This is a genomic window from Kitasatospora sp. NPDC001132 (assembly GCF_053598415.1).
Window position 1 is genome coordinate 1 of the sequence record NZ_JBSFKF010000019.1, and the last position, 115,343, is coordinate 115,343.

Consider the following 115,343-nt stretch of genomic DNA (forward strand, 5'->3'; position numbering starts at 1 on the left):
ACCTGTGAAGCCGGGGCGGGCAGTCGATCGACTGCCCGCCCCGGCTTCGTGTCCGGACCCTCGTCCCGGGACCGGACGCCGGAGTCAGGACTCCGGAGTGGACCGCTCGCGCCGGGCGCGCACCCGCCGCGCCGGCGCGGAGAGCGTCTCGACCATCCGCTCGACCGCGGTGCCGACCGCCGTCCGGACCGCCCGCCCCGCGTCGGAGATCCGCCACCACAGCTGCGCCGAGGACGGCGGCAGCAGCAGCGCCCGGGTCCGCCCGGCCCGCCCGGCCGTCGCCAGCATCCCCCGCCGGACGGTGCGGACGTCGGCGGCCAACGGCTCCGTGGCGGCCTGCCCGGGCGGGGCGTAGAGCACCCGCTCGGTGGCCAGTGCCAGTCGGCCGGTGGCCGCCGCCGAGTCCGCGTCCAGCTTCGCCTTCTCGGTGATCCGGTGCGCCGCCGAGCGCGGGGTGCGTGACTCGTCCGGGGGAATTCCGAGGTCCCAGGCGGAGTCGATCAGCTCGTCCCAGGCGGCCAGCACCTGGGCGTCGGTCAGCTCCGCCGGTCCGCCGCCGGGCCCGCGCCGCCCGCCGCCGCCCAGCCGGCGGCGGCGCAGGGCGGTGCGCCAGAGCATCGGGACGAGCAGCAGGGCGATCAGCGCGAGCACCGCGGCCAGGGTGCCGAGCACCTGGCCGGAGAGCAACCAGGACTCCTCGGCGGCCGTGGAGAGGGCCTTGTCCTTGGTACCGCACTCGCCCAGCTGGCGCTGCTTGGGGGTGCAGTCCGAGCTGGAGGTCGGCGCCGGGGCGGCCGACGCGGTCTGCGGGGCGGCGGTCGCCTGCTGGGTCGGAGCGGTGGTCGGGGCGCTGGACGTGTCGGTGTAGCGGGCCGGGACGCCGCGGCTCGGGGTCGGCTCGAAGCGCAGCCAGCCGTAGCCCGCGAAGTACAGCTCCGGCCAGGCGTGGTACATCCGGCCGGTCACCGAGTATTTGTCGCCGCCCTTGCTGTCGCCGGGGGTGAAGCCCACGGCCACCCGGGCCGGGATCTTGAGGACCCGGGCCATCGCCGCCATGGTGGAGGCGAAGTGCACGCAGAAGCCCCGGCGGTCCTGCAGGAAGACGGCGATCGCGTTGTTGCCGGTGCCGCCGTTGACCGAGGTGTCGTACTCGAAGTCCGGCCCGGTGAACCAGTTGACCAGTGCCGTCGCCCGGTCGTAGTCGTTCCGCGCGCCGGCGGTGACGGACTTGGCCTTCTCGGCGACCACCGGCGGCAGGTCGGCCGGGACGGCGGTGTAGTGCTCCCTGATGTCGGACGGCGCGGAGGCCGCGAGGCGCAGCTCGGTGGCGGTGGGCCGCAGGTCCAGGGCGCTGACGTGGTACTCCAGGCCGCGGATCGCCTTGTCGTTGGTCGGCAGGACGGTGCGGGTCAGCGGGTCGAGTTTCCAGTCGCCGCGGTTGGGGACCTGGACGGTGGCGGCCGGGTAGGGCATCGGCAGCCAGCTGCCCGTCAGCCGTTCCTTGACCTTGAAGTCGCCCTCGATCCGCGGGACCTGGGCGTTGCGCAGGCCCTCGGGGGTGGGCAGGGTCGCCGGGAGGTCGGTGACCGCGGTGCTGCCGAGCTTCCAGTTGGTGCCGTCGAACTGGTCGAGCGAGCCGGTCCGCAGGTAGATCTGGTCGGCCAGCGGGCTTTCCATGGTGTAGGTGAGCAGCTCCTCGTCGGTCGGCTTGGTGATCGCGGCCTCCAGGCTGACCAGCGGGTCGAGGCTGGTCGACAGGCTCCCGCCGGCGTGCTTGCCGCCCGATCCGCCGGAGCCGGAGTCCAGCAGTCCGGAGCTCCAGTTCGGCAGGACGACGGGCAGCAGCAGCGCCACCGCCAGGGCCAGCACGCCGACCTGGCGGCCGCCCGGGTTGACCCTGCCGGACTCCGTGGCGCCGCGCGCGCCGCCGTAGAACACCCGGCCCCAGCGGGAGACCCGGTCCTGGCCCTCGGCGAACAGCAGCAGCAGGTAGCCGGCCGCGGCGGCGGCGAACCAGACCCAGCTGCCGTGCTCCCCGGCCAGGCCGTTGCCGACCGAGTACAGTGCCAGCAGCGGCAGCCCGGCCAGCGCCGAGCGCCGGTAGGTCACCGCGACGGTGTCCACCGCGACGGCGATCAGACCGACCGCCGAGACCAGGATCAGCCGTAGTCCGGCGCTGGGCGGAGCCGGGATGGCGTACTGCTGGATGTCGTCCAGGCCGGCGCTGAAGACCTGGCCCAGCACCCGCAGGGTGGCCGGTCCCGGCAGCACCCCGCCGGCGCCGGCGAAGCCGAGCAGCATCAGCAGGAGCAGCACCAGCAGCTGCCCGAGCGGCACCGTCCAGCGGTACAGCGGGGCGCGGCGCAGGCCCGCGCCGACCGCGGCGATCACGGCGACCACCAGGAAGGCGTGGGTGAGCCAGCTGCGGGTGGTGAGCAGCGGCATCATGCACAGCGAGGCGAGGGCGGTGGCCAGCGCCGAGTACGCGGTCAGTTTGGCCCGGGTGGTCACGCGCCGGCCTCTTCTCGGTAGGGGGCGGTCGTCCTGCTGCCGTCGGCGGCCCGCCACAGGTCCGGTACGGAGTCCCCGGCGCGCACCGGGAGGACCGTCCAGCCGGACTCCCGCAGCTGCCGGACCCTGGCCTCGAAGTCGTCGCCGCCGGTGTGCGGGGCGAGCATCCGCAGGCCGGCCCAGGTGCCGGTGTCCAGCAGGAAGGCGATCGCCCCGCCGGCCCGGCTGCGCAGCCGGCCCAGCCGGGTGGCCTGGGCCTCGTCCAGCTCGCCGAGGACGGCGACCAGCAGGCCCTCGCCGCCGGCCCGCAGCGGGTCCTCGGCGCGGGAGAGGGTGCCGCCGTCGGACAGGTCGGCGACCGCGAGGGCGTCCAGGACCAGCCCGGAGGTGTCGGCGGTGCTGTGGCTTCCGCCCGCGCCCGGCCCGGGCACGGACTGCCCGGTGTCGGTGAGCAGCCGGGTCTGGTAGCCGCGCTCCAGCAGGTGCACGGCGACGGAGGCGGCGCAGCCGATCGCCCACTCGAAGGAGGAGGCGGGGCCGCTGCCCCGGTGGGCGATCTCCCGGGTGTCCAGCACCACGGTGGCCCGGGCCTGCTGGGGCTGCTCCTCGCGGCGCACCATCAGCTCGCCGTACCGGGCGGTGGAGCGCCAGTGCACCCGGCGCAGGTCGTCGCCGGGCCGGTACTCGCGCAGGATCACGTCGTCGTCTCCGGCCAGCGCCAGGGTGCGGCTGTGGCTCTCGCCCTGGCCGATCCACTCGCCGCTGAGCCGTACCGACGGCAGGGCCTGGACCTGGGGGACGACGGTGAGGACGTCGGAGGCGGTGAAGGCGCGGGTCACCTCGCACATCCCGAACGGGTCGGACAGCCGCAGCTGCAGCGGCCCGAGCGGGTAGCGGCCGCGCAGGTCGGAGCGGACCCGGTAGGAGACCTCGCGGTGGCCGCGCGGCTCGACCCGGTCCAGCACGAAGCGCGGGCGCGGCCCGAGCACGTAAGGGACCTTGTCCTCCAGCAGCAGCACGCCGGTGGGCACCCGGGAGACGTTGTCGACCCGCAGGTGGACCCGGGCCTCCTGGCCGGCGACCGCCCGGCGCGGGCTGAGCCGGCGTCCGCTGGCCACCCGGTAGCGGGTGTTGGCGACCACCACCACGGCGGCCAGCGGCAGCGCGGCGAGCAGCACGCCGACGCGCAGCAGGGCGTCCTGGTCGAGCAGGTACGCGCAGACCACCGCGGTGACCCCGGCGGCGAGGAAGGACCGCCCCCGGGTGGTGAGACCGCGGAGCCCGGCCCGCAGTCCCGACGCCGAGTCGGACTGGGCCACCTCAGCCCCTCCGGACGGCCGGGCCGCCCTGCGGGCGCGGCAGCGGCAGCCGGGAGACCAGGTCGGCCACGATCTGCTCGGAGGTGCGGCGGCTGAGCTGGGTCTCGGCGGTCGGCATCAGACGGTGCGCCAGGACCGGGACGGCGAGGCGCTGGATGTCGTCCGGGGTGACGTAGTCGCGCCCGTCCAGCGCGGCGGCGGCGCGTGCGGCCCGGACCAGGTGCAGGGTGGCGCGGGGCGAGGCGCCCAGGCGCAGCTCGGGGCTGGTGCGGGTGGCGCCGACCAGGTCGACGGCGTAGCGGCGGACCGGGTCGGCGATGTGCACACCGCGGACCAGGTCGATCAGCTTGAGGATGTCGGAGGCGTGCGCGACCGGCTGGAGGTCCTCCAGCGGGCTGGCGCCGGCGTGCACGTCCAGCATCGCGAGCTCGGCCTCGGGGCTGGGGTAGCCGATCGAGATCCGGGCCATGAAGCGGTCGCGCTGGGCCTCCGGCAGCGGGTAGGTGCCCTCCATCTCGACCGGGTTCTGGGTGGCCACGACCATGAACGGCGAGGGCAGTTCGTAGCTGGTGCCGTCGATGGTGACCTGGCGCTCCTCCATGGACTCCAGCAGCGCGGACTGGGTCTTGGGCGAGGCGCGGTTGATCTCGTCGCCGACCACGACCTGGGCGAAGATCGCGCCCGGGCGGAACTCGAAGTCGTGCCGCTGCTGGTCGTAGATGTTGGTGCCGGTGACGTCCGACGGCAGCAGGTCGGGCGTGAACTGGATGCGGCGCACGGTGCAGTCGAGCGAGCGGGCGAGCGCCTTGGCCAGCATGGTCTTGCCGACGCCGGGCACGTCCTCCAGCAGCAGGTGGCCCTCGGCGAGCAGGACGGTCAGGGCGATCCGGACGGCCTCCGGCTTGCCCTCGATCACGCTCTCGACGTTGGCGCGGACGCGGTCGACGACCGCGGCGAGCTCGGGGAGCCCGACCTGCCGGTACCCGTTCGCCCTCTGCTTCTCGTCCCCCGCAGGACTGCCGAGACCGGCCTGGTCGTTGTAGCTCGTCACCCGTTTACGCTCCCTGGCACCCTGTGCCCGCCCCGTCCCGAGGCCGGACCCCACCCCATGCTTGACGCGGCCGTCCCGGGGGCGGTTCCGCACGAGGGATCCGGTGCCGGGAAGGCGGCCTGCGGCCTGGCCGCCCCAGGTGGTTCGGGGTCCGACCGGCAGGCGCATTCTCCCTCGCGGGACGGCCGGAAGTCACCATTCGGAGACGCCCGAATGCCCGAGAGCCCGGACGTCGTCGGCCGGGCCGGGGCGGGCGGAGCGGGTCAGTCGATCTCGCGCAGCAGGCCGGTGTGGACGTCGAAGACGAAGCCGCGGACGTCGTCGGTGTGGAGCAGGAAGGGAGAGGTGCGGACGCGCTGCATGGACTGGCGGACGTCGCCGTCCAGGTCGACGAAGGCCTCCACCGCCCACTGCGGGCGCTGGCCGACCTCCAGTTCCAGCTCGCGGCGGAAGTCCTCGGTGAGTCCGAGCAGGCCGCAGCCGGTGTGGTGGATCAGCGCGATCGAGCGGGTGCCGAGGGCGCGCTGGCTGATGGTCAGGGACCGGATGGTGTCGTCGGTGACGACGCCGCCGGCGTTGCGGATGACGTGCGCGTCGCCCAGTTCGAGGCCGAGCGCCGCGAACAGGTCGAGGCGGGCGTCCATGCAGGCGACCACGGCGATCTTCTGCACCGGACGGGCGTCCATGCCGCCGTCCTGGAAGGTCACCGCGTAGCTGCGGTTGGCCGTGACGAAGCGGTCGATGACGGTGGGTCCGGCAGGGGCGGCAGCGGCGTTCGGCGAGGGCCGGTCAGGTGTCACTGTCATGGTGGCGACGTTAGTGCGGATCGGGCCCGCGCGGTGGGGAGAGTGGCGACAGAACCCGGCGCTGTGATCGAGCGCATAGCCACAACCGGAGGGTTTGTCCCGGCTGGTCCCACAGTGCCCGCACGCGGTGGCGGACAGGGGGCGCGCGCCCGCCGCCGAAGGCCCCCAGTCCGCACCGCCGCCGGGCCGCCCCGACGGCTGCGACCTGCGGTGATCCGTACCGCCGCCCGGGTGGTGCGCCGGAGCGGGCCATTGACTGGCAGGACCCGCGCGATAGAGTTTGCGGCGCAGTGGAGCACACCCGCCGGGGCCCGTCAACGGGGTCCTCCCGGCCGGTGCGGCCCGTTCGACGCGGCCCGTGGCCTCCTCCCGCTCCGTGCCCACCTGGCGCACCTTCCCCGGCGCCGGGCGGTCACGATCTTCCCCTCGAGCGGGCGGGGACCACGGGCCGCTTCGTCGTGCCGGGGCGCGGTGGGCGAGAATGGTCGCAGCTCCCGGACGTCGGGCTGCTCCGCACCGAGGAAGGGCGCCACCGCGCATGACCACCAACGAACCGGGCCCCAAGCACGTTCCGGTGATGCTCCAGCGGTGCATGGACGCGCTGGCCCCGGCGATCTCCCGCCCCGGTGCCGTCGTGGTGGACGCCACCCTCGGCCTCGGCGGGCACAGCGAGGCGCTGCTCACCCAGTTCCCCGACGTGCGGCTGGTCGCGGTGGACCGCGACCCGGTGGCGCTGAAGCTGTCCGGCGAGCGGTTGGCCCCGTTCGGCGACCGGGCCACCCTGGTGCACGCCGTCTACGACGAGATCCCCGAGGTGCTGGAGCGCCTGGGCATCGACCGGGTGGACGGCGTCCTGTTCGACCTCGGCGTCTCCTCGATGCAGCTGGACGAGGCGGAGCGCGGTTTCGCGTACGCGCAGGACGCGCCGCTGGACATGCGGATGGACCAGACCCGGGGGATCAGCGCCGCTGAGGTGCTGAACACCTACAGCCACGGCGACCTGGCCCGGATCCTCAAGGTGTACGGCGAGGAGCGGTTCGCCGGGAAGATCGCCTCGGTGATCCTGCGGGAGCGGGAGAAGGAACCGTTCACCAACAGCGCGCGTCTGGTCGAGTTGGTGCGCAACGCCATCCCGGCGGCGACCCGCAGGACCGGCGGGAACCCGGCCAAGCGGACGTTCCAGGCGCTGCGGATCGAGGTCAACGGCGAGCTGGAGGTCCTGGACCGGGCCATCCCCGGCGCGCTGGACGCCCTCGCGGTCGGCGGCCGGATCGTCGTGATGTCCTACCAGTCGCTGGAGGACCGGCTGGTCAAGCAGTACTTCGCCGCCGGTGCGACCAGCACCGCCCCGCCGGGGCTGCCGTTCATCCCGGAGGAGCACCAGCCCTGGCTCAAGTTGATCACTCGCGGTGCCGAGCTGGCCACCGAGGAGGAGATCGAGGAGAACCGGCGCGCCGCGCCCGTACGGCTGCGGGTGGCGGAGAGGATCAGGGACCGAAGCAAGCGGGGCTGACGAACCGGCCCCGGCGGGGTCCGAAGGGCGGAGGAAAGCAGTGGGGCCGGTGGCCGGTGAGGTCCGGGCGGGGCGGGGTGGACTCCCCGGGCAGGGCAGGGCGCGGATCACGGTCCGGCCGGGCAGGCGTCCGGTACGGCGGCGTACGCCGTTCGCGGTGCTCATCGTGGTGCTGCTGGCGGCCGGGCTGCTCGGCCTGCTCGCGTTGAACACCGCGCTCAACGAGGGCTCCTTCGAGCTGTCCCGGCTGCAGAAGCAGACCACCGCGGCGACCGACGAGCAGCAGAGCCTCCAGCACGAGATCGACAAGAACTCGGCCCCGGACGCGCTGGCCAGGCGCGCCGCCGAGCTGGGCCTGGTACCGGCCGGCGGGATGGCCTTCCTGGACGTCCCGAACGGCGGCAAGGTGGTCGGCGCCCCCGGCGCTGCGCAGGACAGCCCGCCGGTCAAGCGCTCCACGGCCGAGCCGTGGCCGACCAGGGCCCAGTCCGGCGCGGCCCAGCCCGCCGCCGGGCCCTCGCCGGCCGCCCCGCCGCCGGCCGCCCCGCCGCCCGCGCCGACCCCGGCGGCCTCCGCCGGTGACTCGGTGATCCAGCTCAACCCGGTCCAGCCCACCGCGGCCGCGAAGCCGAGCGGGGGTGCCGGCCGATGACTCCTCCACGTCAGCCTTCCGGTTCCGGATCCGGCAGCGGCAACGGCCGCCGTCCGGTCCCCCGGGGCAGCGCGCAGTCCGCCTCCGGCCGCAGTCAGCCCGCCAAGGGCCAGCCCGCCCGGGGCCAGTCGGCCAAGGCCCAGCCCGCCCGCAGCCAGTCGGCCAAGGCCCAGCCCGCCAAGTCGGCGTCCGTCGGCCGTACCCCGCGGGCACCCCAGCAGCGCCGCCCCGAGGGCCGCCCGCCGGCCCGCAGCCAGGCCGCGGTGCGCCCGAAGGGCCGTCCGCCGCTGCGCCCCAAGGCGCTCAAGCTGGCCGAGCCGAAGCGCCGGCTACGGGCGATCACCGTGGTGCTGTCGCTGGTGTTCTCCGTCTTCGCGGGCCGCCTGGTGCAGCTCCAGCTGGTGGACGCCGACGCGCTGGCCGCCGACGCCAACACCAACCGCTACCTGAACATCCCGATCACCGCCGAGCGCGGCTCGATAACGTCCTCCGACGGGGTCGCCCTGGCGGCCACCGTGGACGCGTACGACATCACCGCCGACCCGGCGATGTTCACCCCGGAGGCGACCGGCATCCCGGACGCGCCGGAGCAGGCGGCCGCGCTGCTGTCGCCGATCCTCGGCGTGCCCAAGGAGAAGATCGCCGCCGATCTGCACACCCCCAAGAGCCGCTACAAGCGCCTCGCGGCCCAGCAGACCCCGGCCGCCAAGAAGCAGATCAGCGACCTCAAGTCGGGCCTGGAGAAGCAGGCAGGATCGCGGGCCTGCCAGGCCCAGAAGAAGCTGCTCGGCAAGCCCGCCGACCAGGGCGGGCGCACCCGGGTGGACAACGAGTGCGCCAACCCGCTGGCCGGGGTGTTCAACCGGGAGACCCAGAAGCGGATCTACCCGGCGGACGGCCTGGCCGCCAACCTGGTCGGCTTCGTCAACGCCGAGGGCGAGGGCGCCGGCGGCCTGGAACTCCAGTACCAGAAGCTGCTGGCCGGCAAGGACGGTCACAGCAGCTACGCCCAGTCGGGCGGGCGGCTGGTGCCGACCGCCGGGGGCTCGATGGAGCCGGCCGTGTCGGGCAGCGACGTGAAGCTGACCGTCAACCGGGACATCCAGTGGGCCGCCCAGCGGGCGATCACCGACCAGGTGGCCAACTCCGGCGCGGAGAAGGGCTACGTGGTCGTCCAGGACGTGAAGACCGGCCAGGTCCTCGCGATGGCCACCGCGCCCGGCTTCAACCCCAACGACCTGAGCCTGTCCAAGCAGGCCCAGCTGGGCAACCCCGCCCTGGGCGACGCGTACGAGCCGGGCAGCACCGCCAAGCTGATGAGCATGGCCGCCGTGCTGGACTCCGGCAAGGCCACCTGGGACACCAAGGTCACCGTGCCCAACCGGCTGGTCCGCGCCGGGCAGCAGTTCAAGGACGACGTCGACCACGACACCTGGTACCTGACCCTGGCCGGGGTGCTGGCCAAGTCCTCCAACATCGGCACCATCGAGGCGGTCGAGACCCTCGGCGACGGCGACCAGCTGAAGGCCAACCAGGCCCTCGACGGTTACATGCGCAAGTTCGGCGTGGCCGCGCCGACCGGCCTGGGCTTCCCCGGGGAGACCCCCGGGATGCTCAAGAAGCCGGAGGACCTGGTCGCCTCGGAGAAGTACAACATCTCCTTCGGCCAGGGCCCGATGCAGATGAACGCGCTGCAGGCCACCTCGGTCTACTCGACCATCGCCAACGGCGGGGTGCGGGTCGCGCCCAGCATCGTCCAGGGCGTCACCGACCCGGACGGCACGTACAAGCCGAGCGCGCCGGGGGAGCAGACCAGGGTGGTCAGCCCGGAGACGGCCAAGACCCTCACCTCGATGCTGGAGTCGGTCGTCGACGACGAGCAGGGCACCGGCGGCAAGGCCGCCATCCCCGGCTACCGGGTCGCGGGCAAGACCGGAACCGCCAACCGGGGCGCCGCCAACGGCGTCGGCTACGACGGCTACACCGCCTCCTTCATCGGCTTCGCCCCCGCCGACGCCCCCCGGTACACCGTCTCCTGCACCCTCCAGGGCCCGGTCAACGGCCACTTCGGCGGGCAGCTCTGCGGCCCGGTGTTCAAGCAGGTGATGGAGTTCACCCTGAAGACCATGCAGGTCCCGCCGAGCGGCAGCCAGGCGCCCAACCTCACCGTCGACTGGAAGCCGTGAGCGAGCGATGAGCAACGAACGGACGGGGCCGGAGCACGGCGCGGCGCAGGGCCGGTTTGGCCCTGGACACCCTTCGGCGGATAGCCTTCCCGCCGTGCCGAAACCCGATCAAACCACCGTGAGTCCGCCCCGCCCGACCGGGACCACCGCCCTTCCGCTCGCCGAGCTGGCCGCCGAACTGGGCCTCGCGCCCGTCGAGGGCGGCGCCGTCAGCGGCGTCACCCACGACTCCCGCGCGGTCCGGCCGGGCGACGTGTACGTGGCCTTCCCGGGCGCCAACCACCACGGCGCGGCCTTCGCCGCCAAGGCCGCCCAGGCCGGCGCGGTGGCGGTGCTCACCGACCCGGCCGGCGCCGAGATCGCGGCCGCCACCGGCCTGCCGCTGCTGGTCGTCGACCGGCCGCGGGCCGTCATGGGCGAGCTGGCCGCGATCGTCTACGGCCGCCCCTCCGGGCGGCTGCTGATGATCGGGCTGACCGGTACCAACGGCAAGACCACCACCTCCTACCTGGTCGAGGGCGGTCTGCGCGGCGCCGGGCGCAGCCCGGGCGTGATCGGCACCGTCGAGATGCGGGTCGGCGAGGAGCGGATCAAGAGCGAGCGCACCACCCCCGAGGCCACCGACCTGCACGCGATCCTCGGCGTGATGGCCGAGCGCGGCGCCGACGCGGTGACCATGGAGGTCTCCAGCCACGCCCTGGTCTTCGGCCGCACCGACGGGGTGGCGTACGACGTCGCGCTGTTCAACAACCTGACCCCCGAGCACCTCGACTTCCACCCGGACATGGAGGACTACTTCCAGGCGAAGGCCCGGCTCTTCCAGCCCGGCAAGTCCCGCCACGGCGTGGTCAACCTGGACGACGAGTACGGCCGCCGGCTCGCCGCCGAGGCCAAGATCCCGGTGACCACCTTCTCGGCCACCGGCGCCGCCGAGGCCGACTGGCGGGCCGTGGACGTCCGGCTGGGGCCGGTCGGCTCCACCTTCCGGGTGCTGGGCCCGGACGGCGCCGAGGCCGAGGCCTCCGTTCCGCTGCCCGGCCCGTTCAACGTCGCCAACGCGCTCGCCGCGATCACCACGCTGGTCGCCGCCGGGCTGCCGCTGGACCGGGCCGTGGCCGGCGTCGCCGCCGTGCCCGGCGTCCCGGGCCGGCTGGAGCGGGTGGACGCCGGACAGCCCTTCGTCGCCGTCGTCGACTACGCGCACAAGCCGGACGCCCTCAAGGCCGTCCTCGCCTCGCTGCGCGAGGTCACCGAGGGCCGGCTGCACGTCGTGGTCGGCTGCGGCGGCGACCGTGACCCGCACAAGCGCGGCCCGATGGGCGCCATCGCCGCCCGTCTCGCCGACACCGCCCTGCTGACCAGCGACAACCCGCGCAGCGAGGACCCGCTGGCGATCCTCGCCAGCATGCTGACCGGCGCCGCCACGGTGCCCGAGGCCGAGCGCGGCGCCGTCCTGGTCGTCCCCGACCGGGCCGAGGCGATCGGGCTCGCCGTCGCCCGCGCCCAGGCGGGGGACACCGTGCTGGTGGCCGGCAAGGGCCACGAGCTCGGCCAGTACGTACGAGACGAGATCCGCCCCTTCGACGACCGGGAGGTGCTGCGCGAATCCATCGCGCGGACCACGGCCGCACGGGGCGACCGAGGAGTAGAGCAGCAGTGATCGCACTGACCCTCGCCGAGGTGGCCGCCGCTGTCGGAGGCACGCTGGACGGCGCCGACCCGGACGCCCTGGTCACCGGCCCGGTCGAGGTCGACTCGCGGAAGGTGGGCCCGGGCGGCCTGTTCGTGGCCTTCGTCGGCGAGAACGTGGACGGCCACGACTACGCGGCCAAGGCGGTCGAGGACGGCGCCGTCGCGGTGCTGGCCTCCCGCCCGGTCGGCGTGCCCGCCGTCCTGGTGGACAGTGTGGTGGAGGCGCTCGGCAGGCTGGCCCGCACGGTGGTCGCCCGCGCCGAGGGCACCGCCGTGGTCGCGCTGACCGGCTCGGCCGGCAAGACCAGCACCAAGGACCTGATCGCCCAGCTGCTCCAGCGCCGCGGCCAGACCGTCTTCCCGCCCGGCTCGCTCAACAACGAGATCGGCCACCCGATGACCGCGCTGCGGGTCGAGGCCGGCACCCGGCACCTGGTCATGGAGATGGGCGCCCGGCACAAGGGCGACATCGAGTACCTCACCTCGATCACCCCGCCCCGGATCGGCCTGGTCCTCAACGTCGGCACCGCCCACGTCGGCGAGTTCGGCTCCCAGGAGGCGATCGCCGAGGCCAAGGGCGAACTGGTCGAGTCGCTGCCCGCCGACGGCACCGCGATCCTCAACGCGGACGACCGGCTGGTGCGCGCGATGGCCTCCCGTACCAGGGCGAAGGTGGTCCTGTTCGGGGAATCCCCGGACGCCCATGTACGGGCCACCGACGTTCGCCTGGACGCCACCGGGCGGCCATCGTTCACGCTCACCACCCCGGCCGGTTCCGCGCCCGTGCAGCTGCGCCTGTACGGTGAGCACCACGTCTCGAACGCCCTCGCCGCCGCCGCGGTGGCGGTGGAGCTCGGGATGTCCGTCGACGACACCGCGGCAGCCCTGGGCGAAGCGGGTGCGCTGTCCCGCTGGCGCATGGAGGTCGTCGACCGGGCCGATGGTGTCACCATCGTGAACGACGCCTACAACGCGAACCCCGACTCGATGCGGGCCGCGCTGCGGGCGCTCGTCTCGATGGGGGGCCGGGGCCCGGAGCGCCGCCGCACCTGGGCGGTGCTCGGCGAGATGCGGGAGCTCGGCGAGGAGAGCCTGGCCGAGCACGACGCCATCGGGCGGCTCGCCGTCCGGCTGGACGTCACCAAGCTGGTGGCGGTCGGCGGACGCGAGGCGGCCTGCATGGAACTCGGCGCGAGGAACGAAGGTTCGTGGGGTGAGGAGTCGGTGCTGGTGTCCGACGCGGACGCGGCGGTCGAGCTGCTGCGCAGTCAGCTTCGGCCGGGGGATGTGGTCCTGGTGAAGGCTTCCCGTTCGGTGGGGCTGGAGAAGGTGGCCGAGGCCCTCCTGGCGGACGGTGTGGCCGAATAATGAAGCAGATCCTTTTCTCCGGGATGATCGGTCTCATCCTGTCGCTGCTCGGCACCCCCGCCCTGATCAAGCTGCTCGCGAAGCACGGCTACGGCCAGTACATCCGTGACGACGGCCCGAAGGCGCACCACAGCAAGAAGGGCACGCCCACCATGGGCGGCATCGCCTTCATCCTGGCGACCCTGATCGCGTACTTCGCCACGAAGGCGATAACGGGCGAGAGCCCGACCGCCTCCGGGCTGCTGGTGCTCTTCCTGACCGCGGGCCTCGGCCTGGTCGGCTTCCTGGACGACTACATCAAGGTGGTCAAGCGCCGCTCGCTGGGCCTGCGGGCCAAGGCGAAGCTGGCCGGCCAGTCGATCGTCGGCCTCGGGTTCGCCGTCCTGGCGATGCAGTTCCCGGACGACCGCGGGCTCAACCCGGCGTCCCAGAGCCTGTCCTTCGTCCGGGACTTCAAGTGGGCGATCGGCCCCGTCCTGTTCGTCATCTTCGCGTACTTCATGATCGCCGCGATGTCGAACGGCGTGAACCTGACGGACGGTCTGGACGGCCTCGCCACCGGTGCCTCGGTGATGGTCTTCGGCGCCTACACCTTCATCGGCATCTGGGAGCACACCCAGAGCTGCGCCTACGCCATCACCGCGACCGCCAACTGCTACGACATCCGCGACCCGCTGGACCTCGCCGTCGTGGCCTCCGCCCTGATGGGCTCCTGCTTCGGCTTCCTGTGGTGGAACACCTCGCCCGCCAAGATCTTCATGGGGGACACCGGCTCGCTCGCCCTCGGCGGCGCCCTGGCCGGTCTGGCGATCTGCTCCCGCACCGAGCTGCTGCTCGCCCTGCTCGGCGGCCTCTACGTGATCATCACCCTCTCGGTGATCATCCAGGTCGGCTCCTTCCGGATGACCGGCAAGCGCGTCTTCAAGATGGCGCCACTGCAGCACCACTTCGAACTCAAGGGCTGGACCGAGGTCCTGATCGTCGTCCGGTTCTGGATCATCCAGGGCCTGTGCGTCGCGGTCGGCCTCGGCCTGTTCTACGCGGGATGGGTGACCGGATGACCAACCCCGACTTCCAGGGCCTGCAGGTCGTCGTGGCCGGGCTCGGCGTCTCGGGCATCAGCGCCGCGCGCGTCCTGCACGGCCTCGGCTCCCGGGTCACCGTGGTGGACGGCGGCAGCGGGCCCGGCCTGGCCGCCCGGGCCGCCGAGCTGGAGGCGCTGGGTGTCACCGTGCGGCTCGGCGACGGCGCGAGCCTGCCCGAGGGCACCGAGCTGATCGTCACCTCGCCCGGCTGGGCGCCGGACAGCCCGCTGTTCGCCGCCGCCGAGGCGGCCGGGGTGCCGGTCTGGGGCGACGTCGAGCTGGCCTGGCGGCTGCGCAAGCCGCTGCCCGGCACCGGCGAGCCCGCCCCCTGGCTGGCCGTCACCGGCACCAACGGCAAGACCACCACCGTCCAGATGCTCGCCTCGATCCTCACCGCCGCCGGCAAGCGCACCGCCGCGGTCGGCAACGTCGGGGTCTCGGTGCTGGACGCGGTGCTCGCCGAGGAGCCCTACGACGTGCTCGCGGTCGAGCTCTCCAGCTACCAGCTGCACTGGGCGCCCTCGCTGCGCCCGTACTCGGCGGCGGTGCTCAACCTGGCGCCCGACCACCTCGACTGGCACGGCTCGATGGAGGCGTACGCCGCCGACAAGGGCCGGATCTACGAGGGCAACGTGGTCGCCTGCGTGTACAACCTGGCCGACCCGGCCACCGAGGCGCTGGTCCGCGAGGCCGACGTCGAGGAGGGCTGCCGGGCGATCGGCTTCGGCCTCGGCGCGCCCGGCCCGTCGAACTTCGGCGTGGTGGACGGGTTGCTGGTGGACCGCGCCTTCGTCGAGGACCGGGCCAAGAACGCGGCCGAGCTGGGAGCCGTCGCCGACGTGCACCCGCCGGCGCCCCACAACATCGCCAACGCGCTCGCCGCGGCGGCGCTGGCCCGGGCGTACGGCGTCGAGCCGAAGGCCGTCCGGGAGGGCCTGCGCGCCTTCCGCCCGGACGCCCACCGGATCGCCGAGGTCGGTACGGTCCGCGAGGTCACGTACATCGACGACTCCAAGGCCACCAACACCCACGCGGCGGCCGCCTCGCTGGCCGCCTACCGGCCGATCGTCTGGATCGCCGGGGGCCTGGCCAAGGGCGCGACCTTCGACGACCTGGTGCAGGGCGCGGCCGAGCGGCTGCGCGCGGTGGTGCTGATCGGCCAGGACCGGGCGGTGATCCGCGAGGCACTGGAACGACACGCTCCGGATGTGCCGGTGATCGAGGCGGCCGAGGGCCAGACTGGCGCGGTGGCGATGGCCGAGGTCGTTCGAACGGCCGCGTCGCTCGCCCGATCGGGTGACACGGTGCTGCTGGCACCGGCCTGCGCCTCGATGGACATGTTCACCAACTACGGCGAGCGCGGCGACCTCTTCGCGGCGGCCGTCCGGGAGCTGGCGGGCGAGTAGGCGGGCCGGCGCGGAGCGTCGGACGGAAGAGAGTGAGCGGGGAGCGGTGGCGGGGCAGGGCAGAGCGGATTCCGGCGTCGTGAAGCGGGACGCCGCCGAGCCGATGAGAGTGATCTCCGCCACCACGACCAAGTACAAGTCGGCCGGTCCACTGGCCCGCGTCCAGGCCCTCCGGGCCCGGGTGCGGTACTGGCTGGACCGGCCGCTCACCCCGTACCTGCTGATCGTCGGCAGCACCCTGCTGCTGGTCGTGCTCGGTCTGATGATGGTCTTCTCGGCCTCGCAGATCCTCGCCCTGAACCAGCACCACACGGCGCAGTACTACTTCCTCAAGCAGCTGATCGCGGCCATCCTCGGCCTGGTCCTGCTGATCGGCTTCGCCTCCGTCCCGTTGGCGGTGCTGCGGGTGATCGTCTACCCGGTGATGATCGGGGTGATCGGCGCCCTCACCCTCGTCGCCATCCCCGGCATCGGGGTGCGGATCAACGGCAACCAGAACTGGCTGGACTTCGGCTTCTTCCAGTTCCAGCCCTCGGAGTTCGCCAAGCTCGCGCTGGTGCTCTGGGGCGCCGACCTGCTCGCCCGCAAGCAGAAGGCCGGGACCCTCACCTCCTGGAAGCACCTGCTGGTGCCGCTGGTGCCGGGAGCCCTGCTGCTGCTCGCGCTGATCATGTTCGGCGGCGACATGGGCACCTCGATGATCCTGGTGGCCATGGTGTTCGCACTGCTCTGGATGGTCGGCGCGCCGCTGCGGCTGTTCGTGGCCACCCTCGGGGTGGCGGTGGTGGTCTGCACCGCCCTGGTGGTCACCGTGCCGCACCGGGCGGAGCGGCTGAGCTGCATCGGCGTCACCAAGATCGACCCGGAGGGCGCGTGCTTCCAGGCCCTGCACGGCGCCTTCGCGTTCGCCAACGGCGGCGGCTTCGGCACCGGCCTCGGCGCCGGCGTGGAGAAATGGGGCCAGCTGCCCGAGGCGCACACCGACTTCATCTTCGCCGCGACCGGCGAGGAACTCGGTCTGGTGGGGACGCTGTCGGTCCTCGGCCTCTTCGCGGCACTAGGCTACGCGGGTATCCGTGTGGCCATCGGCACGAAGGACCCCTTCGTCAGGTACGCCGCGGGAGCCGCCACCACCTGGATCATGGCGCAGGCCATGATCAACCTGGGGTCGGCACTGGGACTGCTGCCCATCGCGGGCGTCCCGCTCCCGCTGTTCTCCTACGGCGGTTCCGCCATGCTGTCGGCCATGTCCGCGATCGGAGTGCTGCTGTGCCTGGCGCGCAGTTCCTCCGGCGCGAAGGCGGCCCTGGCCGCCCGGACCAAGAACTCCCGGATCAGGAGACAACTGGCCCGGGTGCTGCCACGACGACGAACCACAGCGCGCCCGGCCCCGGGGCCGGCACGCAGGGAGCGGTGAATTTCGGTGCATGTCGTACTCGCCGGCGGGGGGACCGCCGGTCACATCGAGCCGGCCATGGCCCTCGCGGATGCCCTCCGCAGGCACGACCCGTCCGTCGGGATCACCGCCCTGGGCACCGAGCGCGGACTGGAGACCCGGCTGGTACCCGAGCGCGGCTACCAGCTGGAGCTCATCCCGGCCGTCCCGCTGCCCCGCAAGCCCACCCCGGAGCTGATCACCGTCCCCGGCCGGCTGCGCGGCACCGTCCGGGCCGCCCAGGAGATCATCGAGCGGGTCAACGCGGACGCCGTGGTCGGCTTCGGCGGCTACGTCGCGATGCCCGCCTACCTGGCCGCCAAGCGGGCCGGCGTGCCGATCGTGGTGCACGAGGCGAACGCCCGCCCGGGCCTGGCCAACAAGATCGGCGCCCGCTACAGCGACTTCGTGGCGGTCTCCACGCCGGACAGCAAGCTGCGCGACTCCCGGTACATCGGCATCCCGCTGCGCCGGACCATCGCCACCCTGGACCGCGGCGCCGCCCGCCCCGAGGCCCGCCAGTACTTCGGCCTCGACCAGCGGCTGCCCACGCTGCTGGTCTCCGGCGGCTCCCAGGGCGCGCGCCGGCTCAACGAGACGATCACCGCGATCGCCCCGCGGCTCCAGCAGTACGGCGTGCAGATCCTGCACGCGGTCGGCCCGAAGAACGAGCTGCCGCAGGTGGCGGACGTCCCCGGGATGCCGCCGTACCGTCCGGTTCCGTACCTGGACCGGATGGACCTCGCCTACGCGGCCGCCGACATGATGCTCTGCCGGGCCGGCGCCATGACGGTGGCCGAGCTGGCGGCCGTCGGCCTGCCCGCCGCCTTCGTCCCGCTGCCGATCGGCAACGGCGAGCAGCGGCTGAACGCCCAGCCGATGGTCAAGGCCGGCGGCGGTCTGCTGGTGGACGACGCCGAGCTGACCCCGGACTGGGTGCTGCAGAACGTGCTGCCGGTGCTCACCGACCCGCAGCGGCTGTGGGACATGAGCCGGGCGGCCGCCGAGTTCGGTCGCCGGGACGCCGACGACCTGTTGGTCGGCATGGTCTACGAGGCGATCCAGGCCCACCGCGGCGGCCGCCGCCGTGGCTGACGGCCGGCTCGCCGACCCGTTGGAGGAGGAGCTGGAGGAGGAGGAGTCCGCTCCCCGCCTCCGGCTCTCCCGGCGGGGCATCGTGGTGCTGGGCGCGCTCGGCGCCGCGGTGTCCGGCGTGCTGGCCTGGCTGGTGTTCTTCTCCTCGGTCCTGGACGTGCGCGACGTCGCCGTCCAGGGGACCAGCGACGGCAAGCTGACGGCGGACCAGGTCCGCGCGACGATCGGCGGGCTCGGCGACGGCCCGCTGGCGCGCGTGGACCTGGACGACGTCCGCCACCGGGTGGAGGCGGTCCCCCGGGTGGCCGGCGCCGAGGTGTGGCGGGGCTGGCCGCACACCCTGCGGGTGAAGGTCGTCGAACGCAAGGCGGTGGCCGCGGTCAAGGGGGATGACGGCCAGTTCACCCAGGTGGATGCCGGGGGCGTGAGCTTCGCCACCGAACCGGCCCCGCCGGAGGGCCTTCCCGTGGTCGAGCTGCGGCTCAGTCAGCAGGCGAACGACGCGGACGGGGTGATCTCCCGTTCGCAGTTGGTGCAGGGCGCGGTGGCGGTGGCCGCCGGGCTGCCGCCGGAGGTCGCCAAGCGGGCGGGATCGGTGCTGGTGCACTCGTACGACGACATCGAGTTGCAGCTCAGCGGGGGTGCGACGGTGCGCTGGGGGAGTCCGGAGCAGATCGACCGCAAGGCCCGGGTCCTGGTCGCCCTGATGAAACAGAAGGGCACGAACTTCGACGTGACGGCGCCGGAGGCGCCGGCGGTGTCGGGATGATCCGGTAGGTTCTCTGCCTGAGGGTGGGGTTGACGCCTCGAAGTGTCGGCCCGACTCTTGGTGGTCACCCCCGGTTTCCTAAGCCGGCCGATGATCACATAGGCTCAAAAGAAAAAGGGAAGCTCGGCGTGTTCGTTGAAACACGTGCCTGGAGCCACCTAGTGTCCTGTGTCACCAGACTGTGTTTCCTGGTGATGTGACGGAGGCACAGAACTAACCCTAAAGGTCAAGTTTAGGGTTGGGGTCGGCGGTCGGCATTTCGGACATTCAGTCAGAAACCAGGCTCCCTACCCATCGACATCCGTCGGTACGGCCCCGCCCCGGGTCGGGCCGACCCGGAAATTCGAGGCGAGAGGCCTTCGACGTGGCAGCACCGCAGAACTACCTCGCAGTCATCAAGGTCGTCGGAATCGGCGGCGGTGGTGTCAACGCCATCAACCGGATGATCGAGGTCGGTCTCAAGGGCGTCGAGTTCATCGCGATCAACACCGATGCGCAGGCCCTCCTGATGAGCGACGCCGACGTCAAGCTCGATGTGGGCCGTGAACTCACCCGGGGCCTCGGCGCCGGCGCCAACCCCGAGGTCGGCCGCAAGGCCGCCGAGGACCACCGCGAGGAGATCGAGGAGGTCCTCAAGGGGGCCGACATGGTCTTCGTGACCGCCGGTGAGGGCGGTGGCACGGGTACGGGCGGCGCTCCCGTCGTCGCCAACATCGCTCGCTCGCTGGGCGCCCTGACCATCGGCGTGGTCACCCGCCCGTTCACCTTCGAGGGCCGCCGCCGGGCCAACCAGGCCGAGGACGGCATCGCCGCCCTGCGCGAAGAGGTCGACACCCTCATCGTGATCCCCAACGACCGGTTGCTGTCCATTTCGGACCGCCAGGTCAGCGTGCTCGACGCTTTCCGCTCGGCCGACCAGGTCCTGCTCTCCGGTGTCCAGGGCATCACCGACCTGATCACCACCCCGGGTCTGATCAACCTCGACTTCGCCGACGTCAAGTCCGTCATGTCGGACGCCGGTTCGGCGCTCATGGGCATCGGCTCGGCCCGCGGTGAGGACCGCGCCAAGGCTGCCGCCGTGATGGCGATCTCCTCGCCGCTGCTGGAGGCCTCGATCGACGGCGCCCGCGGCGTGCTGCTGTCCATCTCGGGCGGCTCCGACCTCGGTCTGTTCGAGATCAACGAGTCGGCCCAGCTGGTCAGCGAGGCGGCCCACCCCGAGGCGAACATCATCTTCGGTGCGGTCATCGACGACGCGCTCGGCGACGAGGTCCGGGTCACCGTCATCGCGGCCGGCTTCGACGGCGGGCAGCCGCCGGCGATCGTCCGCGACCCGGTGGTCAAGTCCACCGCCCCGGAGCGCCCGGCCACCCCGCCGGCCGCCCCGGAGCGCCCGGCCGGCCGCCCGTACGGGAGCATCGGCTCGGTGACGTCCCGTTCGGAGGGCGAGTCCTCGACCTCCGGGTCGAGCCGGACCGCCGAGACCCAGGCCACCGCGACCGCCGCCGCCCCGGTGCCGCCGCAGGTGCAGCCGGCCCGGCAGCCGTTCGTGGAGAGCCCGGCCGAGGAGCTCGACGTCCCGGACTTCCTTAAGTGATCGATCACGCGATCCGCGCGGGTGCTCACTTCGCCTTCACCTCCCGGTGGGGCGGGGTGAGCACTTCGCCGTACGGGGAGCTCAACCTCGGGGGCGCCGTGGGGGACGACCCGCGGGCCGTGCGGGAGAACCGGGCGCTGGCCGCCCGGCGGCTGGGGCTCGACCCGGCCGACGTGGTGTGGATGAACCAGGTGCACGGCGCCGAGGTCGCCGTGGTGACCGAGCGCCAGCAGCTCGGGCAGGCCCCGACGGTGGACGCGGTGGTCTCCGACCGGCCGCTCGCGCTGGCGGTGCTGACCGCCGACTGCACCCCGGTGCTGCTGGCCGATCCGGTGGCGGGCGTGGTGGGCGCGGCCCACGCGGGCCGGCCCGGGCTTGCGGCCGGGGTGGTGCCCGCGGCCGTCCGGGCGATGGTCGAACTGGGCGCGGAGCCCTCGCGGATCACCGCCGCCACCGGACCCGCGGTCTGCGGCCGCTGCTACGAGGTGCCGGCCGGGCTGCGCGACGAGGTCGCCGCGGTGGTGCCGGAGGCCTTCGCCGAGACCTCCTGGGGGACTCCGGCCCTGGACGTTCCGGAGGGAGTCGCGGCCCAGCTGGCCGCGGCGGGGGTCAACGAGCTGGTGCGGTCACCGGTCTGCACCCTCGAATCCGCCGATCACTACTCCTATCGCCGTGAGCAGCGCACCGGCCGGCTCGCGAGCTACGTCTGGTTGGGCTCTGATCACTGATGACGAACGACATCTACGGACCGTTCCCGGGAAGCACCGAGTTCGTGGCGGCGCTGACGGAGGGCCAGCGGGCCCGGTACGAGGAACTCGGCACCAACCTCGAGGTGGTCGAGCGCCGGATCGCGGACGCGTGCGCGGCCGCCGGGCGCGCCCGGGACGAGGTCACCCTGGTCGTCGTCACCAAGACCTACCCCGCCGAGGACACCGCGCTGCTGGCCGGACTCGGTGTGACGGACGTCGCCGAGAACCGCGACCAGGACGCCGCTCCCAAGGCGGAGCAGTGCAGAAACCTTCCTCTTGACTGGCACTTCGTCGGCCAGCTGCAGACCAACAAGGTCCGCTCGGTCGTCCGGTACGCGAACCACGTGCACTCGGTGGACCGGCTCCGGCTGGTCGAGTCGCTCTCCGCGGCGGTGCTCAAGTCGGAGCGCCCGGAGCTGGGTTGCCTGGTGCAGGTGGCGCTGGACAAGGCGCACGGGGAGGGCGGGCACCGGGCCGGGGTCGCGCCGGAGGACGTCGCGCGACTGGCCGATGCCATCGCCGACACGCCCGGGCTGCGACTGGACGGTGTGATGACCGTCGCTCCGCTGGCCGGCCCGCTGGCCGGAGATCCGGCCCGCGCCTTCGAGCGACTGGCGGAAATCGCAACCGCCGTACGGGCGGACCATCCGGCTGCCACCATGGTCTCCGCAGGGATGAGCGGCGACCTTGAGCAGGCGATCGCGGCCGGGGCGACACATGTGCGCGTCGGAACGGCGGTACTCGGAGTGAGGTCACCCCTCAGGTAACGTCACCGGGTAAGTAGATCAGACAGCAGGACAAAATAGGACAGAATCTAGCAGCTCTTCGGAGTGCTAGCGAACCGTGGATCGCAGCTCCGCGGCCCCCGCTCCACGCATCTGACCGGCCGTCGGGCTGACACGCCGTCGTGGAGGGACCGCGGAATCCGCAGGCGGGGCCGTCACGAGCCCGGGCTGCCGGGACGGAGCACCGGTCCGCACGGAGCGAGCGAAGCGGGCGACCGTCAGAAGGTGCGCGCGTCGCGAAGCTGCCGCCGAGCGTCAGCGAGGCGGCTATGAGCGGAGGAGACAGGAGCATGGCCGGCGCAATGCGCAAGATGGCGGTCTACCTCGGCCTCGTGGAGGACGAGACGTACGACGGCCAGGGGTACGACCCCGACGACGACTACGACGCGGATCCCGAACCGATCCGGACGGGCCAGCGGACCGAGGACATCCCCCGGCCGGCTCCGGCCCCCGCGGCCGCCGCGCCCGCTCCGGTCTCCTCGATCACCCCGCAGCCGGTGCCCGCGGCGGTGCCGATCCGGCAGGAGACCCCGAGGATGGCCCCCGTGTCGTCCATCACACCCGAACGCCGCCACAACCTGGAGAAGAGCGCACCGGTGATCATGCCCAAGGTCGTGAACGAACGAGAGCCCTACCGCATCACCACGCTGCACCCCCGAACCTACAACGAGGCCCGTACCATCGGGGAACAGTTCCGCGGCGGGACCCCCGTGATCATGAATCTGACCGAGATGGACGACACCGACGCGAAGCGACTCGTAGACTTCGCCGCTGGACTCGTCTTCGGTCTGCACGGCAGTATCGAGCGCGTGACACAGAAGGTGTTCCTGCTGTCGCCTGCTAACGTCGATGTCACGGCGGAGGACAAGGCTCGGATCGCCGAGGGTGGGTTCTTCAACCAGAGCTGACCCGGCCACGACTTTACGTGTGGATCTGATCAACAGTGGGTTAGCGACAGGTGACGAGCGGCAGGCCCGAGGGATCGGGACCGGGGAGAGGGAAACGCGATGGACATCGTGTGGGCGGTGCTCTACTACGCCCTGACCGTCTTCCTGGTGTTCCTGCTCGTGCGACTGGTCATGGACTGGGTCTTCCAGTTCGCGCGTTCGTGGCGGCCCGGCAAGGCCATGGTCCTGGTCCTGGAGGCCACGTACACTGTCACGGATCCGCCGCTCAAGCTTCTTCGGCGGCTCATTCCGCCGTTGCGTTTCGGGGGCGTGGCGCTCGACCTGTCCTTCTTCGTACTGATGATCATTGTGTATGTCCTGATCTCGCTTGTGCACCCCTAGTCGTAGGTGAGCGATGCGACAGGATGCCGGTGTGCCGACGATCACGTTGAGGTGAAGAGATGCCATTGACCCCCGAGGACGTTCGGAACAAGCAGTTCACGACCGTCCGCCTGCGTGAAGGCTATGACGAGGACGAGGTCGATGCCTTCCTCGACGAGGTCGAGGCGGAGCTGACCCGCCTCCTCCGGGAGAACGAGGACCTGCGCGCCAAGCTGGCCGCCGCGACTCGTGCCGCCGCGCAGAACCAGGCCAACCTGCGCAAGGAGCCGCAGCAGGACGCCCCCCGACAGGGCGGCGCTCCGGTGCCCGCCGCCATATCCGGCCCGCCGGTCCCCGGCCAGCAGGGTCCGGGCGGCCCCCAGCAGATGGGCCCCGGTGGTCCGCAGCAGATGGGTCCGGGTGGTCCCCAGCAGATGGGCCCCGGCGGCCCCCAGCAGCAGATGGGCAACCAGCCCCTCGGCCTGCCCGCCGGTTCCGCCCCGCAGCTTCCCGCTGCCGGCGGCCCGCAGCAGCAGATGAACCAGACCATGGGCGGCCAGCAGCAGCTGGTCCAGCCGATGGGCGGTCAGATGCTCCAGCCCATGGGCGGCCCCGGTGGCCCGCAGCAGATGGGCAACCCGATGGGCCAGGGCATGGGCCAGCAGCAGATGCAGCCGATGGGTGGCCCCATGGGCGGCCCGCAGCAGATGGGCGGCCCGATGGGCGCCCCGATGCAGCAGCAGGGTCCCGGTGGCGACAGCGCCGCCCGCGTGCTGGCGCTCGCTCAGCAGACCGCCGACCAGGCGATCTCGGAGGCCCGTTCCGAGGCCAACAAGATCGTCGGCGAGGCGCGCAGCCGGGCCGAGGGCCTGGAGCGCGACGCCCGTGCCAAGGCCGACGCGCTGGAGCGGGACGCGCAGGAGAAGCACCGCGTCGCGATGGGTTCGCTGGAGTCGGCGCGGGCCACGCTGGAGCGCAAGGTCGAGGACCTGCGGGCGTTCGAGCGTGAGTACCGCACGCGTCTGAAGTCGTACCTGGAGACCCAGCTGCGCCAGCTGGAGTCGCAGGCCGACGACTCGCTCGCTCCGCCGCGGATCCCCGCCACCGCGTCGCTGCCGCCGGCGGCCTCGTCGATGGCTCCGGCCGGTGCCGGTGCGATGAGCAGTGGCGCGCCGAGCTTCGGTGGCAACCAGCCGTCCTTCGGGGGCAACTCGCCGTCCTTCGGTGGGAACAGCTCCTTCGGTGGCGGCTCCTCCGCGCCGAGCTTCGGCGGTCAGTCGACCGGTGGCAACAGCGGTGCTCCGCAGATGCAGCCGGCCGGGATGACCCAGCCGATGGCGGCCGTCCGCCCGCAGCCGCCGCAGCCGATGCAGCAGGCTCCGGCGCCGATGCGGGGCTTCCTTATCGACGAGGACGGCGACAACTGAGGTTGTAGCAGGGCCTTCTGAGGGCGCCCCCTTTCCGACCCGCGGGTCGGAAAGGGGGCGCCCTTTGGCGTGCGTGGGGGCGTGCGCGAGGAGGTGGGGGCGCGCTCGTTGGTACGGGGCGCGGGCGTGGGGAACTCGGAGGGGGCGTGCGGGAGTTGGGGGGAGCGTGTGGCGTGGGTGGGTACGGCGAAGCCGCCGTCACCCCCGGGGGTGACGGCGGCTCCGTGGTGGGGCGTCAGGCCTTGCGGAGCTGGAAGGCCAGGCCGAGGGACTCGTCGGTGAAGGTCTCGGACTCCCAGTCGGCCGCACCGGCGGCGAAGTCCGTGGCCAGGACCTCCTCGGCGACGAGGGGGCCGTGCTCGGCGACGGCCTCGGCGGTCTCCTCCGAGGTGGCGCGCCAGCGCAGGACGATCCGGTCGGCGACGTCCAGGCCGGAGTTCTTGCGGGCCTCCTGGATCTGGCGGATGGCGTCGCGGGCGATGCCGAGGCGCTTGAGCTCCGGGGTGATGGCCAGGTCGAGCGCGACCGTGGCGCCGGACTCGTTGGCGACGGCCCAGCCCTCGCGCGGGGTCTCGGTGATGATCACCTCGTCCGGGGAGAGGGTGACCGTCTCGCCGTCCAGCTCGACCGAGGTCTCGCCGTTGGCGCGCAGTTCGGCGGCCAGGCGGGCGGCGTCGGTGGCGGCGACCGCCTTGGCGACGTCCTGGACGCCCTTGCCGAAGCGCTTGCCCAGCGCGCGGAAGTTGGCCTTGGCACTGGTGTCGACCAGGGAACCGCCGACCTCGGCCAGCGACTCCAGGGTGGAGACGTTGAGCTCCTCGGCGATCTGCGCGCGCAGGTCGGCGGGCAGCTCCTCCCAGCCCTGGGCGGCGACCAGCGCGCGGGAGAGCGGCTGACGGGTCTTCACGCCGGACTCGGCGCGGGTGGCCCGGCCCAGCTCGACCAGGCGGCGGACCAGCGCCATGTGCCGGGAGAGCTCGGTGTCGATCAGCGACTCGTCGGCGGTCGGCCAGCTCGCCAGGTGCACCGAGGCCGGGGCGTCCGGGGCGACCGGGGCGACCAGGTCCTGCCAGACCCGCTCGGTGATGAACGGGGTGAGCGGGGCCATCAGGCGGGTGACCGTTTCCAGGGCCTCGTGCAGGGTGGCGAGCGCGGCGGCGTCGCCCTGCCAGAAGCGGCGGCGGCCGCGGCGGACGTACCAGTTGGACAGGTCGTCGACGAAGCCGGAGAGCAGCTTGCCGGCACGCTGGGTGTCGTACGCCTCGAAGGCCGCGTCGACCTCGCGGACCAGGGTGTTCAGCTCGGAGAGCACCCAGCGGTCCAGCTGCGGACGGTCGGCCGGGGCCGGGTCGTTCGCCGAGGGCGCCCAGTTCGCGGTGCGGGCGTACAGGGCCTGGAAGGCGACGGTGTTCCAGTAGGTGAGGAGGGTCTTGCGGACCACCTCCTGGATGGTGCCGTGGCCGACCCGGCGGGCCGACCAGGGCGAGCCGCCGGCCGCCATGAACCAGCGGACGGCGTCGGCGCCGTGCTGGTCCATCAGCGGGATCGGCTGGAGGATGTTGCCCAGGTGCTTGGACATCTTGCGGCCGTCCTCGGCCAGGATGTGGCCCAGGCAGACGACGTTCTCGTAGCTGCTCTTGTCGAACACCAGGGTGCCGACGGCCATCAGGGTGTAGAACCAGCCGCGGGTCTGGTCGATCGCCTCGGAGATGAACTGCGCCGGGTAGCGCTTCTCGAACAGATCCTTGTTCTGGTACGGGTAGCCGTACTGGGCGAAGGGCATCGAGCCCGAGTCGTACCAGGCGTCGATGACCTCGGGCACGCGGGTGGCGGTGCCGCCGCAGTCGCGGCAGGCGAAGGTCACCGCGTCGATGTACGGGCGGTGCGGGTCGAGGCCGCTCTGGTCGGTGCCGGTGAGCTCGGACAGCTCGGCCAGCGAGCCGACGCAGGTGAGGTGGCCCTCCTCGCAGCGCCAGATCGGCAGCGGGGTGCCCCAGTAGCGGTTGCGGCTGAGCGCCCAGTCGATGTTGTTGTTCAGCCAGTCGCCGAAGCGGCCGTGCTTGACCGTCTCCGGGAACCAGTTGGTGGCCTCGTTCTCGCGGATCATCGCGTCCTTGACGGCGGTGGTCCGGATGTACCAGGACGGCTGCGCGTAGTAGAGCAGCGCGGTGTGGCAGCGCCAGCAGTGCGGGTAGCTGTGCTCGTACGGCAGGTGGCGGAAGAGCAGGCCGCGCTCCTTGAGGTCCGCGACCAAGGCCTCGTCGGCCTTCTTGAAGAACTGGCCGCCGACCAGCGGGACCTCGGGGGCGAAGGTGCCGTCGCCGAGCACCGGGTTGACCACCGGCAGGCCGTAGCGGCGGCAGGTCGCGAGGTCGTCCGCGCCGAAGGCGGGGGACTGGTGGACGATGCCGGTGCCGTCCTCGGTGGTGACGTAGTCGGCGGTGAGGACGTAGTGGGCGTTCTCGATCTCGACCAGGTCGAAGGGGCGGCTGTAGTTCCAGCGCTCCATCTCCGCGCCGGTGAAGGACTCGCCGGTGGTCTCCCAGCCCTCGCCGAGCGCCTTGGCGACCAGCGGCTCGGCGACGACGAGCTTCTCGGTGCCGTCGGTGGCCACCACGTAGGTGACCTCCGGGTGGACGGCGGCGGCGGTGTTGGAGACCAGGGTCCACGGGGTGGTGGTCCAGACCAGCAGGGCGGCCTGGCCGGCCAGCGGGCCGCTGGTCAGCGGGAAGCGGACGAAGACCGAGGGGTCGACCACGGTCTCGTAGCCCTGGGCCAGCTCGTGGTCCGAGAGGCCGGTGCCGCAGCGCGGGCACCAGGGGGCGACCCGGTGGTCCTGGACCAGCAGGCCCTTCTCGAAGATCTGCTTGAGCGACCACCAAACGGACTGGACGTACGACGGGTCCATCGTCCGGTAGGCCTCGTCGAGGTCGACCCAGTACCCCATGCGGGTGGTCAGCTCGGTGAAGGCGTCGGTGTGGCGGGTCACCGACTCGCGGCACCTGGCGTTGAACTCGGCGATGCCGTACGCCTCGATGTCCTGCTTGCCGGAGAAGCCCAGCTCCTTCTCGACGGCGAGCTCGACCGGCAGGCCGTGGCAGTCCCAGCCGGCCTTGCGGGCGACGTGGTAGCCCTTCATGGTCCGGTAGCGCGGGAAGACGTCCTTGAAGACGCGGGCCTCGATGTGGTGGGCGCCGGGCATGCCGTTGGCGGTGGGCGGGCCCTCGTAGAACACCCACTCGGGGCGGCCCTCGGACTGCTCCAGGCTGCGCTGGAAGATCTTGTTGTCCTGCCAGAAGGACAGGATCTGGTGCTCCAGGGCAGGCAGATCCACCTGCGCGGGAACGGGGTTGTAGGAGCTCATCGCGGGCGTCTACCTCCGGCGGATGCTGGGACTGGATCCTCCGGAGGGACGAGACGGACCTGCCGCCCCGCGGTACCACCCTCCTTGGCCGCGGTACTGCGTTCGCGGCCCTCTTGTTTGGGCTTGCTGCCGGGTCTAGTGGGCCACCGCGGTGATCGCGGCGGCCGTTCTTCCGGCGGCTCCGGGGTGATCTTCCCGCCGTGCACACCCCCGGGCTCACACCGTCCCCGGGTCGCTGGTGGCTGCGTACGTCGGTACTCGTCCCATCTGCGCCTTGCACGGCCAGTGTATCGGCCGGGTGAGTCGGTTTGTCCAAACCGTTTCCGGCGGGCGGGTGGGAGCGCTCCCCGGGGCGCTCGGGGAGCACTTCCGGGGCACTCCCGGAGCACTGCGAGGGCGTGCGGCGACGGAGGTTAGCCGGAGTCGATCTGGGCACAAATCTCTGAGCACACGGGGCGTGACGATTGGGGCGGCTGCCTGGGTGGGAACGTTATGAGGCGCCGGTATGTCATGTTGTGACCGGTTTTGATCGGGATTATCGTTCCGGCACTGGGAGCCGCCGGGAACCGGCGGCTCGATTCGTTCGTAGATGGGGTCGAAAGCCATGGCTGAGAAGGGAACCGGCGCGGGTACCGCCACCAAGCGGGCACGCAAGGCCGTGGCGGTCGACCCAGGGGAGGGGACCGTGACCACTACCGCACCGAAGAGCAGCACCGACACCGTCACCGCGTCGCGCGGCGCCGAGTCGGTGGACCCGGCCACGCTGCCGGTCCGGCCCGGCGAGGACCCGTGGACCACCGAGGAGGTCCACGAGCTGCACGACGAGCTGATCAGCGAGCTGGACCGGCTCCGGAACGAGATCGACGCCGCCGAGACGGCCATCTCCGGCCTGATGCGCGACTCCAACGACGGGGCCGGCGACGACCAGGTGGACGCCGGTACGAAGAACATCTCGCGGGAGAGCGAGCTGGCGCTCGCCAACAACGCGCGGGACAGCCTGGCCCAGACCGAGCGCGCGCTGGAGCGGCTGGAGGGCGTCGGCTTCGGCACCTGCGAGTCCTGCGGCCAGGCCATCGGCAAGGCCCGGATGCAGGCCTTCCCCAGGGCGACGCTCTGCGTGCAGTGCAAGGCCAAGCAGGAACGCCGCTGAACCGGGCGACCGGAGCGACGCGGGGGGTCGGGCTTGCCGTACGCTCGACCCCGTAACGTCGCCTGAATAACGTCGCCTGACGCGTTCGTGAACGCGGGCAGGCCGGCACGGGCCCACCACCCTCCCCCTCCAGCGGACCGGGGGAGCTCCACCGGCAGCGGAGCGGATCATCAGTACGCAAGGTTCCCCCCAGACCCGGGACGACGCCGTCCCGTCCCCCGCCGATGCCGTGGAGGTGCCCGTGACCGAGCCGACCGGGGCGTCCGCGGACGCGGCCACGGCCGAGAAGCCCAAGGGGCCGCGCCGGGTCGGCGTGCTGCTGGTCGTCGCCGTACTCGCCTTCCTGATCGACCTCGGCAGCAAGCTGCTGGTCGTCGCCCGGCTGGAGAACCACGCGGCGATCAAGGTGATCGGGGACGTCGTCACCTTCCAGGTGATCCGCAACTCGGGTGCGGCCTTCGGGATGGGGCAGGCGCTGACCGTCGTCTTCACGATGATCGCCTCCGCCGTCATCGTGGTGATCTGGCGGATCGCCCGCCGGCTGTACAGCCTGCCCTGGGCGATCGCGCTCGGGCTGCTGCTCGGCGGGGCGCTCGGCAACCTCACCGACCGGCTGTTCCGCGCGCCCGGCGTGTTCCGCGGGCACGTGGTGGACTTCATCTCCGTCCAGCACTTCGCGGTCTTCAACCTCGCGGACTCGGCGATCGTCTGCGGCGGGATCCTGGTGGTCCTGCTCTCCTTCCGGGGCAGCAACCCGGACGGGACCGTCCACCAGCCGGCCGAGAAGGCCGAGAAGACGGAGCGGGCCGAGAAGTAGGCCGAGAAGTGGGCCGGGCCACCGGCGGGCGGGGGCGGGTCGCGTTTCCGGCATACTCGTACGGGTGAGTACCGCAGCGCAGAACCGAAGCCTCCCCGTACCCGACGGCCTGGAGGGCGAGCGCCTCGACGCCGCCCTGGCCCGGATGTTCGGCTTCTCCCGGACCAAGGCCGCCGAGCTGGCCGCCGACGGCAAGGTCACGCTCGACGGCGCCGTGGCCGGCAAGTCGGACCGGGTCACCGCCGGTTCCTGGCTGGAGGTCGAGATCCCCGCCCCGGCCGCCCCCGTGCAGGTCGTCGCCGAGCACGTCGAGGGCATGCGGATCGTCCACGACGACGAGGACATCGTGCTGGTGGACAAGCCGGTCGGCGTCGCCGCGCACCCCAGCCCGGGCTGGAGCGGTCCCACCGTGATCGGCGGACTGGCCGCGGCCGGGTACCGGATCTCCACCTCGGGTGCCGCCGAGCGCCAGGGCATCGTGCACCGGCTGGACGTCGGCACCTCGGGGCTGATGGTGGTCGCCAAGTCCGAGCGCGCCTACACCGACCTCAAGCGGCAGTTCCACGACCGGATCACCGAGAAGCGCTACCACACGCTGGTGCAGGGCCACCCGGACCCGATGAGCGGGACGGTGGACGCGCCGATCGGGCGGCACCCCAGCTCGGACTGGAAGTGGGCCGTCACCCGGGACGGCAAGCCGTCCGTCACCCACTACGACCTGATCGAGGCGTACCGGGCCGCGTCGCTGCTGGCGATCAAGCTGGAGACCGGACGCACCCACCAGATCCGCGTCCACATGTCCGCGCTGCGCCACCCCTGCGTGGGCGACCTGACGTACGGCGCCGACCCGACGCTGGCCAAGCGGCTCGGGCTGACCCGGCAGTGGCTGCACGCGGTGTCGCTCGGCTTCGAGCACCCGTCGGACGGGCAGTGGGTCGAGTTCTCCAGCGAGTACCCGGAGGACCTGCGGAAGGCGCTGGACATCATCGCGGCGGAGAGCTGAGGTGACGGCCGCCGCGATCCGGGTCGCCGTGGGGGAAGCGGACCTGGAGCTGGTGCGCGCCGTCCGGCACGAGGTCTTCGTCGTCGAGCAGAACGTGCCGGAGGAGCTGGAGTACGACGAGTACGACGCGACCTCGGTGCACCTGCTGGCCGTCGGGGCCGACGGGGCCGCGCTGGGGACGGCGCGGCTGATCCACGGTGAGCCGGCGCGGAAGCTGACGGGCGGTGTCGACGGGCGGGTGCTGCTGGGGCGTCTCGCGGTCGTCGCGGCGGCCCGGGGGACGGGGCTGGGCGCGGAGCTCGTCCGGGCGGTCGAGGCGGCGGGGGTCGAGCACGGGGGTGCGGAGGTCGAACTGCACGCCCAGGTGCAGGCGCTCGGGTTCTACGAGCGGCTGGGGTACGTGGCGGAGGGGCCGGTGTACGACGACGCGGGGATCGCGCATCGGACGATGACGCGGGTGCTCTGAGGCGACCGAGGCGGGTGGGGCTGGACCTCCGGGGCGGGTTTCCGGTGGTCGCCTTCCGCTTCGCTCAGCTCCCCGCGCCCCTTCAGGGGCGCGGGGAGCTTTGTTTTTTGCGTCAGGTGTCGGTGGTGGTGCGCAGGCGGGGGAGGGCATGGGGGTGTTCGTCGCGCAGGTGGGCGATGAGCTGTTCGCGGATGTCGAAGCGGAGCTGGGCGGCGTCGTCGGGGGTGCGGGCGGTCATGGTGGCGCGGACGACGATGGTGCTGGGCGTGGTGTCGGTGACCTGGAGGGCCCACTCGGCGCCGTCCCAGAGCGGGTGCCGGTCGAGGCGGGCGCGCAGGGTGGTGCGCAGCTCGTCCACCGGGGTGGTGTGGTCGAGGTGGAGCAGGACGGCGGCCAGTAGGCCGGGGTCGCGGCGGGTCCAGTTCTCGAAGGGCTTGTTGACGAAGTACGAGACCGGGACGACCAGCCGGCGGTAGTCCCAGAGCCGGACCACCAGGTAGGTGAGGGTGATCTCCTCGACGGCGCCCTGCTGGCCGTCCACCACCACGGTGTCGCCGATCCGGACGGTGTCGCTGAAGGCGATCTGGAGGCCGGCGAAGAAGTTGCCCAGGGTGCTCTGGGCGGCGATGCCGGCCACGATGCCGATGAGGCCGGCCGAGGCGAGCAGGCTGGCGCCGACGGTGCGCATGGCGGAGAAGGTCAGCAGCATCACGGCCACCGTGACCACGACGATCAGCGCGCTGACCACGCTGCGCAGCATGCTGATCTGGGTGTGCACCCGCTGGATCCGGGCCGGGTCGTCGACGCGGGTCTCGTAGCGGCTGAGCAGGGCCTCCAGGGCGGCGGCCACCACGCGGACGGTGAGCCAGCCCAGCGAGGCGATCAGGAGCAGCAGGAGCAGGTGGTGCGCGCCGTCGTCGCCCGCCGTGCGGAGGATCCGCTGGAGCGGTTTGTTGGCGAGCAACAGGGCTGATGCCACGGTGAGTTGGAGCGGGATCCGGCATCTGCGGAGCAGCGGCCAGACCGGGGCCGAGGGGTGGCTGGCGGCGGTCCGCTGGAGGGCCTGGTCGACGATCCAGCCGACCGCCAGGGTGGCGGCGACGGTGGCGAGGAGCGAGATCAGCAGCCAGGGCATGGGCCGTACGATACTCGGGCACAGTGGGGTGAACCGGACGAAATGGTGTGGCGGCCTTATCGGACGCCTACCCGGATGGCCGATACGATCAGCGCCCATGGAGTTCGGTGGGGCATGGCGTCGTTGGCGCGCCCGGGGAACAGCGGTCGGACGCAGGCTGCTGGCCGGGGCGGTGGCCCTGGTGGCGGTGGCCGCGGCGGGTACCACGACGGTGGCGTCCGGCGGTGAGCAGGCGGTCCATCGGGAGGACCGTTTCCTCGGCATGCCGGAGACCCCCGGCAGCGCCGAGCAGGTCCAGCTGGACACCTCGTTCTTCACCACCGAGGGCGGCGGCCCGCGTCCGGCGGTGCTGCTGGCGCACGGCTTCGGCGGTTCCAAGGAGGGCCAGCGCGAGCGCGCCGAGCAACTGGCCCGGCAGGGGTACGCGGTGCTGACCTGGTCGGCGCGCGGCTTCGGGCACTCGGGCGGCCGGATCGGGCTGAACGCGCCGGACCGCGAGGTCGAGGACGTCAGGCACCTGGTGGACTGGCTGGCCCAGCGGCCCGAGGTGCGGCTGGATGCGCCCGGCGACCCGAAGGTCGGCATCACCGGCGCCTCGTACGGCGGGGCGGTGTCGTTGCTGGCCTCCGCGTACGACCACCGGATCGACGCGGTGGCCACCCAGATCACCTGGTGGAACCTGGCCGACGCGCTGTTCCCGCAGGGTGTGCAGGGCTCGGGCGCGGCGGACGGCGTGTTCAAGAAGCTGTGGGCCGGGATCTTCTTCACCACCGGCGCGGCCGGGGACCTCGGGCCCTCCGGCGAGGCGCCGCGGGAGAGCGGCGGCGCGGAGCCGAAGACGGACGGGCCGGTCGGCTGCGGGCGGTTCCTGGAGTCGCTCTGCCGGATGTACGACCGGGTCGCCACCGCCGGGCACGCCGACCCGGAGGCCGTCGCGCTGCTGGAGCGTTCCAGCCCGTCCTCGGTGGCGGCGCAGCTCAAGGCGCCCACGCTGGTGGTGCAGGGGCAGCAGGACTCGCTGTTCCCGCTGGACCAGGGGGACCGCATCGCCCGGGCGGTGGCCGCCAACGGCGCACCGGTGGCGGTGGACTGGTTCGCCGGCGGCCACGACGGGGGGACGGACACCAGTGCAAGGGTCGACGACCGGGTGACGGCCTGGTTCGACCACCATCTGAAGGGGCGGGGGAACGACACCGGCGCCGCTTTCCGGGTCACCCGCACCGGCGGGCTCGACTCGACCGGTTTCCAGGCCGTGCTGCGCGGGGCCACCGCCGACCGGTACCCGGGGCTCGGTGGCACCGGCTCGCGGACCGTCGAGCTGACGGGCGGCGAGCGGAGCCTCGCCAACCCGCCCGGCGGCGCGCCGCCCGGGATCTCGACACTGCCGGGCGTCGGCGCACTCAGCCAGGCGGCCTCGCTGGGCGCCGGGCTCTCACTGGACTTCCCCGGGCAGAACGCCGCCTTCGACTCGGCGCCGCTGGACTCGCCGCTGCACCTGACCGGGCAGCCGACCGTCCCGGTGCGGGTGACGGCGGACCGGCCGGACGCCGTGTTGTTCGCGAAGCTGTACGACGTCGGGCCGGACGGCAAGGCGGTGCTGCCGCAGCAGCTCGCCGCCCCGCTGCGGGTCACCGGCGCCGACGCCGGACGGACCGTCACGGTGGCGCTGCCGACCGTGGACCACACCTTCCCGGCCGGGCACCGGGTGCGGCTGGTGCTGGCGAGCACCGACCTCGCGTACGCCTCGCCGGTCGAGCCGGCCACCTACCGGGTGGCGCCGGCCGGGGCGCTCACCGTGCCGACCGTCGAGGAGCTCGTCACCGAGGCGGCGCCGCTGCCCTCGCGCACCTGGGTGCTGCCGGTGATCGCCGTGCTGGTGGCCGCGGCCCTGGTGCTGGCGCCGCGGCTGCGGCGCCGGCGGACCGCCACCGGCCCCGCCCTCGACCCGGAGCTGGCCGCGGTGCCACTGTGGATCGACGGGCTGAGCAAGCGCTACAAGGGCGCCCAGGACCGTTACGCCGTACGGGAGTTGAGCTTCCGGGTGGGGCAGGGGCAGGTGCTCGGGCTGCTCGGGCCGAACGGCGCGGGCAAGACCACCACGCTGCGGATGCTGATGGGGCTGATCCGGCCGGACGCCGGGGAGATCCGGATCTTCGGGCACCTGGTGCGGCCCGGCGCGCCGGTGCTGTCGCGGGTCGGGGCGTTCGTGGAGGGCGCGGGCTTCCTGCCGCACCTCACCGGGCGGGCCAACCTGCGGCTCTACTGGCAGGCGACCGGACGGCCGGAGGCCGACGCGCGCTTCGACGAGGCGCTGGCCATCGCCGGGCTCGGCGAGGCGCTGGACCGCGCGGTGCGCACGTACTCGCAGGGCATGCGGCAGCGGCTGGCGATCGCCCAGGCGATGCTCGGGATGCCGGACCTGCTGATCCTGGACGAGCCGACCAACGGGCTGGACCCGCCGCAGATCCGCGAGATGCGCGAGGTGATGATCCGGTACGCGGCCGGCGGGCGGACCGTGATCGTCTCCAGCCACCTGCTGTCCGAGGTCGAGCAGAGCTGTACGGACCTGGTGGTGATGGACCGCGGGCAGCTGGTCACGGCCGGCCCGGTCGCGGACATCGTGGGCGCCGGCGAGCTGCTGATGATCGGCATCGCCGGGCCGTACGACCCGGTGCCGGTGGTCGAGAAGGTGGGCGCGCTGGCCGGGGTCGGCTCGGTGGAGGCCGTCGAGGGTGGGCTGCTGGTGCGCCTGGACGGACTGGCGGCCAGCGCGCTGCTGGCCGAACTGGTGCGGCTGGAGGTGCCGGTGGAGAGCGCCGGGCCGCAGCGGCGGCTGGAGGACGCGTTCCTGTCGTTGATCGGAGGTGGAGCGTGAGCGTCGTTCCTGAGGACCGCGCCGAGTCGAAGGACCGTGCCGGATCGAAGGACCGTGCCGGGTCGGCGGACCACGCCGAGGGGTACCGGGCGAGCCGGACGCTGCCGCTGCGGGTGGAGGCGATGCGGCAACTGCGCCGGCGCCGCACCATGGTGATCGGCGGGGTGCTGGCCGCCATGCCGTTCGTCATCCTGGCCGCGTTCCAGATCGGCGGTACCCCCGGCCGTCCGGGCCGCACCACCTTCATCGAGCTGGCCACCGCCTCGGGGGCCAACTTCGCGGTCACCATGCTGTTCGTCGGCACCGGCTTCATGCTGGTGATCCCGGTCGCGCTGTTCTGCGGGGACACCGTCGCCTCCGAGGCCAGCTGGTCCTCGCTGCGCTACCTGCTGGCCGCGCCGGTGCCCCGGGCCCGGCTGCTGGCCCGCAAGTTCGCGGTCGGGCTGGGGTTCTCGGCGGTGGCGGTGGCGATGCTGCCCGCGATCGGACTGGTCGTCGGCACGGCGGCGTACGGCTGGGGAGACCTCAAGCTGCCCGCCGGGGTCAGCCTGCCGGCCGGACAGGTGCTGCCCCGGATCGCCATCGCGGTGGCCTTCGTGTTCCTCGGCGAGATCGTGATCGCCGCGCTCGCGTTCTGGCTCTCCACCGCGACGGACGCGCCGCTGGGCGCGGTCGGCGGCGCCGTGTTCGCCTCGATCATCACCGGGGTGCTGGACGCCGTCACCGCGCTGGGCGACCTGCGGGAGTGGCTGCCGGCGCACTGGCAGTACTCGTGGGCGGACGCCCTGCAGCCGCAGCTGGAGTGGGGTGGCATGGTGCAGGGCGTCTCGCTGTCGCTCTCGTACGCGGTGGTGCTGCTGGCGCTGGCGTTCCGCGGCTTCGGGCGCAAGGACGTGGTGTCCTGAACGACCGCCGGGCCCCGGCCGGACGTGCGTTCGCGGGCGGCCGGACGTGCGTTCGCGGGGCCCGGCGGGGGATGCGCGATCATGGGTGGGTAGCTGACCTCCCTGGTGAAGGACCCCGACCGTGGCCCAGATCATCCTCTTCCACTCCGCCTACGGACTGCGCCCGGCCGTGCACGCCGCCGCCGAGCGGCTGCGCGCCGCCGGGCACACCGTGCACACGCCGGACCTGTTCGACGGGCGGACCTTCGATTCCGTCGAGGAGGCGCAGGAGTTCCAGGAGGAGCTCGGCGGCCGCGACGAGCTGTTGCGGCGGGCGGTGACGGCGGCCGCGCCGGTGTCCGAGGGCGGGCTGGTGTACGCCGGCTTCTCGCTCGGCGGCGCGGTGGCGCAGAACCTGGCGCTGGCCGACGAGAAGGCGCGCGGACTGCTGCTCCTGCACGGCACCTCGGACCTGCGGGAGGACGCGGCCACCGAGATCCCGGTGCAGCTGCACATCGCGGAGCCGGACCCGTTCGAGCCGGAGGACTGGCTGAACGCCTGGTACCTGCGGATGCGGCGGGCCGGGGCCGAGGTGGAGGTGCACCGCTACCGGGGCGCCGGACACCTGTTCACCGACCCGGAGCTGCCGGACTGGGACGAGGAAGCGGCCGAGCGCGCCTGGGCGGCGTCGCTCGACTTCCTGGCGGAGCTGGACGACTGACGCCTCGGCCGGGAGCCGGCGCCGTGACCGAGAACCGGCGCCGGGCCGGAACCCGGCGCCGTGACCGGGAGCCGACGTCGAGACGGAACCCGGCGCCGTGACCGGGGCCCGGCGCCGGGCCGGAAGGACTGGCGTGCGGAACACCTACGTGTTGCCCCCGATGGGTGACGGCGGGCTGCCGCTGCAGGCCGCCGTGGTGGTGGCCCACCGGGAGACCGGAGAGCGCCAGCGGGTGCCCTCGATGGCGCTCGGGCCGGACGCGGCGATCTCCGAGGGCCGGCTGGAGGAGATCCTGCACGACTACCCCGAGCTGCGCTACCGGCGGATCGGCGAGGACATGCGCGAGGTGCTGCTCGCCGCGCTGGAGGCGGACCAGGTCATCGGCACCTACCGCGGCCGGACGGAGTTCGGCCCGCGTGCGCTCGGGCGTCGCAGCGTCATCTACGGCACCGCCGACGTGACGATGAACGACTGGCTCAACAAGCGCCTGAACCGTACCGAGTTCGTGCCCTTCGCGCCGATCACCGCCGAGGACCTGGCGGCCGCCTGCTACGTGGGCTGGGACCCCGAGCAGCCCTCGGCGCTGTTCATGACGATCACCTACGACTGCCACGAGACCTTCGCCAAGGCCTGCCCGGCGGTGGTGCACGTCGACAACACCGCCCGGCCGCAGACCGTCCGGGCCCAGGACGACCCGTTCCTGCACGGTCTGCTGATGGCCTGGTACGAGCGCAGCGGGCAGGCCGCGCTGGTGAACACCTCGTTCAACAAGCACGAGGAGCCGATCGTCGGCTCGCACCGCGACGCGCTCGACCCGGTGCTCGACGAGGTGGTCGACCTGCTGCTGGTGGACGACGTGTACCTGGTCTGGAAGGACTCCGCCGAGGGCTTCATGGCGCGGCAGTCGGTCTGACCGGGCCCGACCCGGGGGGTGGGCCGGGCGGGCGAGGGGCCAGGGCTGCGAAGCGAGGTCTAGTCCAATTGACCGTCCGGCCCGTCGGCCGGGAGAGTGTGAACCATCGTCAGACCGTATGGCGCGAGCACCGAGTGAGGAGACCGATGCAGCCGCAAGCCGGGACGCGGTACGAGGTCGAGGCCGTCGTCTTCGACATGGACGGGGTCCTGATCGACTCCAGGCCGGTGATCGAGGAGGCGTGGCGGTCGGTGGCTCGGCGCCACGGCCGGGTGCTGACGGACCCGGAGCTGGAGGAGTACGTCCACGGGCGGACCGGCGACCAGACGGTCCGGCTGATCTTCCCCGACCACTCGGACGCCGCCCGGAAGGCGATCTGGGCCGAGGTGGACACCGTCGAGGAGGAGGCCCCGTACCCGGTGATCCCCGGGGCCGACGGGCTGGCCGCCCGGCTCCGGCGGGCGGGCGTGCCGGTGGGCCTGGCCACCAGCAGCTGGCCGCGGAAGATCGAGAACGCGCTCGGCGGGCTCGGCCTGCTCGACGTCTTCCGGGTGCGCGTCACCCGGGACGACGTCGAGCGGGGCAAGCCGCACCCGGACCCGTACCTGGCGGCCTGCCGGGGGCTCGGGATCCGGCCGCAGCGCACGCTGGTCTTCGAGGACTCGGTCAGCGGGGTCCGCTCGGCGGTCGACGCGGGGGCGGTGTGCGTCGGCATCGGCGGGCCGGCCCTGGTGGCGGCGGGCGCGGTGGTCGCGGTGCCGGACTTCACCGCGCTGGTGGTGGACCACGCCGGTGACGCGGGGCCGCTCGTGCTGACCGACCCGGACGGGCTGGTGGCGGTGGTGCTGACGGCCGGGCCGCACGGTGGCTGAGCCGGGGCGGGCGGGCGGGTCAGAGCCGGCGGTGCAGGCGGCCGTGGACGAAGAGGGCGAGGAGGATGACGGCGCCCAGTGCGCAGGCCGCGATGCCGAGGGCGAGCAGCATGATCGTGCCGTCGTCGACGGCGTGGACGTACTCGTGGTCGACCATGCCGGAGGCCTCCACCGTGACCTTCTCGTAGTCCGGGTGGGCGGATATGTAGCCGACCATGGCGATGACGCCACCGACGCAGAGCGCCGCGCCCAGCAGCAGCAGGCCGCCGAACCGGCGGGTCCAGCCGTCCGGGTCGACCATACGGGCGTGCGGGCAGCGGTCGATCACCGCGTTGCCAAGGGTGGAGGCGCCGGCCGCCAGGCCGTCCACCCGGAGCCGTCCGCCGTCGGCCAGGCCGAGGACGCAGCGGTAGTCGTTGCCGAACCGGTGGGCGAGGGCGCCGGCCGTGCCGCCGCCCGGGCGGGTGGTGATCGTGGTGATCTGCTCCCAGGTCCAACTCCCCGTTGCTCCATGGGCGTTGCCGTGGGTCAGGCCGTTCTCGCGGAGCTCGAAGTACTCGCCCCTGCCACCCCGCAGCGCCCGTACAGCCTGGGCCGCGCCGAGCCAGAGCCCGCTGACGCCGAGACCGATGAGCACGCCCAGCGCCCGGCCGCCGGAGTCGCCGCTCCGGAGCAGGAGCCACAGGCCGAGCCAGGAGAGCGGAACCCCGACGGCCAGGGCCCAGGCGGCATTGGTCCACCGGGTGCGGTTGGCGACCGGGTGGCGGCTGAGGAGGCTGCCGAGGGCGTCGGGGGCGTCGGGTGTGGGGGTGGTGTCGGTCACGGCGGCCAGTCAAGCAGGAGTGGCGGGTCCACATCAAGGGTGTTGGTGCGTAGGAGAATTGACGGATGATCCGAAGGCGGGCCGCCCGTCCGGACCGCCGTCCGACCGCCCGCCCCGCCGCCCGCGCCCCGGGGGCTGCGGCACGATGGACCCCATGCACACCGACCACTACGCGCCGACGACCACCCTGCCCGGGCTCCTGCAGCGCGGCCGCGGCCAGGGCGCGCTGATCGCCGCCGAGGACGGCCCGTCGGTCGCCGAGCTGGTGTACGGCTGCATCCGCTGGGACTGGCGATGGGACCCGACGGCCGACGACCGGGACCGCTACCTCGCCCGCCTGATCCGGGACCTGGGGCTGCCGCTCGCACCGGTGGTGGAGCTCCTGTCCGGCGACGAGGGCACCCGGCACCGGGCCACCCGGGTCCTGGAACTGCTCGCGCTCGGCGGCTCGGCGCAGGCCCGGGCGGCACTGCCGGACCCCGCCCCGGCGCCGGACGGCCCGACCCCGCACCACCCCCCGAAGGACGCCTGCCCGGACCGCGGCGACGCGTACCCGCCGGCGGGCCCCGGCGACGAGCGCGACATACCGGCCCTGGTCGCCGAGCTGGAGCGGTGCTGGGTGGCGCGGACCTGGTGCGGCCCCGCCGCCCTCGCCCGCGACCTCGCCCGCTTCGGCCCGCGGGCCGCCGACGCCGTCTCCCTGCTGCGCCGCTTCTGGCTCTCGACCCCGCACTCGTCCGAGCGCCCCGCCTACCTGGAGGCGCTGGCGGCGATGGGGGCCGCGGGCATGCCCGAGGTGTACGTCGAGTCGCTGGACGACTGCGAAACGCGGGCCCGGCTCCTCGGCGTCCGCCACGCCCCCGACCGGCCCGCCGTGCGGGCCCGCCTCGGCGGCCTGCGGGACGATCCGCTGGAGGCGCCGGAGGTCCGCGAGGCCGCCGCGGCGCGACTCTCGGGGCTGGGTCGTCAGCTGTTCGAGGGGGCTAAAGTAGACGCGTGAACGCGTGAGTGGTGGTCCGGGCCCCGAGAGGCGCTCCGGGCCACATCCATTTCCAGGGCATCCCCTGTGACCTGCACGTTCGCCGGCCCACCAGACCAGCACCAGAGCCTCCGGAGGCCCCGCCTTGAGCGACCAGCCGTTCGCGCATCTGCACGTCCACACCGAGTACTCGATGCTGGACGGTGCCGCCCGGCTGAAGCAGATGTTCAAGGAGGTCGAGCGCCTCGGCCAGACCCACGTGGCCATGACCGACCACGGCAACATGTACGGCGCCGCCGAGTTCCACAAGCAGGCCACCGCCGCCGGCATCACGCCCGTCATCGGCATCGAGGCGTACGTCGCCCCGGAGTCCCGCTCCAACACCAAGCGCATCCTGTGGGGCCAGCCGCACCAGAAGCGGGACGACGTCTCCGCGTCCGGCGCGTACACCCACAAGACCATCTGGGCCCGCAACAAGGAGGGCCTGCACAACCTCTTCAAGCTGACCTCGCGCTCCTACGCCGAGGGCTGGCTGGTGAAGTGGCCCCGGATGGACAAGGAGCTGATCTCCGAGCTCTCCGGCGGCCTGATGGCCACCACCGGCTGCCCCTCCGGCGAGGTGCAGACCCGGCTGCGCCTCGGCCAGTTCGACGAGGCCCTCAAGTCGGCCGCCGACTACCAGGACATCTTCGGCAAGGAGAACTACTTCCTGGAGCTGATGGACCACGGTCTCGACATCGAGAGGCGGGTCCGCGACGGGCTGCTGGAGATCAGCAGGAAGCTGGGCATTCCCCCGGTCGTCACCAACGACTCGCACTACACCACCGAGGCCGACGCCGGCGCGCACGACCTGCTGCTCTGCGTCCAGACCGGCAAGAACCTCTCGGACCCGGACCGCTTCCGCTTCGACGGCACCGGCTACTACATCAAGTCAGCGGCCGAGATGTACGCCCTGGACTCCTCCGACGCCTGGCAGGAGGGCTGCCGCAACAGCCAGCTCCTCGTCGCCTCCCGGGTCGACACCGAGGGCATGTTCAAGTTCAAGAACCTGATGCCCCGCTTCCCCATCCCGGAGGGCTTCGAGTCCGAGGCGGACTTCTTCAAGTCCAAGGTCTGGGAGGGCATGGACTGGCGCTTCCCGAACGGGTACGACGAGGAGCACAAGAAGCTCGCCGAGTACGAGATGGACACCATCATCCAGATGGGGTTCCCGGCGTACTTCCTCGTGGTCGCCGACTTCATCATGTGGGCCAAGAGCCAGGGCATCGCGGTGGGCCCCGGCCGCGGTTCGGCGGCCGGCTCGCTGGTCGCGTACGCGATGGGCATCACCGACCTCGACCCGATCCCGCACGGCCTGATCTTCGAGCGCTTCCTCAACCCCGAGCGCATCTCCATGCCCGACGTCGACATCGACTTCGACGAGCGCCGGCGCGGTGACGTGATCCGCTACGTGACCGAGAAGTGGGGATCCGACAAGGTCGCCATGATCGTCACGTACGGCACCATCAAGGCGAAGGCCGCCATCAAGGACTCCTCGCGCGTCCTCGGCTACCCGTACGCGATGGGCGACCGGATCACCAAGGCGATGCCGCCGGACGTCATGGGCAAGGGCATCCCGCTCTCCGGCATCACCGACCCCTCGCACCCGCGCTACAGCGAGGCCGGGGAGATCCGCGGGCTGTACGAGACCGACCCGGACGTCCGGAAGGTCATCGACACCGCGCGCGGCATCGAGGGCCTGATCCGCCAGCCCGGCGTTCACGCCGCGGGCGTCATCATGTCCGCCGAGCCGCTGACCGACCACATCCCGGTCTGGACCCGGCACACCGACGGCGTCACCATCACGCAGTTCGACTACCCCACTTGTGAGAGCCTCGGCCTCCTCAAGATGGACTTCCTCGGCCTGCGCAACCTGACGATCATGGACGACGCCGTCAAGGCGATCGAGAAGAACAAGGGCATCAAGATCAACCTGCTTGATCTGCCCCTGGACGACAAGCCGACCTACGAACTCCTCGCCCGCGGCGACACGCTCGGCGTCTTCCAGCTCGACGGCGGGCCGATGCGCTCGCTGCTGCGCCTGATGAAGCCCGACAACTTCGAGGACATCTCCGCCGTCCTGGCGCTGTACCGCCCGGGCCCGATGGGCGTCAACTCCCATACGAACTACGCGCTGCGCAAGAACGGGCAGCAGGAGATCACTCCGATCCACCCGGAGCTGGAGAAGCCCCTGGAAGAGGTGCTCCGGCCGACGTACGGCCTGATCGTCTACCAGGAGCAGGTGCAGAAGGCCGCGCAGATCCTGGCCGGTTACTCCCTCGGCCAGGCCGACCTGCTGCGCCGGGCGATGGGCAAGAAGAAGAAGGAGATCCTGGAGGCGGAGTTCGTCCCCTTCCAGAAGGGCTGCCGCGAGCGCGGCTACTCCGACGAGGCCATCCAGGCCGTGTGGGACGTCCTCGTCCCCTTCTCCGGCTACGCGTTCAACAAAGCGCACACCGCCGGCTACGGGCTGGTCTCCTACTGGACCGCCTACCTCAAGGCCAACTACCCGGCCGAGTACATGTCCGGCCTGCTCACCTCCGTCAAGGACGACAAGGACAAGTCCGCGGTCTACCTCAACGAGTGCCGCAAGATGGGCATCCAGGTGCTGCCGCCGGACGTCAACGAGTCGGACTCGGACTTCACCCCGCACGGTGACACCCTGGTCCGCTTCGGCCTGACCGCCATCCGCAACGTCGGTGGGCCGGTGGTCGACTCGATGATCCGGACCCGGAAGGCGAAGGGGAAGTTCGCGTCCTTCCCCGACTTCCTGGACAAGGTGGAGTCGGTGGTCTGCAACAAGCGGACCGTCGAATCGCTGATCAAGGCCGGTGCGTTCGACTCGCTCGGGCACACCCGCAAGGGCCTGAGCGCGCAGTTCGAGCCGATGATCGACAACGTCGTCGGCGTGAAGCGCAAGGAGGCCGAGGGGCAGTTCGACCTCTTCGGCGGCGACGCCACCACGGACGAGCCGAGCTTCGGGCTGGACGTCGTCTTCTCCGAGGAGGAGTGGGAGAAGTCCTTCCTGCTCACCCAGGAGCGGGAGATGCTCGGCCTGTACGTCTCCTCGCACCCGCTGCACGGCATCGAGCACGTGCTCGCCGACAAGGCGGACTGCGCGGTGGCCGACCTCGCGGAGCGGCCGGACGGGACGATCGTCACCATCGGCGGCATCATCTCGGGCCTCCAGCGGAAGATGACCAAGCAGGGCAACGCGTGGGCGATCGCCACGGTGGAGGACCTCGCGGGGTCCATCGACTGCATGTTCTTCCCGGCGAGCTACCAGCTGGTGTCCTCGCAACTGGTCGAGGACGCCGTGGTGTTCGTGCGCGGCAAGCTGGACAAGCGGGAGGACGTGCCGAGGCTGATGGGGATGGAGCTGTCCGTCCCCGACCTGTCGAACGCCCACGCCGAGGCGCCGATCACCATCAACATCCCGAACGGGAAGATCACCCCGCCGCTGGTGGCCCGGCTCGGCGAGGTGCTCGGGAGCCACCGCGGCACCACCGAGGTGCGGGTGCGGCTGGAGGGCCGCAACAAGACCACGGTGCTGCGGTTGGACCGGCACCGGGTGAAGTCGGACCCGGCGCTGTTCGGGGATCTGAAGCAGCTGCTCGGGCCGAGCTGTCTGGCGGGGTGAGACCGGGCGGCGGCCGGGAGCGGCTGCCGGTGCTCGAGTGCGGGTAGCGGCCTTCCGCTTCGCGCAGTTCCCCGCGCCCCTTCGGGCGCGGGGGACTCCTGTTGTGGGGAGGGGGAAGGGGAGGGTGCGGGGGCGAGGGGCGCGGGGAGCTGCTGTCGGGGGAGCGGCGGTGGGCGGCGTCGGGAGGGTGTGGGGGTGTCAGGTGCCGCTGCCGAGGCCGGGTGGGACGGCCGTGTGCAGGGCCGAGACGAAGGCGGAGATGGCCGGGTGGGAGCCGGCGCCGGCGCGGAAGGCGGCGCGGGTGCGGCGGTACATCGGCAGGCGGGTGAGGACGACGCCGGGCGGGAGTCCGGCCGTGCCCAGGTGGGGCACCAGGGCGACGCCCTGGCCGGCCGCCACCAGGGCCAGCACGGTGGTGAAGTCGTCGATCTGGTGCCGGATCCGGGGTGCGAAGCCCGCCGCCTCGCAGGCGCGGACGGCCATGGTGTGGCAGAGCGTGTCGGGCGGGGACATGATCCACGGCGCGGCGCGCTGTTCGGCGACGGTGCCCGGGACGCGGGCGGCCAGGTACATGGGTTCGGTGAAGACCGGGCGGGTCACCGCGAGGCCCGGCTCCGGGTCGGTCGGGACGAGGTCGTACTCGTGCACCAGCGCCACGTCCAGCTCGCCCGCCCGCAGCGCCGCGCCGACGGCCGCCGGGTCCACCTCGGTGACCATCGGCTCCAGCCCCGGGTGCCAGCTCGCCAGTTCGGCGAGCACCCCCGGGATGATCGCCCGGGCCGCCGAGGGGTAGGTGCCGATCCGCAGTGGGCCGGCCAGCCCCCGCTTGGCGTGGGCGAGTTCGGCGCCGGCCTGCTCCAGCAGGGCGAGCACGGCCTCGGCGTGCCGGACCAGGTTGCGCCCGGCCGGGGTGAGGGTGACCCGCCGCCCGGTGCGCTCCAGCAGCGGGACGCCCGCCTCCTTCTCCAGGACGGACAGCTGCTGGGACACGGCCGAGGGGCTGAAGGAGAGCGCCTCGGCGACGGCCGCGATGGTGCCGAGGTGGGCGAGTTCGCGCAGCAGGCGCAGGCGTCGGACGTCCAGCATCGGTCCAGCCTAGTCGGGCACCGGCCCGAGTACAGGCCCGAGCATCGGCTCAGCTTACGAGTAGCGTCGGAAATGTGAACTGGACCTGGGCGATCGGCGAGCCGCAGGATCGTGGGCATGGAACTCAAGGGCATCCACGTCCCCCTGATCACCCCCTTCGCCGCCGACGGCTCCGTCGCCCTCGACGCGCTGGAGAAGCTCTCGTACGAGCTCCTGGACGCCGGCGCGGCCGGGCTGGTCGCCCTCGGCACCACCGGTGAGCCGGCCGCGCTGACCGCCGGGGAGCGGGACGCGGTGGTGGACGTCGCCGCGGCCGCCTGCGCCGCACGCGGGGCGCAGCTGACCGTCGGCGCCTCCGGCGGCGACACCCGGGCCGTCGGCGAGGCGCTGGCCGCGCTCGGCGCGCGGGTGCCGCAGGCCGCGGCGCTGGTCACCACGCCGTCCTTCGTCCGGGCCGGCGAGGCCGGGACGGTCGCGCACTTCCGGGCGCTGGCCGCGAGCAGCCCGCTGCCGCTGGTCGTCTACCACATCCCGTACCGCACCGGGCAGCAGCTCTCCACCGCCGCGCTGCGCGAACTCGCCGCGATCGAGGGCGTGGTGGGCGTCAAGTACGCGACCGGCGGGCTGGACCAGACGGCCGCCGAGCTGCTCGCCGACGCCCCCGCGGGATTCGCGTTCCTCACCGGCGAGGACGCGTACCTCTCGCCGATGCTGGCGCTCGGCGCGGCCGGCGGCATCCTCGCCTCCGCCCACCTGGCGACCGGCCGGTTCGTCGAGCTGGTCGAGGCCTGGCAGGCCGGGGACGTGGCGCGGGCTCGGGCGCTCGGGCACCGGCTGACCGGCCTGGCGCTGTCGGCGTTCACCGCGCCGAACCCGACGGTGACCAAGGGTGTGCTGCACGCCCAGGGCCGCATCCCCACCCCCGACGTGCGGCTGCCGCTGCTGCCGGCCGGGGAGGCGGAGGTCCGCGCCGCGCTGGCCCTCGCCAGTGGTCTGGACCACTAGGGCCCGTCCGGGCGGCCTCTCACACCGTGGAACGCCAGGCCGCCGCACCCGCGTGACAAGGCATGATGGACGGAGTGCGGCCGTGAACAGCACCATTCAGAGGAGTAGTCGGAGATGAAGATCGGCATTGTCGGTGCCACCGGCCAGGTCGGCGGCGTGGTCCGCGAGATCCTGGCGGAGCGCAACTTTCCGGTGGAGCAGCTGCGGCTGTTCGCCTCGGCCCGATCGGCCGGGCGCACGCTGCCCTGGCAGGGCACCGAGGTCACCGTCGAGGACGCGGCCACGGCCGACTACACCGGCCTCGACATCGTGATCTTCTCGGCCGGCGGCTCGACCTCCAAGGCCCTGGCCCCCAAGGTCGCCGCGGCCGGTGCCGTCGTGATCGACAACTCCTCCGCCTGGCGCCGCGACCCCGAGGTCCCGCTGGTCGTCTCCGAGGTCAACCCGGAGGCCGTCGCGGACCGCCCCAAGGGCATCATCGCCAACCCGAACTGCACCACCATGGCCGCCATGCCCGTGCTGCGCCCGCTGCACGAGGAAGCCGGCCTGGCCGCGCTCGTCGTCTCCACCTACCAGGCCGTCTCCGGCAGCGGTGTGGCCGGCGTCGCCGAGCTGCAGGACCAGGCCGCCAAGGTCGTGGAGGGAGCCGCCGGGCTCGCCCACGACGGCGGTGCCGTCGAGTTCCCCGAGCCCAGGGTCTACGCGCGGCCGATCGCCTTCAACGTGGTGCCGCTGGCCGGCTCCCTCGTGGACGACGGCTCCAACGAGACCGACGAGGAGCAGAAGCTCCGCCACGAGAGCCGCAAGATCCTCGGCATCCCCGAGCTGAAGGTCTCCGGCACCTGCGTGCGCGTCCCGGTCTTCTCCGGCCACTCGCTGCAGATCAACGCCCGTTTCGAGCGCCCGATCAGCCCCGAGCGCGCCGTCGAGCTGCTCGACGGCGCCCCTGGCGTCGAGCTGTCCGACATCCCCACCCCGCTCCAGGCCGCCGGCCGGGACCCGAGCTACGTCGGCCGCGTCCGGGCGGACGAGACGGTGGACCACGGTCTGTCGCTGTTCGTCTCGAACGACAACCTGCGCAAGGGCGCCGCGCTGAACGCCGTCCAGCTGGCCGAGCTGGTCGCCGCCGAGCTCAGGGGCTGAGCGTCCCCGGCCGAGCCGCACCGGCCGGACCACCGGTGTCCGCCGTCCGGAACACCGCCGCGTGACCCAGGGCGGGCCCCGTCGTTGTACGGGGCCCGCCCTCGCTTCTGTTCGCTCCAGGCCGGGGCGGCTGTTGCGGTACCGGGACAAGCGGCGAGGTTCGGCGGGCGAACCGCGGGTAAAAGGGGACCCAACGATCGGGCGGCGACGGGGGCCCCTCACCTCGGCACGTCCGGACGACGGGCCGACCGGCCCGTTCCCGAATCGATCCACCCGACTGATTCCGAGGGCGAGCGAAAAGAGGTGCGCGATGGACCGTTGTGTCGTCCTGGTGGACGCCGGATACCTGCTGGGCGCCGCCGCCAGCCTGCTCGCCGGGGATCCGTCCCGTTCCAGGGTCACCGTGAACCACACGGCCCTGATCACCGCACTGCGCGAGCGGGCCGAGGCCGAGACCGGGCTGCCGCTGCTGCGGATCTACTGGTTCGACGCCGCGCCCGACCGGCGCCCGATGCCCGAGCACCGGCGGCTGCGGGTGCTGCCCCGGGTCACCGTGCGGCTGGGCGCGCTCACCCGGGCCGAGGGGCGTTGGGTGCAGAAGGGCGTGGACGCCGCGATGCACGCCGAACTCTCCGAGCTCGCCCGCAACCGGGCCTGCGCCGATGTCGTGCTGATCACCGGCGACGGGGACCTGCTGCCCGGCATGATGACCGCCAAGGAACACGGAGTGGCCGTCCACCTGTGGGCCCTGCAGGCCGCCGACGGCGACTTCAACCAGTCCGAGGACCTGGTCGGCGAGGCGGACGAGCGGCGGGTGCTGGACCGCGAGTGGATCGAGGGGTCCTTCTCGCTGCGCGAGCACTCCAGCCCGTTCCCGGCCCCGGGTGCCCGGCAGGAGATCGCCAAGATCCTCGCCGCCCCGCCGGCCGCCCCGCCCGCCACGCTGCCCACCGTGGTGCCGCCGGTGGTCCGCCCGGCCGCCGCCGAGGCAGCCGCCGCGGCCCCGGAGAGCGCCACCCCCGCCGCCGACGGACGGCCGCAGCCGGCCGCGGCCGCGCTCAAGGTCGTGCCGACACCGAAGGACCTGGCCGGGCGCGCCCCCTCCGTCACCCCGGTCACCCCGGTGGCGAGCGGCACCAACGGCCACGCCGCCAACGGCCACGCTGCCAACGGGCACGCCGCCGCCGCGCAGGGCGGGCCGGTGCTGCGCTGGTCCTCCGACCGGGGCTGGGTGGACCGGCCCGCCCCGGAGCCCGCCGTCACCGCCGGCGACAGCCTGCCCACCCTCGCCCAGCTCACCACCGCCGAACAGCGCTGGGCCGACCGCGAGGAGGACATCACCTCCATCGGCGGCGACGCCCACGAGGTCGGCCAGGTCTTCGCCCGCCGCTGGAGCGAACGCCTCGGCGACAACGAGAGACTCACCGTGCTCTGGCCCGACTACCCGCGCATCCCGCACCGGGTGGACGGCGAGCTGCTGCGCTACGCCGCCCGCTTCGGACTGCTGGCGCACAAGGACGACCAGATCGACGAACACGACCGCTACGCCATCCGGGCCGGGTTCTGGAAGGAACTGGCGGCGCGGGTGCCGGGCGGGTCGATGGTCGTCGAGGACTGAGCCGACCCGACCGGCCCGAGGGCCCCCTTGTCCGGTTCGCCCGTATGAGCGCGTAGAGTCTTCGGTCGTGAACGAGACGGCCGGGCGAGCACCCGAGGAACCCCAGCCGTGCGTGGCCGTACGCGACCTGGTCAGGACCTACCGCAGCGGACGCGGCGCGGCCGCCACCGAGATCCGGGCCAACGACGGCATCAGCCTCACCGTCCGCCAGGGCGAGATCTTCGGGCTGCTCGGGCCGAACGGAGCCGGGAAGTCGACGCTGGTGCGCCAGCTCACCGGGCTGCTGCGCCCCGACTCGGGATCCGTCGAACTCCTCGGCCACGACATCGTGCGGCACCCCGACCGGGCTGCCCGGCTGCTCGGCTACCTCGGGCAGGAATCCACCGCGCTGGACGAGTTGACGGTGGTGCTCGCCGCCGAGACCACCGGGCGGCTGCGCGGACTCACCCGGGCGCAGGCCCGCGGCGCGGCCGCGGACGTGCTGGCCGAGCTCGGGCTGGAGCCGATCGCCACCCGGCCGCTCGCCAAGCTGTCCGGCGGACAGCGGCGGCTCGCCTGCTTCGCCGCCACCCTGGTGGGGGAGCGGCCGCTGCTCGTCCTGGACGAGCCCACCACCGGCATGGACCCCGTCGCCCGGCGGGCCGTGTGGAGCGCCGTGGACCGGCGGCGCGCCGAGCACGGGACGACGGTGCTGCTGGTCACCCACAACGTGATCGAGGCGGAGACGGTGCTCGACCGGGTCGCCGTGGTGGACGACGGCCGGGTGATCGCCTGCGACACGCCCGGCGGGCTCAAGGCACTGGTGGACGGCGACGTCCGGCTGGACCTGGTCTGGCGGGACGAGGCGCCGGTCGGCGTGCCCGCCGTCGCCGCGCTGCGCGAACGGGCCGAGTGCACCGGGCGCCGCTGGACCGTCCGCACCACCCCCGAGCAGGCCCGCGAACTGGTCGCCGCCGTCACCACCGGCCCGGCCTTCGCCGCGCTCGACGACTTCACCCTCGCCACCCCGAGTCTTGAGGACGCCTACCTCAAGCTGGGCGGCCGCCACGGAGGACTGGCCAAGTGACACTGCTCTCGGTGCCGCCGGAGACCCGCCGGTCCACGGCCGCCCCCGCTCCGCTCGCCCCCGCGGCCGGGCTGCTGCCGGCGCTCGCGGCCGTGTACCGGGCGCAGCTCGCCCGGGCGCGGGTGGCGCGCATCCCGCTGCTGTTCGTGGCCACCTTCCAGTCCGTCGGCATCCTGGTGATGATGCGGGGCGTGGTGGACGCCGGGCAGTCCTCGGAGGCGCGGTCGGTGGTCGCCGGCGCGAGCGTGCTGGTGGTGGCCTTCGTCGCGCTGAACCTGCTCGCCCAGTACTTCGGGAAGCTGCGGGCCACCGGCGGGCTCGACCACTACGCGACGCTGCCGGTGCCGGCCGCCTCGGTGGTGCTGGGGACGGCCGCCGCGTACGCCTCCTTCACCCTGCCGGGGACGCTCGCCACGGCGGCGTTCGGGGCGGTGACGTTCGGGCTGCCGCTCGGGCAGCTGTGGGTGCTGCTGGCGGTCGTGCCGCTGGCCGGGGCCGCGCTGTCGGGGCTGGGGGCGGCCTGCGGGCTGCTGGCGCCGCGGCAGGAGATCGCGACGATGCTCGGGCAGCTCGGGATGTCGGCCGCCCTGCTGCTGGGGGTGCTGCCGGCGGACCACCTGCCGCAGCCGGTGCAGTGGCTGCGGGACCTGCTGCCGTCCACGTACGGGGTGGACGCCTTCGCGCGGACCTTCGCGCCGGATCCCGACTGGGCGCTGGTGCTCGGGGACCTCGCGGTCTGCGCGGGGGTGGGCGTGGTGTCGCTGGCCGTCGCCACCTGGGCGTACCGGCGGGCGGTCTCGCGGTAGGGCGTCCCGTGGCGGGACCGTCCCGGTTCCGTGGGTACGGTGGTGGGTCGTTCGAGTGGCCGTCGTGAAACGATGGGGCCTGTGACCGTACCGAACACACCTCCGGATCCTGCCCCCGCCGATGCGCAGGCGGAGCCGGGCGAAGCGCCCGACCCGTTCGCGCCGCCGGCGCACGGTGCCACCGCCCTCGGGGAGGGGACGGCTCCGCTGGGGAAGCGGCTGCTGCCGGAGGTGCGGGTCGGTGCCGGTGTCGTGGTCGCCTGTCTGGTGGCCGCACTGGTGGTGGCCGGGCTGTGGGCCTGGCTGGCGCCGAAGGTGCCGCTGCTGGTGGACGGGGACCGCATCCTCTACGCCGACCCCGAGGGCGAGCAGCGGGCCGGGGCCGACGCGGTGTTCGTGCTCATCGCCCTGGGGGCCGGGATCCTGACCGCGCTCGGGGCCTTCCTGGTGACCCGCCGGCGCGGCGGCGGCATCGCGGTCGCGGTGGGGCTGACCGTCGGCGGGCTGCTCGGATCGATCGGGGCCTGGCGGATCGGGCGGTGGCTCGGGCCGAGCGGCGACCTGATCGGCCAGGCCCGGCGGGTCGGCGACGGCGGCCACTTCGACGCGAGCATCGACCTGGGGGCGCTGGGGGCGCTGCTGGTCTGGCCGATGACGGCGATGGTGGTGCTGCTCCTGCTCTCGGCCGCGTTCGGCAAGCGCGAGGAGGACCCGCCGCCGTACTGGGCGCCGGTCGCGCAGGCTCCGCTGGGGGTGCCGCCGACGGGCACGCCGCAGGGCACGCCGGCGGGCACGCCGACGGGGCAGTGGGCAGGGCCGGGGACGGGGAGCGGCCCGGAGCGCTGACCGCTGCCCGCCGGGCGCGGGTGGGCTCAGGGGCCCGGTGCGGTGGGTTCAGCGGGCTCAGCGGGCGATGGCGGCGGTGTGGGCCCCGGTGAGCGCGACCAGGTCGGCGGGGGCGAGTTCCACTTCGAGGCCGCGGCGGCCCGCCGAGACGTAGACGGTGGGGTGGCCGAGCGCGCTGGCGTCGACGACGGTGCGCAGCGGGCGGCGCTGGCCCAGCGGGGAGATGCCGCCGCGGACGTAGCCGCTGCTGCGCTCGGCGGCGGCCGGGTCGGCCATGGCGGCGCGCTTGCCGCCGACGGCCGCCGCCAGGGCCTTGAGGTCGAGCTGGCCGGCGACCGGGACCACGCCGACGGTGAGGGTGCCGTCCACGTCGGCGACGAGGGTCTTGAAGACCCGCTCGGGCGTGACACCGAGGGCCTCGGCGGCCTCGCCGCCGTAGGAGGCGGCGGCCGGGTCGTGGTCGTAGGCGTGCACGGTGAACGGGACGGCGGCGGCTTCCAGGGCGACGGTGGCGGGGGTGCCCTGCCCGCCCTTCCTGCTCTTCTTGGCCATGCGGGGTCCTCGGGCTCCTCGGTCAGTTGGGGCTGAAGCGCTGGCGGGTGAGGTCGGCGGCGGGAAGCGAGGGCAGCCAGCTGAGGACGGCGGTCTCGCGGCGCAGCAGGTCGAGTTCGGCGCGCAGCCGCTGGGCGGTGTCCGGGCAGGCGAGCAGCCGCTGCTTGACCGGGGTCTCGAACACCGAGGCGGCGGCGACCAGGTAGGAGAGCACCTGGGGGTCGTCCGGGAGTTCCTGGCGGCCGACGGTGCTGGCCTCGCGGGCGCCGGCCAGGCGCTTCTGGTAGACCCGGAACGCCCGCTCGACCTCGGAGGCCAGGGCGCCGGAGCCCTCGCCGGGGAGCTCCTCGATCGGCTCGATCTCGCCGGTCAGGTACGGGCCGGAGACGTCCGCCGAGCGCAGCCGGAACCGGGTGGTGCCGGTGACCAGCAGCTCGTAGCGGCCGTCCGGCTGGTGCTCGACGGAGGCGACGTCGGCGACGCAGCCGATGTGGAACAGCGCCTCCAGCGGGTCCCCGGTGGTGGTGCCGAGGCCGTCCAGCGGGCCGGCCGGGCCCTCCTCGGGTCTGACCGGCGCGACTTCCCGGCCGTCCCTGATCGCGAGCACGCCGAACCGCCGAGGGGTGTCCTCGGAGCGTTCGAGCAGGTCGGCGACGAGACGGCGGTAGCGCTCCTCGAAGACGTTCAGGGGCAGCACCAGGCCCGGGTAGAGCACGGTGTTCAGCGGGAAGAGCGGCAGCCGTTCTGTCACGGCGGACAGCGTAGTTCCCCGGACGGGGGCCTTGTCGCACGGATGACGAGGCCACCCGGTCGGCGGCCCCCGCCGCCGCCCGGCTCAGCCACGCTGGAGCATCCGCGTGGCGCCGGCGACGACCGTGGAGGCGAGCAGCCAGCCGATGACGACCAGCCCGGCGGCGATCCACTGGGAGAGGCCGCCCGGGTTCCAGCCGCCCTGGTTGAGGTCCACGATCGGCAGCAGCTGGTTCAGGGTGTACAGCACCGGGTTCCAGTGCGGGCGCTCGTCGGCCTTGAGCGGCTCCAGCGGGTGGGAGGCGAACCAGAGACTGCCGAGGATCCAGGCGAGCAGCAGCCACAGGCCCGCCCGGCCGGGCCGGTAGCCGTAGCCGACGGTGGCGTCCTGGACCGCGCCCCAGACGCGGGCGGGCAGCGGCAGCGTGCGGCGGCGCAGGCGCTGCTTGGCGTAGAGCACCTCGCGGGCGTCGTCGTCGGCGCCGTCGCGGCGCAGGGCGGCGGCCAGCTGCTCGTAGGACTCGGGCTGGAAGTCCACCGAGGAGCCCTCCAGCCAGGCGATCCGCTGCTGGACGGTGAACGTGCTGATCGGGCGCAGGTTCTCGTAGACGAAACCGGTGAGGCCCAGGTGCTTGCCGAGCGGCCAGGCGTGCGGCCTGTCGACCAGGTTGCCGACCCGGGCGCGGGAGAGCGAGACGGTGCCGGTGGGGCGGAAGTCGCAGGAGAACCGCAGCTCGGGGGTCTGGATGCGGCGCAGCGAGAGCTCGTCGTCGTCCTCCAGGTGGAACTCGCCGGAGATCAGGCAGGCGCCCTCGAAGCGGGAGTCGGACAGCCGGACCCGGCCGAAGGCCCGGAACGGGGTGACGGGGCCGTCGGCCGGCGGGACCTCGCCGTAGCCGGAGCCGTAGTAGCCGCGGGAGCCGGTCCAGCCGAGGTCGGCGGAGCCGGTCAGGTAGAGGGTGTGGCCGATGGTGACCCGGACGGCGTTGAGGCAGGTGCGGCTGTGCCGGCGGTCGGCGTGCAGCTGGGCGCCGCGCAGCGACAGCCGGCCGCCTATTCGGGCCGTGCGTATGCTCAACTCGCCCCGGGCCTCCAGGCGTTCGGCTTCGAAGTCCTGGTTGACGGTGATCCCGTCGGCGGAGACGGCCCGGCCGTAGCGGTCGCCGCCGACCCGGGTCTGGTTGAGCAGCAGGTCGGTGCCGATCTTGGAGTCGGTGAGCCGGATGCCGTCGGGGAGGCGGCAGCGGGCCAGGTGGAGGTCGCCGGTGGTGGAGAGCCGGGAGGCCTCCAGCCGGGGGATCAGGCAGTTCACGAAGCGCAGCGTCGGCGCCGAGGCCTCGGAGAGCAGGATCTTGTGCTCGAAGCGGCACTCGTGGAGCTCGATGTAGCGGTCGATGGCGGCGCCGGCCAGGTTGAGCGCGCCGGTGACCAGCACACCGCTGAACCGCAGCGAGGCGACCCGCCCGGGGGCTGGCCGCGGGCCGGCCAGCAGCAGGTGGGCGAGCACCTCGGCGCGGACGGTGCGCTCGGGGCCCCAGTCGGCGTCGCCGAAGGGGTCGTCGGCGTCCGCGTCGCCCGTTCGCAGGTCCAGGATCACACCTTGGCGGTAAGCCTCCCAGAGTCGCTGCTCGACCCCCGTCCAGCCCTCCGGAGCACGCTCCGCCATGGTTTCCCCCGTCCCCCCGGTCGTCTCGCCTTTCGTATCACGGACTGAAATGCGGGACCAGCGGTTCCGGCCACTCCTTACACTGGGTGGCGTGATCTCTCGAATCGACCTCCGCGGCTCGCTGGACGACCCGCGTGACCTGCTGCCCCGTGCCGAGTTCGACGTCGCGGCCGCCCTGGAGAAGGTGCGGCCGATCGCCGAGGACGTACGCCATCGCGGGGTCGCGGCGCTGATCGAGATCACCGAGCGCTTCGACGGCGTCCGGCTGGAGTCGACCCGTGTCCCGGCCGAGCAGCTCACCGCCGCGCTGGAGACGCTGGACCCGAAGGTGCGGGCCGCGCTGGAGGAGTCGATCCGCCGGGCCCGCGCCGTGCACGCGGACCAGCGCCGCACCGGGCACACCACCCAGGTGGTGCCGGGCGGCACCGTCACCCAGCGCTGGGTGCCGGTCGAGCGGGTCGGCCTGTACGTGCCGGGCGGGCTGGCGGTCTACCCGTCCTCCGTGGTGATGAACGTGGTGCCGGCCCAGGAGGCGGGCGTCAGGGGCATCGCGGTCACCTCCCCGCCGCAGAAGGAGTTCGGCGGACGCGTCCACCCGACCATCCTGGCGGCCTGCGCGCTGCTCGGCGTGGACGAGGTCTACGCCGTCGGCGGCGCCCAGGCGGTCGCGATGTTCGCCCTCGGCACCGAGGAGTGCGCGCCGGTCACCATGGTGACCGGCCCGGGCAACATCTACGTGGCCGCCGCCAAGCGCTACTTCGCCGGCCGGATCGGCATCGACTCCGAGGCCGGGCCGACCGAGATCGCCGTCCTCGCCGACGACAGCGCGCTGGCGTCCGACGTCGCCGCCGACCTGATCAGCCAGGCCGAGCACGGCCCGACCTCCGGCTCGGTGCTGGTCACCGACTCCCCGGCGCTCGCCGACGCCGTCGAGGCCGAGCTGGCCGCGCAGGTCGCGCGGACCAAGCACTCCGAGCGGGTGGCCGAGGCGCTGGGCGGCAAGCAGTCCGGCATCATCCTGGTCGACGACCTGGAGCAGGGCCTCGCCGTGGTCAACGCGTACGCGGCCGAGCACCTGGAGATCCAGACCCGTGACGCGCACGCGGTGGCGGCCCGGGTGGTCAACGCCGGCGCGATCTTCATCGGCCGCTGGACCCCGGTCTCGCTGGGCGACTACGCGGCCGGCTCCAACCACGTGCTGCCGACCGGCGGCTGCGCCTGCCACTCCTCCGGGCTGTCGGTGCAGACCTTCCTGCGCGGCGTCCAGGTCGTCGAGTACGACCGGGACGCGCTGGCGGACGTCGCCGCGCACGTGGTCAACCTGGCGAACGCCGAGGACCTGCCGGGGCACGGGGACGCGATCAAGGCACGTTTTGTCGGAGACGAACAGAACTGGCACAGCGACTGGACGGTGTCGGGAGCGTGACCGCCATGACCCGCATCGACGACCTCCCCGTCCGCGACGAGCTGCGCGGGCAGTCCCCGTACGGCGCGCCGCAGCTGGACGTGCCCGTCCAGCTGAACACCAACGAGAACCCGTACCCGCTGCCCGAGGAACTGGTGGCCCGGATCGCCGAGCGCGTCGCCGAGGCCGCCCGCGGGCTGAACCGCTACCCCGACCGGGACGCGGTCGAGCTGCGCGAGGGTCTCGCCGCGTACCTCGCCGAGACCACCGGCTTCCCGGTCGGCCGGGCGCAGGTGTGGGCCGCCAACGGCTCCAACGAGGTGCTCCAGCAGCTGCTGCAGACCTTCGGCGGCCCCGGCCGCAGCGCGCTCGGTTTCGAGCCCTCGTACTCCATGCACGCGCTGATCTCCCGGGGCACCGGCACCGCCTGGATCTCCGGGCCGCGCAACGACGACTTCACCATCGACGTGGACGCCGCCGTCGCCGCCATCGCGGAGCACCGGCCCGACGTGGTGTTCATCTGCTCGCCCAACAACCCGACCGGCACCGCCGTGGACGCCGACACCGTGCTGCGGCTGTACGAGGCCGCGCAGGCCGCCCGGCCCAGCCTGGTCGTGGTGGACGAGGCGTACGTCGAGTTCTCGCACCGCGCCTCGCTGCTGCCGCTGATCGAGGGCCGGCCCAACCTGGTGGTCAGCCGCACCATGTCCAAGGCCTTCGGCGCGGCCGGGCTGCGCCTGGGCTACCTGGCCGCCGACCCGGCCGTGGTGGACGCGGTGCAGCTGGTGCGCCTGCCGTACCACCTGTCGGCCGTCACCCAGGCCACCGCGCTGGCCTGCCTGGAGCACACCGACACCCTGCTCGGGTACGTCGGGCGGCTCAAGGAGGAACGCGACCGGCTGGTCGACGCGCTGCGCGGGATGGGCCTGGAGGTCACCGACTCGGACGCCAACTTCGTCCAGTTCGGCCGCTTCGCCGACACCCACGCGGTGTGGCAGGCGATCCTGGACCGGGGCGTCCTGGTCCGCGACAACGGCGTCCCCGGGTGGCTGCGCGTCACCGCCGGCACGCCAGCCGAGAACGACGCCTTCCTGGACGCCGTCCGTTTCGTGATCAAGGAGCTGTAACCCCCATGTCCCGCATCGGACGCGTCGAGCGCACCACCAAGGAGACCTCGGTCCTGGTCGAGATGGACCTCGACGGCACCGGGAGGACCGACATCTCCACGGGCGTCGGCTTCTACGACCACATGCTCGACCAGCTCGGCCGGCACGGCCTGTTCGACCTCACCGTCAAGACCGACGGCGACCTGCACATCGACACCCACCACACCATCGAGGACACCGCCCTCGCGCTCGGGGCCGCCTTCAAGCAGGCGCTCGGCGACAAGGTGGGCATCTACCGCTTCGGCAACTGCACGGTGCCGCTGGACGAGTCGCTCGCGCAGGTCACCGTGGACCTCTCCGGCCGGCCGTACCTGGTGCACACCGAGCCCGAGGGCATCGCGCCGATGATCGGCTCGTACGACACCACCATGACCCGGCACATCCTGGAGTCCTTCGTGGCCCAGGCGCAGATCGCGCTGCACGTCCACGTGCCGTACGGGCGCAACGCGCACCACATCGTGGAGTGCCAGTTCAAGGCGCTGGCCCGGGCGCTGCGCTACGCCGCCGAGCGCGACCCGCGCGCGGCCGGAATCCTCCCGTCGACCAAGGGTGCGCTGTGAGCAACACCGCGATGATCCTCATCTTCGTCGGCCTCTTCCTGGCCGGCGGAGTCATCTCCTTCTGGAAGCAGAAGCAGTCGAAGGGCGTCATCCTGGTGCTCGCCTTCGGCTCCGTGATGTGCCTGGCCTCCGGCCTCATGCGCCTGTAGACCCGCCGCCCGCCGCAGAGAGACTGGACACCTGAACATGGGCAAGAACGTCGTCGTCCTCGACTACGGCTCCGGCAACCTCCGCTCCGCGCAGCGCGCCCTGGAGCGGACCGGAGCGGACGTCACCGTCAGCTCCGACTACGACACCGCGATGGCCGCGGACGGCCTGCTCGTCCCCGGCGTGGGGGCCTTCGAGGCCTGCATGCGCGGACTCAGGTCCGTCCGCGGGGACTGGATCATCGGCCGCCGGCTCGCCGGGGGCCGACCGGTCATGGGCATCTGCGTCGGCATGCAGATCCTCTTCGAGAAGGGGGTCGAGCACGGCGTGGAGACGGCCGGCTGCGACGAGTGGCCTGGCACCGTGGAGCCGCTGGAGGCCCCCGTCGTCCCGCACATGGGCTGGAACACCGTGGACGCCCCCGAGGGCAGCCGGATGTTCGCCGGCCTCGACCCCGAGACCCGCTTCTACTTCGTGCACTCCTACGGGGTGCGGCACTGGGAACTGGAGACCCACAGCGCGCGGATCAACGCGCCGCTGGTCACCTGGGCCACCCACGGGCAGCCGTTCGTCGCGGCCGTCGAGAACGGCCCGCTCTGGGCCACCCAGTTCCACCCCGAGAAGTCCGGCGACGCCGGCGCCGCCCTGCTGACCAACTGGGTCAACACCCTCTGACTTTCTGAGAGTTGGATCTCTGATGAGCCTCGAACTGCTGCCCGCCGTCGACGTCCGCGACGGTCAGGCCGTCCGTCTGGTCAAGGGCGCCTCCGGCACCGAGACCTCCTTCGGCGAGCCGCTCGCCGCCGCCCTCGCCTGGCAGAACGCCGGCGCCGAGTGGCTGCACCTGGTCGACCTGGACGCCGCCTTCGGCACCGGCTCGAACTACGAGCTGCTGCGCGAGGTCACCGCACAGCTGGACGTCAAGGTCGAGCTGTCCGGCGGCATCCGCGACGACGAGTCGCTCGCCCGCGCGCTCGCCACCGGCTGCACCCGGGTCAACCTCGGCACCGCCGCCCTGGAGGCCCCGGAGTGGGTCGCCAAGGCCATCTCCGAACACGGCGACAAGATCGCCGTCGGCCTGGACGTGGTCGGCACCACCCTGCGCGGCCGCGGCTGGACCCGCGACGGCGGCCAGCTGTTCGAGGTGCTGGAGCGCCTCGACCGGGAGGGCTGCGCCCGCTACGTCGTCACCGACGTCAACCGCGACGGCACCCTGACCGGCCCCAACCTCCAGCTGCTGCGCGACGTCTGCGCCGCGACCGACAAGCCCGTCGTCGCCTCCGGCGGCGTCTCCTCGCTCGACGACCTGCGGGCGATCGCCTCGCTCGTCGCCGAGGGTGTCGAGGGCGCCATCGTGGGCAAGGCACTCTACGAGCAGAAGTTCACCCTCGAAGAGGCCCTGGAGGCGGTTTCCGGATGACGGACGGTCGGATCGTACGCGGCAGGGTCGGTGGATTCTCCCCCTGGGAGGACGAGTTCGGCTACGCCCGGGCGGTCGCCGCGGGTGACCACGTGCACGTGGCCGGCTCCACCGCCTGGGTGGACGGCCGGATCGAGCACGAGGGGGACCCGTACCGGCAGACCCTCGCCGCGTTCGGCGTCGGGCTCCACGCCCTGGCCGCGTACGGTCTGACCGCGCAGGACGTGGTGCGCACCCGGATGTACATCACCCACGTCCGCGACGCCGAGGAGGTGGGCCGGGCCCACCGCGAACTCTTCGACGCCGCCCGCCCGGCGGCCACCATGGTGGTCGTCGAGGGACTGATCGACTCCCGGATGCTGGTCGAGGTCGAACTCGACGCGTACCGATCCGGGCTGGCAAGGATCCTGGAAAACCAGGAGCCCCCGAAGCCCCTGGAATCCCCGGAACCCCTGGAAGGCAAACAGCCGTGACCCTCGCAGTACGTGTCATCCCCTGCCTGGACGTCGACGCCGGGCGGGTGGTCAAGGGCGTCAACTTCCAGAACCTGCGCGACGCGGGCGACCCGGTCGAGATGGCCAAGCTCTACGACGCCGAGGGCGCCGACGAGCTGACCTTCCTCGACATCACCGCCTCCTCCGGCGACCGGGAGACCACCTACGACGTGGTCCGCCGCACCGCCGAGCAGGTCTTCATCCCGCTGACGGTCGGCGGCGGCATCCGCGCCGTCGAGGACGTCGACAAGCTGCTGCGGGCCGGCGCCGACAAGGTCGGCGTCAACACCGCGGCCATCGCCCGGCCGGAGCTGGTCCGCGAGATCGCCCAGCGGTTCGGGCGGCAGGTCCTGGTGCTCTCGGTGGACGCCCGGCGCTGCCCCGAGGGCACCGAGACGCCGTCCGGCTTCGAGGTCACCACCCACGGCGGGCGGCAGGGCACCGGCCTGGACGCCGTCGAATGGGCGGGCCACGCCGCCGAGTTGGGCGCCGGCGAGATCCTGCTCAACTCGATGGACGCGGACGGCACCAAGGACGGCTACGACCTGGAGATGATCCGGGCCGTGCGCAAGGCCGTCTCGGTGCCGGTGATCGCCTCCGGCGGGGCGGGCAAGCTCGCGGACTTCGCGCCGGCCGTCGACGCGGGTGCGGACGCGGTGCTGGCCGCCAGCGTGTTCCACTTCGGGGACCTGCGGATCGGCGAGGTCAAGGGCGCGCTGCGGGAGGCCGGGCACCCGGTGCGGTGACGCTGCGTGCGTGACGAGGGCCCGCGGTTCCGGGAACCGCGGGCCCTCGCCGTGTGCTCGGGACTCCCGGGTGTTCAGGACTCCTGCGGCTCGCCGTGGATCAGCGCGAACGGGGCGCCGTTCGGGTCGGCCAGCCAGGCGATCCGGCCGACGTTCTCCACGTCCGAGGCCGGCATCAGCACCGAGCCGCCGGCCGCCGTCGCGGCGGCCACCCGCGCGTCCACGTCCTCGGTGGCGAAGTACGGCGTCCAGGCGGAGGGCTGCTCCGGGGACATGGTCGGGGCGATGCCGCCGAAGCTGGTGGCCTCCTGGTCGCCCTCGGCGGCGGAGAGCACCCGGTAGGTCATGCCCGGCGACGGCTCGAACTTCTGCATCCGCCAGCCGAAGAGCTTCTCGTAGAAGGCGAGGGCGACGTCCGGGGCGGAGGTGTGCAGCTCGGACCAGACCAGGGCGCCCTCCTCGGAGACGGCGCCCAGCCCGGTGGTGCCGCCGGACTGCCAGAGGGCGAACTCGGCGCCCTGGGGATCGGTGAGAGCGGCGAACCGGCCCTCCTCCATCACGTCCATCGGCGGCACCCGGACGGTCGCGCCGGCCTGCTCGGCGGCCTTCACGGTGGCGTCCGCGTCCCTGGTGCGGAAGTACGTCGTCCAGGCGGACCGCGCGCCCGGGTCGAGGTTGCCGACGGCTCCGACGGTCCTGCCGCCCAAGTGGAGGAACCCGTAGCCGCCGGCCTCGGGGACCTCCTGGAAGGTCCAGCCGAACACCTTGCCGTAGAACGCGGCGGTGGCGGGGATGTCCGGGCTGCCCAGGTCGATCCAGCAGGGCGAGCCGATGGGGAAGTCGGTGGTGAGCATGGCGGAGTGCTCCTTCGACGCGGAGGGACCGGGACGGTTCCATCGGGCGCGCCCACGCGCCACCCCGGCCACCTGCGAGTCTGCACCCGGGCCCGGACATCCGCAGCCGGAGGCCGTCCGCGGCGGACGGCCCGGGCCGCTACCGCGGCGGCAGCGGCAGCACGTGGCGCAGGGCCTCGACGGCGTCCGGGGCGCCGTCGACGGTGAGGGCGGTCCGGGCGCCGCGGCCGTAGGTGAAGAGGACGAGCTCGGCGGGTTCGCCGGTGAGGCGGACGGTGGGGGAGCCCGCGGGACCGACGGTGAGGGAACGGCCGTCGGGGTGGGCGAGGGCCAGGCGGACCGGGGACCGGCGGCCCGCCTCCATGCGGGCGATGAGGGGCAGACGGCGCCAGAGGGCCTCGGCGCGGCCCGGCGGGACGGGCTGCGGGGTCCAGTCCTCGGCCGCGCGCAGGACGTCCTCGGCGTGGACGTAGTACTCGATGGTGTTCGCCGCCTCGTCGGCGCCGGGCAGCGCGAACGGGGAGTAGACCGGCGGGCCGGCCCGGAACAGCCGCACCAGCTCCTCGTACGGCCGCTCGGCGTACTCGTCCTGCACCCGCCGCGTCCACCCGGCGAGGGCACCGACCCGGATGCCGGCCGCCGCGTCGGGGCGGCGCTCGCGGATCACCAGGTGGGCGGCCAGGTCCCGGGTGGTCCAGCCGGCGCAGAGGGTTGGGGCGTCCGGGCCGGCGGCGGTGAGCAGCCGGGCGAGGCGGTGGCGTTCGGCGAGGGCGTGGTTCGACATGGCGTCAGCCTAGGCGCTCGGCCGCCAGAGCCCGGCGCGGAAACTGAGGTCACCGCCACCTCGGTATCGGTCCGCGTCCGATGACCCTACGGACAGGCTCCGCAGTCATGACTCCAGTCCACCTGGCCGGCCCCGCCTGGCGATGCGCGAGGTCGAACCCAGGGACACCGACGCCCTCCTGGCCATCTACGGCGACCCTGAGGCCACCCGGCACCTCAGCTTCGAACCCCCACCCGCGAGCAGGTCGAAGCGATCACGGCCCGCTCCATCGACTCCGCGCATGCCACCCCGCGTACCGAGTACTGCATGGCCGTCACCCGCCTCGGTGAACACCAACTGATCGGCTACGCCCGGCTGGCCACCGAGCCCCAGCAGGCCGCCACCATCGGATTCGCCCTCCACCCGGCCGAGTGGCGCAAGGGGCTCGGCACCGAGACCGTCCACCTGCTGTGCGCGCTCGGCTTCACCGTCCTCGGCATGCACCGCATCTGGGCCGCCCGCTCACCACGCAACGAGGCCTCGGCCCGCACCCTGCTTCGTGCCGGCTTGACCGAGGACGGCCGGATCCGTGACCTGGTCCGAGCGTTTCCCTCGGTGGCAGGGTTAACTGCTGGTTGGATTTATCAATTCGGGTCTTCCCTGTGGTGGCACCCCTTGATGGATCGAGGGGTGCCACTATCAACGGCGGCCTCCTCGTTGGAGGAGGCCGCCGTTGCCCGTTCTCGGTAGTCGGTCCTCTTTTTGGTGTCGCTCGCCTCGCTGTCAGGGCGAGGTGAGCGACGGAGGGTGCCCTTCTGGAGTTGTTCTTTGTGTTTCCCGGTCCTTCCTCGGGTAGGGGAAGCAGCTGACTCTCGGTGGCGGGCCTGCGCCCGGAGGCAGCCCCCGGACGGGTGAGTTCGGCGAACCGCCTGCCGGGGACGGGGCGGGTGGGCCATCCTCTTGGCCATGACCTCCGAGCAGCCGCCGCCCGCAGTCGGCTCCCGTCCGTCCCGGGGCCTGGTCCTCACCGTCGCCGCCGTGCTGGTGGTCCTGCTCGCGGTGGTGGCCACCGCGGTGCTGTGGCCGGACGACGGGAAGCCGGCCGCCGCGCCGCCCCCGCCCACCCCCACGGCCACGGAGACCCCGACGCCGACGCCCACCCCGACGCCCACACCGGCGAAGCCGCAGCCGCCGTACGCCTTCTTCCCGGTCGGCGCCTGCTTCGACCACCCGCAGCTGAGCCCGGTGATCACCAAGCCCGAGGAGCGGCCCTGCGCCGGCGAGCACGACGGCGAGGTGATCGCCGACCTCAGGCTCGCCGACGGCCTGACCGGTGAGATCCAGGTCGCCCTCGCCATGCGGGAGGGGTGCAAGGACGTCGAAGCCGCCGCCAGGGCCCACCAGACCGACGGAAGGACCTACTACGGCCGCCAGTTCGGCCCGGCGATGGCCAACTACCAGCAGGGCTGGCGCGACTACACCTGCACCCTGGCCGTCAGCAACAAGCAGGGCGGCCCCAAGCTCACCGGGCAACTGCATTCCTAGCGGTTCCCCGGTTCCCAGCGGTTCCCCCGCGGGCGATCCGTGCCCCCGCGGGGGAGCGGGGCGGGGCACGCCGGGGTGGCGGGGCGGGCTGACACAATGGGGCTCATGTCCACCACACCCGCCACGCCCGGCAGCACCGCCCTCGCCCCCGAGATCGCCGCGCGGCTCAAGCGCACCGAGGACGGGCTGATCCCGGCCATCGCCCAGCAGTACGACACCGGCGAGGTGCTGATGCTCGGCTGGATGGACGACGAGGCGCTGCACCGCACCCTCACCACGGGCCGCTGCACCTACTGGAGCCGCAGCCGTCGTGAGTACTGGGTGAAGGGCGACACCTCCGGCCACGTCCAGGCGGTCAAGTCGGTGGCCCTGGACTGCGACGGCGACACCCTGCTGGTCAGGGTCGACCAGAGCGGCGCGGCCTGCCACACCGGCGACCGCACCTGCTTCGACGCCGACGTGCTCCCGCTGTCCTGACCCCACCCCGTCCACAACTCCAGAAGGTGCCGCCCGTCATGGATCTCGAAGCCTTCCGCAAGCTCGCCGTCGACACCCGGGTCATCCCGGTCACCCGCAGGCTCCTCGCGGACGGCCTCACCCCGATCGGCCTCTACCGCAGCCTCGCCGAGGAGCGGCCCGGCACCTTCCTGCTGGAGTCCGCCGAGCAGGGCCGCAGCTGGTCGCGCTACTCCTTCGTCGGGGTGCGCAGCGCCGCCGCGCTCACCGTCGGCCCGGACGGCGGAGCCCGCTGGCTCGGCACCCCGCCGGTCGGCATCCCCACCGACGGCGACCCGCTGGAGGTGCTGCGCGCCGCCCTCCAGGCGCTGCACACCCCGCGCATGACGGACGACGGCCTGCCGCCGCTCACCGGCGGCCTGGTCGGCTACCTCGGCTACGACATCGTCCGCCGGCTGGAGAAGCTGCCCGACCTCAACCCGGACGACCTCGGCCTGCCCGAGCTGACCATGCTGCTCGCCACCGACCTCGCCGTGCTCGACCACGTCGACGGCACGGTGCTGCTGATCGCCAACGCCGTCAACCACAACGACCTGGCCAGCGGCGTCGACGAGGCCTGGGCGGACGCGGTGGCCCGGCTGGACGCCATGGAGGCCGAGCTGTCCAAGCCGGTCGACCCGGGCCTGGCCACCTTCACCCCGGCCGGCCCCGGCGAGGTGCGCTCTCCGTTCGGCGGCGAGCCGTACCGGGCCGCGGTGGAGGAGGTCAAGGAACGGATCCGGGCCGGCGAGGCCTTCCAGGTGGTGCCCTCGCAGCGCTTCGAGGCGCCCTGCCCGGCCTCCGCGCTGGACGTCTACCGGGTGCTGCGCACCACCAACCCCAGCCCGTACATGTACCTGTTCCGCTTCCCCGGGCCGGACGGCGCCGCCGAGGGCGGCTTCGACGTGGTCGGCTCCAGCCCGGAGGCGCTGGTGAAGGTCACCGACGGCGAGGCGATGCTGCACCCGATCGCCGGCACCCGGCACCGCGGGGCCACCCCGCACGAGGACGCGGAGCTGGCCGCCGAGCTGCTCGCCGACCCCAAGGAGCGGGCCGAGCACCTGATGCTGGTGGACCTCGGCCGCAACGACCTCGGCCGGGTCTGCGAGCCGGGCAGCGTCGAGGTGGTCGACTTCATGCAGATCGAGCGCTACAGCCACGTGATGCACATCGTGTCGACCGTCACCGGCAAGGTGGCGCCCGGGCGCACCGCCTTCGACGTGCTGACCGCCTGCTTCCCGGCCGGCACCCTGTCCGGCGCGCCCAAGCCGCGGGCGATGCGGATCATCGAGGAGCTGGAGCCCACCCGTCGCGGCCTGTACGGCGGCTGCGTCGGCTACCTGGACTTCGCCGGGGACTCGGACACCGCGATCGCGATCCGCACCGCGGTGCTGCGCGACGGCACCGCGTACGTGCAGGCCGGCGCGGGCGTGGTCGCCGACTCCGACCCGCACGGCGAGGACACCGAGTGCCGCAACAAGGCGGCCGCCGTGCTGCGGGCCGTCGCCACCGCCAATACGCTGCGGAGGCCGGAACTGTCCTGAGGCGCGAGGAGGCGGCCGGGATGCCCGAGGTGCCGTACGACGAGCTGCGCTGGGCGGTCGTGCTCGGCGCCGCCGGACAGCTCGGCGAGCAGCCGGCCGGTCACGGGCGGGTGCTGTCGGGGGTGGCGATCGACTTCCCGGCGGCGCCCGGCGGCCCGGGGCCGCACGGGCCCGACCGGCCGGACCCGGTGGTGCTCGCCCCGGACCTGGCCGTGCTCGCCCGGGACGCGGTGCGCGGCGGGCGGGGCCGGTTCGGCGCGGCCGGGGTCGAGGCGGTGCTGGAGGTGGCCCGGCCCGGTCTGGCGGAGGCGGCGAGGGCGTACGCGCGCAGTGGCGTGCCGCTGTACCTGGTGGTCGATCCGGCGGCGGCGGTCTGCACCCTGCACACCGCGCCGTCCCCCGAGGGCGTGTACCGGGAGGCCGAGCGGGTGCCCTTCGGCAACGACCTGTTCCTGGCGCTCGGCGGCCGCACGGTGGTGCTGCGCACGGACGAGTTCCCGACGCCGTCATCCGCGCCGCCCGCCGCGCCGCCCGACGCTGGGGACCCGGCGCCGTTCCCCACCCCGGGTACGGACCCGGGCGTCGGCCGGGGGATAGTGGACGGGTGACCGCAGAGCAGACCCCCGCCCCCGCCGCTCCCAGCCGCCGCACCCTCGGCGTGATGCTGCTGCTGACGGTGCTGAGCGCCGTCCTGGTGCTGACCGCGGCAGGGCGGACCTGGGCCGAGGGCCGGGCCGGCACCCTGGACGTGTCCGTCACCGGCGGCAAGATCTCCGAACTGCCCGGCGGGCTGGCCCTGGTGGGCCTCGCCGCGGCCGTCGCGGTGTTCGCGGTGCGCGGCGTCGGACGGCTGGCGGTCGGCGCGCTGACCCTGCTGGCCGGGCTCGGTGCGGCCGCCGCCTCGGTGGCCGGGGCGGGCGACACCGCCGCGCTGGACGCCGAGGCCGCCCGCAAGCTGGCGCTGACCGGATCGGCGGCCACCGAGGTCGCGCACACCGCCTGGCCGTGGGTCGCGCTGGTCGGCGGGCTGCTGCTGGCCCTGGCCGGAGTGCTCACCCTGCGGTACGGCCGGGGCTGGCCGGCCATGGGCAGCCGCTACGAGGCGCCGACCCGCAAGGCCCCGGTGAAGACCGACACGCCGGGCGACCTGTGGAAGGCGCTGGACCGGGGCGAGGACCCGACCGCGGTGTGAGCCGCGGGCATGTGACGCGATAGACCCGCCACCCGCTTTGGGCCACCGATGTGTGGCCCGGCACAATGGAACCCGTCAACCCGCCGGCGGCCCCGCAGGCCCGGCCGGGCCCCGAGAGCCAAGGAGCACCACTCAGATGGCAGCAGCAGCACACGGCCACACCCCCGCCGCCTGGACCGGCGTCGTCATCTCCTTCGTCGGTTTCGGCGTCGCGGGCGTCGCGATGATCCTGCCGTCGGTGCTGCTCGTCTGGGTCGGCCTGGCGGTCGTCCTGGCCGGCGGCGTGGTCGGCAAGGCCATGTCCCTCGCGGGCATGGGCAAGCAGGCCAGCACCAACGTGTACAAGTCGGCCGAGGAGCAGATCGCGGCCCGTGAGGCCCGCGCCGCCGTCGCCGCCTGACGAACGGCTCGTCGCACCACACGTTTGTCGTACATCGGAACGGCGGGCGCGCCACGCCCGCCGTTTCGTCGTGTCCGGGCCCGACCCGGGCAGAATCGGGGCGTGACCTCCGCCCCCACCGCCTCCGCCCCGCCGCCCGTGCTGCGCCGGCTGAGCCCGCCGCTGACCGCGCTGGCGGCGGTGGCCGTCCCCGCCGCGTACGTCGCCGTGGTGGACCCGAACACCCCCGGGCACTACCCCGACTGCCCGTTCCTGACCGCCACCGGCTGGTGGTGCCCGGGCTGCGGGGGGCTGCGCTGCGTCCACGCGCTGACCCACGGGGATCTCACCGGTGCCCTGCACGACAACGCCGTCCTGGTCCTGCTGGTCGGCGTGCTGGCGGTGCTCTGGCTGCGCTGGGGCTGGGCCGCGCTGACCGGCGGTCCGCCGCCCAGGATCACCGTCGGGGCCCGTCGCTGGGCGCTGATCGCCCTGCTGGTGCTGGTGTTCACCGTGGTGCGGAACTCGGGGATCGGTGCCGGGCTGGCACCGCCGCTGGTCTGATCCGGCCACCCGGGGGCCGCTTCCGGCCACCGGGCCGCCGCCCTTACGGACCGCCGGCGGCGGGCTCGAAGAGCGACCGAAAACCAGTGCGAAGACCGGCCGAAAACCGGCGCGGGGCCGGTGAAACCGCAGCTGGGGACCGTCGGCGCGGAGGTCCGGTCCGCGAGACGCGGCTCGAACCGATGCGCCCCCCGCCGCCGGGTGCCGATACCATCGAAGAGCCGGTGGGCTGTCGCCCGCCGGCTCGCGCCGACCAACTGGCAGAAAAGATGGGGGCTCCTGAGTGAGTGTGCTCGACTCGATCATCGAAGGGGTCCGCGAGGACCTCGCCGAGCGGCAGGCCCGGGTCTCCCTGGACGAGCTCAAGGAGCTCGCCGCCAAGGCCCCGGAGGCCAAGGACGGCGTCGCCGCCCTCAGGGGCGACGGGGTCCGGGTGATCTGCGAGGTGAAGCGCTCCAGCCCGTCCAAGGGCGCCCTGGCCTCGATCGCCGACCCGGCCGCCCTGGCGGTCGACTACGCGGCCGGCGGTGCGGCCGCGATCAGCGTGCTGACCGAGCGGCGCCGCTTCGGCGGCTCGCTGGCCGACCTCGACGCCGTCCGCGCCGCGGTGGACACCCCGGTCCTGCGCAAGGACTTCATGGTCACCGCCTACCAGCTGTGGGAGGCCCGCGCGCACGGCGCCGACCTCGCGCTGCTGATCGTCGCCGCCCTCGACCAGCCGGCCCTGGTGTCGCTGATCGAGCGCGCCGAGTCGATCGGCCTCACCCCGCTGGTGGAGGTGCACGACGAGGAGGAGATCAAGCGCGCGGTGGACGCCGGCGCCCGGATCATCGGCGTCAACGCCCGCAACCTCAAGACGCTCGAAGTGGACCGCAACACCTTCGAGAACGTCGCCCACGCTATCCCGGACGGCATCGTCAAGGTCGCCGAGTCCGGCGTGCGCGGCCCGCTGGACGTGATCAACTACGCCAACCTGGGCGCCGACGCGGTGCTGGTCGGCGAGACCCTGGTGACCGGCAAGGACCCGCGCGCCGCGGTCGCCGACCTGGTCGCCGCCGGGGCCCACCCCGCCGTCCGGCACAAGGACTGACGCCGCCCGATGAAGATCGCCGCCCGACTCGCCCCCGGTTGCCGCCCGCGCGGCTGCCGCGCACCCGCACGCCGGGTGCTGGGGCGTCGGGTGCGGTACGTCATCGGGTGCGAGCCCGGGCAGGTACCGGGACGGCGATGGCGCGTGACGTCCGGCTGACCGGCCCACCAGCCGGGGCGGTCGAGAAGACGTCATCGTCGTTCATCTCCGTTCAAGGGAAACCACCATGTCCGAGAAGGACTACCTGCCCGGTGCCCAGGTGCCGGACGCGCGCGGCTACTTCGGCGCGTACGGCGGCCGCTTCATCCCCGAGGCGCTGGTCGCCGCGGTCGAGCAGGTCGCCGAGGAGTACGAGAAGGCCAAGGCCGACCCGGCCTTCGCCGCCGAGCTCGACGCGCTGCTCAAGGACTACACCGGGCGCCCGAGCCCGCTGACCGACGTGCGCCGCTTCTCCGCCGAGGCGGGCGGCGCGCGCATCCTGCTCAAGCGCGAGGACCTCAACCACACCGGCTCGCACAAGATCAACAACGTGCTGGGCCAGGCGCTGCTCACCAAGCGGATGGGCAAGACCCGGATCATCGCCGAGACCGGCGCCGGCCAGCACGGCGTGGCCACCGCGACCGCCTGCGCGCTGTTCGGCTTCGACTGCACCATCTACATGGGCGAGGTCGACACCGAGCGCCAGGCGCTCAACGTCGCCCGGATGCGGATGCTCGGCGCCGAGGTGGTGGCCGTCAAGTCCGGCAGCCGGACGCTCAAGGACGCCATCAACGAGGCGTTCCGGGACTGGGTCGCCAACGTCGACTCCACCCACTACCTGTTCGGCACCGTCGCCGGGCCGCACCCGTTCCCGATGATGGTCCGGGACTTCCACCGGATCATCGGGGTCGAGGCGCGGCAGCAGGTGCTCGACCGGACCGGCCGGCTGCCCGACGCGGTCGTGGCCTGCGTCGGAGGCGGCTCCAACGCGATGGGGATCTTCCACGAGTTCATCCCGGACGCCGGGGTGCGGCTGGTCGGCTTCGAGGCGGCGGGAGAGGGCGCCGAGACGCCCCGGCACGCGGCCACCCTCACCAAGGGCGACCCGGGGGTGCTGCACGGCTCCCGGACGTACGTCCTGCAGGACGAGGACGGGCAGACCATCGAGTCGCACTCGATCTCGGCGGGCCTGGACTACCCGGGCGTCGGCCCGGAGCACGCCTGGCTGAAGGACACCGGGCGGGCGGAGTACCGGCCGGTCACCGACGACGCCGCGATGCAGGCGCTGCGGCTGCTGTCCCGTACCGAGGGGATCATCCCGGCCATCGAGAGCGCCCACGCGCTCGCCGGGGCGCTGGAGTTGGGGCGCGAGCTCGGGCCGGAGGCGACCATCCTGGTCTCGCTGTCGGGACGCGGGGACAAGGACATGCACACCGCGGCCCAGTACTTCGGACTGTACGACGAGCAGGCCGGCGGTTCGGGCGACGCCTCCGCCGAGGGGGGTAAGTGACCATGACTTCCAAGCTGAGCACCAGCAAGCTGAGCGGCCGGCTGGCGGCCGCCAAGGCCGAGGACCGGGCCGCGCTGATCGGATACCTGCCGGCCGGCTTCCCGACCGTGGACGGCGGCATCCGGGCGATCAACGCGCTCATCGAGGGCGGCTGCGACGTGGTCGAGGTCGGGCTGCCGCACTCCGACCCGGTGCTGGACGGCGCGGTCATCCAGACCGCCGACGACATCGCCCTGCGGGGCGGCGTGCGGATCAAGGACGTGCTGCGGACCGTCCGGGAGGTCGCCGCGGCGCACCCCGAGGCCGCGGTGCTCGTGATGACGTACTGGAACCCGGTCGACCGCTACGGCGTGGCGCGCTTCGCGGCCGACCTGGCGGCCGCGGGCGGGGCCGGGTGCATCCTGCCGGACCTGCCGGTGGAGGAGTCCGAGGAGTGGCGCAAGGCGGCGGACGAGCATGGTCTTGACACCGTGTTCGTGGTCGCCCCCAGCAGCAAGGACGCCCGGCTGGCGGAGGTCACGGCGGCCGGCAGCGGCTTCGTGTACGCGGCCGCGGTGATGGGCGTGACCGGGACGCGGTCCGCCGTCGGGTCGATGGCCGAGGACCTGGTCGCCCGGACCAGGGCGACGACGGACCTGCCGGTCTGCGTCGGGCTCGGGGTCTCGGACGCGGTGCAGGCGGCGGAGGTCGCCCGGTTCGCGGACGGAGTGATCGTCGGGTCGGCGTTCGTCAAGCGGATCCTGGCCGCGGGCGAGGACGAGGCGGCCGCGCTGGACGCGGTGCGGGCCCTGGCCGGGGAGCTGGCCGAGGGCGTGCGCCGGCACTGACGCGCGGCAGGGACATCCGGCCGACGGCCCCCCACTCCACCGGGAGTTGGGGGGCCGTCGGCGTTCCACCCGGCATCGCCGATCCGCTGCGGGGCGCGGGCACGGGCGTGCGGCTCCGCTCCGCGCTCCCGGCCGGGCTCGCGGACCCGAACGGGTGAACAAGGGGTGGGGACACGCATCAGCCGGGGTTGACGGACGTTGAGAGGAGGGACGAGTGCACGAACGGTTTCGCGGTCGAGCGGAAGGGGTGAGCCGGTGCGGAGTCTCCAGCGGGCCGTCCTGCTGCGGGCGGCGACGGCCGTGTTGGTGCTCGGCGCCGCCGTCGGCGTGCACGCCCAGGTGGGGCACGTGCTGGCCAGACGGGGGGCCGAGCGGGCGGAGCGGGAGGCGGTGGCGTGCGCGGAGGCGGCCCGGCACCCCGAGCTGTTCGAGGCGGGGTGGTCGGCCGGGTGCCGTTGACGCACGGATGTTCGTCATATTCGGACAGAACGTCACTCGTCCGGCTTAATTCCTGAATGCGGAGGAACCACTCTTCATCCCCCGCGGTTCATCAGGGAGTGAACGAGCTTCCCGAGGGGGATTCCCTGATGACCGCGCAGCCCGAGGGCTCCGCGCCCGAGCCGACGGCGCGCCGGCCGGTGCCGGCCTGGAGCGAGTGGCTCGGCACGGTCGTCCGGCTCGGCCTCGCGGTGGTCTGGGGGTGGGCCGGGCTGGCGAAGGTCACCGATCCGGCGGAGGCCGCGCAGGCCGTCCGCGCCTACGAGATCCTCCCCGAAGGCCTGGTCAAGCCGATCGGCTACGGCCTGCCGTTCCTGGAGCTGGCACTGGCCGTGCTGCTGCTGGTGGGCCTCGGCGTCCGGCTGGTGGCCGGGATCTCCGCCGTGCTGCTGCTGGTCTTCATCGCCGGGATCGCCTCCGCCTGGGCGCGCGGCATCTCGATCGACTGCGGCTGCTTCGGCGGCGGCGGGCACGTCGACGAGTCCCAGACGAAGTACCTCCAGGAGATCCTGCGCGACACCGGGTTCCTGCTGATGGCCGGATGGCTGCTCTGGCGGCCCCGCACCCGGCTGTCGGTGGACGGCTGGCTGGCGAGCTGACCCCACCCGCCCCCCCACGACCCCGCCCGCCGCCACGACCCCGCCCTACATCCCGCACCCCGACGAAGGCCCCCGACCGTGGACGTCAACGCAATGAGCGAGAAGAACCGAGAAGGCAAGCGCACCGCCCGCGAGCGGATGCTGGAGCAGCGGGCGGCCGAGGAGGCCACCTCCAAGCGCAGGAAGAAGCTGATCGTCGGCGGTTCCGTGCTCGCGGTGATCGCCGCCGCCGTGATCACCGGCGTCGTGGTGCAGAACCAGCGCTCCAAGCCGGAGACGCCCACCGCCGCCCCGGCCGGGACGATCGGCGACAAGAACCTGGTCATCCCCGTCGGCGCCGCAGACGCGCCCTCCGTCCTCACGGTCTACGAGGACCCGCGCTGCCCCGCCTGCGGCACCTTCGAGCGCGAGTTCTCGTCCACCATCGACCAGATGGAGGACGCCGGGAAGATCTACACGAACTACCACATCGTGTCGTTCATCGACCGGGCCGTGGGCGGCAAGGGCTCCAGGACCGCCGCCAACGCGCTCGGCTGCGCCCAGGACGCCGGGCACTTCCGGGACTTCCACGACGTGCTGTACCGCAACCAGCCGGACGAGACCAACGACGCCTTCGGCGACAAGAACACGCTGCTCGGCCTCGCCAAGCAGGTCAACGGCCTGGACACGCCCGAGTTCCAGGCCTGCGTCAACGACAACAAGTTCGGCGGGTGGGTGTCCGCGGTGCAGCAGGACTTCGACAAGTCCAGCTTCAAGTCCACCCCGACGGTGCTGCTCAACGGCCAGCCGATCTACCCGAAGAACGGCAGCGAGGAGATCACCCCCGCCAACCTGGCGAAGTGGGTGGACGCCGCGAACCAGGGCAAGCAGCTGGGCACGCCGGGTTCGCACGGGCAGAGCCCGGCGCCGACCAGCGCCGCCTCGGAGGCCAACAACCCGTCGCCGACGCCCGGCTGAGCCCGTTCCACCGTGCCGCCCCCTTCCCGTCCGGAGGGGGCGGCGCCGTCCGTTGTTCGGTTTCTGTGACCCCAGGGGTGTCCGAGCGGGCCGCCGGACCCTGTAGCGTCGGAACTGCCATGGATATCGCCTACATTCCCAGCCCGTCGCGGGGCGTCCTGTACCTCGGACCGATCCCGCTGCGCGCCTACGCCTTCTGCATCATCCTCGGTGTCGTCGTCGCCGTCTGGCTCGGCAGCAAGCGCTGGGTCGCCCGGGGCGGTGCCAAGCACACCGTCGGCGACATCGCCGTGTGGGCCGTGCCGTTCGGCCTGGTCGGCGGCCGCCTGTACCACGTGATCACCGACGGCGGCCGACTGTACTTCGCCGAGGGGAAGAACCCCTGGGACGCCCTCAAGATCTGGGAGGGCGGCCTCGGCATCTGGGGCGCGGTCGCGCTGGGCGCGGTCGGCGCCTGGATCGGTGCCCGCCGCCGGGGCGTGCCGCTGCCCGCGTACGCCGACGCCATCGCGCCGGGCATCGCGCTCGCGCAGGCGCTGGGCCGCTGGGGCAACTACTTCAACCAGGAGCTGTACGGCCGGTCGACCACCCTGCCGTGGGGCCTGGAGATCGACAAGACGCTGGCGAACGGCGAGGTCGTGAAGGGCGTCTACCACCCGACCTTCCTGTACGAGTCGCTGTGGTGCGTCGGTGTCGCGCTGCTGGTGATCTGGGCGGACCGCCGCTTCACGCTGGGCCACGGCCGGGCGTTCGCACTGTACGTGGCCGCGTACACGGTGGGCCGGTTCTGGATCGAGTGGCTGCGGATCGACGACGCCCACGTCTACTTCGGCCTGCGGCTGAACGACTGGGTGTCCATCGCGGTGTTCGCGGGTGCGGTGGCGTACTCCGTGATCGTGGGCCGGACGCGGCCCGGGCGGGAGGACCCGGCGAGCATCGACCCGGCCGCGCACCTGGCGGAGGACGCCGAGCCCGCCGACAAGGGCGGGAAGGGCGCCGGGGAGAAGGCCGACGGGAAGGCTGTGGACAAGGCCGACGGGAAGCCGGTGCTGCGCGAGCCGGCCGGGCCCGTGGATGGGGAACCGGCCGCCGGGACGGCCGGCAAGGACGCCAAGAACCCGATCTGACCAGGGGTTTCCCCCGCCTGAGGCCACCCTTCGCGAACGCCGCGAAGGGTGGCCTCAGTGGTGTTCGGGCAGCCTTACTTTGCTGGAAATGCCCAGGTCAGGCGGGCTACGGTCAAGGCCGAGGAACGACGACCGAGGGGAAGAACGATGAGTGCGACCGCTGTGGAGGCCGACGCCGGGCACCAGCCGCGGATACCCGCGGCCGACCACCACCGGGACGTCAACGGCGGCTGGCTGCGGCCGGCCGTGTTCGGCGCGGTGGACGGACTGGTGTCCAACTTCGCGCTGATGACCGGGGTGGTCGGCGGTGCGGCGTCCAACGGGACGGTGATCCTGACCGGACTGGCGGGCCTGGCGGCCGGTGCCTGCTCGATGGCGGCGGGGGAGTACACCTCGGTGGCCTCGCAGCGGGAGCTGGTGCAGGCCGAGATCGAGGTCGAGCGGCTGGAGCTGAGCCGCAACCCGCACGGCGAGCTGGCCGAGCTGGCCCAGCTGTACGTCTCGCGCGGGGTGGACCCCGAGCTGGCCCACGAGGTGGCCCGGCAGCTGTCCGCGGACCCGGAGCTGGCCCTGGAGGTGCACGCCCGCGAGGAGCTGGGCGTCGACCCGACCGACCTGCCCTCGCCGCTGGTGGCGGCCGGCTCGTCGTTCCTGTGCTTCGCGCTCGGCGCGCTGCTGCCGCTGCTGCCGTACCTGCTGGGGGCGACCACGCTGCTGCCCGCCCTGCTGCTGGCGGGGGCCGGGCTGTTCCTGTGCGGCGCGGTGGTGGCCCGGGTGACGGCCCGCAGCTGGTGGTTCAGCGGGCTGCGGCAGCTGGTGCTGGGCGGCGCGGCCGCCGGGGTGACCTACCTGCTCGGGTGGCTGATCGGCGGCCACGTGGGCTGAGCGCGGCAGTGCATGACTATGCTGACGAGTGCGTGACGTTTCACACATGAGCGCCGAGTGGCGCCTGGCAGTGTCTCATCATTCGGGCCCCCGAGCCGCGGATTCGCATCCGCGGACGGGCTCCCGGAATGGAATCCCAGGCACCCGTGATCGGCTTCCGTGGCGGGCCGGTTTCGCCCCTGTTTCAGGCCGTGGACGGTTGGGCACAATCGTCGGGACGTGCACTGTGGCGCGTCCTCTCACACACCCCTGACCTGCGCGTCGTCCCGCCATCTGGACGGGATATTTCCGCTTCTCGGGATCACGGGCATCATGTAACTTGCACGACACCGCACCATCGCATCAGGGCCAACGTCGTCCCTACTTGCACCAACTTGCCGAAAGACGACGACGGGAGAGCCGATGCTGTCTGCATCCATGCACTCCGCCAACGAGCCCCAGGCCGGCACCGCCCGCCGGCCCTACGCGCTCGTGCCGGATGCGCGACCTGCTGCTCAGGGCCTGTACGACCCGCGGAACGAGCACGACGCCTGTGGCGTCGGTTTCGTCGCCACGCTGACCGGCATCGCCGACCACACCATCGTCGAGCAGGCGCTGAACGTCCTGCGCAACCTGGAGCACCGCGGCGCCACCGGCGCCGAGCCCGACTCCGGTGACGGTGCGGGCATCCTGACCCAGGTCCCGGACGCCTTCCTGCGCGGGAAGGTCGACTTCGAACTCCCGGCCGCCGGCGCCTACGCCGTCGGCATCGCCTTCCTGCCGGACGAGGACGCCGCCGACGCCGCCGCCGTCGCGCAGGTCGAGGCCATCGCGGCCGAGGAGGACCTGACCGTCCTCGGCTGGCGCGACGTCCCCGTCACCCCCGACCTGCTCGGCGCCACCGCACGCGGCGTGATGCCGCGCTTCCGGCAGCTCTTCCTGGCGAAGGACGGCCTGGCCGGCATCGAGCTGGACCGGATCGCCTTCGTGGTCCGCAAGCGCGCCGAGCGCGAAGCCGGGCTGTACTTCCCGTCGCTGTCCGCGCGCACCATCGTCTACAAGGGCATGCTGACCACCGGCCAGCTCGAACCCTTCTTCCCCGACCTGTCGGACCGCACCTACGCCTCCGCGATCGGCCTGGTGCACTCCCGGTTCTCCACCAACACCTTCCCGAGCTGGCCGCTGGCCCACCCGTACCGCTTCGTCGCGCACAACGGAGAGATCAACACCGTCAAGGGCAACCGCAACTGGATGCGCGCCCGGGAGTCCCAGCTCGCCACCGACCTCATCCCCGCCAACAAGAACGGGCAGGGTCTGGAGCGGATCTTCCCGATCTGCACCCCCGAGCACTCCGACTCCGCCTCCTTCGACGAGGTCCTGGAACTGCTCCACCTCGGCGGCCGCTCGCTGCCGCACGCGGTGCTGATGATGATCCCGGAGGCGTGGGAGAACCACGCCACCATGAGCCCCGCCCGCCGCGCCTTCTACCAGTACCACTCCAACCTGATGGAGCCCTGGGACGGCCCGGCCTGCGTCACCTTCACCGACGGCACCCGGATCGGCGCCGTGCTCGACCGCAACGGCCTGCGCCCCGCCCGGTACTGGATCACCGAGGACGGCCTGGTCGTCCTCTCCTCCGAGGTCGGCGTGCTCGACATCGACCAGGAGAAGGTCGCCAAGAAGGGCCGCCTCCAGCCCGGCCGGATGTTCCTGGTGGACACCGTCGAGGGCCGCATCGTCGAGGACGAGGAGATCAAGTCCGCCCTCGCCGCCGAGCACCCCTACGAGGAGTGGGTCGAAGGCGGACAGATCCAGCTCGCCAAGCTCCCCGAGCGCGAGCACATCGCCCACACCCACGCCTCCGTCACCCGCCGCCAGCAGACCTTCGGCTACACCGAGGAGGAACTGCGCGTCATCCTCGCCCCGATGGCGCGCACCGGTGCCGAGGCGCTCGGCTCGATGGGCACCGACTCGCCCATCGCCGCGCTCAGCGAGAAGCCGCGACTGCTGTTCGACTACTTCGTGCAGCTCTTCGCGCAGGTCACCAACCCGCCGCTGGACGCCATCCGCGAGGAACTCGTCACCTCGCTGCTCTCCAACCTCGGCCCCGAGGGCAACCTGCTGGCCGCCGAGGCCGCGTCCTGCCGCTCGGTCGGCATCACCTTCCCGGTGATCGACAACGACGAGCTGGCCAAGCTGGTCCACATCAACGCCGACGGCGACCAGCCCGGCCTCAAGGCCGTCACGCTGTCCGGCCTCTACAAGGTCACCACCGGCGGCGAGGGCCTCGCCGCGCGGCTGGCCGAGATCGCCGCCGAGGCCGACGCGGCGATCGCCGACGGCGCCCGGATCATCGTGCTCTCCGACCGGCACTCCGACGCCGAGCACGCCCCGATCCCCTCCCTGCTGCTCACCTCGGCCGTCCACCACCACCTGATCCGCACCAAGCAGCGCACCCAGGTGTCCCTGCTCGTCGAGGCCGGCGACGTCCGCGAGGTGCACCACGTCGCCCTGCTGATCGGCTACGGCGCCGGGGCGGTCAACCCGTACCTGGCGATGGAGACCGTCGAGGACCTCGTCGCCCAGGGCGTCTTCATCCAGGGCCTCGAAGCCGAGAAGGCCATCAGGAACCTGATCAAGGCACTCGGCAAGGGCGTCCTCAAGGTCATGTCCAAGATGGGCATCTCGACCGTCGCCTCCTACCGCGGCGCCCAGGTCTTCGAGGCCATCGGCCTCGCCCAGGACCTCGTCGACGGCTACTTCGCCGGCACCACCACCAAGCTCGGCGGCATCGGCCTGGAGGAGATCGCCCGCGAGACCGCCGCCCGGCACGCCAAGGCGTACCCGGCCTCCGGCATCCCGGCCGCGCACCGCGCCCTGGAGATCGGCGGCGAGTACCAGTGGCGCCGCGAGGGCGAACCGCACCTGTTCGACCCGGACACCGTCTTCCGTCTCCAGCACGCCACCCGCAACCGCCGGTACGACATCTTCAAGCAGTACACGGACCGGGTGAACGAGCAGTCCGAGCGGCTGATGACCCTGCGCGGCCTGTTCCGACTGGACGGCCTCGACCGGGAGCCGATCCCGGTCGAGGAGGTCGAGCCCGTCTCCGAGATCGTCAAGCGCTTCTCCACCGGCGCCATGTCCTACGGCTCGATCTCGCGCGAGGCCCACGAGACCCTGGCCATCGCGATGAACCGCCTCGGCGGCAAGTCCAACACCGGCGAGGGCGGCGAGGACCCGGACCGCCTGTACGACCCGGAGCGCCGCTCCGCGATCAAGCAGGTCGCCTCCGGCCGCTTCGGCGTCACCTCCGAGTACCTGGTCAACGCCGACGACATCCAGATCAAGATGGCCCAGGGCGCCAAGCCCGGCGAGGGCGGCCAGCTGCCCGGCCACAAGGTCTACCCGTGGGTCGCCAGGACCAGGCACTCCACCCCCGGCGTCGGCCTGATCTCCCCGCCCCCGCACCACGACATCTACTCGATCGAGGACCTCGCCCAGCTGATCCACGACCTCAAGAACGCCAACCCGGCGGCCCGCATCCACGTGAAGCTGGTCTCCGAAGTCGGCGTCGGCACGGTCGCGGCGGGCGTCTCCAAGGCCCACGCCGACGTGGTCCTGGTCTCCGGACACGACGGCGGCACCGGCGCCTCGCCGCTCACCTCGCTCAAGCACGCCGGCGGCCCCTGGGAACTCGGACTCGCCGAGACCCAGCAGACCCTGCTGCTCAACGGGCTGCGCGACCGCATCGTCGTCCAGACCGACGGCCAGCTGAAGACCGGCCGCGACGTCGTGATCGCCGCGCTGCTCGGCGCCGAGGAGTTCGGCTTCGCGACCGCCCCGCTGGTCGTCTCCGGCTGCATCATGATGCGCGTCTGCCACCTGGACACCTGCCCGGTCGGCGTCGCCACCCAGAACCCGGTGCTGCGCGAACGGTTCTCCGGCAAGCCCGAGTTCGTCGTCAACTTCTTCGAGTTCATCGCCGAGGAGGTCCGGGAGATCCTGGCCTCGCTGGGCCTGCGCTCGATCGAGGAGGCCGTCGGCCACGCCGAGCACATCGACGCCCGGGCCGCGATCGACCACTGGAAGGCCGCCGGGCTCGACCTCGCCCCGCTGTTCCACGTGCCGGAGCTGCCCGAAGGGGCCGCCCGCCACCGCACCACCGCCCAGGACCACGCGCTCGACAAGGCCCTGGACAACCAGCTCATCGAGCTCGCCCAGGACGCCCTGGAGCGCGGCGAGACCGTCCGCATCGAGCTGCCGATCCGCAACGTCAACCGCACCGTCGGCACCATGCTCGGCCACGAGGTCACCAAGCGGTACCGCGGCGAGGGCCTGCCGGAGGGGACCATCGACGTCACCTTCACCGGTTCCGCCGGGCAGTCCTTCGGCGCGTTCCTGCCGCGCGGCGTGACCCTGCGACTGGAGGGCGACGCCAACGACTACGTCGGCAAGGGCCTCTCCGGCGGCGTCATCGTCGTCCGCCCGGCCCGCGAGGCGGCCGCCATCGGCAACGACGCGCAGAACCACGTCATCGCCGGCAACACCATCGGCTACGGCGCCACCTCCGGCCGCGTCCACCTGCGCGGCAAGGCCGGTGAGCGCTTCGCCGTCCGCAACTCCGGGGCCACCCTCGTCGTCGAGGGCGTGGGCGACCACGGCCTGGAGTACATGACCGGCGGCCGGGTCGTCGTCCTCGGCGAGACCGGACGCAACCTCGCGGCGGGCATGTCCGGCGGCATCGCGTACGTCCTGGACCTGCGCCCCGCCAATGTCAACGACGGCATGGTGGGCATCGAGGCCCCCACCGCCGCCGACCGCGACTGGCTGCGCGAGACCGTGCAGCAGCACTACGAGGAGACCGGCTCCACCGTCGCCGCCGAGCTCCTGGCGGACTGGGGCAGCGGGGTCTCCCGCTTCTCCAAGATCATGCCGACCGACTACAAGGCAGTGCTCGCCGCCAAGGACGCCGCTGAGCGCGACGGCCTCTCCGAGGCCGAGACCACCGCGAAGATGATGGAGGCGGCTAATGGCTGACCCCAAGGGCTTCCTGACCACGCCCAAGCAGCTGGCGGAGCGCCGCCCGGTCGACGTCCGGATCAAGGACTGGAACGAGGTCTACGTCGAACGCAGCCTCCTGCCGATCATCACCAAGCAGGCCGGCCGCTGCATGGACTGCGGCATCCCCTTCTGCCACAACGGCTGCCCGCTCGGCAACCTCATCCCCGAGTGGAACGACCTCGCCTACCGGGACGACTTCGTCGGCGCCATCGAGCGGCTCCACGCCACCAACAACTTCCCGGAGTTCACCGGCCGCCTCTGCCCGGCCCCGTGCGAGTCCGCGTGCGTCCTCGGCATCAACCAGGACGCGGTGACCATCAAGAACGTCGAGGTCACCATCATCGACAAGGCCTGGGACCGCGGCGGGGTCACCCCGCAGGTGCCCGAGCGGCTCTCCGGCAAGACCGTCGCCGTCGTGGGCTCGGGACCGGCCGGCCTCGCCGCCGCCCAGCAGCTCACCCGGGCCGGGCACACCGTCGTCGTGTACGAGCGCGCCGACCGGATCGGCGGGCTGCTGCGCTACGGCATCCCCGAGTTCAAGATGGAGAAGCGCCACATCAACCGCCGCATCGAGCAGATGCGGGCCGAGGGCACCCGGTTCCGCACCGGCGTCCACGTCGGCGAGGACATCACCGGACAGCAGCTGCGCGAGCGCTTCGACGCCGTGGTCGTCGCGGCCGGCGCCACCACCGCCCGCGACCTGCCGGTGCCCGGACGCGAGCTCAAGGGCGTCCACCAGGCCATGGAGTACCTGCCGCTGGCCAACAAGGTGCAGGAAGGCGACTTCGTGGAGTCGCCGATCAGCGCCAAGGGCAAGCACGTCGTCGTGATCGGCGGCGGCGACACCGGCGCGGACTGCGTCGGCACCGCGCACCGGCAGGGGGCGGCCTCCGTCACCCAGCTGGAGATCATGCCCCGGCCCGGTGAGGAACGGCCCGGGCACCAGCCGTGGCCGACCATGCCGATGACGTACAAGGTCACCTCCGCCCACGAGGAGGGCGGCGAGCGGGTCTACTCCGTCAACACCACCCGCTTCACCGGCGACCAGGACGGCAACGTCCAGGAACTGCACCTCGTCGAGGTGGAGTTCAAGGACGGCCGGTTCGAGCCGGTGCCCGGCACCGAGCGGGCCATCCCCGCGCAGCTCGTCACCCTGGCCATGGGCTTCACCGGGACGGACGTGCGCAACGGACTGGTCGAGCAGCTGGGAGCGGACCTCGACGCGCGCGGTAACATTGCCCGTGATGGCCGGTTCGCCACCAATGTCGATGGCGTGTACGTCTGCGGAGACGCCGGCCGTGGCCAGTCGCTGATCGTCTGGGCCATCGCGGAAGGCCGTTCGGCCGCAGCCGCGGTGGACAGGTACCTGGGCGGCAAGACCCCGCTTCCCGCCCCCATCCGGCCCACCGACCGCCCCCTGGTGGTCTGACGGACGGACGGTCTCCGACCGGCCCCCACCGAACGCCCGGCGCCGCATCGCCGGGAGCTCAACCCGCTGCCCCCGCCAGTGTCGCCGGGCCAACGCGGTCTCCTGGCGCCTGCCCTCTTCCCCGACCAGTTGGAGGGCGGGCGCCGTCGCGTTCTCCGCAGGACCCGACCCCGCAACCGCGACGACCCCCGGACACCCGGGGCCCGTCTCCCGGATCCCGACCGGAGCCGACCGCAACCCCCACGGTTCGCAAGGCAGCGGACTGTTGTTCGTCGGTGCCAGGTGGCAGACTGCGGCCGACGGCCGGGGGGCTGGGCGAGTGCGGAGGACGACTTCGATGGGCACGACTCAGGCAGGCGGGGGCGCCACCGTACGGCGTCTGCAGCTCGGCACCCAGCTGCGCAAGCTCCGCGAGGCCAGAGGCGTCAGCAGGGAGGAAGCCGGATACTCGATCCGGGCCTCCGAATCCAAGATCAGCCGGATGGAACTCGGCCGGGTCGGCTTCAAGGAACGGGACGTCGCCGACCTGCTGACCCTCTACGGAGTCGAGGCCGAACAGGAACGCGCCACCGTCCTCGGCCTGCTGCGCGAAGCCAACGCCAGCTCCTGGTGGCACGAGTACGGAGACGTGCTGCCCGGCTGGTTCCAGAACTACCTGGGCCTGGAGGAGGCCGCGGCCGAGATCCGCAGCTACGAGGTCCAGTTCGTCCACGGGCTGCTCCAGACCGCCGACTACGCCCGCGCCGTGGTCACCGCCGGCTGCCACGCCAACGGGCCGGAGGAGATCGAGCGCCGCGTCGACGTACGGCTCAAGCGGCAGGCGGTCCTGACCGGCGAGCGGGCACCGCACCTGGTCGCCGTCCTGGACGAGGCCGCGCTGCGCCGACCCTGGGGCGGACCGGAGCTGATGCGGGGCCAGCTGGACCGGCTGCTGGAGGCCGGCGAACTGCCCAACGTCCGGATCCAGGTGCTGCCGCTGGGCAACGCCGGACTGAGCGCGGAGAGCGGCGCCTTCACCGTCCTGGGCTTCTCCGAGGCCGAGTTGGCGGACGTGGTGTACCTGGAACAGTTCACCACCGCGCTCTACCTCGACAAGCCCGGCGAGGTGGCCGAGTACCGCAAGGCGATGGACGACCTGCTCGCCGACAGCCTGAGCCCGGAGCGGACCCGCGACCTGCTGCACGCGGTGCGCCAAGAGCTCTGATCCGTCAGTACGATGATTTTCCATCAGGTCGGTGCATGAGAGGGAACAGATGTCGTACTTCTCCGAGTTGGCGCTGCAGTACATCGATGGCGAGTGGCGCAGCGGCAGCGGCTCCTGGGACATCGTCGACGTCGATCCCTACACCGGTGACAAGCTCGCCACCATCACCGTCGCCACCGTCGCCGAGGTCGACCAGGCCTACCGCGCCGCCGAGCGCGCCCAGAAGGCGTGGGCCGCCGCCAACCCGTACCAGCGGCGGCTGGTCTTCGAGCGCGCGCTGCGGCTGCTGGAGGAGTGCGAGCCGGAGATCGTCCAGGCGATCATGCTCGAACTCGGCGGCACCGCGCTGAAGGCGGGCTTCGAGCTGTCGCTGGTCAAGGACGTGCTGCGGGAGTGCCTGCACCTGTCGGTGGCCGCCGAGGGCCGGCTGCTGGCCTCGCCCGCCCACGGCCGGGAGAACCGGCTCTACCGGCTGCCGGTCGGCGTCGTCGGCGTGATCAGCCCGTTCAACTTCCCGCTGTTCCTGGCGCTCAAGGCCGTCGCCCCGGCGCTCGCGCTCGGCAACGGCGTCGTCCTCAAGCCGCACCAGGAGACCCCGGTGGTCGGCGGCGGGCTGATCGCCAAGCTCTTCGAGGACGCGGGGCTGCCGCCCGGCCTGCTGAACGTGGTGGTCACCGACATCGCCGAGATCGGCGACAGCTTCCTGGAACACCCGGTGCCCAAGGTGATCTCCTTCACCGGCTCCGACAAGGTCGGCCGGCACGTCGCCACCGTCGCCGCCGCGCACTTCAAGCGGACGGTCCTGGAGCTCGGCGGCAACAGCGCGCTGATCGTGCTGGACGACGCCGACGTGGACCACGCCGTGGACGCCGCCGTGTTCAGCCGCTTCGTCCACCAGGGGCAGGTCTGCATGGCCGCCAACCGGGTGCTGGTGGACCGGAGCGTCGAGGCCGAGTTCACCGAGAAGTTCGTCGCCAAGGTCGCCTCGCTCACCGTCGGCGACCCCAAGGACCCGGCCACCCACATCGGCCCGCTGATCAACCCCGTCCAGGCCGACAACCTCCTCGCCAAGGTCGACCAGGCGGTCGCGGCCGGCGCCACCGCGCTGCTGCGCGGCGGCACGGTCGGCAGCCTGATGTCGCCGACGGTACTCACCGGCCTGGCGCAGGACGCGCCGATCCTGCGCAACGAACTCTTCGGCCCGGTCGTGCTGCTGGTGCCCTTCGACGGTGAGGACGAGGCCGTGCGGCTCGCCAACGACACCCCGTTCGGGCTCAGCGGCGCGGTGCACACCGCGAACGTCGAGCGCGGCGTGCGGCTCGCCCAGCGGATCGAGACCGGCATGATCCACGTCAACGGCGGCACCATCGCCGACGAGCCGGGCGTGCCCTTCGGCGGCGAGAAGCACTCCGGCGTCGGCCGCCTCAACGGCGAGTCCACGGTGGACGCCTTCACCACCGTGAAGTGGATCTCCGTCCAGCACGAGCGCGCGGTCTTCCCGTTCTGACCACGGGCCGCCGAACGGTCAGGGCCTCCTGGCGGCAGCCGCCAGGAGGCCCTCACTGCTTGACCGTTCAGACCCCGTAGCGGAGCAGGGTAGGTCAGGTCCGGGTTGCGCAGCTTGCCGACGTTCGGGGAGGCGAGGTCGGTGTTGCGCTGGGCATCATGCCGGCGGGTTCGTGTGCCTCGAACTGCCTGCGGATGAGCAGCAGGTTGCGTTGGTGGATCGCCGACGGACCGGCCGTCATGATGATCTCGTCACCGGAGATCTCGATCTTCCAACCGGCCGGAGGCGTGAGGCTCTGCGCGTGGGCCAGCGGCCGCGCGTGGCGCTCCGGGGTCTGGAACTCGCTCATGGCGCCATTCTTCCACCGGACGGGTCGGAAGGCCGTCGCCTGCGGGGCGACGGCCTTCCGGTGGGGTGCGGGTCAGAAGACCGGCTGGCCGGCGCGGACCAGGCGCCAGGAGTCGGTGAAGAAGTCCGCGGGGTCGATGGTGCCCTTGGCCTTCACCCAGGCGATCATGGTGTTGCGGATCTCGTCGGAGTTCGACCAGACCACCTTGGCCTTGGCGACGTGCGGGAAGTTGCCGCCGCCGTTGGCACGGTAGTTGTTGACGGCGAGGACGAACTCGGCGGCCGGGTCGATCGGCTTGCCCTGGAAGGACAGGTTGACGATCCGCTGGCCCTTCGGCTGGGCGATGTCGATGTCGTAGCTCAGGCCGTAGACCGAGTCGTAGTTGTAGTCCGGGGTGGCCTCGGCACCGGTCAGCTTGTCCTTGTCGACCGGGGCGCCCGGGGCGAGCTGGTTGTAGTACTTGACCGAGTACTCGAGGTAGTCCTTGAGCTGGGCGCCCGTCATGATGCGGGCCTCCAGGGTGTTCTCGTAGATGTAGAGGCCCGCGGCGTCGCGCAGCTTGACCTGACCGGACGGGATCAGGGCGGTGCGGTTGAACGGGGCGGCCTGGGCGAGCACCGGGAGGTTGGCGTACTGCCCGCCCGCCAGCGCGGCCTTGACGGCGTCGGCCTGGACCCGGCCGATCAGGTCGATGATCGGGGTGGCCTTGAAGGGTGCCTCGGCGATCGAGAGCGCGATCTTGCTGGTGCCGATGTTCTGGTTGACGTACGCGACGACCTTCTTGTGCTGCTCGGCGATCGCGTTGGTGATCTCCGGGTTCTCCGGCACCGTGTTGGAGTTCAGCAGCCGGGAGGAGACCGAGGTGACCTTCCAGGCACCGGCCGCGAACTCGACCTCGAAGTCGAAGCAGGTCAGCCGCTGGCCGTAGCAGAGCGGCTCGGAGAGCACGACCGTCCGGCCGGTCTTCTTGTTGACGACCAGGCGCTGCGCGACCTCCTTGTGGGCGTGGCCCACCAGCACCGCGTCGATGTCGGGGACGGTCTCCGCCAGGGCCACCGAGACGTTCTCGGCCCACGGCAGCTGGTCGCCCCAGGTGGTCGCCTCGTCGCAGCCCGAGTGCGCCGAGACCACGATGACGTCCGCGCCCGCGGCCTTCATCTTCGGCACCCAGGTGGCGGCGGTCTCGACGATGCCGGGGAAGACCATCTTGCCGCTGACGTTGGCCTTGTCCCAGATCGCGATGCCCGGGTTGGTGAGGCCGAGGATGCCGACCCGCACCGGACGGCCGCCGCCCAGGCGCAGCTCCTTGATCACGTACGGCTTGAAGGCCGGCTTCTCGTTCTTGGCGTTCAGCGCGTTGGCGCCCAGCAGCGGGAACTCCAGCTGGTCCTGGTAGGCCTTCAGGAGCGGGATGCCGTAGTTGAACTCGTGGTTGCCGAGCGCGGCGGCGTCGTACTCCATGAGGTTCATGGCGACGGCCATCGGGTGGTCCGGCACGGTGTTCGCCTCGGTGTCGATCGACTCGATCCGGGCGTAGTAGTAGGACAGCTGGGTGCCCTGGATGGTGTCACCGGAGTCGATCAGCAGGCAGCGGTCCCAGCCCTTCTCCTCGCGCACCTGGTTGGCCAGGGTGGAGATCTTGGCGAGGCCGACCGCGTTGTGGCCCTTGTCGGTGTACTCGGCGTCGGTGAAGTAGTCCCAGTTGAGCACCCGGCCGTGCAGGTCGGTGGTGCCCATCACGGTGAAGGCCTGCTTGTGCGGCTGGGGCCGGCCCTTGGCGGCCGCCGTGTCCGGCTGGGCGGCCGCGGCGGAGGGGGCGGCGGCCAGGGCGGCACCGCCGGCCAGGGCGGCGCCGGCGGCGGTGGCGGCGGACCGGGTGACGAAGTCACGGCGGTTCAGGGGCATGGACGACTCTCCCGAGTGGGACCGACGGCGGATGGGCCGTCAACTGGCATTCGTTGACAGGTGTGCGTGTACGCGTCGACGCGCGTAGAAGGACGCGCGTAGAAGTGTGCCGTGCGGGTCGGGGCGCTGGATAGCCCCCGGACCTGTCCAGGAGGTGAGATCTTAACGACTCGTTCGTGACGGGACGGGGGAGGTACCGGGTGGTAGGGCGGAGGGCGGACTTCCGGAGACCGACTCCGGGACAGGGGCGAACGTCGGGCTCCGGGGGGCGTCGGCTTCCGAGGGGCGGCTCCGGGACGGGCGGGCGGGAGGCCGCCGCCATCCCGGGGCGGACGGTCGGTCAGGACAGTTCGGCCGTGAGCCGGTCGACCTCGCGGCCCAGCTGGACCGCCGGATCCGGATCACCCGGCCCCGCCCAGGGCTGCCAGGTCCGCGCCCGCAGGTAGCCGGCCACCGCCACCGGCAGCCGGTGCCGGACGATCCGCTCCGCCACCGGCCCCGGGCCTGCCGCCCGCAGCGCCGCCAGCAGGGCGTCCACCCGGGCCGAGGGCGGCAGCGGCACCGTGTCCAGGTAGGCGGCCAGCGCCACCAGCTCCGGATCGGGTGTGGGGGCCGGCTCGGGCTCGGGCGTGGGCTTGGGCTTCGGCTCGGGCTCGGGCTCGGGCTCGGGCGCCGGAGGCCGCGGCTCCTCGAGCCCCGGCACCCGCGCGCCGGGCAGCTCGGGTGCACCGGGATCCGGCCCCGGGCCCGGGCGGGGCCCCGGACCGGGCGTCAGCAGCGCGCCCACCCCGTACAGCCCCGCCACGACCCCCGGCCACCAGGCCCCGCCCAGCCCGGCGAAGTGCAGCCCCAGGCCGACCGCGCCACCCGCGCAGCCGACCAGGTTCCTGGCCGACTCCAGGTAGCGCAGCACCCGGGGGCCGAACCCGTCACTGGTAGCCACGGATCTCCTCGAACACCCCGTCCAGCGAACCCGTCCCGTCGAACAGCTTGCCGCCGCTCAGGTCCGCGATCCCCTGGAGCTGGCCCACCGCCGCCTCCCCGAACTTGATCGGGAACACCGGGATCGACCTCTCCCCGGCCGGCAGCGCGTCGTGGAAGCGCTTGAAGTCGCCGTCCGTCGCACCGGCGTTGCTCTCCCCGTCGGTCATCAGCACGATCGAGGTGAACCGGTCGTCACCGGCCGCCGCCTGCTGACGCTCGATCACCCGGTACGCCTCCTCCAGCGAGGAGTACACCGCCGTCCCGCCCTCGGCCGCCAGCGACTGCACGTCCGCCTGGATCGACGCCAACTCCGCCTGCGGGCCCGGCTGGCTCCCGGTGGCCGGCACCACGTGGGTCTTGGTCCACTTCACCTCGGAGGCGAAGGAGAGCAGCGTGATCTCCTCGCGGTCCCGGAAGCGGCGCACCCCGCGGGTGTCGTCCGCCCCGGTCAGCCGGCCCAGCGCGCTCTTCAGCGCCGCGATCCGCGAGCCCTCCATCGAGCCCGAGGTGTCCAGCACGTACACCGTCCGGGACGGGCGGCGCAGCTCGTTCTGGTACGCGGCCAGCAGGCCGTCCGCGACCGCCCTGGTTCCCGGGAACGGCAGCTCCTTGCGGCGGTCCGCGGGCAGCCCGGCCGCCGGGGTCACGCCCGCCGTCACCGGGCGGCGCAGCGTCGCCTCGGAGATGCGTTTCTGCACGTCCTCCTTGAGCAGGTACGCCGTCAGCCGCTGGAAGGAGTCGCGCTGCTCCGGTGCGGCCGAGGACATCAGCCCGAGCGGGTAGTCCGCCGACACCACGCCGTCCAGCGGCCGCACCACGGTCAGCTGCTGCTGCGGCGGCAGCGTCCGGTTCAGCGACAGCAGCACCGACTCGTAGTTCACCAGCGCGCCCACCGTGCCCGACTCGGCCCGGCTGTACGCCTGCGCCAGCCAGCCGGAGGAACCGGAGGTCAGCTTCTGGCCCTTGAAGAACTGCTTCAGCTGCGGCGAGGCCTTCTGCACGTCCGCGTCGGTCAGCGCCGCGCCCGCGCCGGAGAAGGCCGAGGCCACCGCGACGAGCGTGGAGAAGCCCGAGTTGGAACGGGACGGGTCGGCCATCCCGTACGCCAGCCTGCCGGCCGCGGCCGCGTCCCCGACCTGCGCCCAGGTGACCTTCGAGCCGTCGCCCCAGCCGAGTTCGCCGAGCGTCGAGGAACGCACCCCGATCGCCACCGGCGAGACCATCACCGGGATCTCGGAGACCACCTTGGACCGGCCGGCCGGATCGAGCCGCAGGTACTGGTCGGACGGGAACCACACGGCGTCGTACTTGCCGTCGGCCCGGCCCGAGGCGACGGTGTCCGCGCCGTCCAGGGTGCCCGTCCAGGAGAACTGCACGGTCACCCCGGTGGCCTTGCGGGCCTCCTCCAGGACCGGTGCCAGGTCCTGGAGTTCACTGCCCGCCAGGACGCGCAGCACCCCGGGGCGGGCCGTCTCGGCGGGCGGGCCGCTGGGGTCGGGGCCCGGCCCGGAGCCGGAGCCGCCGGAGGTGCAGGCGGTCGCCGCGACGAGCACGGCGGCCAGCGCGGCCACGAGCCGGCCGCGCCGCTTCTTCGGGATGGTCACTTGGTCCCCTTCGCCGCGGCGGTCAGCTTGATCAGGTTGTCCAGCGAGGGCAGGGTCGCCTGCTTGATCCTGGCGGCGTTCAGATCGGGGGCGAAGGTCGGTTTCCTGTCCCGCATCAGGTTCGCGAAGGCCTCCGGCTTGGCCTGCGGCCGCAGGCCGAACCTGGCCTCCAGGCCGCGCAGCACCTCGTCGTTCTGGAGGACGTCGGCGAGCCTGCGGCCGTTGTCGGTGTGGGCCACGACGGTGTGGTCCGAGTAGACCGTGGTGTCCGGGTACAGCACGACCATGTCGCCGGTGGGCTTGCCCTGCAGCGACAGGGCGGCGGCCTGCGACTCGTACGCGAAGATCAGCGGGCTGCCGATGCCCGCGCCGAAGTCCCGGAACGGCTCGTCGCTGCTGCTCTTCTGGATGCCCTGCAGCGCGTTCGCGGTGTGCAGGACGTCCTTGACGGCGGCGACGCCGGCGTCGTCCGACACCACCTGGTGGTTGTTCGCGATGTACGAGAGCAGCGCGAGGTACATCGCCCCGGAGGACGAGCTCTCCGGGTCGGTGGTGGTCACGAAGAGCTGGCCGGACAGCTCCGGGTGCTCGCGGGCACCCGCCAGGTCCTCCCATCTGCGGTTGCTCCGCAGCGCGTTGACGTACTCGTCCATCCGGAACGTCCAGATGCCGGTGGAGTCCTTGTCGGCCAGCTTGTTCTGCTTCAGGACGTCGGCCACCGGCTGGTGGGCCACGATCACCAGCGGCGAGTAGAACGGCACCGGCGGGGAGTCCTTCAACTTCCAGATGCGCTGGATCTCCTGGGCCGGTGCCGCGCTCGCCGGGAAGGCGAAGTCGAGCCCCGGGGTCTTGTCCGCCTGGTCGCTCATCGTCCAGGAGCCGGTCGAGTCCGCCCGGACCTCCAGGCCCTGCTTCGCCAACTCGGCCCTGACCTCGTCGTTCTCGAAGAAGGCGCGCTTCTCCGAGCCGATCAGGCCGGTGACGGCGACCGTCCTGGTGTCCTTCTTCGGGTCGTCGTCGGGGATCAGCGCGAAGGCGACCCCGCCCAGCAGCGCCAGGGCCGCAACCACCCCCAGTGCGCGTCGCATACCGAACGCCTCCCCCTCGTCCGCTACTTCGTCCGGGTGGTGACCCGGGGCGCCCGGGCAGCCACCCGGGGGTGACGAGCGTCCCGCCGGGCGGGGAGCGGGGGAGGAAGCGGCGGTGAACCAGGGGTGAACACCCCTTCACGGAATCGCATCGACGGGCGGTGTGACGGGGGCGCGCAGGGCGTGCGGAGAGCGCGCGGCGAAGCGCGTTCGCACTGCGGTCCGAGGATGTGTCAGATTGTTCAACTCGCCTTACGCAAACGGTCATCCCGCAGTCCGGGCCCGCGTCGCGGTTACGCACCGGTAATGCCTAGTCTCAGCACTATGCGCCGAGCAAAAATCGTCTGCACCCTCGGGCCCGCCACCGACTCGTACGACCGGATCAAGTCCCTGGTCGACGCCGGGATGGACATCGCCCGACTGAACCTCAGCCACGGCTCGCACGCCGAACACGAGGAACGCTACCGCCGCGTCCGCAAGGCCGCCGACGAGACCGGCCGCAGCGTCGGCATCCTCGTCGACCTTCAAGGCCCGAAGATCCGGCTCGACACCTTCGCCCACGGACCCGTACTCCTCGAACGCGGCGACGAGTTCACCATCTCCACCGACAAGGGCGTCGTGGGGGACAAGGACCGCTGCGGAACCACCTACTCCGGGCTCGCCGCCGACGTCAGCCGCGGCGAGCGCATCCTGGTCGACGACGGCCGGGTCACCCTGGAGGTCGTCGCCGTCGACGGCCCGCACGTGCGGTGCCTCGTCATCGAGGGCGGGCTGGTCTCCGACCACAAGGGCCTCAACCTCCCCGGCGTCGCCGTCTCCGTCCCCGCGCTCAGCGACAAGGACGTCGCCGACCTGCGGTGGGCGCTGCGGACCGGGGCCGACCTCGTCGCGCTCTCCTTCGTCCGCAGCGGGCGGGACGTCGAGGACGTCCACCGGATCATGGCGGAGGAGGGGCGCCGCGTCCCGGTCATCGCCAAGATCGAGAAGCCGCAGGCGGTGGAGAACCTGGAATCCGTCGTCGACGCCTTCGACGGGATCATGGTGGCCCGCGGCGACCTGGGCGTGGAGATGCCCCTCGAACAGGTCCCGCTGGTCCAGAAGCGCGCCATCAAGCTCGCCCGCCGCAACGCCAAGCCGGTCATCGTCGCGACCCAGATGCTCGACTCGATGATCAACGCCTCCCGGCCCACCCGCGCGGAGGCCTCCGACGTCGCCAACGCCGTCCTGGACGGCACCGACGCCGTGATGCTCTCCGGGGAGACCTCCGTCGGCAAGTACCCGGTCGAGACGGTCAAGACCATGGCCCGGATCGTCGAGGCCGCCGAGAACGACATCCTCGCGGCCGGACTGCTGCCCCTGATCACCGGCGGCAAGCCGCGGACCCAGGGCGGCGCCGTCGCCCGCGCGGCCGCCGAGATCGGCGACTTCCTGCACGCCAAGTACCTCATCGCCTTCACCCAGTCCGGCGACACCGCGCGCAGGCTCACCCGCTACCGCTCGCCCATCCCGGTGCTCGCCTTCACCTACGAGCCCGCCGTCCGCAGCCAACTCGCGCTCACCTGGGGGGTGGAGACCTTCCTCGGTCCGTTCGCCCCGACGACCGACCAGATGGTCGAACAGGTCGACGCGGCGCTGCTGTCGCTGGGCCGCTGCCAGAAGGGCGACATCGTCGTCATCACCGCCGGCTCGCCGCCCGGCCTGGCCGGCTCCACCAACCTCGTCCGCGTCCACCACGTGGGAACCCTGGACGCCTGAGCGACCTTCGATCGGCGGCGCGGCCCTTCCGGGGCCGTGCCGCCGTCAGTACTTGGGCCCGATGTGGGCGTCCATGAGGGCGACGGAGTCCTTGCGGGCGACGGAAACGTTCGTGGCGCCAGTGGGGCGCGAAGCGGCCTTCCAGTGGACGCCGACGAACGTCGAGGGTGGCGGCGAAGAGGCCGATGATGTCGGTCGAGGTGTCGGGGAAAAGTAACGCGGGTACTCGTAGCGCTTCGTGACGCCGCGCACGGTGTGGGTCGTCCGGTCGGTGATGCGGCAGCCGTCGGAGTGGATCAGGCCACGCAGGAACTCCCAGGGGTGGGCGTCGACGACCTCCTGCTGCCCCGGCGTGAGGACGATCGGCCGCCGGTGCTTCGGGCCGGGCCCGTGCTGGGGGAAGAGGCAGGGCCAGTGCTTGCTGGTGCTGACGACGCTGGTACAGCCGGGCGCCTGGATCCGGTTGACCTTGTTGTGCGGCATGACGGCGGCGACGGCCCGCTCGCACTCGAGGATGAGGCCCGGCCAGGTGTCGCAGCATGCGATACGGAGGGCGTGGACCTGGCGGCGGCCCTCGCCGATGCAGCCGTCGCACAGATGGAGGCCGAGCAGGTAGGAGTACTGGGGGCGTGGCCTTGAGGGATCGAGTCGACCGCTGCGGACCGAGCATTCGGCGGTCATGCGTGGACCGGGCACCGCGCCGGATGCCCACTGGCGGATCGAGAAGCGGGAGATCCCGGTCGCACGACTCACCTGGCTGAAGGTCAGCCCGGAGGCGTGCAGATCGAGTGTCCCTGGCGTGCGGCCATGTCGTACGTACGGCCGAGCGTGTGCGAATCGCACGGGTAGATCTGGTGAATGCGGCGATTTTCATCCGGATTGATGAAGATCGCCAACGGTTAGGCTGGCCTAAGCGGCCTGCGAATCGAAGGTTAAGTGCCCCGAGTGGGATTCGAACCCACGCTGTATGGTGTTTGAGACCATCGCCTCTCCCGCTGGGCTACCGGGGCGCCCATGGATTCGAAGGTTCAACTTCGGACCCGCTGGTCTCAAACATACCGTGTCTGGGTACCCTCGTGCATGCAGTACCCCGCCGGAACTAGGAGCCCCGTGAGCACCGCCGACGAGCAGGCGCAGCCGCTTGAGACCGATACGCCCCAGATCACGCGGATTGTGATCGCCGAGGACGAGGCGCTGATCCGCCTCGACCTCAAGGAGATGCTCGAGGAGGAGGGGTACACCGTCGTCGGTGAGGCCGGCGACGGGGAGACGGCGGTGCGGCTCGTGGAGGAGCTGAAGCCGGACCTGGCGATCTTCGACGTGAAGATGCCGGTCCTCGACGGGCTCTCGGCTGCCGAGCAGATCCACGAGAAGCACCTGGCGCCGGTGCTGATGCTGACGGCGTTCTCGCAGCGGGAGCTGGTGGACCGGGCGCGCGATGCCGGGGCGATGGCGTACATCGTCAAGCCGTTCTCGAAGTCGGACCTGGTGCCGGCGATCGAGATGGCGGTGTCGCGGTACGCGGAGATGCGGGCGCTGGAGAAGGAGATCGGGGATCTCAGCCAGCGGCTGGAGACGCGGAAGCTGGTGGACCGGGCGAAGAGTGTGCTGCAGACCAAGTTCGGGCTGAACGAGCCGGCGGCCTTCCGGTGGATCCAGAAGACGTCGATGGACCGTCGGATGACGATGGCGGCGGTGGCCGAGGCGGTCATCGAGGAGGGCGAGGCCCAGGACCGCAAGAAGGCGGAAGAGGGCAAGTCCGAGTAACGCGCGTACGAAGGCCCGGCAGAACGTTTCTGCCGGGCCTTTCGCGTCCGCGGAGGGCTCAGTCCTCGCCGAGGTAGGCCTTCCGCACGGACTCGTCGTGCAGGAGGTCGGCGCCCGTGCCGGAGAGGACGATGCGGCCGGTCTCCATGACGTAGCCGCGGTCGGAGAGGGAGAGGGCCGCCTGGGCGTTCTGCTCGACCAGGAGGATGGTCGTACCGGACGACTTCAGTTCCACGATGGTGGACATGATCTTCTGCATCATCAGCGGGGAGAGCCCCATCGAGGGCTCGTCCAGCATGAGCAGCTTGGGCTGGGACATCAGCGCCCGCCCCATCGCGAGCATCTGCTGCTCGCCGCCGGAGAGCGTCCCGGCGGCCTGGCGGCGCCGTTCGCCGAGGATCGGGAACAGGCCGTAGGCCCGCTCGACGTCCGCGGCGATGCCGGCCGCGTCGGTGCGCAGGAAGGCGCCGAGGAGGAGGTTCTCCTCGATGGTCATCCGGGGGAAGATGTGCCGGCCCTCGGGGGAGTGGGCGAGGCCGAGGGCGACGATCCGGTGGGCGGGGACGGTCGAGAGGTCCTGGCCGTCGAAGGTGATCCGCCCGGCGGTGGGCTTGAGCAGGCCGGACAGCGTGCGCAGGGTGGTGGTCTTGCCGGCGCCGTTGGTGCCGATGAGGGTGGTGACCTCGCCCTGCTCGACGGTGAAGCTGATGCCCTTGACGGCTTCGATCTTGCCGTAGGCGACGCGGAGGTCCTGGACCTCGAGAAGTGCGGTCACTGGTCGGACTCCGTAACGTTCTCCGGGGCGGCCGGGGCGGCCGGGGCGGCCGGGTCGGTGCCTTCGAGCGGGGCTCCCAGGTAGGCGGTGATGACGCGTTCGTCGTTCTGGACGGTCTCGCGGTCGCCCTCGACGATCTTCTGGCCCTGGACGAGCACCGCGGTGCGGTCGCAGAGGTTGAAGATGAACCGCATGTCGTGCTCGATGACGAGGATGGAGATCCCCTTGTCGCGGATCGCGAAGACGAGTTCCTCGGCGGCCCTGGTCTCCTGGGGGTTCATGCCGGCGGTGGGTTCGTCGAGGAGCAGTAGGCCGGGTTCGGAGGCGAGGGCGCGGGCGATCTCCAGTTTGCGCTGCTCGCCGTACGGGAGGTTGCGGGCGAGGTGGTCGGCCTTCTCGGCGAGGCCGGTGAACTGCAGGAGGTCCATGGCCCTCGCGCGGCTCTCGGCCTCGGCGCGGTGGTAGCCGGGGCCGCGCAGGACGGCGGAGAAGATGCCTTCCTTGGTGCGGGTGTGCCGGCCCACCAGGACGTTCTCCAGGACGGTCATGTTGGCGAAGAGCCGGATGTTCTGGAAGGTGCGGGCGATGCCCGCCTGGGTGACCAGGTGGGGCTTGGGCGGCAGCAGGGTGTCGCGGAAGCGGACGGCGCCCTCGGTGGGGACGTAGAGGCCGGTGAGGCAGTTGAAGAAGGTGGTCTTGCCGGCGCCGTTGGGGCCGATGAGACCGATGATCTCGCCTTCGCCGACGGTGAGGGAGACGTCGTTGACCGCGGTGAGGCCGCCGAAGCGCATGGTGACGCCGGTGACTTCGAGCAGGGGTGCGGCGGTGGTGGTCATCGGGTCGGTCACGCCCCTGCCTTGGTGAGTGCGGTCGGCTCGCCGGCGGTCTGGGCCGGGAGGGCGGTCTCGTGGAACTCCAGCTGTCGGCGCCGGTTGGGGATGAGGCCTTCGGGGCGGACCCGCATCAGGACGATGAGGGCGGCGCCGAAGGCGAGGAGCTGGTAGTCGGCGAGGAATTCGAGCTTCTTCGGAATGAGGAAGAGCAGGGTGGCGCCGGCCAGCGGGCCGCTGATGGTGCCCATGCCGCCGAGGATGACGGCGGCGAGCAGGAAGGCGGAGTTCGGCGGGAGGGCCTCGGCGAAGGTGTACTGGTCGGGGGTGACGGTGTAGCTGACGTGGGCCTGGACGGTGCCGGCCAGGCCGGCGAGCAGGGCGCCGAGGGCGAAGGCGAGCAGTTTGAGGCGGAAGCCGTTGATGCCCATGGCCTCGGCGGCGGTCTCGTCCTCGCGGATGGCGACCCAGGCGCGGCCGATGCGGGAGTTGCCGACGCGGGCGAAGACCAGCACGACGAGGGCGGTGACCAGCAGCATCAGCAGGTAGTAGTTGGAGAAGCGGCCGAGTTCGATGCCGGCGACGGTGTGCGGTTTGCCGAGGTCGAAGCCGAGGATCTCCAGGTCCGGGATGCGGGGGATGCCGTTGGAGCCGTTGGTGACCTTGGGGCCGGTGGTGCCGTTGAGGTTGAGCATGGTGATGCGGAAGATCTCGCCGAACCCGAGGGTGACGATGGCGAGGTAGTCGCCGCGCAGTCGCAGGGTGGGGGCGCCGATGAGGACGCCGAAGACCATGGAGACGACGGCGCCGGTGAGCATCGCGGCCCAGAACGGGAACTGGACGTGGATGGGCGAGGCGGGGGAGCCGGAGACCAGGGCGGCGGCGTAGGCGCCGACGCCGAGGAAGGCGACGTACCCGAGGTCGAGAAGGCCGGCGAGGCCGACGACGATGTTGAGGCCGAGGGCGACGGTGGCGAAGATCAGGATGTTGGTGGCGACGGAGGTGTACTGGTCGCTGGTCTGGGTGAACGGGAAGCTGGCGGCGGCGGCGAAGGCGGCGCCGGTGGTGACGGGGCGGTGCTTGACGGTCAGCGCGCGCAGCCGGGCGATCAGGCCGGACCTGGTGAGGGCGGGGACGGCGAGGGCGACGAACAGCAGGTAGCCGGTGAAGAGTTCGCCGTACTCGGTGTCGATGCCGAAGGTGATGGCGAACAGTCCGAGCCCGAAGGCGAGGACGATCAGCAGCACCTCGACCCAGGAGGGGAGGGCGCGCGGCGCGGCCAGCGGGCGGTCGGCCCGGCCGAGGCGCAGTCCGCTGTTGGCGAGGTGGCCGAGCTGGAGCAGCAGGACGACGCCGGCCGCGATGGCGAGGCCGCCGGCCAGGGCGGTGAGGACGGGGGCGACGGGCTGGTCCGTGGGGACGGCGTGGGCGCCGAACCAGGCGGCGGGAGCGATCGGGACGAGCAGGAAGAGGCGCTTGTCGAGGATCCGCAGCGGGACGGCGGTGCGGCGGTCGAGGGGCAGACCGAGGGCGCCGAGGACGCCGATCAGGCCGCCCGCGGCGAGTACCCAGCCGCCGGGTTCGAGGTTGGCGAGGCCGCCGAGTTCGGCGGAGATGGCGGACACCGCGTAGACGGCGACGGCGAGGGCGCCGGTGGCGGCGTACAGGACGGCGTTGTTGCTGCGGGTGGGGGCGGCCCAGCGCAGGCCGGGGAGGCCCTGGCAGGCGAGCAGCAGGACGAGGGTGAGCAGGCCGGCGGCGAGGGCGAGCCACTGGAGTCCGGCGGGGGAGCCGTAGTAGGTGAGGTCGCCGGGGAAGTCGGCGGTCCAGGTCCAGGACATGGCGGCGGAGGCCGTGGTGGCGAGGGCGCCGAGTCCGGTGGTGGCCGCGGCGGCGCGGGCGGGCAGCGGGATGACCGGGGTGGTTTCGGTGCGGGTGGTGGTCATGGTGGTCACGCCCTGTCCGCGACGCGCTCGCCGAGCAGGCCCTGGGGCCGGATCAGGAGCACGAGGATGAGGAGAACGAACGCCCAGACGTCCTTCCAGGCGCCGCCTCCGAAGAGGTGCATGCCGGGCAGGTGCTGGATGTAGCCGGTGGCGAGGGCTTCGGCGAGGCCGAGGGCGAGGCCGCCGAGCATGGCGCCGTAGATGTTGCCGATGCCGCCGAGGACGGCGGCGGTGAAGGCCTTGAGGCCGAGGATGAAGCCCATCCGGAAGTCGACCTGGCCGCTGCGCAGCCCGTAGGCGACGGCGGCGACGGCGGCGAACGCGGCACCGATGGCGAAGGCCATGACGATGATGCGGTCGGTGTCGATGCCCATCAGCTTGGCGGTGTCCGGGTCCTGGCTGGTGGCCTGCATGGCGCGTCCGGAGCGGGTGCGGGTGACGAACCAGCCGAGGGCGAGCATGCACAGCGGGGCGGCGATGATCAGGAAGAGGTCGCTGCGCTGGATGGTGACGGAGCCGAGGCTGAAGGGGTCGCCGGGGAGCTTGGGGAAGACGCGGGCCTTCTTGGCGTCCGGGTAGAAGGAGAAGACGAGTTGCTGGAGGAAGATGGACAGCCCGATCGCGGTGATCAGCGGGGCGAGCCGGGGGGCGTTGCGCAGGGGGCGGTAGGCGAAGCGCTCGGCGGCGACGGCGGTGAGGGTGGAGACCAGGATGCCGGCGATCAGCATGAGCGGCAGGGCCAGCCACAGGGTGGTGCCGCCGGGGAGGGCGAGGTAGGCGGTCAGGGCGCCGAAGCCGCCGACCATGACGATCTCGCCGTGGGCGAAGTTGATGAGCTGGACGATGCCGTAGACCATCGTGTAGCCGATCGCGACGAGCCCGTAGAGGGCGCCGAGGATCAGGCCGTTGGCCAGCTGCTGCGGTAGGTCGTGCACCGCTGGGCCTCCGTAGTGCGTTCGGGGGTTGTCCGCGTGGGTGGTGGATGTGGGTGCGCGCGGGGGCACTGGTGGCGCCCCCGCGCGCGGTGGTGGTGAAGTGGCGCTGGTGGTGCGGGTGGTGACGGTACGTCAGGCCATTCGGGCCTGCGTCGGCCCGTGCGGGCCTGTGTCAGCCCTTGAAGGTGCCGGACTTCTCCACGGCCCACTTGCCGTCCTTGACGGTGTAGACGGTGAGCTGCTTGTTGGTGGTGTCGCCGAACTCGTCGAAGGAGACCTTGCCGGTGACGCCGTCGAAGGAGACGTTCTGGACGGCGTCGCGGACGGCCTCGCGGGTGAGGGGCTTGCCGCTGGCCTTCACGGCCTTGACGCCCTGGATGACGGCCCAGGCACTGTCGTAGGAGTAGCCGCCGTAGGTCTCGTAGGCGTCCTTGTAGCCGGCGGTCTTGTAGTCGGCGATGAACTTCTTGGCGGTGTCGAGGCTCTCGACGGGCAGGCCGACGGCGGTGGCGAAGTCGCCCTGGCTCTTGGGGTTGAGCTTGATGAAGTCGGCGCTCTGGATGCCGTCGCCGCCCATCAGCGGGATGGTGGCGCCGGCCTCCTTGAGCTGGAGGGAGAGCGGGCCGGCCGCGGGGTACTCGCCGCCGTAGTAGACGGCTTCGGCGCCGGAGCTCTTGACCTTGGTGGCGATGGCGGCGAAGTCGCGGTCGTCGGGGTTGACGTGCTCCTCGCCGACGAGGGTGCCGCCGAGCTTGGTGAACTCGCCCTTGAAGGTGCCGGCCAGGCCGGCACCGTAGGTCTTCTGGTCGTCGATGAGGAAGACCTTGGTCTTCTTGGCGTCGTTGTAGAGGAACTGGGCGGCGAACGGGCCCTGGACGGCGTCGGTGGTGGCGGTGCGGAAGTAGGACTTGAAGGGGCGCTTCTTCTCGCCGCTGGCCCACTTCTCGCCCTGGCTGAGGGCGACGCCGGTGTTGGCGGGGGAGACCTCGACCAGGTTCTTGTCGTCGAAGATCTGCTGCATCGACTGCGCCACACTGGAGTTGAGCGGGCCGACGACGCCGAGGACCTTGGAGTCGCCGACCAGCTGGGTGGCGTTCTGCTGGCCGGGGGCGGGCTTGCCGGTGTCGTCCAGCGCCTTGATCTCGAACTTGACGCCGGGGACCTCGTTGGTCTCGTTGGCCTTCTTGATCGCGAGGTCGACGGAGTTGCGGATGCCGAGGCCGAGGGCGGAGAGGTCGCCGGTGAGCGGGGCGTCGACCCCGATGACGACGGTGGTGGAGGCGGAGTCGCCGCCGCCGTTGCCGCTGTTCTTCTCTCCGCGGGAGCCGCAGGCGCTGAGGCTGAGGGCGCCGATCACGGCAATGCTCACGACAACTGCTGAACGATGACGCACGAGGGTCCCCTTCGGTTCGGGAGGCGCCCGCGCCGGAGTGGCGGGAGCCGGAGTGCGCGGAGGGCCTGGCCCAATCGAGTGGCGCGGTGACTGGCCGTGACTCTAGATGCCGTTGGGCGGCTCGGGCAGTGCCGGGAGCAGGCTGTGATTCTCTTGTTATGAGCACACGGAGTATATGTCTCACGATGTGGTCGTTCCGGCTCGATCGATCCCGCGATGACGGGCGTTTACGCGCTGGTAGGGCGATGTAAGGGCCAGAAATGGGGGTTGCAGCTGGCAGCGTCGATTATCGGACGCCCGTGTCCGATGCCCTGGTTCCGGCCTTGAGCGTCCGTATTACGGACGGAGAGGTCGCGGCCGAGTCGCTCCGGGGCGCCTGGAGGCCTCGGAACCGGCAATTGATCGGATTTCCTACTTGTTACGCAGCGTTACAAGTGCGGGATTCGTGCCCGCCGCGCCCGGACATGCGAACGCCCCCTTGTCCAGATCAACGCCTGCCCAGGCCGGCGGATGGTCAAACAAGGGGGCGGAAAAGGGACTTGATGTTGTCCGGAGTGAACTCGCCGACGCCGTGCGGACGTTGTCGGGAGCTTTCGGGGTGCGGCCGGTCAGAGGTCGCGCAGCATGCAGGTCAGTCGGCAGCTGGTGATCCGCCGGCCGGTGTCGTCGGTGATCGCGATCTCGTACGTGGCGGCGGTGCGGCCCTTGAACACGGCGGTCGCCACCCCGGTCACCAGTCCGGAGGTGGCCGAGCGGTGGTGGGTGGCGTTCAGGTCCACGCCGACCGCGTACCGGCCGGGGCCGGCGTGCAGCATCGCCCCGATCGAGCCCAGCGTCTCGGCCAGCGCCGCCGAGGCACCGCCGTGCAGCAGCCCGTACGGCTGCTGGTTGCCCTCCACCGGCATGGTGCCGACCACGCGGTCGGCGGAGGCCTCGACGATCCGGATGCCCATCTTCTCGCCGAGGTGGCCGCCGGAGAAGGTCTGCGGGCTCACCCCGAGCTTGGCGAAGTGGTCCAGCACGTCCTGCGGGACGTTCAGAACGGGCTCGGTGTCGAGGGCGGTGTCGGGGGCGGTGTCGGGGGCCGCGTCGGTCATGGGGTGCTCCTGCCGCTGGGGGACGCTGGGTGTCGCTCGGGGGTTGCTCGGGGCGTTGCTCGGGGGCGTTCCGCCTGTGATCGTACGACCGTCCTACTCGTAGGTAACAGCTGCGGCCGGATCGGCGCGGCGCCCTTTTTGTCGGTGCCGGGCCATAGGATCGGTGGCCGGTAGTGGAATCGGCAGGAACGGACGTTGACGTGGCTACGCAGAGTACGGACAAAGGCGCGACGGGTGGCGGCGGGGCCGGCCCGCGGCCCCGGCTGATGCTGCTCGACGGGCACTCGATGGCCTACCGGGCCTTCTACGCCCTGCCCGTGGAGAACTTCAACACCTCCACCGGCCAGCCCACCAACGCGGTCTACGGCTTCGCCTCGATGCTCGCCAACACCGTCCGCGACGAGCAGCCCACCCACCTCGCCGTCGCCTTCGACGTCTCCCGGCAGACCTTCCGCTCCGTCGAGTTCCCCGAGTACAAGGCCAACCGCGCCAAGACGCCGGACGAGTTCCGCAGCCAGGTCGGCCTGATCGGCGAACTGCTCGACGCCATGAACATCCCCCGGCTGACGGTCGAGGGCTTCGAGGCCGACGACATCATCGCCACCCTGGCCACCGCCGCCGAGGCGGCCGGCTTCGACGTCGACATCGTCACCGGCGACCGCGACTCGCTGCAACTGGTCACCGACCACGTCACCGTGCTCTACCCGACCAAGGGCGTCTCCGAGCTCACCCGCTTCACCCCGGAGAAGGTCACCGAGAAGTACGGCGTCACCCCGCGCCAGTACCCGGACCTCGCCGCGCTGCGCGGAGACCCGTCCGACAACCTGCCCGGCATCCCCGGCGTCGGCGAGAAGACCGCCGCCAAGTGGGTCAACCAGTTCGGCTCCTTCGACGAACTCGTCACCCGTGCCGACGAGGTGAAGGGGAAGATCGGCGAGAAGCTGCGCGACCACCTCGACTCGGTCAAGCGCAACCGGGTGCTCACCGAGCTGGTCCGCGACGTCGAACTCCCGCTCGGCGTCGCCGAGCTGGACCGCAAGCCGTTCGACCGGGACGCCGTCGGCACCCTGATGGAGTCGCTGGAGTTCCGCAACGCCAACTTCCGCGACCGCGTCTACGGCATCGACCCGTCCGCCGGCGAGGACTCGGCGGAAGCCGAACTCGCCCCCGGCGTCGAGGTCGACGGCGAACTCCTCACCGACCCGGGCACCCTCGCCGCCTGGCTCGCCGAGCACGCCGCCGACGGCAAGACCACCGTCGCGCTCGCCGCCGTCTACCAGTGGGCGCTCGGCGCCGGCGAGGTCACCGAAGTCGCCCTCGCCGCCGGGGAGACGGCCGCCTGGTTCGACCCGGCGCTGCTCGCCGAGGAGGACGAGCGGGCCTTCGCCGCCTGGCTCGCCGACGCCACCGCCCCCAAGGCCCTGCACATCGCCAAGCAGGTCATGCGCGCCTTCGCCGAGCGCGGCTGGACGATCGAGGGCGTCGTCGCCGACACCGCGCTCGCCGCCTACCTGGAGAAGCCCGGCCGCCGCACCTTCACCCTGGAGGTGCTCGCCGAGGAGTACCTGGCCCGCTCGCTCACCCCGGCCCCCGCCACCGAGAGCGGCCAACTCGCCTTCGACGCCCCGGAGGAGGACCCGACCGCGCACGCCCAGTCGCTGATGCTCCAGGCCCGCGCCGTGCTCGACCTCGCCGCGCTCTTCGACACCCGCCTCGCCGAGGTCGGCGCCGCCGGGCTGATGCACGACATGGAACTGCCCATCGCCGCCCTCCTCGCCCGCATGGAGCGCTACGGCATCGCCGCCGACCGCGAGTGGCTCACCGGCCTGGAGGCCCAGTTCGCCGCCGAGATCCAGCGCGTGGTCGAGGAGGCGCACGCCGCCGCCGGGCGCGAGTTCAACCTCGGCTCGCCCAAGCAGCTCCAGGAGATCCTCTTCGGCGAGCTCGCGCTCCCCAAGACCAAGAAGATCAAGACCGGCTACACCACCGACGCCGACGCGCTCACCTGGCTGGCCACGCAGACCGACAACGAGCTGCCGGTCATCCTGCTGCGCCACCGCGACCAGGCCAAGCTGCGCACCACCGTCGAGGGCCTGCTCAAGACCGTCTCGCCCAAGGGCCGGATCCACACCACCTTCAACCAGATGGTCGCCGCCACCGGCCGGCTCTCCTCGCAGGACCCGAACCTGCAGAACATCCCCGTCCGCACAGAGGAGGGCCGGGCGATCCGCCGCGCCTTCGTCGTCGGCCAGGGCTACGAATCGCTGCTCACCGCCGACTACTCGCAGATCGAACTGCGGATCATGGCGCACCTGTCCGAGGACGAGGCGCTGATCGAGGCCTTCGCCTCCGGCGAGGACCTCCACAACACCGTCGCCTCCCAGGTCTTCGAGGTGCCGCGCGCCGCGGTGGACGCCGAGATGCGCCGCAAGATCAAGGCGATGTCCTACGGCCTGGCGTACGGGCTGTCCGCGTACGGGCTCTCGCAGCAGCTCGGCATCAAGCCGGCCGAGGCCCAGGGCCTGATGGACACCTACTTCGAGCGCTTCGGCGGCGTGCGGGACTACCTGCGCCGGGTCGTCGACGAGGCCCGGGCCACCGGCTACACCGAGACCCTGCTCGGCCGCCGCCGCTACCTGCCCGACCTCAACAGCGACAACCGCCAGCGCCGCGAGATGGCCGAGCGGATGGCCCTCAACGCCCCGATCCAGGGCTCGGCCGCCGACATCGTCAAGATCGCCATGCTCCGGGTGGACGAGGCGCTGCGCGCCGCCGGCCTCACCTCCCGGATGCTGCTCCAGGTACACGACGAAATCGTGCTGGAGCTGGCCCCCGGCGAGCGCGAGCGGGTCGAGGCCGTCGTCCGCGAGCAGATGGCGGGCGCCTACCCGCTGCGTGCCCCGCTGGACGTCTCCGTCGGCGTCGGCCCCAACTGGGAGGCCGCCGCGCACTGACGGGTGATCTCCGGACGGGCCCGGGCGCGCGAGTGTCCGGGCCCGCCGCTACGATCCTGCCGGTCCGCCGCGCAGTGGGCACGGCGGTGAGGGGGGAACGGCGATGGCGGAAACGGCGACGGCGGGCTCGGGCGCAGGCGCGGGCGAGGGCGCGGGCACGCGCCGGCGCGGGGCCCTTCGGCCCCGGGTGGTGGTCCCGGCCGCACTGGCGGCGCTGGTGCTGGTGGGCGGCTCGGTCTGGGCGGCCTCCGGCGGCGGGAACGGGCCGGCGGCCGCGGCCGGGGCGGGCGCGACGGCGACCGCTGGGCCCTCAGCGGCGGTTGAGCCGTCGATGACGCCGACGCCCGCGCCGACCGGGGCGCAGCCCTCGCCCAGCCCGTCCGCGGTGCCGGAGACCACCCCGGCCGCCGCCCCGGCCCCGGCCTCCGTCGAGCCCGACGCCCACGAGCCCGCCGCCGACCAGCCTGCGGGCAGCGCCCCGGCCGCCGCCCGGAAGCCGACCGCGAAGGCCGCGGCCACCGCCACGTCCAAGCCGCAGGGGTCGTCCGCGGGGGAGCCCAAGGCCCCGGCGGCGCAAGACCCGCACGACATGGCCCCGGCGCCCTGCACCAACTGCGAGGCCAAGGTGCAGGAATCCGACCCGCAGGGCAAGTGCATCCACGACTCGGCCGGCCGGATCATCACCTGCAGCCCCGTCCAGACCGGCATCCCGATCCTGCGCCCGGGACAGTCGGTCGGCACCCCCACCCCCGGCTGGCCCGACCACACCCACTGACCCGGGACCGGCGACGGGCCGGGGCCCGTCCTCGACGGGCTCGTCCTCGACCACCCGCATGCCGCGGGCACGCTGAGCCGATGCCGGGCCGGGACAGCGTCGGCGGCCCCCGCCGGACGGATTCCGCGCACGTGTGCCACCGCGAGCCCAACTGGGGTACCCCGGCCGCGAGCGCGAGCGAGGCGGCAAGCGGGGCACCGACCTCGGCGCCCCCTCCTGCCGCGCCTGCCGTTCCCGCCGCTCCTGCCATGGCTGCCCAGCACCGCCATGAGGAGGCCGTGATCCTTTGGAACGAGTGCCTGGACCTCATGGACGGTGTGGCATCCGCCCGGAACAAGAAGGAACTCATGGCGGTGCGTTCGGCCATGACCGTCTATCGCACACGAGGAATTCCGGGCGCTTCCGAGCTGGCTCAGCGGGTTGCCGAACTCGTATCCGCGTGAATCCGGCTGGACCTTCCGAGGAGCGCACTGAGCGGGTACGGTGCGAACGGGGATCCGGGAGGGGAGAGCGGAATGAAGCGGCCAGGGTACGCGATCGCGGTCGTGCTCGACATCGTGCTGCTGATCGGACTGCTCCAAGGCTGGCTGCCCACCAGTTCCGAGGGTTTCCGGAAGTTCCTGATCCTCCTCACGACCTTGGTCCTCACGCTCGTCCTCTACTCCGCGATCCGGCCGAACCGGCGCGACTGACGCGGCCGCCCGGCTACTTCCGGGCGTTGGTGCGGCGGGTGGGCTCGGCCGCCGTCCGCGAGGTCGAGGAGGAGACCGGCCGGCGCCCCGGCCGGGCCGAGCCGTTGACCGAGTACAACGCCACGGCCGGGATCAGCGACCGCACTTCCACGCCTACCACGTCACCGGCTGCACCCGGATCGGCGAGCCCGAGGACGTGCCCGAGGCGAGCCGCGTGGAGTGCCAATGGCTTCGGGCACCGCGGGCCCCTGCCGACTCGGCAGGGGCCCGCGGTGCGGGGAGCTGCGGCCCGTTCCTCGTAGGTGGCGTCCTTGCCGCCTACCGCCTACCGCCTACCGACGGCCCGGACTCACTTCAGGTGCCGGGCGAAGAAGCGGGCCCCGGCGTCGACCTCGTACTGCGGGACGCCGGTGTGCCCGCCCATGTTGGCGTGCAGGGTCTTCTCCTTGGAGCCGAAGGCGTCGAACAGGTCCAGGGCTGCCTGCCGGGGGTTCCGCTCGTCGTCCCACTGCAGCAGGACCTGCAGCGGGATGGTGACCTGCCGGGCATCCTCGAAGATGGCGGCGGGCACGAGACTACCGGCGAAGAGACCGGCGGCCGCGATGCGCGGCTCCACGACCGCCAGTCGCACGCCGATGGAGATGATTCCCCCCTCGTACCCGACCGGGCCGGCGATCTCGGGCAGCGCAAGGAGGTCGTCGAGCGCTGCCTGCCATTCCGGGACGGCCCTCTCGACCAGCGGGAGGACCAGGGCGTCGATGATCTCGCCGCTGACCGGCTCTCCCGCCTCCATGGCTCGGCGCAGGTCGGCGCGGGCCTGATCGGCGGCGGCCCAACGGGGACGGTCACCGCTCCCGGGGAGTTCGATGGTGGCCGAGGCGAAGCCGTACTCCGCCGCGTAGTGCCGGGCCCGACCCGCCAGCCGGGGGTACATCTTGCTCAGTCCGAGCGGCGGGGGACAGATCAGGATCAGCGGTACCGGTGCGGACGCGGAGGCGGACGCGGGCGTCCACAGGATGCCGGGGATCTCGCCGAGAGTGAACTCGCGCTCGACGACGTCGTCGTCGAAACGCTGCTCAGAAGTGAAGTGCATGGTCGTGCCTTTCGGGAGTGCTCAGAGACGGCGCTCCCGGACGACGACCTATCGCCCGACCGTGACCCCGGAGGGGAGCACCCATGTCGATACTGCGTTCACGGGTACCACCTCCTCGTTCTCTCACACGGCCTCCGGAAAGGTAGCAGTGGTCGCCGTGGTCCGCCAAGCGGGTTGTTGCGGGGGCTCCGTGGCCGGATGCGGAGCGCACTGAGCGGGTCGGTGCGAACGGGGATCCGGGAGGGAGAGCGAATGAAGCGGCCCGGCCGAACCGGCGCGACTGACGCCGCTGCCGGGCAGCGTCAGTCGCGCGGGCTACTTCCGCGCGTTGGTGCGGCGGGTGGGTTCCGCCGTGGTCGGGTCTTCGGGCCAGGGGTGGCGGGGGTAGCGGCCCCTGAGATCCGCTCGGACGGCTCGGTAGCCCTCGCGCCAGAAGCTCTCCAGATCGCCGGTGACGGCGGCGGGGCGGCCGGCGGGGGAGAGCAGGTGGATGGTCAGCGGGACGCGTCCTGCGGCCAGCGCCGGGGCAGCTTTCCAGCCGAAGAGTTCCTGCAACTTGACGGCCAGCACCGGGCGTTCGGTGGTGTAGTCGACGCGTATCTTCGAGCCGGACGGCACGGTGATGCGCTCGGGAGCGAGTTCGTCCAGGCGGCCCGCCTCGCCACTCGCCCACGGCAACAGGCGTTGGAGGGCGGACGTCGTATCAATGCGGGCCAGGTCCGAGCGGCGGCGGGCGCGGGAGAGTTCGGGCTCCAGCCACTCGTCGGCGCGTTCGAGAAGGGTGGAATCAGAGACGTCGGGCCAGGGTTCACCGATGGCGGTGTGCAGGAAGGCCAGGCGCTCGCGCAGGTTGGACGGGAACGTCAGCAGGGTGCTGACGCCCTCGCGCGCGAGGCCTTCGAGGAGGGCGGCGCGGACAAGCGAAGGGTCAGGGCGGTTGAGGGGCTTCTCGGCGAGTTCGATGGCGCCCAGGGACTCCACCTGGCGGGAGACGACGTCGCCCCGCCGGGTGTCCCAGTGGACTTCGGCGCGACCGTCGAGCAATGCCGCACCGGCGAGCAGCGCCGTGCCCTCGTCCAGTGCCGCGGCGTGCAGGATGCGGGCCGAGTGGGACCCCGCCGGGCGGTCGGCGACCGCGACGGCGAGCCAGGGCAGGGCGCCGAGCCGGGTGTCGGGGGCGAGTTCGGCAGCGGTGCCGGAGGCCATCAGGTACGGGCTGCGCTCGCCGGGGGCGGGCCGTTCGAGGCGGGCGCGGGCGATCCGCTCGGGGAAGGCGAGGGCGACGACGAGTCCGGCGGCGGTCGCGTCGGGCAGCTGGGTGGCGGGTTCGTCGGAGGTGGCGCGCAGCAGGCGGCGGACTTCGTCGCGCCAGCGGCCGGCGTAGGGGTCGCGGGAGTCCCGTACCGTCCGCCACACCGCGCCGAGGTCGTCGCCCAGCGCCCGGGGCGGTTCCTCGGACAGCAGCGCGACCACCTCGGCCGCGCGCCGCGCGCCGACCACCGGCGCGCCGTCGACCAGCGCGCGCCCCAGCCGGGGGTGCAGCCCCGTGCGGGCGAGGCGCACCCCTCGCGCCGTGGCCCGCCCGTCCGAAGAGACCGCGCCGAGGGCGAGCAGGGTCTGCCGGGCGGCGGCCATCGCCCCCGTCGGCGGCGCGTCGGGCAGGGCGAGGCCGGTGGCGTCCGGGTCGCCCCAGCAGGCGGCCTGGAGAGCGAACGAGGTGAGGTCGGCGAGCGCGATCTCCGGGGTGGGGAAGCGGGCGGCGAGGGCGTCCTCGGCCTCGTTCCAGCAGCGGTACACGGTGCCGGGGGCCTCACGCCCGGCGCGGCCGGCCCGCTGGCGCGCGGCGGCGAGCGAGGCCCGGACGGTGACCAGCCCGGCGAGGCCGCGGGCGTGGTCGGTGCGCGGCTCGCGGGCGAGCCCGGCGTCGACCACGACCCGTACGCCGGGCACGGTGAGCGAGGACTCGGCGACGGCGGTGGCCAGCACGACCCGGCGGCCCTCGCCGGGCGAGAGGGCGGCGTCCTGGACGGCCTGCGGGGCGCGGCCGTGGAGTTGCAGGATGTCGAGGCCCACGCCGCCCAGCGCCCCGGCGACCCGGGCGATCTCGCCGACGCCGGGCAGGAAGCAGAGCACGTCCCCCTCCTGCTCGGCGAGGGCTCGCCGCACCACCGCCGCGACGTGGTCGAGCAGCGCCGGGTCGACCCGGGTGCCGTGGGCGGGCCGGACGGCGCGCGGCGGCGGCGCCCAGACCGTCTCCACCGGGTGGGACACCCCGTGCGCCTCGATCACGGGCGCGCCGCCGAGGAGTTCGGCCCAGGCCTCGGTGTCGGAGGTGGCCGAGGCACAGACCAGCCGGAGTTCGGGCCGCAGCGCCGCCCGGACGTCGAGCAGGAAGGCGAGCGCGGTGTCGGCGTCCAGGTGCCGTTCGTGGCACTCGTCCAGGACCACCACGTCCACCCCGGGGAGCTCCTGGTCGCGCTGGAGCCGCTGCAGCAGCACACCGGTGGTGACCACCTCGACCACCGTCTCCGGCCCGACCCGGCGCTCACCTCGCACGGTGTACCCGATCTCGCGGCCCACGGACGAGCCGAGCAGCCAGGCCATCCGCCGGGCGGCGGCCCGTACGGCGAGCCGGCGCGGTTCGGCGACCAGCACCCGTCGTACCGGGCCCTCGGAGGAGAGCAGCCCCGCCAGGGCGAGCGGCACCAACGTCGTCTTGCCGGTGCCGGGTGGTGCGGCGAGGACGGCGGTGCCGTGCTCGTCCAGCGCGCCGTGCAGGGCGGGCAGGGCGGTGCGGACGGGCAGTTCGCGCCAGGCGGGACGCAGGGCCGGGTTCATCAGGGCGCTCAGCCCCGTTCGGTGACGAAGATCGCGGTGCCGGGGATCAGCCGCCCGCGCAGCGGGGACCAGCCACCCCACTCCTGCTCCAGGCCGGCCGGCCACTCGGGCTCGACCAGGTCCACCAGGCGGAAGCCGGCGGTGACGAGCTCGCGGACCCGGTCGCCGAGGGTGCGGTGGTGCTCGACGTAGGTGGCGCGGCCCTGCTCGTCCTGTTCGACGTACGGGGTGCGGTCGAAGTAGGAGGACATCGCGGTGAGGCCCTCGACGCCCGGCTCGTCGGGGAACGCCCAGCGGATCGGGTGGGTCACCGAGAACACCCAGCGCCCGCCGGGCCGCAGCACCCGGTGCACCTCGCGCATCAGGGCGGCCGTGTCGGCGCTGAACGGGACGGCGCCGTAGGCGGAGCAGGCGAGGTCGAAGGACGCGTCGGCGAAGGGCAGCACGGCGGCGTCGGCCTGGACGACCGCGACGGGTGCGGTGCCGCGGCCGAGGTCGATCCGGCGGGAGTGCTGGAGCTGGCGGTAGGAGATGTCCAGGGCGACCGGCCGGGCTCCCTGGGCGGCCAGCCAGCGGGAGCACTGGGCGGCGCCGGCGCCGATCTCCAGGACGTCCCGGCCGGCCACCTCGCCGAGCAGGTGGGCGTCGGCCTCGTCCAGGCCCTCGGGGCACCAGGTGAAGCGGTCGTCGCCGAGGAACTCGCCGTGTTCGTCCTGGTACTCGTCGGCGTTGCGGTCCCACCAGTGCCGGCTGGCCCGGCTGCTCTCCCCGGTGCCGGCCTCCCGGCGGGTGGCCTCGTCGCCGTCCTCCTCCTCGACCCGCGCGGGGGAGGTGTCAAGATCGTGCAGGTCTGACTGGGGGGTGGTGGCCACGGTGACAATGCCCATCGCGTAGGGTATGGAAGTGCGGAAGCGCCGCTGCCGCGAACCGGCCCGTGAGGGTCCGGATCCTGGCGGTGGCATCCGGGGACAGGGCCCCTTCGGGCGCCGCCGCGAGGCGCGCATTCGGAGGATATGGCCTGATCCGTACCGGGCTCCACCGTCTTGCCGTCCTTCGGCATTGACCGTGCCTGGCCGTCCCCGTATGCTACAAGTTGCGCTGCGGGCCTGCGCGCCTCGGACGGAGCAGGTCGCGCTCGCATCTGTCGAAGACCCCACGGTCGCAAGACGGACACCGGTTCTCGTTGTACGGGATCTTGGTGTGCCGTGTTCTTGGCTGTCCGGCTTTCGGTGGGAGCGATACAGGCCCTCCGCGTGGCATTACCTACGACTTTCATGTCCGTACCGGAGCCCTTTTCCTAATGACGAGCCCCACCGACTCCTCCCTCAGCACCACCCCGCAGGTCGCGGTCAACGACATCGGCGACGCGGAGGCGTTCCTCGCCGCGATCGACGAGACCATCAAGTACTTCAACGATGGCGACATCGTCGAGGGCGTCATCGTGAAGGTCGACCGTGACGAGGTTCTCCTCGACATCGGTTACAAGACCGAGGGCGTCATCCCGTCCCGCGAGCTCTCGATCAAGCACGACGTTGACCCGCACGAGGTCGTCGCCGTCGGTGACAACATCGAGGCCCTGGTTCTCCAGAAGGAGGACAAGGAGGGTCGTCTCATCCTGTCCAAGAAGCGCGCTCAGTACGAGCGTGCCTGGGGCACGATCGAGAAGATCAAGGAAGAGGACGGCATCGTCACCGGTACCGTCATCGAGGTCGTCAAGGGTGGTCTCATCCTCGACATCGGCCTCCGTGGCTTCCTCCCGGCCTCGCTCGTCGAGATGCGTCGTGTCCGCGACCTCCAGCCCTACGTGGGCAAGGAGCTCGAGGCCAAGATCATCGAGCTGGACAAGAACCGCAACAACGTGGTCCTGTCCCGCCGTGCCTGGCTGGAGCAGACCCAGAGCGAGGTCCGCCAGACCTTCCTCACCACCCTGCAGAAGGGCCAGGTGCGCTCCGGCGTCGTCTCCTCGATCGTCAACTTCGGTGCCTTCGTGGACCTGGGTGGCGTCGACGGTCTGGTTCACGTCTCCGAGCTGTCCTGGAAGCACATCGACCACCCGTCCGAGGTTGTCGAGGTCGGCCAGGAGGTCACCGTCGAGGTTCTCGACGTTGACATGGACCGCGAGCGCGTCTCCCTGTCGCTGAAGGCGACCCAGGAGGACCCGTGGCAGCAGTTCGCCCGTACCCACCAGATCGGCCAGGTCGTTCCGGGTAAGGTCACCAAGCTGGTTCCGTTCGGTGCGTTCGTCCGCGTGGACGAGGGCATCGAGGGTCTGGTCCACATCTCCGAGCTGGCCGAGCGCCACGTCGAGATCCCGGAGCAGGTCGTCCAGGTCGGCGACGAGATCTTCGTCAAGGTCATCGACATCGACCTCGAGCGTCGTCGCATCAGCCTGTCGCTGAAGCAGGCCAACGAGGCCCTGGGTGCCAACCCGGCCGAGGTCGAGTTCGACCCGACCCTGTACGGCATGGCCGCCTCGTACGACGACCAGGGCAACTACATCTACCCGGAGGGCTTCGACCCCGAGGCGAACGACTGGCTGCCCGGCTTCGAGAAGCAGCGCGAGGAGTGGGAGCGCCAGTACGCCGAGGCGCAGGCCCGCTTCGAGCAGCACCAGGCCCAGGTCATCAAGAGCCGCGAGGCCGACGCCCAGGCTGCCGAGGAGGGTGGCGACGCCGTCGCCGCTGCCGCCGGTGGTTCCTACTCGTCCAGCAGCGACGAGGGCTCGGGCGCCCTGGCCTCCGACGAGGCCCTGGCCGCCCTGCGCGAGAAGCTGGCCGGCGGCCAGAGCTGAGGCTCTCGCTTCCCGCTAGCTAGCTAGACGGTGGGCCCCACCCGGAATTTCCGGGTGGGGTCCATTTCGTTTTTCGCGATGATTTATACCGACTTGACTTATGTGAAGCTGATGTGAAGAAAAGTGTGAGATGAGGCTCGTTGCCCATCTATAGGCCTTGGTTCGGGTTCCACCTAGATTGAGAGGAGCTGCCCGAAAGGCTTTTCATGCGCAATACCTCCTCCGTCGCCCCCACCGCCCTGGTCGGCGGCCGGCTCGCGGCCATCGGCCGGTTCTGCTTCCGTCACCGTCGCTGGGTACTCGGCCTGTGGGCCGTCGTCCTGGTGGTCGGCGTCCTGATCGGGGGCCGGGTCTTCGAGGGCTCGGTGGCCGGGGCGTCCTCCGCCAGCGCCGAGGCCGACCGGGGGAGCGCGGTGGTCGCCGCGGCCGACCCGGCCAAGGGCACCGTCACCGCCGTGGTGGACGGCAGGCCGGTGGGCGATCCGACGGTGAAGGCCGCCGTGGAGCGGGCCACCGCCGAGATCGCCGCCCTGCCCGGGGTCTCCTCCTCGCTCGACGCGTACGGCACCGGCCCGGAGGCCGCCGCGCTGAGCTCCGCCGACGGGACGGCGAGCCTGGTCACCGTTCGGATGGCCGACACCGCGAGCACCGCCCAGACCGACGCCGTCACCGCGCGGCTCGCCGCGCTGGACGGAGTGGGCGGCGCCCACGTCACGGTCGGCGGGGACCTGGTGCTCCAGCAGGAGGTCAAGCAGCAGACCGAGAAGGACACCCGGTTCGGTGAGCTGGTGACGCTGCCGCTCACGCTGATCGTCATGGTGCTGGTCTTCGGCGGGCTGGCGGCGGCCTCGCTGCCGGTGATCGGGGCGGTCGCCTCGGTGGGCGGCGCGCTGCTGGCCATGTTCGGTTTCAGCCGGATCATGGACATCGACACCAGCGTGCTGCCGATCGCCACGGTGCTGGGGCTCGGGCTCTCGATCGACTACGCGCTGCTCATGGTGAATCGTTTCCGCGAGGAACGCGGCCACGGTGCGGACATCGCCGCCGCCGTGGAGCGGACCGCGGCGACCGCCGGACGCACCGTCGCCTTCTCCGGGCTGACCGTGGCCGTCGCGCTCTCCGGCCTGTTCGTCTTCACCAGTCCGGTGCTCGGCGCGGTGGCGGCGGCCGGAGTGAGCGTGGTGGTGATCGCCGTCGCCGCGGCGCTCACCCTGATCCCCGCGCTGCTCGGCTTCGCCGGCGCGCGGATCAAGACGCCCACCGCGCCCGTCCCGGACGAGGGGTTCTTCAGTCGAACCGTGCGCCGGGTGCGCAAGCGGGCGGTCGCCGTCACGCTCGCCTCCGTCGCGCTGCTGATGGCGGCCGGGGTGCCGTTCCTCCACGCCGACATGCGCAACTCCGGCGCCGCGGTGCTGCCCGCCTCCTCGGCCGGGCGACAGGTCGCCGAGACGATCGACCAGCGCTTCCCGCAGGTCTCGGCCGCGCCGATCACGGTGGTGGTCGAGGGCGGGGCGCCGGTGGCCCAGGCGTACGCGGACGACGTGATCGCCAAGCTGCCCGGGGTGAGCGGGGTCCGGGCGGTGTCGCCGGTGGGCGACACGGTCTCCACGATCGACGTGCTGGTGCACGGGGAGCCGCAGGGCGCCCAGGCCAAGCAGGTGGTGGAGGAGCTGCGGGCCGACCGCGGCGGGTTGACCACCTACGTCACCGGCGGCGCGGCCTCGGTGGTGGACTTCCAGGACGAGCTGCTCTCACGCGGGCCGTGGGCGCTGGGCCTGGTGGCGGTCGGCACCCTGGTGCTGCTGTTCCTGATGACCGGCTCGGTGGTGATGCCGGTCAAGGCGCTGCTGATGAACCTGCTCTCGCTGGGCGCCTCGCTCGGCGCGCTCACCCTGGTGTTCCAGGACGGCTGGTTCAGCGGGCTGCTCGGGTTCAGTCCGACCGGCGGGCTGGAGACCTTCATCCCGGTGCTGGTCTTCGCCTTCGCCTTCGGGCTGTCGATGGACTACGAGGTGTTCCTGCTCTCCCGGATCAGGGAGCTGACCCTGCGCGGGCACGACTGCGTCCGGGCGGTGGAGCTGGGCGTGCAGCGCAGCGGTCGGATCATCACCTCGGCGGCACTGCTGATGGTGATCGTCTTCGCCGGGTTCGCGCTCGGGGACATGCTGATGGTCAAGCAGATGGGCCTCGCGCTGGCCGTCGCCGTCGCGGTGGACGCCACCCTGGTGCGCTGTCTGCTGGTGCCCGCCGCGATGAGCCTGTTCGGCGAGTTCAACTGGTGGGCGCCCGCTCCGCTGCGGCGGCTGCACCGGCGGTTCGGGCTGAGCGAGCACGTCGACCTGCCGGAGATCCGGCCGGCGGCGGCGGTCCCGGCGCCGCGGCCGGTGGCGGAGCCGGCGGAAGAGAGCCCGGTGGGAGAGGGCCCGGCGGGAGAGGCGCCGGCTGGCAAGGACCTGGTGGGCTCAGCCCAGTCGGCGTAGCAGGTCGACCGCCGCGCGCAGCCGGTGCTGCTCCTCGGGGGTGAGCCGGGCCTCGATGGCGGTGGCGATCCGGTGCTCGCGGCGGGCGCGCTGGTCGAACAGGGCGCTGCGGCCGGCCTCGGTGGCGGTGACCAGCAGCTTGCGGCCGTCGGTGGGGTGGGGCTGCTGGGTGACCAGTCCGGCCTCGGTCATCAGCGCGACGGTGCGGGTCATCGACTGGTGGCGGACCCGCTGGAGCGCGGCGAGTTCGGCGACCGTGCAGGTGCGCCCGTCGCGGACCAGCAGGCCGAGGACGCCGGCCTGGTTCTGCGGCAGCTCGTCGCCGTCGCGCAGGGAGCGGACCAGGCCCCCGAGGGCGGCGCGCAGGTCGGCGGCGAGTTCCAGGGTGTCCGGGTGCGGGTGCGGATGTGGGTGCGGGGCTTCGCTGCTC

Annotated in this window: 100 protein-coding genes and 1 tRNA gene (1 of these 101 running past the window's edge); 70 read left to right on the plus strand and 31 right to left on the minus strand. The window is 72.5% G+C overall.

The features are described from left to right. Positions 1–84: 84 nt before the first annotated feature. From ACWDBE_RS23730 to ACWDBE_RS23745, 4 genes are all read right to left on the minus strand, one after another. Positions 85–2,511: a transglutaminase family protein gene (locus ACWDBE_RS23730; RefSeq protein ID WP_449808991.1), complete on the minus strand. Its 2,427-nt coding sequence runs from the start codon at positions 2,509–2,511 to the stop codon at positions 85–87. Then, entirely contained in the window at positions 2,508–3,830 is a 1,323-nt protein-coding gene (locus tag ACWDBE_RS23735) for a DUF58 domain-containing protein (RefSeq protein ID WP_449789847.1), read from the minus strand. Before ACWDBE_RS23735 ends, ACWDBE_RS23730 begins: the two co-directional genes overlap by 4 nt. A 1-nt stretch (position 3,831) precedes the next feature. Further along, positions 3,832–4,746: an AAA family ATPase gene (locus ACWDBE_RS23740; RefSeq protein ID WP_449789858.1), complete on the minus strand. Its 915-nt coding sequence runs from the start codon at positions 4,744–4,746 to the stop codon at positions 3,832–3,834. Between the two features lie 398 nt (positions 4,747–5,144). Then, entirely contained in the window at positions 5,145–5,687 is a 543-nt protein-coding gene (locus ACWDBE_RS23745; RefSeq protein ID WP_449789846.1) for a beta-class carbonic anhydrase, read from the minus strand. Positions 5,688–6,225: 538 nt separating this feature from the next. Between ACWDBE_RS23745 and rsmH the strand changes: the two genes are divergently transcribed. The 16 genes from rsmH (at position 6,226) to ACWDBE_RS23825 (ending at position 24,714) form a co-directional block, all read left to right on the plus strand. After that, the gene (rsmH, locus tag ACWDBE_RS23750) at positions 6,226–7,200 is read left to right on the plus strand and encodes a 16S rRNA (cytosine(1402)-N(4))-methyltransferase RsmH (protein WP_449789845.1); all 975 of its coding nucleotides are present in this window, start codon (positions 6,226–6,228) and stop codon (positions 7,198–7,200) included. A 157-nt stretch (positions 7,201–7,357) separates the two neighbouring features. Then, the gene (locus ACWDBE_RS23755; protein WP_449808992.1) at positions 7,358–7,852 is read left to right on the plus strand and encodes a cell division protein FtsL; all 495 of its coding nucleotides are present in this window, start codon (positions 7,358–7,360) and stop codon (positions 7,850–7,852) included. Further along, positions 7,849–10,038, plus strand: a complete 2,190-nt coding sequence (locus ACWDBE_RS23760; RefSeq protein ID WP_449808993.1) for a penicillin-binding transpeptidase domain-containing protein — start codon at positions 7,849–7,851, stop codon at positions 10,036–10,038. Before ACWDBE_RS23755 ends, ACWDBE_RS23760 begins: the two co-directional genes overlap by 4 nt. Before the next feature lie 7 nt (positions 10,039–10,045). Then, on the plus strand, positions 10,046–11,698 hold the full coding sequence (locus tag ACWDBE_RS23765; protein WP_449808994.1) for a UDP-N-acetylmuramoyl-L-alanyl-D-glutamate--2,6-diaminopimelate ligase: 1,653 nt from the start codon (positions 10,046–10,048) through the stop codon (positions 11,696–11,698). After that, on the plus strand, positions 11,695–13,098 hold the full coding sequence (locus tag ACWDBE_RS23770; RefSeq protein ID WP_449789841.1) for a UDP-N-acetylmuramoyl-tripeptide--D-alanyl-D-alanine ligase: 1,404 nt from the start codon (positions 11,695–11,697) through the stop codon (positions 13,096–13,098). Before ACWDBE_RS23765 ends, ACWDBE_RS23770 begins: the two co-directional genes overlap by 4 nt. Next, positions 13,098–14,159: a phospho-N-acetylmuramoyl-pentapeptide-transferase gene (mraY, locus tag ACWDBE_RS23775; protein WP_355249882.1), complete on the plus strand. Its 1,062-nt coding sequence runs from the start codon at positions 13,098–13,100 to the stop codon at positions 14,157–14,159. The genes ACWDBE_RS23770 and mraY overlap by 1 nt, the downstream gene beginning before the upstream one ends. Next, positions 14,156–15,589 carry a UDP-N-acetylmuramoyl-L-alanine--D-glutamate ligase gene (murD, locus tag ACWDBE_RS23780; RefSeq protein WP_449808995.1) on the plus strand — a complete coding sequence of 478 codons (1,434 nt, stop codon included), beginning with the start codon at positions 14,156–14,158 and terminating at the stop codon, positions 15,587–15,589. The genes mraY and murD overlap by 4 nt, the downstream gene beginning before the upstream one ends. A 79-nt stretch (positions 15,590–15,668) precedes the next feature. Then, positions 15,669–17,006, plus strand: a complete 1,338-nt coding sequence (ftsW, locus tag ACWDBE_RS23785) for a putative lipid II flippase FtsW (protein WP_449789840.1) — start codon at positions 15,669–15,671, stop codon at positions 17,004–17,006. Positions 17,007–17,012: 6 nt separating this feature from the next. After that, on the plus strand, positions 17,013–18,119 hold the full coding sequence (gene murG, locus ACWDBE_RS23790; protein WP_392869323.1) for an undecaprenyldiphospho-muramoylpentapeptide beta-N-acetylglucosaminyltransferase: 1,107 nt from the start codon (positions 17,013–17,015) through the stop codon (positions 18,117–18,119). Further along, positions 18,112–18,888, plus strand: a complete 777-nt coding sequence (locus ACWDBE_RS23795) for a cell division protein FtsQ/DivIB (protein WP_449808996.1) — start codon at positions 18,112–18,114, stop codon at positions 18,886–18,888. Before murG ends, ACWDBE_RS23795 begins: the two co-directional genes overlap by 8 nt. Positions 18,889–19,252: 364 nt before the next feature. Beyond that, on the plus strand, positions 19,253–20,485 hold the full coding sequence (gene ftsZ / locus ACWDBE_RS23800; RefSeq protein ID WP_449789838.1) for a cell division protein FtsZ: 1,233 nt from the start codon (positions 19,253–19,255) through the stop codon (positions 20,483–20,485). Then, a complete protein-coding gene (pgeF, locus tag ACWDBE_RS23805; protein WP_392869317.1) occupies positions 20,482–21,213 on the plus strand; it encodes a peptidoglycan editing factor PgeF in 732 nt (243 codons plus the stop codon). The genes ftsZ and pgeF overlap by 4 nt, the downstream gene beginning before the upstream one ends. Beyond that, positions 21,213–22,001, plus strand: coding sequence for a YggS family pyridoxal phosphate-dependent enzyme (locus ACWDBE_RS23810; RefSeq protein ID WP_449789837.1), 789 nt, complete (start codon positions 21,213–21,215; stop codon positions 21,999–22,001). Before pgeF ends, ACWDBE_RS23810 begins: the two co-directional genes overlap by 1 nt. A gap of 308 nt (positions 22,002–22,309) precedes the next feature. Beyond that, entirely contained in the window at positions 22,310–22,927 is a 618-nt protein-coding gene (locus ACWDBE_RS23815; protein WP_224276937.1) for a cell division protein SepF, read from the plus strand. A gap of 99 nt (positions 22,928–23,026) precedes the next feature. Then, a complete protein-coding gene (locus ACWDBE_RS23820) occupies positions 23,027–23,308 on the plus strand; it encodes a YggT family protein (protein ID WP_030060143.1) in 282 nt (93 codons plus the stop codon). A 59-nt stretch (positions 23,309–23,367) separates the two neighbouring features. After that, on the plus strand, positions 23,368–24,714 hold the full coding sequence (locus ACWDBE_RS23825) for a DivIVA domain-containing protein (RefSeq protein WP_449789836.1): 1,347 nt from the start codon (positions 23,368–23,370) through the stop codon (positions 24,712–24,714). Between the two features lie 235 nt (positions 24,715–24,949). Here ACWDBE_RS23825 and ileS read toward each other — a convergent pair whose 3' ends face one another. Further along, on the minus strand, positions 24,950–28,078 hold the full coding sequence (gene ileS / locus ACWDBE_RS23830) for an isoleucine--tRNA ligase (RefSeq protein WP_449789835.1): 3,129 nt from the start codon (positions 28,076–28,078) through the stop codon (positions 24,950–24,952). A gap of 685 nt (positions 28,079–28,763) precedes the next feature. On the opposite strand from ileS, the gene ACWDBE_RS23835 reads away from it, so the two are divergent. From ACWDBE_RS23835 to ACWDBE_RS23850, 4 genes are all read left to right on the plus strand, one after another. Beyond that, complete coding sequence (locus tag ACWDBE_RS23835) at positions 28,764–29,228, plus strand: TraR/DksA family transcriptional regulator (RefSeq protein ID WP_402405290.1); 465 nt, start codon at positions 28,764–28,766, stop codon at positions 29,226–29,228. 241 nt (positions 29,229–29,469) lie between these two features. Next, on the plus strand, positions 29,470–30,045 hold the full coding sequence (lspA, locus tag ACWDBE_RS23840) for a signal peptidase II (RefSeq protein WP_449808997.1): 576 nt from the start codon (positions 29,470–29,472) through the stop codon (positions 30,043–30,045). A 64-nt stretch (positions 30,046–30,109) separates the two neighbouring features. Then, positions 30,110–31,048, plus strand: coding sequence for an RluA family pseudouridine synthase (locus tag ACWDBE_RS23845; protein ID WP_449789832.1), 939 nt, complete (start codon positions 30,110–30,112; stop codon positions 31,046–31,048). Position 31,049: 1 nt separating this feature from the next. Then, the gene (locus ACWDBE_RS23850; protein ID WP_449789831.1) at positions 31,050–31,514 is read left to right on the plus strand and encodes a GNAT family N-acetyltransferase; all 465 of its coding nucleotides are present in this window, start codon (positions 31,050–31,052) and stop codon (positions 31,512–31,514) included. A gap of 112 nt (positions 31,515–31,626) precedes the next feature. Here the strand turns inward: ACWDBE_RS23850 and ACWDBE_RS23855 are convergent, their stop codons facing one another. Then, positions 31,627–32,649 (minus strand): mechanosensitive ion channel family protein, encoded by a 1,023-nt coding sequence (locus ACWDBE_RS23855; protein ID WP_449808998.1) that lies wholly within the window; start codon positions 32,647–32,649, stop codon positions 31,627–31,629. A 97-nt stretch (positions 32,650–32,746) separates the two neighbouring features. On the opposite strand from ACWDBE_RS23855, the gene ACWDBE_RS23860 reads away from it, so the two are divergent. The 5 genes from ACWDBE_RS23860 to ACWDBE_RS23880 all read left to right on the plus strand — a co-directional run bounded on the left by ACWDBE_RS23860 (position 32,747) and on the right by ACWDBE_RS23880 (position 38,914). Next, a complete protein-coding gene (locus ACWDBE_RS23860) occupies positions 32,747–35,524 on the plus strand; it encodes an alpha/beta fold hydrolase (protein WP_449808999.1) in 2,778 nt (925 codons plus the stop codon). A gap of 101 nt (positions 35,525–35,625) precedes the next feature. Then, positions 35,626–36,429, plus strand: coding sequence for an ABC transporter permease (locus ACWDBE_RS23865; RefSeq protein ID WP_449789857.1), 804 nt, complete (start codon positions 35,626–35,628; stop codon positions 36,427–36,429). 121 nt (positions 36,430–36,550) lie between these two features. Continuing rightward, the gene (locus ACWDBE_RS23870) at positions 36,551–37,129 is read left to right on the plus strand and encodes a dienelactone hydrolase family protein (RefSeq protein WP_449789828.1); all 579 of its coding nucleotides are present in this window, start codon (positions 36,551–36,553) and stop codon (positions 37,127–37,129) included. A 133-nt stretch (positions 37,130–37,262) separates the two neighbouring features. Beyond that, entirely contained in the window at positions 37,263–38,042 is a 780-nt protein-coding gene (locus tag ACWDBE_RS23875; protein ID WP_449789827.1) for a carbamoyltransferase C-terminal domain-containing protein, read from the plus strand. A 146-nt stretch (positions 38,043–38,188) separates the two neighbouring features. Continuing rightward, positions 38,189–38,914, plus strand: a complete 726-nt coding sequence (locus ACWDBE_RS23880) for an HAD family hydrolase (protein ID WP_449809000.1) — start codon at positions 38,189–38,191, stop codon at positions 38,912–38,914. A 19-nt stretch (positions 38,915–38,933) separates the two neighbouring features. Here ACWDBE_RS23880 and ACWDBE_RS23885 read toward each other — a convergent pair whose 3' ends face one another. Further along, positions 38,934–39,737: a hypothetical protein gene (locus tag ACWDBE_RS23885; protein ID WP_449789825.1), complete on the minus strand. Its 804-nt coding sequence runs from the start codon at positions 39,735–39,737 to the stop codon at positions 38,934–38,936. 154 nt (positions 39,738–39,891) lie between these two features. On the opposite strand from ACWDBE_RS23885, the gene ACWDBE_RS23890 reads away from it, so the two are divergent. Both ACWDBE_RS23890 and dnaE read left to right on the plus strand, forming a co-directional pair. After that, on the plus strand, positions 39,892–40,737 hold the full coding sequence (locus ACWDBE_RS23890) for a hypothetical protein (RefSeq protein WP_449809001.1): 846 nt from the start codon (positions 39,892–39,894) through the stop codon (positions 40,735–40,737). Positions 40,738–40,861: 124 nt separating this feature from the next. Beyond that, positions 40,862–44,395, plus strand: coding sequence for a DNA polymerase III subunit alpha (dnaE, locus tag ACWDBE_RS23895; protein WP_449809002.1), 3,534 nt, complete (start codon positions 40,862–40,864; stop codon positions 44,393–44,395). A 198-nt stretch (positions 44,396–44,593) separates the two neighbouring features. Here the strand turns inward: dnaE and ACWDBE_RS23900 are convergent, their stop codons facing one another. Then, complete coding sequence (locus ACWDBE_RS23900) at positions 44,594–45,481, minus strand: LysR family transcriptional regulator (RefSeq protein ID WP_449789822.1); 888 nt, start codon at positions 45,479–45,481, stop codon at positions 44,594–44,596. A gap of 117 nt (positions 45,482–45,598) precedes the next feature. On the opposite strand from ACWDBE_RS23900, the gene ACWDBE_RS23905 reads away from it, so the two are divergent. The 6 genes from ACWDBE_RS23905 to ACWDBE_RS23930 all read left to right on the plus strand — a co-directional run bounded on the left by ACWDBE_RS23905 (position 45,599) and on the right by ACWDBE_RS23930 (position 51,965). Beyond that, on the plus strand, positions 45,599–46,486 hold the full coding sequence (locus ACWDBE_RS23905; protein ID WP_402405270.1) for a dihydrodipicolinate synthase family protein: 888 nt from the start codon (positions 45,599–45,601) through the stop codon (positions 46,484–46,486). Between the two features lie 114 nt (positions 46,487–46,600). Next, the gene (locus tag ACWDBE_RS23910) at positions 46,601–47,629 is read left to right on the plus strand and encodes an aspartate-semialdehyde dehydrogenase (RefSeq protein ID WP_449789821.1); all 1,029 of its coding nucleotides are present in this window, start codon (positions 46,601–46,603) and stop codon (positions 47,627–47,629) included. A gap of 310 nt (positions 47,630–47,939) precedes the next feature. Then, positions 47,940–49,247: an NYN domain-containing protein gene (locus ACWDBE_RS23915; protein ID WP_449789820.1), complete on the plus strand. Its 1,308-nt coding sequence runs from the start codon at positions 47,940–47,942 to the stop codon at positions 49,245–49,247. 67 nt (positions 49,248–49,314) lie between these two features. Further along, positions 49,315–50,313, plus strand: a complete 999-nt coding sequence (locus ACWDBE_RS23920) for an ABC transporter ATP-binding protein (RefSeq protein WP_449789819.1) — start codon at positions 49,315–49,317, stop codon at positions 50,311–50,313. Continuing rightward, the gene (locus tag ACWDBE_RS23925; RefSeq protein ID WP_449789818.1) at positions 50,310–51,119 is read left to right on the plus strand and encodes an ABC transporter permease; all 810 of its coding nucleotides are present in this window, start codon (positions 50,310–50,312) and stop codon (positions 51,117–51,119) included. Before ACWDBE_RS23920 ends, ACWDBE_RS23925 begins: the two co-directional genes overlap by 4 nt. An 81-nt stretch (positions 51,120–51,200) precedes the next feature. Beyond that, on the plus strand, positions 51,201–51,965 hold the full coding sequence (locus ACWDBE_RS23930; protein WP_449809003.1) for a hypothetical protein: 765 nt from the start codon (positions 51,201–51,203) through the stop codon (positions 51,963–51,965). A 57-nt stretch (positions 51,966–52,022) separates the two neighbouring features. Here ACWDBE_RS23930 and ybaK read toward each other — a convergent pair whose 3' ends face one another. From ybaK to ACWDBE_RS23945, 3 genes are all read right to left on the minus strand, one after another. Next, positions 52,023–52,517 carry a Cys-tRNA(Pro) deacylase gene (gene ybaK / locus ACWDBE_RS23935; RefSeq protein WP_392869269.1) on the minus strand — a complete coding sequence of 165 codons (495 nt, stop codon included), beginning with the start codon at positions 52,515–52,517 and terminating at the stop codon, positions 52,023–52,025. Between the two features lie 22 nt (positions 52,518–52,539). Further along, positions 52,540–53,268 (minus strand): LON peptidase substrate-binding domain-containing protein, encoded by a 729-nt coding sequence (locus tag ACWDBE_RS23940; protein ID WP_449789815.1) that lies wholly within the window; start codon positions 53,266–53,268, stop codon positions 52,540–52,542. An 84-nt stretch (positions 53,269–53,352) separates the two neighbouring features. Continuing rightward, positions 53,353–54,933, minus strand: coding sequence for an oxidoreductase (locus ACWDBE_RS23945; protein WP_449809004.1), 1,581 nt, complete (start codon positions 54,931–54,933; stop codon positions 53,353–53,355). Positions 54,934–55,024: 91 nt separating this feature from the next. On the opposite strand from ACWDBE_RS23945, the gene hisD reads away from it, so the two are divergent. From hisD to hisF, 8 genes are read left to right on the plus strand one after another with little or no spacing between them, the layout of a single operon-like run. Next, entirely contained in the window at positions 55,025–56,359 is a 1,335-nt protein-coding gene (hisD, locus tag ACWDBE_RS23950) for a histidinol dehydrogenase (protein ID WP_449789813.1), read from the plus strand. Positions 56,360–56,364: 5 nt separating this feature from the next. Next, positions 56,365–57,465: a histidinol-phosphate transaminase gene (locus ACWDBE_RS23955; RefSeq protein WP_449789812.1), complete on the plus strand. Its 1,101-nt coding sequence runs from the start codon at positions 56,365–56,367 to the stop codon at positions 57,463–57,465. A 5-nt stretch (positions 57,466–57,470) separates the two neighbouring features. Then, positions 57,471–58,064, plus strand: a complete 594-nt coding sequence (hisB, locus tag ACWDBE_RS23960) for an imidazoleglycerol-phosphate dehydratase HisB (protein ID WP_449789811.1) — start codon at positions 57,471–57,473, stop codon at positions 58,062–58,064. Then, entirely contained in the window at positions 58,061–58,213 is a 153-nt protein-coding gene (locus ACWDBE_RS23965; RefSeq protein ID WP_449789859.1) for a hypothetical protein, read from the plus strand. The genes hisB and ACWDBE_RS23965 overlap by 4 nt, the downstream gene beginning before the upstream one ends. A gap of 37 nt (positions 58,214–58,250) precedes the next feature. Next, a complete protein-coding gene (hisH, locus tag ACWDBE_RS23970; RefSeq protein WP_449789810.1) occupies positions 58,251–58,886 on the plus strand; it encodes an imidazole glycerol phosphate synthase subunit HisH in 636 nt (211 codons plus the stop codon). 22 nt (positions 58,887–58,908) lie between these two features. After that, complete coding sequence (gene priA / locus ACWDBE_RS23975; protein ID WP_402405251.1) at positions 58,909–59,631, plus strand: bifunctional 1-(5-phosphoribosyl)-5-((5-phosphoribosylamino)methylideneamino)imidazole-4-carboxamide isomerase/phosphoribosylanthranilate isomerase PriA; 723 nt, start codon at positions 58,909–58,911, stop codon at positions 59,629–59,631. After that, on the plus strand, positions 59,628–60,104 hold the full coding sequence (locus ACWDBE_RS23980) for a RidA family protein (protein ID WP_449789809.1): 477 nt from the start codon (positions 59,628–59,630) through the stop codon (positions 60,102–60,104). The genes priA and ACWDBE_RS23980 overlap by 4 nt, the downstream gene beginning before the upstream one ends. Then, positions 60,101–60,871: an imidazole glycerol phosphate synthase subunit HisF gene (gene hisF, locus ACWDBE_RS23985; RefSeq protein ID WP_449789808.1), complete on the plus strand. Its 771-nt coding sequence runs from the start codon at positions 60,101–60,103 to the stop codon at positions 60,869–60,871. Before ACWDBE_RS23980 ends, hisF begins: the two co-directional genes overlap by 4 nt. A gap of 74 nt (positions 60,872–60,945) precedes the next feature. Here hisF and ACWDBE_RS23990 read toward each other — a convergent pair whose 3' ends face one another. After that, complete coding sequence (locus ACWDBE_RS23990) at positions 60,946–61,725, minus strand: VOC family protein (protein ID WP_449789807.1); 780 nt, start codon at positions 61,723–61,725, stop codon at positions 60,946–60,948. A gap of 139 nt (positions 61,726–61,864) precedes the next feature. Next, a complete protein-coding gene (locus ACWDBE_RS23995; RefSeq protein WP_449809005.1) occupies positions 61,865–62,509 on the minus strand; it encodes a TIGR03085 family metal-binding protein in 645 nt (214 codons plus the stop codon). Between the two features lie 267 nt (positions 62,510–62,776). Between ACWDBE_RS23995 and ACWDBE_RS24000 the strand changes: the two genes are divergently transcribed. The 21 genes from ACWDBE_RS24000 to ACWDBE_RS24100 all read left to right on the plus strand — a co-directional run bounded on the left by ACWDBE_RS24000 (position 62,777) and on the right by ACWDBE_RS24100 (position 84,862). Next, positions 62,777–63,238 (plus strand): GNAT family N-acetyltransferase, encoded by a 462-nt coding sequence (locus ACWDBE_RS24000; RefSeq protein WP_449809032.1) that lies wholly within the window; start codon positions 62,777–62,779, stop codon positions 63,236–63,238. Positions 63,239–63,454: 216 nt separating this feature from the next. Next, entirely contained in the window at positions 63,455–64,033 is a 579-nt protein-coding gene (locus ACWDBE_RS24005) for a hypothetical protein (RefSeq protein WP_449789805.1), read from the plus strand. Between the two features lie 105 nt (positions 64,034–64,138). Continuing rightward, on the plus strand, positions 64,139–64,510 hold the full coding sequence (hisI, locus tag ACWDBE_RS24010; RefSeq protein ID WP_392869245.1) for a phosphoribosyl-AMP cyclohydrolase: 372 nt from the start codon (positions 64,139–64,141) through the stop codon (positions 64,508–64,510). Positions 64,511–64,548: 38 nt separating this feature from the next. Further along, entirely contained in the window at positions 64,549–66,072 is a 1,524-nt protein-coding gene (locus ACWDBE_RS24015) for an anthranilate synthase component I (protein WP_449809006.1), read from the plus strand. A gap of 20 nt (positions 66,073–66,092) precedes the next feature. Beyond that, positions 66,093–66,680 (plus strand): Uma2 family endonuclease, encoded by a 588-nt coding sequence (locus ACWDBE_RS24020; RefSeq protein ID WP_449809007.1) that lies wholly within the window; start codon positions 66,093–66,095, stop codon positions 66,678–66,680. Continuing rightward, on the plus strand, positions 66,677–67,264 hold the full coding sequence (locus tag ACWDBE_RS24025; RefSeq protein WP_449789802.1) for a TIGR02234 family membrane protein: 588 nt from the start codon (positions 66,677–66,679) through the stop codon (positions 67,262–67,264). Before ACWDBE_RS24020 ends, ACWDBE_RS24025 begins: the two co-directional genes overlap by 4 nt. Before the next feature lie 136 nt (positions 67,265–67,400). Next, positions 67,401–67,664: an HGxxPAAW family protein gene (locus ACWDBE_RS24030; RefSeq protein ID WP_449789801.1), complete on the plus strand. Its 264-nt coding sequence runs from the start codon at positions 67,401–67,403 to the stop codon at positions 67,662–67,664. Positions 67,665–67,766: 102 nt separating this feature from the next. Further along, positions 67,767–68,207 (plus strand): DUF2752 domain-containing protein, encoded by a 441-nt coding sequence (locus tag ACWDBE_RS24035; protein WP_392869237.1) that lies wholly within the window; start codon positions 67,767–67,769, stop codon positions 68,205–68,207. A 283-nt stretch (positions 68,208–68,490) separates the two neighbouring features. Then, positions 68,491–69,297, plus strand: a complete 807-nt coding sequence (gene trpC / locus ACWDBE_RS24040) for an indole-3-glycerol phosphate synthase TrpC (protein ID WP_449789800.1) — start codon at positions 68,491–68,493, stop codon at positions 69,295–69,297. 9 nt (positions 69,298–69,306) lie between these two features. Beyond that, the gene (gene trpM, locus ACWDBE_RS24045) at positions 69,307–69,456 is read left to right on the plus strand and encodes a tryptophan biosynthesis modulator TrpM (RefSeq protein ID WP_188296911.1); all 150 of its coding nucleotides are present in this window, start codon (positions 69,307–69,309) and stop codon (positions 69,454–69,456) included. 67 nt (positions 69,457–69,523) lie between these two features. After that, the gene (trpB, locus tag ACWDBE_RS24050; RefSeq protein WP_449809008.1) at positions 69,524–70,786 is read left to right on the plus strand and encodes a tryptophan synthase subunit beta; all 1,263 of its coding nucleotides are present in this window, start codon (positions 69,524–69,526) and stop codon (positions 70,784–70,786) included. Positions 70,787–70,788: 2 nt separating this feature from the next. Then, on the plus strand, positions 70,789–71,613 hold the full coding sequence (gene trpA, locus ACWDBE_RS24055) for a tryptophan synthase subunit alpha (RefSeq protein WP_449809009.1): 825 nt from the start codon (positions 70,789–70,791) through the stop codon (positions 71,611–71,613). Positions 71,614–71,868: 255 nt separating this feature from the next. Next, positions 71,869–72,072, plus strand: coding sequence for a hypothetical protein (locus ACWDBE_RS24060; RefSeq protein ID WP_449789798.1), 204 nt, complete (start codon positions 71,869–71,871; stop codon positions 72,070–72,072). A 128-nt stretch (positions 72,073–72,200) separates the two neighbouring features. Beyond that, on the plus strand, positions 72,201–72,710 hold the full coding sequence (locus ACWDBE_RS24065; protein ID WP_449809010.1) for a MauE/DoxX family redox-associated membrane protein: 510 nt from the start codon (positions 72,201–72,203) through the stop codon (positions 72,708–72,710). A gap of 93 nt (positions 72,711–72,803) precedes the next feature. Further along, complete coding sequence (locus tag ACWDBE_RS24070) at positions 72,804–73,667, plus strand: DsbA family protein (RefSeq protein WP_449789796.1); 864 nt, start codon at positions 72,804–72,806, stop codon at positions 73,665–73,667. 119 nt (positions 73,668–73,786) lie between these two features. Next, entirely contained in the window at positions 73,787–74,794 is a 1,008-nt protein-coding gene (gene lgt / locus ACWDBE_RS24075; protein WP_449809011.1) for a prolipoprotein diacylglyceryl transferase, read from the plus strand. 147 nt (positions 74,795–74,941) lie between these two features. Then, positions 74,942–75,679, plus strand: coding sequence for a VIT1/CCC1 transporter family protein (locus tag ACWDBE_RS24080; protein ID WP_449789794.1), 738 nt, complete (start codon positions 74,942–74,944; stop codon positions 75,677–75,679). 417 nt (positions 75,680–76,096) lie between these two features. Beyond that, entirely contained in the window at positions 76,097–80,698 is a 4,602-nt protein-coding gene (gene gltB / locus ACWDBE_RS24085) for a glutamate synthase large subunit (protein ID WP_449789855.1), read from the plus strand. Continuing rightward, entirely contained in the window at positions 80,691–82,151 is a 1,461-nt protein-coding gene (locus tag ACWDBE_RS24090) for a glutamate synthase subunit beta (protein WP_449789793.1), read from the plus strand. The genes gltB and ACWDBE_RS24090 overlap by 8 nt, the downstream gene beginning before the upstream one ends. A gap of 337 nt (positions 82,152–82,488) precedes the next feature. Beyond that, a complete protein-coding gene (locus ACWDBE_RS24095; RefSeq protein ID WP_449789792.1) occupies positions 82,489–83,355 on the plus strand; it encodes a helix-turn-helix domain-containing protein in 867 nt (288 codons plus the stop codon). A gap of 49 nt (positions 83,356–83,404) precedes the next feature. Next, a complete protein-coding gene (locus ACWDBE_RS24100; protein WP_449809033.1) occupies positions 83,405–84,862 on the plus strand; it encodes an aldehyde dehydrogenase family protein in 1,458 nt (485 codons plus the stop codon). A gap of 94 nt (positions 84,863–84,956) precedes the next feature. Here ACWDBE_RS24100 and ACWDBE_RS24105 read toward each other — a convergent pair whose 3' ends face one another. The 5 genes from ACWDBE_RS24105 to ACWDBE_RS24125 all read right to left on the minus strand — a co-directional run bounded on the left by ACWDBE_RS24105 (position 84,957) and on the right by ACWDBE_RS24125 (position 90,792). Further along, positions 84,957–85,211: a hypothetical protein gene (locus ACWDBE_RS24105; RefSeq protein WP_449809012.1), complete on the minus strand. Its 255-nt coding sequence runs from the start codon at positions 85,209–85,211 to the stop codon at positions 84,957–84,959. A 72-nt stretch (positions 85,212–85,283) separates the two neighbouring features. After that, entirely contained in the window at positions 85,284–87,116 is a 1,833-nt protein-coding gene (locus ACWDBE_RS24110; RefSeq protein ID WP_449789790.1) for a bifunctional metallophosphatase/5'-nucleotidase, read from the minus strand. A gap of 340 nt (positions 87,117–87,456) precedes the next feature. Then, entirely contained in the window at positions 87,457–88,059 is a 603-nt protein-coding gene (locus tag ACWDBE_RS24115; RefSeq protein ID WP_449809013.1) for a hypothetical protein, read from the minus strand. Next, the gene (locus tag ACWDBE_RS24120; protein WP_449789788.1) at positions 88,046–89,704 is read right to left on the minus strand and encodes an extracellular solute-binding protein; all 1,659 of its coding nucleotides are present in this window, start codon (positions 89,702–89,704) and stop codon (positions 88,046–88,048) included. The genes ACWDBE_RS24115 and ACWDBE_RS24120 overlap by 14 nt, the downstream gene beginning before the upstream one ends. After that, entirely contained in the window at positions 89,701–90,792 is a 1,092-nt protein-coding gene (locus tag ACWDBE_RS24125) for a hypothetical protein (RefSeq protein ID WP_449789787.1), read from the minus strand. Before ACWDBE_RS24125 ends, ACWDBE_RS24120 begins: the two co-directional genes overlap by 4 nt. Before the next feature lie 324 nt (positions 90,793–91,116). Here ACWDBE_RS24125 and pyk point away from each other — a divergent pair, with 324 nt between their 5' ends. Continuing rightward, on the plus strand, positions 91,117–92,547 hold the full coding sequence (gene pyk / locus ACWDBE_RS24130) for a pyruvate kinase (protein WP_449789786.1): 1,431 nt from the start codon (positions 91,117–91,119) through the stop codon (positions 92,545–92,547). A 45-nt stretch (positions 92,548–92,592) separates the two neighbouring features. Here the strand turns inward: pyk and ACWDBE_RS24135 are convergent, their stop codons facing one another. Both ACWDBE_RS24135 and ACWDBE_RS24140 read right to left on the minus strand, forming a co-directional pair. Then, the gene (locus ACWDBE_RS24135) at positions 92,593–93,300 is read right to left on the minus strand and encodes a transcriptional regulator (RefSeq protein ID WP_449809014.1); all 708 of its coding nucleotides are present in this window, start codon (positions 93,298–93,300) and stop codon (positions 92,593–92,595) included. A 184-nt stretch (positions 93,301–93,484) separates the two neighbouring features. Continuing rightward, positions 93,485–93,557: transfer RNA gene (locus ACWDBE_RS24140), tRNA-Leu, on the minus strand. Positions 93,558–93,657: 100 nt separating this feature from the next. Between ACWDBE_RS24140 and ACWDBE_RS24145 the strand changes: the two genes are divergently transcribed. Then, the gene (locus ACWDBE_RS24145) at positions 93,658–94,314 is read left to right on the plus strand and encodes an ANTAR domain-containing response regulator (protein ID WP_449789784.1); all 657 of its coding nucleotides are present in this window, start codon (positions 93,658–93,660) and stop codon (positions 94,312–94,314) included. A gap of 58 nt (positions 94,315–94,372) precedes the next feature. On the opposite strand, the gene ACWDBE_RS24150 is transcribed toward ACWDBE_RS24145, so the two are convergent. The 6 genes from ACWDBE_RS24150 to ACWDBE_RS24175 all read right to left on the minus strand — a co-directional run bounded on the left by ACWDBE_RS24150 (position 94,373) and on the right by ACWDBE_RS24175 (position 101,290). Next, positions 94,373–95,089 (minus strand): ABC transporter ATP-binding protein, encoded by a 717-nt coding sequence (locus ACWDBE_RS24150; protein WP_392869202.1) that lies wholly within the window; start codon positions 95,087–95,089, stop codon positions 94,373–94,375. Continuing rightward, positions 95,086–95,925 (minus strand): ABC transporter ATP-binding protein, encoded by an 840-nt coding sequence (locus ACWDBE_RS24155; protein WP_449809034.1) that lies wholly within the window; start codon positions 95,923–95,925, stop codon positions 95,086–95,088. The genes ACWDBE_RS24150 and ACWDBE_RS24155 overlap by 4 nt, the downstream gene beginning before the upstream one ends. An 8-nt stretch (positions 95,926–95,933) precedes the next feature. Then, the gene (locus tag ACWDBE_RS24160; RefSeq protein WP_449789852.1) at positions 95,934–97,865 is read right to left on the minus strand and encodes a branched-chain amino acid ABC transporter permease; all 1,932 of its coding nucleotides are present in this window, start codon (positions 97,863–97,865) and stop codon (positions 95,934–95,936) included. Between the two features lie 5 nt (positions 97,866–97,870). Then, entirely contained in the window at positions 97,871–98,800 is a 930-nt protein-coding gene (locus ACWDBE_RS24165; protein ID WP_359819021.1) for a branched-chain amino acid ABC transporter permease, read from the minus strand. A 172-nt stretch (positions 98,801–98,972) separates the two neighbouring features. Then, positions 98,973–100,193, minus strand: a complete 1,221-nt coding sequence (locus tag ACWDBE_RS24170; RefSeq protein ID WP_449789783.1) for an ABC transporter substrate-binding protein — start codon at positions 100,191–100,193, stop codon at positions 98,973–98,975. 608 nt (positions 100,194–100,801) lie between these two features. Beyond that, positions 100,802–101,290: a PaaI family thioesterase gene (locus ACWDBE_RS24175; RefSeq protein ID WP_449809015.1), complete on the minus strand. Its 489-nt coding sequence runs from the start codon at positions 101,288–101,290 to the stop codon at positions 100,802–100,804. A 266-nt stretch (positions 101,291–101,556) separates the two neighbouring features. Between ACWDBE_RS24175 and polA the strand changes: the two genes are divergently transcribed. The 4 genes from polA to ACWDBE_RS24195 all read left to right on the plus strand — a co-directional run bounded on the left by polA (position 101,557) and on the right by ACWDBE_RS24195 (position 105,711). Continuing rightward, positions 101,557–104,244: a DNA polymerase I gene (gene polA / locus ACWDBE_RS24180; protein ID WP_449809035.1), complete on the plus strand. Its 2,688-nt coding sequence runs from the start codon at positions 101,557–101,559 to the stop codon at positions 104,242–104,244. Positions 104,245–104,347: 103 nt separating this feature from the next. Then, positions 104,348–105,019, plus strand: coding sequence for a hypothetical protein (locus ACWDBE_RS24185; protein WP_449809016.1), 672 nt, complete (start codon positions 104,348–104,350; stop codon positions 105,017–105,019). Between the two features lie 248 nt (positions 105,020–105,267). Next, positions 105,268–105,462, plus strand: coding sequence for a hypothetical protein (locus ACWDBE_RS24190; RefSeq protein WP_449789780.1), 195 nt, complete (start codon positions 105,268–105,270; stop codon positions 105,460–105,462). Between the two features lie 72 nt (positions 105,463–105,534). Beyond that, complete coding sequence (locus ACWDBE_RS24195; protein WP_449789779.1) at positions 105,535–105,711, plus strand: hypothetical protein; 177 nt, start codon at positions 105,535–105,537, stop codon at positions 105,709–105,711. Positions 105,712–105,724: 13 nt separating this feature from the next. Here ACWDBE_RS24195 and ACWDBE_RS24200 read toward each other — a convergent pair whose 3' ends face one another. The 4 genes from ACWDBE_RS24200 to ACWDBE_RS24215 all read right to left on the minus strand — a co-directional run bounded on the left by ACWDBE_RS24200 (position 105,725) and on the right by ACWDBE_RS24215 (position 110,529). After that, a complete protein-coding gene (locus ACWDBE_RS24200) occupies positions 105,725–105,862 on the minus strand; it encodes a hypothetical protein (RefSeq protein WP_449809017.1) in 138 nt (45 codons plus the stop codon). A gap of 198 nt (positions 105,863–106,060) precedes the next feature. Continuing rightward, positions 106,061–106,804 carry an alpha/beta hydrolase gene (locus tag ACWDBE_RS24205; protein ID WP_449809018.1) on the minus strand — a complete coding sequence of 248 codons (744 nt, stop codon included), beginning with the start codon at positions 106,802–106,804 and terminating at the stop codon, positions 106,061–106,063. 315 nt (positions 106,805–107,119) lie between these two features. Then, positions 107,120–109,642 (minus strand): ATP-dependent helicase HrpB, encoded by a 2,523-nt coding sequence (hrpB, locus tag ACWDBE_RS24210; protein WP_449809019.1) that lies wholly within the window; start codon positions 109,640–109,642, stop codon positions 107,120–107,122. A gap of 8 nt (positions 109,643–109,650) precedes the next feature. Beyond that, entirely contained in the window at positions 109,651–110,529 is an 879-nt protein-coding gene (locus ACWDBE_RS24215) for a class I SAM-dependent methyltransferase (protein WP_449789776.1), read from the minus strand. A gap of 413 nt (positions 110,530–110,942) precedes the next feature. Between ACWDBE_RS24215 and rpsA the strand changes: the two genes are divergently transcribed. Both rpsA and ACWDBE_RS24225 read left to right on the plus strand, forming a co-directional pair. Next, positions 110,943–112,433 carry a 30S ribosomal protein S1 gene (rpsA, locus tag ACWDBE_RS24220; RefSeq protein WP_030061640.1) on the plus strand — a complete coding sequence of 497 codons (1,491 nt, stop codon included), beginning with the start codon at positions 110,943–110,945 and terminating at the stop codon, positions 112,431–112,433. A 206-nt stretch (positions 112,434–112,639) separates the two neighbouring features. Continuing rightward, positions 112,640–114,913: an MMPL family transporter gene (locus tag ACWDBE_RS24225; RefSeq protein ID WP_449809020.1), complete on the plus strand. Its 2,274-nt coding sequence runs from the start codon at positions 112,640–112,642 to the stop codon at positions 114,911–114,913. Here ACWDBE_RS24225 and ACWDBE_RS24230 read toward each other — a convergent pair. Then, positions 114,896–115,343: the 3' portion of a MarR family winged helix-turn-helix transcriptional regulator gene (locus tag ACWDBE_RS24230; protein ID WP_449809021.1), read on the minus strand. The gene runs 2 nt beyond the window's last position; only the last 448 of its 450 coding nucleotides appear in the window; its start codon straddles the right edge of the window (only 1 of its three bases is visible, at position 115,343); the stop codon is at positions 114,896–114,898. The two genes, ACWDBE_RS24225 and ACWDBE_RS24230, sit on opposite strands and share 18 nt — an antisense overlap.

Coding starts and splice junctions, on each gene's coding strand:
- ACWDBE_RS23815 (WP_224276937.1), top strand. CDS start 22,310: ATGGCCGGCGCAATGCGCAAGATGGCGGTCTACCTCGGCCTCGTGGAG.
- gltB (WP_449789855.1), top strand. CDS start 76,097: ATGCACTCCGCCAACGAGCCCCAGGCCGGCACCGCCCGCCGGCCCTAC.
- trpB (WP_449809008.1), top strand. CDS start 69,524: ATGTCCGAGAAGGACTACCTGCCCGGTGCCCAGGTGCCGGACGCGCGC.
- ACWDBE_RS24020 (WP_449809007.1), top strand. CDS start 66,093: ATGCCCGAGGTGCCGTACGACGAGCTGCGCTGGGCGGTCGTGCTCGGC.
- ACWDBE_RS24205 (WP_449809018.1), bottom strand. CDS start 106,804: ATGCACTTCACTTCTGAGCAGCGTTTCGACGACGACGTCGTCGAGCGC.
- ACWDBE_RS24125 (WP_449789787.1), bottom strand. CDS start 90,792: ATGCGACGCGCACTGGGGGTGGTTGCGGCCCTGGCGCTGCTGGGCGGG.
- ACWDBE_RS24185 (WP_449809016.1), top strand. CDS start 104,348: ATGGCGGAAACGGCGACGGCGGGCTCGGGCGCAGGCGCGGGCGAGGGC.
- ACWDBE_RS24195 (WP_449789779.1), top strand. CDS start 105,535: ATGAAGCGGCCAGGGTACGCGATCGCGGTCGTGCTCGACATCGTGCTG.
- ACWDBE_RS23910 (WP_449789821.1), top strand. CDS start 46,601: ATGAAGATCGGCATTGTCGGTGCCACCGGCCAGGTCGGCGGCGTGGTC.
- ACWDBE_RS23810 (WP_449789837.1), top strand. CDS start 21,213: ATGACGAACGACATCTACGGACCGTTCCCGGGAAGCACCGAGTTCGTG.
- ACWDBE_RS23760 (WP_449808993.1), top strand. CDS start 7,849: ATGACTCCTCCACGTCAGCCTTCCGGTTCCGGATCCGGCAGCGGCAAC.
- ACWDBE_RS23945 (WP_449809004.1), bottom strand. CDS start 54,933: ATGGCGGAGCGTGCTCCGGAGGGCTGGACGGGGGTCGAGCAGCGACTC.
- ACWDBE_RS24015 (WP_449809006.1), top strand. CDS start 64,549: ATGGATCTCGAAGCCTTCCGCAAGCTCGCCGTCGACACCCGGGTCATC.
- ybaK (WP_392869269.1), bottom strand. CDS start 52,517: ATGGCCAAGAAGAGCAGGAAGGGCGGGCAGGGCACCCCCGCCACCGTC.
- ACWDBE_RS24070 (WP_449789796.1), top strand. CDS start 72,804: ATGAGCGAGAAGAACCGAGAAGGCAAGCGCACCGCCCGCGAGCGGATG.
- ACWDBE_RS24110 (WP_449789790.1), bottom strand. CDS start 87,116: ATGCCCCTGAACCGCCGTGACTTCGTCACCCGGTCCGCCGCCACCGCC.
- trpM (WP_188296911.1), top strand. CDS start 69,307: ATGAAGATCGCCGCCCGACTCGCCCCCGGTTGCCGCCCGCGCGGCTGC.
- rpsA (WP_030061640.1), top strand. CDS start 110,943: ATGACGAGCCCCACCGACTCCTCCCTCAGCACCACCCCGCAGGTCGCG.
- ACWDBE_RS24225 (WP_449809020.1), top strand. CDS start 112,640: ATGCGCAATACCTCCTCCGTCGCCCCCACCGCCCTGGTCGGCGGCCGG.
- ACWDBE_RS23995 (WP_449809005.1), bottom strand. CDS start 62,509: ATGTCGAACCACGCCCTCGCCGAACGCCACCGCCTCGCCCGGCTGCTC.
- ACWDBE_RS23745 (WP_449789846.1), bottom strand. CDS start 5,687: ATGACAGTGACACCTGACCGGCCCTCGCCGAACGCCGCTGCCGCCCCT.
- ACWDBE_RS24155 (WP_449809034.1), bottom strand. CDS start 95,925: ATGACCACCACCGCCGCACCCCTGCTCGAAGTCACCGGCGTCACCATG.
- ACWDBE_RS23765 (WP_449808994.1), top strand. CDS start 10,046: ATGAGCAACGAACGGACGGGGCCGGAGCACGGCGCGGCGCAGGGCCGG.
- priA (WP_402405251.1), top strand. CDS start 58,909: ATGAGCCTCGAACTGCTGCCCGCCGTCGACGTCCGCGACGGTCAGGCC.
- ACWDBE_RS23900 (WP_449789822.1), bottom strand. CDS start 45,481: ATGCTGGACGTCCGACGCCTGCGCCTGCTGCGCGAACTCGCCCACCTC.
- ACWDBE_RS24160 (WP_449789852.1), bottom strand. CDS start 97,865: ATGACCACCACCCGCACCGAAACCACCCCGGTCATCCCGCTGCCCGCC.
- ACWDBE_RS24090 (WP_449789793.1), top strand. CDS start 80,691: ATGGCTGACCCCAAGGGCTTCCTGACCACGCCCAAGCAGCTGGCGGAG.
- ACWDBE_RS23990 (WP_449789807.1), bottom strand. CDS start 61,725: ATGCTCACCACCGACTTCCCCATCGGCTCGCCCTGCTGGATCGACCTG.
- hisB (WP_449789811.1), top strand. CDS start 57,471: ATGTCCCGCATCGGACGCGTCGAGCGCACCACCAAGGAGACCTCGGTC.
- ACWDBE_RS24080 (WP_449789794.1), top strand. CDS start 74,942: ATGAGTGCGACCGCTGTGGAGGCCGACGCCGGGCACCAGCCGCGGATA.
- ACWDBE_RS23880 (WP_449809000.1), top strand. CDS start 38,189: ATGCAGCCGCAAGCCGGGACGCGGTACGAGGTCGAGGCCGTCGTCTTC.
- rsmH (WP_449789845.1), top strand. CDS start 6,226: ATGACCACCAACGAACCGGGCCCCAAGCACGTTCCGGTGATGCTCCAG.
- ACWDBE_RS24190 (WP_449789780.1), top strand. CDS start 105,268: ATGGCTGCCCAGCACCGCCATGAGGAGGCCGTGATCCTTTGGAACGAG.
- mraY (WP_355249882.1), top strand. CDS start 13,098: ATGAAGCAGATCCTTTTCTCCGGGATGATCGGTCTCATCCTGTCGCTG.
- ACWDBE_RS23855 (WP_449808998.1), bottom strand. CDS start 32,649: ATGCCCTGGCTGCTGATCTCGCTCCTCGCCACCGTCGCCGCCACCCTG.
- ACWDBE_RS23955 (WP_449789812.1), top strand. CDS start 56,365: ATGACCCGCATCGACGACCTCCCCGTCCGCGACGAGCTGCGCGGGCAG.
- polA (WP_449809035.1), top strand. CDS start 101,557: ATGCTGCTCGACGGGCACTCGATGGCCTACCGGGCCTTCTACGCCCTG.
- ACWDBE_RS24005 (WP_449789805.1), top strand. CDS start 63,455: ATGACCTCCGAGCAGCCGCCGCCCGCAGTCGGCTCCCGTCCGTCCCGG.
- lgt (WP_449809011.1), top strand. CDS start 73,787: ATGGATATCGCCTACATTCCCAGCCCGTCGCGGGGCGTCCTGTACCTC.
- ACWDBE_RS23915 (WP_449789820.1), top strand. CDS start 47,940: ATGGACCGTTGTGTCGTCCTGGTGGACGCCGGATACCTGCTGGGCGCC.
- trpA (WP_449809009.1), top strand. CDS start 70,789: ATGACTTCCAAGCTGAGCACCAGCAAGCTGAGCGGCCGGCTGGCGGCC.
- ACWDBE_RS24175 (WP_449809015.1), bottom strand. CDS start 101,290: ATGACCGACGCGGCCCCCGACACCGCCCCCGACACCGCCCTCGACACC.
- ACWDBE_RS23820 (WP_030060143.1), top strand. CDS start 23,027: ATGGACATCGTGTGGGCGGTGCTCTACTACGCCCTGACCGTCTTCCTG.
- ACWDBE_RS24030 (WP_449789801.1), top strand. CDS start 67,401: ATGGCAGCAGCAGCACACGGCCACACCCCCGCCGCCTGGACCGGCGTC.
- ACWDBE_RS24095 (WP_449789792.1), top strand. CDS start 82,489: ATGGGCACGACTCAGGCAGGCGGGGGCGCCACCGTACGGCGTCTGCAG.
- hisH (WP_449789810.1), top strand. CDS start 58,251: ATGGGCAAGAACGTCGTCGTCCTCGACTACGGCTCCGGCAACCTCCGC.
- hrpB (WP_449809019.1), bottom strand. CDS start 109,642: ATGAACCCGGCCCTGCGTCCCGCCTGGCGCGAACTGCCCGTCCGCACC.
- ileS (WP_449789835.1), bottom strand. CDS start 28,078: ATGAGCTCCTACAACCCCGTTCCCGCGCAGGTGGATCTGCCTGCCCTG.
- ACWDBE_RS23825 (WP_449789836.1), top strand. CDS start 23,368: ATGCCATTGACCCCCGAGGACGTTCGGAACAAGCAGTTCACGACCGTC.
- ACWDBE_RS23860 (WP_449808999.1), top strand. CDS start 32,747: ATGGAGTTCGGTGGGGCATGGCGTCGTTGGCGCGCCCGGGGAACAGCG.
- ACWDBE_RS23905 (WP_402405270.1), top strand. CDS start 45,599: ATGGAACTCAAGGGCATCCACGTCCCCCTGATCACCCCCTTCGCCGCC.
- ACWDBE_RS23980 (WP_449789809.1), top strand. CDS start 59,628: ATGACGGACGGTCGGATCGTACGCGGCAGGGTCGGTGGATTCTCCCCC.
- pyk (WP_449789786.1), top strand. CDS start 91,117: ATGCGCCGAGCAAAAATCGTCTGCACCCTCGGGCCCGCCACCGACTCG.
- ACWDBE_RS24215 (WP_449789776.1), bottom strand. CDS start 110,529: ATGGGCATTGTCACCGTGGCCACCACCCCCCAGTCAGACCTGCACGAT.
- ACWDBE_RS24100 (WP_449809033.1), top strand. CDS start 83,405: ATGTCGTACTTCTCCGAGTTGGCGCTGCAGTACATCGATGGCGAGTGG.
- ACWDBE_RS24065 (WP_449809010.1), top strand. CDS start 72,201: ATGACCGCGCAGCCCGAGGGCTCCGCGCCCGAGCCGACGGCGCGCCGG.
- ACWDBE_RS24105 (WP_449809012.1), bottom strand. CDS start 85,211: ATGAGCGAGTTCCAGACCCCGGAGCGCCACGCGCGGCCGCTGGCCCAC.
- ACWDBE_RS23890 (WP_449809001.1), top strand. CDS start 39,892: ATGCACACCGACCACTACGCGCCGACGACCACCCTGCCCGGGCTCCTG.
- murD (WP_449808995.1), top strand. CDS start 14,156: ATGACCAACCCCGACTTCCAGGGCCTGCAGGTCGTCGTGGCCGGGCTC.
- hisI (WP_392869245.1), top strand. CDS start 64,139: ATGTCCACCACACCCGCCACGCCCGGCAGCACCGCCCTCGCCCCCGAG.